Genomic DNA, 113,433 nt, shown 5'->3' with positions numbered 1-113,433 from the left:
GGCCGGCCCTGGCCCGGCCACCCTCTCCCGCTCCTCCGCGCACGGCCCCTGCCTGATCAGCGGCGGCTCCGAGATCCAGATGTCGGAAGGCGTCCCGACCTCGTCCGGGTACGCCCGTTCCACCGGTACCGTCCGCGCGCTCAACCTGATGATCGACTTCTCTGACGCGCCCGGCGAGGGCACGGCCCTCGACCGGTACGCCGAGTTCTTCCCGCAGACCCAGGAGTGGTTCCGCACCAGCTCCTACGGCCGCCTCGACTACCGCCCCGAGACCCCGGTCCGCGGCTGGCTGCGCATGCCCAAGTCGTTCGCCGAGTACGGCATACAGCGCGGCGCCCCCTTCGAACCCGGCTACCGGGAGCTGGTGCAGGACCTGGTGTCGGTGGCCGACCCGAAGGTGGACTTCCGCGCGTACGACATCCTCAACGTCCTGGTCACGCCGAACGCGGGCCCCTCCGCCCTGGACACGGTCCTGTCCGTCACCTTCGCCGGCAACGGCGAGGCCCCGGTAGCCGACGGCGTCCCGGTGGCGAACGCGTCCTTCGTCTACTCCCGGCAGGACGACGGCTCCGGCTCCTACGACAAGACCGGCTACCGCGTCCTGCCCCACGAGAACGGCCACGTCTTCGGCCTGCCCGACCTCTACACCCAGGAGGGCGGGGGCGCGGTGGGCCACTGGGACATCATGAGCGAGGACTGGGGCGCCGACAACGACCTGCTCGGCTGGCACAAGTGGAAGCTGGGCTGGCTGGAACCGTCCCAGGTGCACTGCGCGTCACGGCCGGGCACGACGGAGTACACGCTGACGCCGCTGGCCCGCAAGGGCGGCGACAAGCTGGTGGTCGTGCCGCTGGACGGGAAGTCCGGGTACGCGGTCGAGCTGCGCACCCGCGAGGGCAACGACGAGGCCGTCTGCCGCGAGGGCGTACTGATCTACAAGGTCGACGCGGACGTGGACACGGGGATGGGCCCGGTGACGGTGTACGACTCCCTCGAGCACAGCGGCGGCTGCACGCGCAGCCCCAACGTCCACGCGGAACTCTCGGACGCCGCCTTCGCCCCGGGCGAGACCTTCAAGGACCCGCGCCGGGGCATCACGATCACGGTGTCGGGGGCGGACCTGAAGGGCGACCACCAGGTGCGGGTCACGCGGAACTGACGTCCGGGGCGGCCGGGAAGGGGAGGGGCCGCCGGCCCCGCATTACGGTAGGCCTGCCGCGACCGCCGTACCGGAGAACCGATGCCTGCCGACACCACGAACGACACCGCCGACGCCATCACGCCGGCCGAGGCGATCGCGCCGGCCGAGGCGGTCGCGCCGCTGCTGCGCGGCATCGCCGTCCTGCGGCGGCTGACCGAGGCGGACGGCGGCACCCTCAGCCTCAGCGGGCTGGAGAGGGCCACCGGCCTCGCCCGCTCCACGGTCGACCGCGTCACCGCCACCCTGGCCCGCATGGGATACGTCCGCCTGGAGGGCCGCGACGTGACCCTCGCCCCCCGCCTGATGGAACTGGGCAACGCCTACCTCGCCGCCCTGCGCCTGCCCGCCCTGCTGTCCCACCGGGCCGACGCCCTCGCCGACGAGCTGGACGAGTCGGTGTCCCTGGCGGTCGGCGACCGGGACGGCGTCCGCTTCATCCACCAGGCCACGCGCCGCCGGGCGATGTCCCTGAGCTTCCGCATCGGCGACCTGCTGCCCGCCGAACGCACCGCGCCCGGCCCGCTGTTCGCCACGGAGTGGACGGAAACCGACTGGCGCCGCTGGCACGACCGCCGCGCGACCGACCCGGACGACCGCACCTTCCCCTCCGTACCGCCCCGCGCACACGCCACCCCCGACACGGACTTCGAGCACCGCACGGCGAGGGCGGCGGCCGACGGCTGGGCCCTGGACGACCAGCTGATCGAGCCGGGCCTGGTGGCGGTCTCGGTGCCGGTGCGGGACCCCGGCACCGGCCGGGTGACGTGCGTGGCGAGCGTGGTGAGCCACACCAGCCGCCACACGGCCCAGGAGCTGCGGACCGCCCTGCTCCCCCGCCTGCGCTCGGCGGTGGCGCGGATGGAGGACGACCTGCGCCACGCCCCGCCACCGGCCTCCGGCGCACCGCCCGCGACGGGCCTGGCCACCTGGACGGGCGCGTCGAAACAGGAACTGGGCCGGGAGTTCGTGGAGTCCCTGGCCCGCGGCCTGACCGTCCTCACGGCCTTCGACGAGGGCCGGCCGTCCCTGACCCTCACGGAGGTCGCGAAGGCGACGGGGCTGGCCCGGGCGACGGCCCGCCGCGCCCTGATCACCCACGAACACGCGGGCCTGGTGACGCAGTCCCCCGACCGCGCCTTCACCCTCACCCCCCGCGTCCTCTCCCTCGGCTTCCCACCCCTCTCCCGCCTCTCCCTCCCCCAGATCGCCCAGCCCCACCTGGCCGCACTGGCGGCCCGGGTCGACGAGCCGGCCTCCCTGGCCGTCCTGTCCGACCCGGGCACGGAGATCCAGTACACGGCACAGGCCTCCCCGAGCCGCGTGATGAGCGCCCGCATCCCCGTGGGCACCCGTCTCCCGGCCTCCGCGACCTCCCTGGGCCGCGTGCTCCTCGCGCACCCCGAGGAGGTCCGGGCAAGGGGCTACGCCCTGGTCGACGAGGAACTGGAAGCCGGCCTGCGCTCGATCGCGGTCCCGGTGCGCGACCGCACGGGCCGGGCGGTGGCGGCGGTGAACGTGGCGATGCACGCGGCCCGCCGGACGGCGGAGGCCTGCGTGACGGAGATCCTCCCGGAACTCCGCCGGACGGCCACCCGCATCGAGACGGACCTCCGCACGGCAGCCCGCTTCACCCCCGTCCCCCCGACCTGACCACCCGCTACACTGTCGGCGGTGGCACAGCCGTACCACCGCGCAACACCACCGGCCTTCGTGGGGCTTGATCGGAAATGTTCCGCCGCAGATCACAGCGGGTGCGCGCATCGCGGCCGGAACGCACCGAGGGTGATCCGGGAACGCCAAGGCCATCTGCACTGGTCAGGTGCGGTGACTCAGCCCGTCGACATCGACTCTGATGCACACGCCCCTTCGCTCACTGCCGAGCACCTGTACCTCTGTGATGCAGTGGGGTTCGGGCCAGGGTCTGAGTGCAGCCCACCAGGAAGCTGTTGCATCGCTCCGCTTCAACTCAGGAAACCAGTCCGCCTTATCGGTTTCATTCGCCTGGGAACCCAGTGGTGGCCGAGATACAAGCGCTGACCGATTCTCGGCACATGAGACAGGCCCTTCGGAGCAAGAACTCCACAGCGCTGGCCGTGATCGACGACGACGAGCGGGTTTTGCTGTGCCGTAGTCACGGTCAGACGACCTGGCGCCCGGTGAGGGCGCGGGTCATCCGTCTGCGACCCTCCGGATCGTCGATCATGCACGTTCACGACCCGCTCTTCACGCACTGCTTCCTCGCTCCCACTCCAGTGGTTGGGCACTTCGCACCCCCTGCCAACAAGGAGCCGAACGAAGCAGTCCGCATCTTCATTGTGCGCCGAAACAAGATCCACTCGCTCATTCTCCGACCCCAGGCCGCCCACGGTTGCGAATACGACTACATCTGGCACCCGCTCTCAACCGTCGAGGCCGCAGAGTTCGACGTGCTTCCGCGTGAGCTCGGCCCTCTTCTCCGGGGGTACGTCGAAGGCTGGATTCCTGATGGTCCGATCACGCTCGTCGAGTGATCAAGCGCGTGCACCTCTGGGCCGAGGAATTCCGCTCGCCCGGATGCGAGCAAGACCACGCAACTGGCCCTTCCATCCCCTATGGTGGTGTGTACTTGCACCAATCGGAGGTGTGTGCCGACTCCTGCGGCAGGAGGGACGGGATCCATGGGGACGTGGGATCATCTCGGCATGCCCCGGAGCAATAACGACCAACTGCCTGCGACATACGTCGCGTCAGGCGACTGGCCGTACGCCCAACTGTCCGGGGATGCTCCAGTCAGTGCGCATTACGGCCAGGCGTTCGCGCGCAACCTGACGCGCGCCATGGAAACGTCCGAGATCGGCCTGCGGGCCTTGGGAGACCGAGCGGGTGTCTCCCACGCGACGATCAGTCGGCTACTGCGCGGGATGGTCTTGCCGGATCTGGGAACCCTCGCCCGCCTTGAGGTCGCGTTGGGAGCTCGCTTGTGGCCTGGCCTGGAGGCGTGGACCGAGCGGGAGCGGCCCTAAGCATGGCCATCCGCGAAGACGTGCATATGTAATTGCCGCGGTTCCCGCGGACCCGGCCACGCGCCTGAGAGCGACTCTCCGGAGGGTGACGTACGAGCTCGGCCCGATCGACGAGAGCGGAACGGCGACTCGCATCTACCCGTGGTCGGCACGGCCCAGCTCGGTCACGTGCTATCTGACGGACGCGGAATGGGACCTCGAGGAGGTCAACCGCACCGGCACGGTGGACGCCCTCTCCCTACGGCACGCCCGGTTCCGCACGAACGCAGACGGCGATGTGCTCGACCACCTCGACTTGGAGTTCGACTTCATTCCGCTCGTACACGTGCCGAACACCGTGAGCAGCGCCGACCACTTCGGCCAGTCCAGCCTGCTGTCGCTCGCCCAGCTCCTTGACGACATCGCCTCCGCCGACACGGACAGCCAGCGCGCCTCCGCCACCACCAGCTCACCGATCATCGACTTTTCCGGCGCCCGGCTCCCCGTTGACCGCCGGACAGGCCAGACGCTGCCGGTCCAGGTGGAGCCAGGCATGGTGTGGCCCCTCGGCGACGATGGCCGGCTGAGCACCGTGGACACCTCTACCCACCAGCTCGCGGAGCTACGGGCTTACGTGAAAACCTGCGGGAGCGACTCTCCGTCGTCTCCCGCCTCCCCGCCAGCGTCCTCGGCACCGTCAGTCCGGCCGAAGTACCGTCCGGCTACGCCCTACAGCCCAGTTTCGGGCCGTTGGAGGCGATGGTCCGGTCCATGCGCCTGGCACGGGAGGCCAAATACCCGCTGCTGGAAGATGGTGCAGCGCCTCTACCAGCCCGGCGGCGCACCGCCCCCAGGCGAGAACCCCCGGGCCACCCTCTCCTTCGGCGCCTTCCTCCCCACCGACCGAGCGGTCACTCTCGATCTCGTCACTCGGGGCGTGCAGGCCGAGGTCCTGTCCCTCGAGACCGGAATCCGCCTCCTCCTCGAGGCAGGCTTCCCCGTCGAGGACGTTACGGCGGAAGCTGAGCGACTGCGTGGTCAGGTCGGCAGCGCCGCCGAACAGAATGACTCCAGGATTCCAGTCCCCAACCGGGAATGAACGGAAGCGATGTAACGCTCAGCCAGCACCAGGCGCTTATAAGAACGGAACCGCAGATGCGGTATGGTTCCTATAAGACCAGTTCCCCACCCCGGAGGTTGCATGGCCGTCCTTCCCCTCGCCGCGCCCGACAACAACGACTGTCACGCGCGGCTTGCCGCCCTCGGCACCAAGCTGGAGTACCTGTATGAGGCGCTGCGCGCCGGTGAGGAAGCTCGCCGCACCGCGACCCTCAACCACCCGGCCAACACGGCGGGCACTCGGGCCTACGAAGAGCACGTCCGGATCCTTCGCGAGATGCACATCCGGCACGAGGGCTGGAAGCGACTCCGCCACGACTACCTCGAGGTCGTCTGCTCGCCGGACGGAGCCGTCGCCATCGGCGTCATGCCGGGCGACGCGGCGACGGGCGACCCTCTCCTGTCACCCCGCAACGCCCGCCGCCGCGGTGGCTCGACGGCACGGGTGGCCGAGGAAAACGCCTTCCAGCAGATGGAGCTGTTCGCCGGACCCCGCCCTCGCAACGAGATCGTTCTCAGCAAGGAAGAGGCCCAGCGCCTCCAGGTGTGGTTCCTTGTCTGGCATCGCCATCAGGTGGGCGACAAGGTCTTCTTCCCGTGCGAGCTGTCCCTGCCCGGGGACGTAACGGACGGGTACGTCACGAGGTGGGAGCAGCGGATCCCGCTCCCGGCGTTTCAGATGGACGGAATCGAACGTCCGGACGATGATGGGGATGGCGAGATCGAGATCGCCATCGATTTCCGCTGATCAACCGTCCGGGTGCGGCACTCTTGGCGGGAGTGCCGCACCCCCGCACCACCCAACCCGCGAGGCAGTCGACGACCATGGTGACCCCATCCCGCATCACGCTGGCCCGGAAACGCCGGGGGCTGACCCTCGCCGAGCTCTCGCGAACAACGGGCCTGTCGCTGCAGAGCTTGTCCAATTACGAGACGGGCCGGACCTCGCCCCGTTCCACCACGGTGCGTCGACTGGCCGAAGCGCTCGGCTTCCCGGAGGGCTTCTTCAGCGGCCACGAGATCGACGAGCTGCCCGCCGAGGGAATCTCCTGGCGGGCGCGCACCAAGACGCCCCCTCGTACGCTCGACGCAGCCCGAGCGGCCGGCACTCTGGCGGCCCGCCTTTACGACTGGATCGACGAGCAGTTCCATCTCCCCGAACCAGATCTCCCCTCACTGCCGAAGCCCGACGCCGAGACCGCCGCCGAGATGGTCCGCCGCCGCTGGGGCCTGGGGAACGCCGCAGCTCCCAACATGGTCCACCTCCTCGAGGCCCACGGCGTCCGCGTCTTCTCCCTGCCCGCGGACTCCCTCGAGGTGGACGCCTTCGCCGTCTGGCGCGGCACCATCCCATTCGTCTTCCTCAACACCATGAAGTCCGTCGAGCGTGGCCGCTTCGACGCCGCCCATGAGCTCGGCCACCTGGTGATGCACGGCAGCGACGACAAGCACTGCAGCGGACCAGACGCCGAACGCCAGGCCAATAGCTTTGCCAGCGCCTTCCTGATGCCCGCTGCCAGCGTTCTCGGCCACATGCCGGCCGGCGCCCGGGTCGACCAGATCCTCGAGGCGAAGTCCATCTGGAGGGTCTCCGCCATGGCCCTCACCTACCGGCTGCACGATCTCAACCTCCTCACCGACTGGCAGTACCGATCCGTCTGCGCCGAACTCAGCTCCCGCGGCTACCGCACCGGAGAACCAAACGGCCTGGAGCAACGCGAGACGTCCCAAGTCCTCACCAAGGTCTTCCGGGCTCTACGGACCAAGGGCATCCGACCCGCCGACGTCGCCGCCGAACTCGACATCACAGTCGAGGAGATGAACTCCATGCTGTTCGGCCTCACGCTCACCACCGTCGAGACCAGCGGTCGCACGGCGAAGACCGATGAACGGCAGCGACCGGCACTGCGGCTGGTCTCCAGCTGACCACGGTTTCCCCGAGGGTGCCGATAGCACCATGACGCGTTAGGCTCCGCGCGACGCGGGGGCGTCTGGGCGAGGAGCTTGCCCATGGCCGCACATGCGCCCCTTCCCTCTACTGCACCCCTCGGCTACCGCAAAGATGGCCGGCCGATCTACCCGATCCTCGGCGCATCGGCCGACGACCCCAGTAACGGGGGTATCGGCGGCACCGGAGAAGGCGCAGGCGGGACACCGGTCAGTGTCCCGCAAAGCGAACGGTCCCGGTTGTTCGCTAGGGAGAAGGACCAGGGGCGCCGCGCCGGGGTGCGGGACCTGATGGCCCAGCTCGGCTTCGACTCGCAGAAGGCCCTCACCGACTTCGTGCAGGCACAGCGTGACGCGGAACAGGAGCGGAAGGCGGCAGAGCAGGCACGCCTCTCCGAGGTCGAGCGGCGCGAGCAGGCTGCCGCCGAACGTACGCCAGGCGGGGGAACGTGAAAGTGCGGCGGCTCTCCGGGAACGGGACGCCGCCCGTCGGGCTGTCCTCGTCGGCCTCGGTGCTGCCGGCGACGGCCTCGAGGACGCCGTCGCGCTGCTCACCCGGGACATCGAGCCGGACGCGGACGACACCACGCTCGCCCAGGCGGCCGACGATCTGAAGAGGCGTCGCCCCGAACTCTTCGCCCAGGGCCAAGGCCAGGGGCGGTCACCGGAGGGTCCGCTGTCCGGCGCCCCGTCCGGCGTACCGGGACGGGTCGGCGGACCTCCGCCGCATCTGGGTCAGCGCGGCCTGGACATCGCGCGCCGTCGTGGCCACCTGCCACCTTCCTGACGAGCAACTCGTCCACAGCGCAGCAACTGGGGACCGCGCCCCGCCCCACAACGTCGGGCTGACGCACCGCGGCCCCGCTCACCATCACCCTCGACACCAGCCTCTTCACCGACGGCACCCACAACGTGATGCACGCAGGGCTGCCCCTGGGCCACATCACGGCCACCGGCCTGTACGGCCCCTGGGACTCCTCCGCGACCGACGGCCGCGCCGCCTTCACCGGCCTGCTCCTCGCCGACGTGGCGTTCGCCCCCGGCTCCGGACACGCCGCTGCCGCGCTCCTCCGGCACGGCGTGGTGGAAGCCGCCCAGATCCCGGCGGTCTCGACCCCGCGGCCGCCACCGCCGCATCCACCGCCCAGATCCACTTCGTCTGACCGACCCGCCGAAGGAGCTCATCCCCCCTCATGCTCGACACCCTGCTCCGCGGCGTGGACGCCGCCGACCTCAACGTCTTCGCCCGCACCATGACCACGCCCGCCGACTACGAGCTGACCCGGACGGTCATGCCGAAGCGGCGCCTGAACTCCGTGAAGTTCCGGATCCGTTCCAGCAAGCGCGTCGTCAACGCGGCCAAGTTCCGCGCGTACGACGCCCAGACGGCCGTCGCCCGCCGACAGGCGGAGCGCATCATCACCGAGGGCATGCTGCCGCACCTCGGCCAGAAGCTGGTCGTCGGCGGCTGGAGCAGATCCTCCTCGACACCTCCTGCGGCGCCGACACCACGGAGTTCGTGGAGCTGCTCTACAACGACATAGAGCGCCATGTCGAGTCGATCCACAACCGCATGGAGCTTGCCGCCTGCGACCTCTTGGTCGACGGCAAGTTCAGCCTCAACTGCGAGAACGGCCTGCCGCTGGAGGCCGACTTCGGCGTCCCGGCCGCCAACATGCCGATGGCCGTGAAGCCCTGGTCCCGCCCGATCAGCGACCCGATCACCGATGAACTCCGCTGGATCGAGTACCTCCGGTCCATCGGCGCCCCTCTGCCGGCCTGAGTCCTCACCTCGTACCGATCTCGTGCCACCCTCGCAGCGAACAACCGCTACCGGGCGGCCTACTACAACATCACTAACGACTCGACCACGCCCACCGCAGTCCTCGCCCCGAACGAGGTCGAGGTCGTCCGCGCCCGCCACAACCTGCCGCCGATCACCGTCTACGACGTGCAGATCTCCGTCGACGACACCTACCAGCGGGTCATCCCCGAGAACCGCTGAATCCTCCTGCCGCCGAACCCGGAGAGCTGGGCCGAGACTCAGTACGGCGTGGCCGCCGAGTCCCTAGTCCTCTCCAGCGGCACGAACCCGGCCATCACCCGCGAGGACCCCGGGCATCGTCATCACCGCCGGCCACCAGGACGCCCCGGTCCAGGTCTGGACGAAGGGCGCCGCGGTCGCCATGCCGGTCCTCTACGTCCCCGACATCCACATCACCGCGAAGGTACTGTGATGCCCCGACCTCCTCCGCCCGCCCCCGCACCCTGGCCACCGCGGTCTTCGTCACCAACCCAAAGAGCCGGGAGTCTCTCTCTTGGCCCCTGGGACCACCGTCACCGACCCGGCCCTCGCCGACCAGATCACCCATCCAGACGCCTGGTTGCCGGACCCGCCCCGCCACCCGCGCCGGTCCAAGGCGGAGCCGGCATGACCGCCCTCACGGACGCGGAGTACGCCTACCTGCGCTCGGAACTCGGCGACGCCGATAGAGCTGACCTCGATCAGCGGTACGAACGGCTTGGGTCGGTACACGCCGTAGCCCTGGAGGCCCTTCGAGAACGGCGAACCGCCCTCGTCGCTGACCCCCTGGCGGTCTCTGTCCAGGGGTCGCAACGATCAATCAGGCTGAAAACGTATCCGCGCGATCGAACGGCAAATTGCCACCATCTCTCATCATCGGGAGATGAGTAGAGATGCGAGCGTGCCTGTTTCCCTAGCGCGCCGGAAAACACGCTGTCGAGATTAGCGCTATCAGAGTCCCAGCCAGGGAGCAAGCGAATCCCAAGCCAGTGAACAAAGACGCACAGAGCGTGCATCGATGTACTCAGGAGTCCACTCGTCCTTCTTCTGCGCCAACGCCGCAACCAACGGAAGGTAGTGTGCCTCGCGAGTGATCTCTTCAGCCCTCTTACCCAGGTCAACTCCCAGCGATCTGGCCTCGACGAGCGCCTTCTCGGCTTCCTCGACAGTGCTGACAGAAAAAGCTTCGTACATGACGCGCTTCGCCTGCCACTCCCTGTTGCTAACAGATGCGTTCTCAACTGTCGGCAGCAGGGTGAGGTTTCCTATCCGGTCAAGAATCTCCGACTCGCGATAGATTTCACTTGCCCAGCCAGAAGCCTGCCCCGCCTGAGGGGCGATATGCTCCACAGTGGCATAGATGGGATTCTGCCAGCAGTCAAGATCCAGCGTCTGAAGAAGTCCCCGTCGACCTCGCGAAATTAGGCCAGGATTTCCCTCATCCGGGCCCGTGTCCTCAGAAGCCGCAAGCAACAGCAACCGAGTGAGCGGCTTTGATGCCGAGAACAAAGGGGTCTTGGAGGCACGAGCAACCCAATCTTCCCGCGTGGCCAGACCCGCCCTCTCAAGGCGACCGCGCAGATACTGCTGAAAAAGCTCAACTGGAGGCGTGTCCGTCAGCGCCGAGTTCTTCCGAGCGAATCCGGGAGAACCATCTGCTTCAGAAGCCATGAGCGTTCGATATATCGAGTCAATGCCATGCGTCCCGCCGTATGCCCCACGCCAGATGCCGTAGAAGGCGGCGCAAGCGCGGGCTGCATGAAGGAACTGCTCGACCCGCGCGGAACTGTCGCCATCTGTCAGCCGATAAGCGGCGAAGTATCGCACGAGTGGAGCGATCACGATGTCATGTCCGCCAGCCTTCAGGACAGCAAGAGAAATTCCAGCCTGCTTATGAAGGTCGCGATCAGAGAAGTCCGCGAACTGAGGCTTCTCCTGCCAGGCATTCTCATAGAAACGCACCACCTGCACAAGAGTGGCGAGAAATTCTCGCTGCGCCTCAATCCCAGTATGCCGGTTATACGAGTTCCGCAGGTAACCCCGCTGATCGTTGAGCCTCTTTCCGATCTTGTCCCCGTCCTGAAGCAGCGCAAAGGGGATGAGGAGATTACTCGTCACGCTCTGCCGGCGATCCGCAGAGGTGCTGCCTTCCCTCTCAAGATACGACTCGATGGCGTCGAAATGCCGCTTCGAAGGCGATCCCTGCCATCGATCTATGCCCTCTGCCTCGATCACTCTCGGCTTGAAGGTCTCAATGGCGGTCAGCGCCTGACCCGTCGTGTTGAGGGCCTCAAACATATCGAATCCGTCATCTTCCCGTTTGGCAGTCACCACAACAACTGTGACTCGCGAGAGCAGGAAGTTGGCAAACACGACCAGACGGGCAAGCGCAGATACCGGGGAATCTTCCCGCAGGCAATCCTTGATCTCCGAGGGAAGCTCATTGTTGAAGAGGGAAACCTGGAGAACGTCAGACCCAGCGATGTCCGACCCCACGGGAAGGGTCATATCGCCATCCTTGACGACGCCACCACCCACAGCTCGTCGAATCGCGACTCGCATTTCGTTGCGGATTTTTTCCAGGTGCTCGTACGCCTTCGCATCTATCTCGCTAGGGCGGCTTTCTCCGATGGGCAGCTGCTTGTACGCGGCCTTCTCGGTCTCAGGATCGCGCGCGTATGCGCCGTACGACTGAAGGAAGTTCCCGATGGGTGACCGATAATATGCTTCGTGCGCGTTTCGGGACCAAACGTCATTGTACGCGCGGATCAGCTTCGGATAGAAGGGCTGATCTCCGAAGCGCATGTCCTCTTCGTAGCAGTTCGCCAAACGAACAGTGACATCCTTCGCCTGATTCACGGCCCAGTGGTCTGCGGGACTCTCGGGAACCAGTTTGGCCGACCGAACGCGGATTTCCTCATGTAGAGCAGTGACGAGTAGCAGCAGGGTCGTAAGTCGCTGCTGCCCGTCAATGATTGTCATCACGCGGCCGGGTACATGGTCCCGATAAACGGGAGTTATCGTACTGTACTTCGTGTCTTTCAGGGCGATAACGGTCCCAAGGAAACAGATCGACTCCTTATCGCCGCTCAGTCTTTCGAGCCCATGGGCGACATCACTCAAGAGTCGCTTGACCTTGGATATCTCCCACGTGTATGCCCTCTGGTAGGGCGGGATATACAGGCCCTGACCAGGTGCGCTCAGGAACTGAAAGACCGACAGCGGTGCAGCATCAAAGATCTCGCGAGTTTCCATCCCCCAAGACCGCCCTTCTCCCCAAGGTCGTACAAACGTGTGGCGGCGTCTGTTGGTCCGTCATAACATGCCAGCCGTCCGTCACTGTAGTACGGGGGTGTGACAGCCGGGCCCCACAGTGCCCTCTGACTCACGGAGAACGCCCGGATCCTGACGAGCGGTCATCTGCCACAGTCGTCAGAGTCCGCGGTCGCCAGGGCCGTCATGCAAGTTGCCCCCAACCAAGGTTCGGTAGGGGGCAACCGCAGGCGACTCACAGGTGGCAGACCGCGCAGGCTGCCGAGTCGTCGTCCTCGTCGAGGGCGTCGGAGAGGATCTCCAGAAGCGGCCGGTTCGGCTTCGTGCGCTTGGCGGCGCGCTCCAGGGCGGCCTGGTGCTTGGCCTCGATCTCGTCGCGGCGTTCTATGAGCTCGTGGAGCGACTCTCCCTGAGACCAGGTGTACTGGCGCTCCTGCATGGCCGTGCGCCGGTAGTTGACCTTCTCCTCGTACGCTATGGCCTTCTCGAAGAGCTCTGGGTGCCGGTCCTTGAGGCCGACCCACTCGTGCTTGCGCTGGAAGAAGCAGAAGTAGCAGCCGGAGCGCGTGCGCCACTCGTAGTAGGCCGGGAGGCCGATGCCGGCCTCGTCGAGGATGCGGTCCACCCCGGCCCGGTCGATGCCGTCCTCCCGGAAGGGGAAGACGGCCTCGATGTTCGGCTTGGTGCTGACGTAGCCGAGACGGTTCTCGTCAGCACGGATCGCGACGTACGAGATGACCTCGTCGTCGCCCACCCACTCTTCGAGCGGCCTGATCTTCAGGTTCTTCGTGCACCAGCGCATTTGGGGGCTGGGCAGGGTGCCTTGGTAGACCTCCAGCCAGTGGTCGAAGTCCCGGCTCGCGTTGAGGCGGACGATCGGCTTGCCGACCGCAGCTTCGAGGCGGTTGAGGTATTCGTAGGTCTCCGGCAGCTCGGCGCCGGTGTCGCAGAAGAAGTACTCCATGTCCGGGACGCGGTCACGCATGTAGATCGCGAGAGCGGAGGAGTCCTTGCCCCCGGACAGGCCGAGGACGTGGCGCTTCTTCCCTTCCGGGGTGTTCATGCTGGTCACGGCGTCTCCTTAGTGTGGGGCTGCTCGGCGGAGTCCTTCGCGGCAAGGTGCTCGGCCAGTGCGGCGAGCAGGATGCGTGCTCCGTCGGGGCCCAGTGCATCTTCAGCTTGCTTGATGACACTGACAACAAGCTCGTCAGCAGTCTGGCGCGACTGTCGAGGCACGTGGATTAGCGTGCGCTCCTCGGTGCCACTGGGTGTGGTAAGCGTCAGCAGATGGGTGTCGATCTGGCGCGGCTTGGCGGCCTTGCCCTCGCCGGTGGTCGGAGCCTCCTGGACCTCGTAGAGGTGGCTCACGCGGTCAAGAGCTCGGGCGACTTCGCGGACCTGCCGCGGGAACGCTTCGACGTCCCTGTCGTTCCAGTCGCCCAGAGCCTTGTTCGTCAGGCGGATGATGAGAGGGTCCAGCCAGTCCTCGTCCGGCAGGCTCTTGTTGAGGACCCGGGAGACGAAACCCTGCAGGCTGAGCTCCAGAGGTGCGCTGGCGAACCCACTGAGGCGCTCGGTCAGGCCCGTACGCAACTCCGTCAGGTCGGCGGGGAGCCTGAACTCCCGGGCGAGGACACCGACGACTTCGCGCCGCAGGGTCGCTCTGGCCCCGGAGAGCTCATCGAGCGCCGTCGTGAGGCGATCGACGTAGGCCCGGGCGGCGCCCTCATCCCTGGGCATGCTCGGGCCGATCGGATCCATGCCAAGGGACTGGGGCAGCGAGATGAAGACCAGCTCGTCAGGATCCGTCGCCGCCGAGAGCACCGCGCGGATGGCGACCGCTTCGGGGCTGAGTCGGCGGGTCTGACGGCCGTACGGGTCCATGACCATGATCCGCTCGAGGATCGCCCGCGTCACCGAGAGAAGGGCTGGGTTACGTGCCGTTCGGGACTTGGGGGTGTCCGCGTTGAGGGACTTGGCGAGCTGGTCAACGACAAGCCGACGCTGGCCTCGACCGGACGGCGACGCCTTGACGGTGAACCGGTCCGGGTACGGGACGTTGAGTCGCTCGATGATCTCTGGCGTGAGTCGCTGGCAGTAGTTTCCGTCCTCGAAGAGGGCGACGTCCTGCGAGCGGAGGATCAGTGCCGTGACGAGCAGGATCGGCACGACGCCGGCCTTCACGCCGTAGGGCGGCGCCATCAGATGCCGGTAGATGTCCACGACTGGGGTGGGCTGCTTGGCGTGGGTGAGGGCTTCGTCCACTGCTTCCCAGACAGCGAGGACGCTCTCGTTCTTCTCAGCGTTCGGGCGGCTCAGGCCGTGGGTGAGGAGGCTTCCTCCCTCTGTGCCGGCCTTGACCTCCCCCGCCGCCTGGTGAAGCCCGAGGTACTCCAGGACACCGTGGTACATCGCCCGCTCGGGCGTGTACTTCGTCTTGTCGAAGCCGAGGAGAGGGAGACCCGACTGCTGAAGCGTCGCGGTCAGCAGCTCCCGACGGGCACGGGCTCCGTTGCTGGTGAGCTGGTGACGACCGAGCATCTCGTTTCGGATGTGCGGCGTGTGCTTGTAGACGCGGTCACACGCCTGGGAGGCCAGGTTCGCGTAGCTGCGCGCCTCGATCGGCTCACTGTCCTGGTCGGGGACATTCGTGCCCTTGTGCCACAGAGACCACGTCGACTGGGAGGCCAGCGGGTGGAAGGCCGTGTCCAGCAGGAAGCCCATGTTCTGGGCGAGTTCGGAGGCTCGCTCCTCGATCTCGCGCTTGGCGACGTGGTCGATGGTGTCATCGTCGAGAAGTTCTTCGAGCGCAACCAGGTCGATGCCGGCGCGCAGCACCGCGTCCGGGTCCTTCGTCGTACCGATCAGCACCGGCAAGGGTGAATCCACCATGGGCCGGTCCTCGATGGGTCCGAGGTGGAACAGGACCATGCCGTCCGCTGCGTCCTGAATGACGTCCGGACCACTGACCTTGCCGCCCTTGTGGCTTACCGCCGTGGTGAAGTAGCGGAGCATGCCAGTGCGCTGGCTGTGTCCGCCGGCGACGACTGCCGACGGCAGCACGCTCCCCAGGTGCTGGCTGAAGTACTGCACGACATCGGTCGGATCGATACGGGCAGCGACTTCCCGGACCCGGTTGTCGATGTCGACGTCGGTTCCCTGCCAGACGCGGTATTCGTTGCTATAGACACGGTGGACGACGAAGCCGTCCTCTACCAACCTCTCAAGCCGCTCCTGCAGCGCGGCAAACGACACAGGGTCGGTGACCTGCACCGGGTCGTTCAGCGCGAAGTGGATCATCGAGGGGGTTGCCCTCAGCAGCCCGTCAGTGTCGATGAGGTTCAGGATGCCGATCGCCTTGAGGACTTCCTGGTCCTCGGTCGGCAGCCCATGAGCCTCATTGATCCGGGAGTCCACCTCCAGCCAGCGACTGGCGTTCGAGGACGCCAGGATGGTGGTGCGTCCCGACGCGAAGAAGTAGTCGTAGAGCTGGGGCACCCGGATGGTCGTGGCCCGCTCGGGGGCCTCCGACGCTGCAGTCTCCAGCGTTCGGCGGACGGTGTTCGGCTCGTCGCTCGACAGGAAGCCCGTGAGGCTCCGGTCGTTCTGCCCGATCTGCGAGGCCAGAAGCGGAGCAGCCACTGCGGTCAACGGATGCAGCGGGTACAGGAGGGCGAACCTCCGCGCTGAGATGTCCACAACCGAGAGCAGCGCGTTGTCACGCCAGAAGGCGTCAGCGGCATCAGCTTGAGCCCTGATGAGCGCGTGTCCTTGGGCGCTGACTTTGGAGTGGTCCAGGCGCCGACACATCAGGTGAACCGAGTCGCCGAGATTCGGTGCAAAGGTGATGTCCTCGAAGCGCCCCTGGATCTTGGCCCATTCCTGGGTCTGGATCGCGCTCGAGCGGGCGGCGTAGTCCGTGAACGACAGGTGCTGCAGGGTGAACATGAAGAGCTGGAGGCCGGTACGGCCCGCGCCCTTCTCGGCCAGCATCTGGAGCAAGTAGACATCGTTCGCAGCACTGCCGGAGTCGCCCTGAGCGGCCAGGTACTCCAGCGTCTTGCCGAACTCGTCGATGATCAGCAGGACGGGGTCCTTGCTGCACAGAACGGTGGTCGCTTCGATCAGGTTCTGCGGAGTGGGCAGCTCCCCTTCGGCGCAGGCGGCCAGAGCCGCGGCGACGTCCTTCGGGCGCCGCTTCCCCCATCGCCGAGTGGCCGCGGTCTCCAGTGCTCGGTGAAGCGTGACGGCCAGAGGCTCTCGCTGCGCCGTGGCGACCGCTCCGAGGAAGCCCTTCTCGGCGAGTTCGTCACGCACTCGCGCAAGCCTGTTCGCCTGCCCCTCGCTGGTTGCGGTGACAGCCCTGTGGGCTGCATCTCGCCGTGCCTGGTCGTCACCGAGGAGCGCGTCGAAAAGGTTCGAGAGGGTCGACTTACCGGAGCCGTACGGACCAGTGAACGACCATGCACGGGGACGTCGAAGATCCTCGATGGCATTGGTTACGCGATCGAGGATGTCCAGGGCTCGCACCCCGACGTATGGCTCTCCGAGGTCCTGCAGCTGAACATCACGCTCCAAATTGGTGGAACGCATCTGGGAACCGACGAGCGAGATGCCGACAGGAACCTGAGGGGGAGCGGCCACCAGGCTAGCCGGCTGGGTGGACTGGGCTGCCATGATCACGCCATCCCCTCGATCAGGTCCTGCTCTTCCGTCCGCTGCCCCTGCTTGCGTGGACGCTTCACGCCGGCACGGCGGAGCCCGGGGTAGCGCTCCTCCCAGTCCTCCGGCGTTGGGAAGCGGTCCCGCCTCCGGACGTGGTCATAGTGCTCGTCCAAGATGTCCCAGGCCAGATCCTGCGGCGCATCTTCGAAGCGGAGGCTACGCTGCCCGAGAGCTTCGACCAGCTGGAGACGCGGGTGGTCGCTGACGATCGATTCGATCGCCTTGGTGATCTCCGGCTCGCGCATTCGGAAGGCTCGGCCCGGTGCCCCTTCCTCCTCGGCGAGGCGGGCGACGGAGATGGAGCCGGCGCTTGAGTGGAATCGTGCCGCGTAGTCCAGGCACGCGTACGCGAGGACGGCGGCGGGGAGGTTCGACCGTGCGCCGTTGGTGAAGCGCCATGTGCGCTCCCTGCCCTTCCCCTGGCCCTCCAGCAGACCGAGCTCGCGGAACGGAGACATCAGCAGGTCCTCGAAGCTGCCCGGCGATAGAGGGTTGAGCTCCTGATCAGAGGCATACATCTTGATCAAGCAGTCAACATCCCGGCTGATCGATTCAGCCGCCGGCCAGTCCTTCTCTGGGAATGCCTCGTGGACGTGACGAGTGATCACCCGGGTCAGCTCGGCCGCGGTCACCCGGGACCGCGGGGCCAGGTTGAATGTCACGTACCAACTCGGCGCCCAGCACTTGGCAGCCGGTGAGTCGGCGGAGAGCAGCCACCAATGGAGCAGCCACAGGCTTCCGGTGTCCTCGAGGTAGGGGTCCGCCCCGTCCTCGTCGAGGAGCCAGCGTGCCCGCCACGTGGGAGCGGCAAGCTGCGCCCGCTGCTTGGGGTCCTCGTGGTCGTGTTCCTTGGTGAGTTTGAACGCGCGCGACCAGTACCGCATGGCGTAGACCATGTTCTTGCCGACGCCGAGCACCACGGGGGCGTCATCACGAAGGAAGATGTCACTGTGGTCCTTTACCTGCATGTAAGCCTTATGGAGCCAGCCGAAGCGCGGGGCAAAGGTCTCATGGCGCCCAAAGGAAAGCTCGACGGCTTCAGCAAGCCGACTGTCTGGCATCGGGGTTGCGCCCTTCCCTAGATATGCGGTCAAAAGGTCTATAAAGGCAACGCCGCTCAGGGGGCGTCCGTGGCGGCCAGGACCGTGCGAACGTGCTGCACTCCGACCACCGCAGCCTCGGCGGCTCGTTCGATGTCCTGCTCTGTTGTGGCGTAGCCGAGTGAGAGCCGGATCGTCGAGTCGGCGTCCTCCCTGCTGCGGCCCATCGCGAGAAGCACGTGGCTCGGGCTAGGCGCTCCGGAGGAGCAAGCACTGCCATCAGATGCAGCCACGTGCGGCATCGCGGCCAGTACCGCATCTGCTGGCACTCCGGGGAACGTAACGCTCGTGACTCCGGGAAGCCGCGCCAGGCGGCGACCGTTGATGTGACAGTCATCGACCTTCGCCAGGAGCAGTCCCTCTAGCCGGTCACGCAGCTCGCCGATGCGAACAGCCTCATGTTCCAGCCGCTTGCCCGCTGCTTCAGCCGCCGCCCCGAGGCCGACGATGCCCGCGACGTTCAACGTGCCGGCGCGCCAGCCACGCTCGTGGCCTCCACCCACCAGGAGCGGCCTGTATGGCAGGGCGGCACCGCGGCGAACGAACAACGCTCCGACTCCCTGTGGGCCTCCGAATTTGTGCGCCGACAGAGAGAGCAGATCAACGTCGAGCTCGCTCAGGTCCAGCGGGAGCCTGCCCACATACTGCGTGGCGTCCGTGTGGACCAGGGCACCGGCCGCGTGGGCCGCCTCGACAACCGGGCGGAGGTCGACCAGGACGCCGGTCTCATTGTTGGCAAGCATGATCGAAACGAGGGCGACATCACGCTCCGCAAGCGTGAACGACAGCAGCTCCAGATCGAGTGCCCCATCGGAATCCACGGGGAGAACCACGAGGGCATCCGGCTGCTCCGCCGTGAGCGACCGGGCAGCTTCCAGGACGGCCGGGTGTTCGACGGCAGACGTCATCAAGTACCCTCCACGCGCGTAGGCAGCGTGCAGGGCAAGGTTGTTGGCTTCGGTGGCCCCTGACGTGAAGATCAGCTCACCCGGAGAGCAGTTTAGCAGATCAGCCACCTGACGCCGGGCATGATCTACGCGAGTTGCGGCATCTCGCCCGAGATGGTGCATGCTTGAGGCGTTCCCGACGGTTTGCATCGCCGAGACAGTGGCCTCGAGCGCCTCGGGCCGCATGGGCGCCGTGGCGTTGTAGTCGAGGTAGACGACCTCGCCCTCCGTACGCATGCGCGCCACTCCCCCCCTCGCTGTAATGATCTTGGACCGGTCCTGGTGGAGATTTTCGGCGGACTCTCTTCTTCCACCAGGAGTGTACCGGGATGCTATCCGCCACCTATGACAGTCCGCAGTAACGGAGGGTCGGGTGGGGGCACCGGAAGCCGTTCGCGCCTCGACTAAGCAGCCGCTAGCTGCAACGTGATCCCCGAACCGCGGCATTCCGTCGCAGGCACGCCTCTGCTGTCGGCGGTGGAGGTTACGCTGAACCACTCGCCGCGAGATCGACTGATCCCGACCCTGTGGCGATGAGTAGTTGTGTCATTACGCAAGTAGCCCGGGGGGGCGTACAGGTGTCGATGAAGACTCCACAGGTGATGTTGGGTGTGCGGCGACCGCGAGGCAGGGCGTGAGCGCGGCCTCATCACCCGGCTACCCGTTTCAAGAGGTGCTTGAGCAGGCGCCCCTCACATATGTGCGGCATCTGCTCGGCGACAGCGCCTGCTCGCTGCTCGACCTGCTCAGCGGTGGAGCGGCCGACGAGGCACTGTTGCGCAAGGTCGCGGCGAGTGCCGTGTCGGCCGAAGCGGTCATGGCGGATCCGGAGGACCGGAGCGCTTTCCTTGCTCTGGTGCCTGCCCCCAAGCGGCGGGAGCTCGCCCAGCGACTCGGCTGGGACGACTCTGCCAGCGAGGACGCCTTCCTCTCCAAGGTCGAGTGGTCGGCCGAACAGAAGCGGACGCTGTTCGGCTTTCTGGGGTTGGTAGTTGAGCGTGCATCAGAGACTCGCGTTTCTCCGCGATCCTCCGCCACACCGGCCTACGGCCTCTTCCCGCATCAGCGCCGCGCCGCGAGCCGAGTACACAAGTTGCTCTATTCCGGCGAACGCCGTGCGGTGCTGCACCTGCCCACCGGCGTCGGTAAGACCCGTACCGGGATGAACATCATCTGCGACCACCTCCGGGCACACGAACCGACTGTGGTGGTGTGGCTTGCCCGAGGGCGTGAGCTTCTTGAGCAGGCCGCCGGCGAGTTCGAGCGCGCCTGGGGCGCTCTGGGTAACCGCGACGTCAGCGTGGTGCGCATGTGGGGCGAGACTCCCGCTGACCTGGAGGGCGTCACGGACGGCCTCGTTGTTCTCAGCGTGGACAAGGCGGTCGCTGCTGCCAAGGCCGATCCGTCGTTCTACGACCGGCTCGCGCTGCACACCACGCTTACGGTCTTTGACGAGGCTCACCAAGCCATCGCTCCCACCTACAGCCGAGTGGTGGAGGCGCTCACTCTGCGGCGTGACGCGAGCCTACTCGGGCTGACGGCGACGCCCGGTCGCACCTGGGCCGACATCTCGGCGGACGAGAAGCTGTCGGAGTTCTTCGCGCGGCAGAAGGTGATGCTCGAGATCGACGGCTATGACAATCCGGTCACTGCCTTGATCGAACAGGGTTACCTGGCTCGCCCCGGCTTCCGGACGGTCGCGGCCTCCTCAGGCATGGAGCTGAGCGCTGCGGACCGGCGCGCAGTCGCCGCCACCTTCGATCTACCCGAGGGCCTGGTCGAAGCACTCGCGGCCAACGAGCAGTGGAACCTTCAGGTGGTGCGCACCATCCTCGACCTGGCGGAGGAACACCGGCGGATCATCCTGTTCGCAGCCTCCGTCGAGCACAGCCGCCTCCTGGTCGCGACCCTGTCTGCCCTCGGGATCGACGCCGAGCAGGTGACGGCCGAGTCGTCGCCCCGGCACCGGGACAAGGTCATCGCTCGGTTCAAGGGGCCGTCGAGCAAGCCGATGGTCCTGTCCAACTTCGGCGTGCTCACCACCGGCTTCGACGCGCCGGCCGCAAGCGCAGCCGTTATCGCTCGGCCCACCCGCTCGTTGGTCTTGTACAGCCAGATGGTGGGACGGGTCATCCGCGGCCCCAAGGCGGGGGGCACCTCAACGTGTGACGTGATCACGGTCATCGATCCTGATCTCCCAGGATTCGGGGACGTAGCGCAGGCATTCACGAACTGGGAGGACGTATGGAGCAACAGATGATCGACATCGAGGACTCCTACCCGATCGTCAGCTCCGACATGACGATCAAGGCGATGCGCGACAGCGGTTACAAGTCCACTGCCCACGCCATCGCCGAGCTGATCGACAACGGCATCGAGGCGGGCGCCGACATCGTCGAGCTTTTTGCGGTGGAGGCGTCCGAGCGCCGCACCGAGCGCGCTCGGTACCACGTCGAGAAGATCGCCGTGATGGACAACGGCAGGGGGATGGACCGCGAGACCTTGCGCCGGTCCCTCCGGTTCGGCGTCGGTACCCGACAGGACCGCAAGGGAATAGGGCGCTTCGGAGTCGGACTGCCCAACTCCAGCATGTCCCAGTGCAAGCGCGTCGAGGTGTGGTCCTGGCAGAACGGCCCGGACAACGCGCTCTACACCTACCTGGACATCGAGGAGATAGAAGGGACCCATGCCCAGGTTCCGGCTCCGTCGCACTACCCCCTGCCCGACGAGTGGCAGAAGCTCAGCCAGGGGCTCGGGCAGTCGGGCACGCTCGTCCTGTGGACCAACCTCGACCGTGTCCAGTGGCTCGGCGCCACGGCGACTCTGCGGAACACCGAGGAATTGATCGGTCGCGTCTACCGGCGGTTCATCTCTGACGGCATCTGCCGGATCAGGCTCGTCCCGGTCCACGGAGGGGAAGAGGTCGACGCCAAGGACGCGCGACCGAACGACCCCCTGTACCTGATGCCGCACACGTCGACCCCCTACCCGTTCGACACCGCGCCGATGTTCCGTCCGTGCGGCGCCGGCTCCGTCGGGCAGGTGGGTGTCGAAGAGTTCATGGTCAAGGGCATCGACGGCAACGAGTACCCGGTGATTGTCCGGGCCTCGATCGCCAAGGATGAAGCCCGCCGCTCCGACATCGACGGCAAGCCCTGGCCGGACGGCATCTCGCCCACCGCCAACCCGGGCTCCACGCCTTGGGGTAAGCACGCGGCGCGGAACCTGGGCGTCTCCTTGATCAGAGCCAACCGCGAGCTGGACCTCGACAAGGGCTGGACCAGCACCTACGACCCGGTCGAGCGCTGGTGGGGCATCGAGATCGAGTTTCCGCCCCAGCTCGACGAGGTGTTCGGCGTCACCAACAACAAGCAGGCGGCCACCGCCTTCTCCAACCTGGCTCACTTCGACTGGGAGGAGGAAGCTGCGGGGACCGGCATGAGCTGGGGCGAGTTCCGTGCACAGCTCCAGGAAGAAGGGGATCAGCGACTTCCGTTGATCGACATCGTCTACCACATCCGCCAGAAGCTGATCGGCCGGCTCCGGAAGGACCTCCAGGATCAGACCCGTGGCGGTCGGAGCAACAGGAAGCGGCATGAGACCGCCGAGGTCCAAGCGGACCAGGCGGTCAAGAAGCGCCGCACCGAGGTTCCTCCGAGCCGGACCGAGGCCCTGGAGAAAGAGGCCACCCCTGAGGAGATCGAGCAGGCCCAACTCGAGAGCCTCGTGGAGACTCATCGGTACCCGGAAGCCGATGCCAAGCGGATCATCGAGGAGACGACGGCGCAGCATCGCAAGGTGCGGCTTCTGACCAGCCGCAACCCGGACTCGCCGGCCTTCTTCAACATCGAGTTCATCCCGGGCCTGCTCCAGGTCGCGCTCAACATGGACCACCCGGTGTACAACCAGCTCGTGGCCGTCCTCGACAGCGACGTTGAGGATGCCAGCCGGGCCGAGCTCGCCCACCGCCTCGAGCAGGCGGCAAGCGCGTTCAAGCTCCTGCTCTTCTCGTGGGCGCGCTTCGAGGATGAGCTTCCGGACGAGTCCAAGGCCAAGGACCGAGTGAAGAAGATGCGCCAGGACTGGGGCCGCCTGGCCAGCGAATTCTTCACCGCCGACCTCCCTGACGACGATGACGACGACGAGGATGACGAGTGACGTCTGACCACGTCTGGCGGCAGATCGAGGGCTTGCTCGCGACCGCTCGCGGCCGCGTGGTCCTCGTGGCGCCGTTCATCAAGCGCGAGGTCTTCGCGGCCGCCGTGGGCGCTGTCACGGCGGCCGAGGCGGAGATCCTCTGCGTGACTCGCTGGTCCGTGATGGAGGTGGCGGCCGGCGTGTCCGACCCGGAGATCGCCGAACTTGCTGCGGCCGACAGCCGGGTCTCCATCCTGCTGTGCCACGATCTCCACGCGAAGCTGTACCTCGCTGACAACCGGTGCCTGGTGGGCTCCGCCAACCTCACCGCGAAGGCCACGGGGCGTCGGCAGCCGAGGAACCTGGAGGTCCTGGTCGAGGTACCCGAAGCGCACCCCGAGGTGCAGCAACTCCTGCGCGACATCCAGGCGACCGCTGTGCCGGCGACGCTCGAACTTGCGCGCCAGATTCGCGCTCAGGCCGACGTCCTGAAGAGCGACGAAGACTGCCCGAAGTTCGTCGTGGTCACGGAAGAGGCGGAAGAAGACGGTCCCTCCTGGCGTCCCGAGACGCGGGCGCCGCATCGCCTCTACCCAGTCTACAGGGGCAGCCGCCACGACTACGTCAGCGAGATCCTCGCTGGGGTGGTCCGGGACCTGGCCCACCTCAACCTGCCCCAGGGACTCAGTGAGACTGCCTTCTCCAAGGCCGTGCTGGCGGAGCTACACGCCATGCCCGAGGTCGAGCAGCTGGTGACGAGCGGACGGCTGAGCATGGCCGACCTTCAGCAGCAGTTGATGGAGGCGGACGGAACCACGGAGGCACAGGCGCAGCGGGCCGCGGAGAACATCTGCGAGTGGCTCAAGTACTTCGGCGAAGTACGTGTCGTCCCTACAGGGCCCTGGGAGATTCGACAGGGCCGTGAGTTCACGTAACACCGGAGGAGACGGCGGCTCTTCCCCTGCTTTGTCCGCTGGTGCGGTGCAGGGGAAACTCGTTCGCGATCTCATCCCGGAGATCATCCGTCGCGATGGCGGGGAGCCTCGGACCTACGTCGCTGACGACGAGGAGTACGTGCAGCGTCTGCAGGACAAGCTTCAGGAGGAACTCGCCGAGTTCCTGGTCGCCGAGCATGTCTCGGCGCAGGTGGAAGAGCTCGCCGATGTCCTGGAGGTGGTGCACGCCCTCGCCCGGCACCTGGGGTTCACGCCCGCCGAACTCGACGTGATCCGCGTCCAGAAGGCCCTGGATCGTGGCGCGTTCCAGCAGCGGATCGTATGGACAGGCAATGCCTAACGCCTTCCGTGCACCACAGCGCCGCCCGGATGGGAGATTCCGGCCTTTGCCCTGATGGGCGTTATAGCACCAAGCAGCCGAATCAGCACTCTTGAACGTCTTCACCTACCCTGACGCTCTTGCGGCAGATGCCGATTTCCGGGGGGTTCGTGATGCGCAAGGGACGCAAGCGTCCGGAGTGCTTCCGCAGTACGGCAGTGGGGAGCCGCGCAGCCCGTCAGCTGGTGTCCGAATGAGGCTCCGGCGTGGGGCGTCGGTCGCCATCGTGGCCGGCGGCGGCGCTGTCACCACACTGTTCGTCGGCCTGGTGACCAACGTCGTCTCGGAGGAGAGCCGCTGGCCGGGATGGCTGGGCTGGATCCAGGATCATGCCTGGGCCCCGTTTCTGCTGCTCGGGGGCCTGCTGGTCGTGATGTCGGCAGCGCTGGCCGCCCTGTCCGAGACGCGGGACGGCACCCCCACGGCGACGCCGACATCATGCCCCGAAGCCTCGCCGCTGCAGGAAGGCCCGTTGAGCGCCGCGCTGGTGCTGCGCTCCCTGCCCCGTGGCACCACGGTGTTCACCGACCGGACCGCCGAGCTTGAGGCGCTGGTGCGGTCGGTGCGGGAGGCGCAGGAGCGTGGCGAGGCGTTGCCGGTGCATGTGATCGACGGGATGCCTGGGGTCGGGAAGACGGCGTTCGCGGTGCACGCCGCCCATCTGATGACGGACCGGTTCCCGGACAGGCAGCTGTTCGTGAACCTGAACGGCCCCACCACCGGCCGGAGCCCGGTGCAGCCCGGCGACGCGCTCGCGTCGTTGCTGGCGGCGGCCGGGGTGCCGGCCGAACAGATCCCGGTCGGTGACAACGCCACCCCAGTGACCGAAGCGAGGGTGGTGATGGGGCGCACGCGGCTGTCCGAAAAAGGCGCTGCTGATCCTGGACAACGCGGCCAGCTACGGACAGCTCGAGCCGCTCCTCCCCGGTGACAGCGGTTGCCTGGTGCTGGTGACGAGCCGGAAGCGGCCGGCGGCGAGCGAGGAAGTGGTGCTGCGGGTCGCGGCCCCTCCGAAGGGCCACGCCGTTGAGCTGTTCGTGCGGCTGAGCGGCAGGCCCGCGAAGTCGCTCGAGCGGGCGGTCGTGCAGGAGCTGGTCGGGCTGTGCGGGTGCCTGCCGCTGGTGATCTCGCTGCTGGCGGCCCGGCTCGGCACCACCCGTCGTGGAGTGCGGACGATCTGCGCAGCCGTCTTCTCGTGCCACGCGACCGGCTGGCCGAGCTGCGCGGGCGAGAGGGCGGTGGCCGCTGCGTTCGAGCTGTCCTACCAGGACCTGGACGCGGAGCGGCAGCGCTTCTTCCGGCTCCTGGGTTTCTACGCTGGGACCGACCTCGATGCCTACACGGGCGCGGCCATCGCTTCCGTCTCTGTCGCCGAGGCGCGCAGCCGGCTGGAGGAGCTGGACGAGGCACATCTGATCGATGAGCAGCCCGGAGACCGGTACCGGCTGCATAACCTTCTGCGTGAATACGCACGGAGGGCCTGGCTAGTCAGGGAGGCAGGATAGAAACGGTTCAGGCGGTACGGCGGGTGAGCGACTTCTATCTGGCCGCTCTGTCCGCCGCCAACGGGCACGTCCTCCGCAGCGGTGCTGGCGCTCCGACGGCGCCGGTGGGAGGCGGGCAGTTCGACACGCCCCCGTGCTGTAGCCGCGCAGTGAGGGTGCAACCTCGCAGGACGCACCTGCAACTTTGGTGCGCACCCCAGTACTTCCCTCCTCCGCACCAAGAAACAGCATTCCTCTTCGTGCGGCCGTTTTCGCTGGTCACAGCAGACGCATCCGAAGTAGTACTTCATAGCGCACTCATGAGTTGATGCGCATCCAACAGACTGTGTGACACGGGGAGTTGTTGTTGTCTAAGCTGTCGCCGCAGATCTTGGATACCAAGGCTGACAGAGACGGGGAGGGGGTAGTACCGGTGGACGACATCGACACATCTACCCACCATTTCCTGGCGCAGCTGAGTGCGCAGACCGATGAGCTGCGGCAGGGTATCGAGGCTGCCCGGCGCGAGCGCGACGAGGCAGCGGCGCGGTTCGCGGCACTCGAGAGCCGCCTCGCGGACAGTACGGCAGCACTACGCGCCCTCAAGCTCTATACGGGCGAGGCCTCGAACACTGGCGACGGTGCCCGCGAATCCGACACCCCGAACGGGGAGCACGGCGCCTCTTTGTCGATCGAGGAGGGCATCCTCCACGTCCTGCGAGGGACCAACGGGCTGCTTCCCGTAGAGATCGCCCGCGGAGTGCAAGCCCTCGGCGTGCCCAGCTCTGCCGCCAGCATCCGAGCCAGACTCAGCAGGCTTCGCAAGGACGGAACCGTGGTGCGCGACAAGGAGTCCAGGTACTCGTTCGCGTACGCCGGATCGGAGGGCACCAGGAACCGATAAAAGCTTGAGAACAAACGCAGATCGGCCGCCGCAAGTTGCGAGCCCACGGCGGCCGTTGGCGCATTCCTCCAGAGACGGGCTCACGCACCGGCGGCCAGCCTAGGCCATTCGGTCGGTTTCGCGTGAGCCCTTTCCGAAACGCTGCTCCTCAGCGCAGCGACAACCGGAGCAAGGACTCACACATGAGCTCTTCAACGTCCGGACCAGCCGGGCGACCCCACCATGGGGGTACACCAAGAGGCCGCTCGACCACTCAGTCATCCAGCGGCAAGGCCGTCTCCTACCGCATGCCGCCCGTCGGCGTGCAGGCCGACCGGCAGATGGACCTTCTGGCGGCCGCAGTCAAGACATGCGCAACAGGACGCTCCGCCGTCAAGACCCGCGACTTCATCCGCGAAACGGAGCTGAACCGGAGCGACATCACCCTCGCCGTGCGCTTCCTGACCGACACCGGCCTGTTGTCATCGAGCCCGGCAGGATGGAGGCCGACTGTCTCGGGCGCCCGTGTCGGACGATCCTGGTCCACTGACCGGGAGACGGCAAGAACCCTGTTCGGTGAAGCGTGGCGCGGCTCCTGGGTGTACCAGTTGCTGATCGACTCCGTACCGTCGGCCACTGCGCTGAGCGCCGAGGACATCGCCAAGGCCATGCGCCCCTACCCGACCTCGCGGCTGTCGCCATGGGTGCACCTGGTCGATTGGCTCGAGCTCGCGCGCTACGTCGTGCGGGACGACGACGGATGTCTGCGCTTGTCCGAATCAGCTGGCGGTCACACCACCACCCCGCCAGAGCAGGAGCCGCCGCCTGCCGCCGCCAAGCCAGGCCCGCCCCAATCCGGACTGGTACTGCCGGTGAGCATGGAACAGTTGGCAAAGCTGACCCCCGAAGACTACGGCGCGGTCATGCGGTCCCTGGCCACGATCTACGACGTGCTTTCCCGCCAGCGGACCTGACCGGCCATCCGCCGAACGCTTATCAACGTTCGGCCCCTCCCACATCACCTTTTTGCGCGCGAGCGCTTGCGCCCCGCGGGCTCTCCTTCCAACGCTGGTGTGAACATGCACCAGCGAGAGGAGGCTCCCGTGAGGCGGTCCCAGCGCGCCCCGGAACCTGATCCCACCCTGCCTGACAGCCCCGGCACACCCGCGACCGCCTTCACGGACGTGACGCTGGCATGCGCCGTCGAGCGGGCCGTCTCTCTTTGGACCCACATGACTTCCCAGGGACAAATGTCCCCGCAGACCCGTCGTTCCTTCGGACAGCTCCTGCAGCGCTACGAGCGCTACGTGCACTCACGAGGTCTCGTGCTCGTCGCTGACGTCACCCGCGACCTCGCCGAAGACTTCATCTTCGCCCAGGGGCGCACGCGTCATGGACACATTGGCGACTCGGCCACGGCCACGCAGCATCAGCGCCGCGCCGTCCTGCGCTCCTTCTATCGGACCCTGCGCGAGCTGGGTCTCACCGATGCCGATCCCACCAGGGACATCAGGCTGCCCGACCGCAGTGGAAGCCGGATCCGTCCTCTGGACGAGGACGAAGCCATCGCGCTACGTCATGCCGCGGAGTACGTGACCAGACCCAGCCGTCACGCCGCTGCGGCCGCGCTTGCCCTCTCCGGCGGACACACCGGCGAAATTGGGCACATCAGGGTCCGCGACCTGGACCCGAAGTCCGGGACCGTGTGGCTGCACGGATCGACCCGCACGAATCCACGCTGGCGCCCTCTCGACCCGTGGGCACTGCGCATCCTGGAGGCCAGGGCCGCCTTCGTCGCCAGACAGCGACGCAACCCCGATGCCGCCCCCGACTCCCGTCTGGCCGTTTCGTCGGCCCCCGCGCCCGATGAGCACCTGCAAGCACGCGCCTGCGTCGCGCTTTCGGACCTCATCCGCCGCATCGGGCTCGGAGCCGACCCACGGGTCAAGCCGGCCTCTCTCACGGCCTATGCGGGGGTCCGCATCTTCGGCGACACCGGAAAGATCGAGGATGTCGCCCGTGGGCTCGGTCTGCGCTCCCTGGACCGGGCCGCAGACCTCGTCGGCTATGACTGGGCGCAGCTGGCACCGGAACAGCAGGCCGCCGATGCCTGAAGACCTTTTCGGAGACACGCTCCCACCGGCGCAGCGGACCCCGCGCAAGCGGCCCTTCTCCGAGACTGACCGCCGCACGCTCCACGAGCGCCTCACGGACTGCGCCCGCAACTCCGACCTCTACGAACTCGCAGAGACCCTCCCGCCTCCTGGCCGAGTCGGAAGGCCCCGGAGCTATCCCGACGTGGCATTCCTCTATTTCCTGGCAGCCCGCAGTGTCCTCGCCTCCGCCCGCCGCACGGCCGCTCACCTCAGCGACCCGGAAGTCTGGTCAGTCCTGAAAGAGGGAGTGCGTGCGGAACTCGGGGCCCTGGCCGCCTCCTCTCTCCCGGAGGCAGGGCCGACCAGGTCCCAGTGGCTGCATGCCCAGCGGCGCCTACGGGAGCACTCGGACGAGCTGTGGGGGCAGTACCGGGTACTGGCCCTCGAACAAGCACTGGCCCAAGGGATCTTCCCCGAGGGCGAAACCCGGTCCTGGAGCAACCCGCAGCGCCACCAGCTGATAGCCGCAGACGGAACGGTCCTGAAGTCACCGACCCTCGCACGAGCCAGGGAAAGCGTGGACATGACGACCGGCGAAATCCGCTATCACCGCGTCGACCCCGCCTCCGTGCCTCAGCGAGAAGGCGGCGGCGAGGTGTACGGACCGAAGTACGTCTTCTTCTCCGCCAGAAAAGACGAGACCTACCTCTCCCGAGTGTTCCTTGACTCCCGATACGTACCGCACCTCCAGGCCGGCGGGGAGGCAGCCGTGGCAGTCGAAGGGGTTCTCGACATCATGGGCTCGGCGCCCGGCTGCATGGGCGTCCTCTACGACGGCGCCCTCCGCGGCATGCACCGGGACACCATCGCCCGCTACGGCGGCCTTGTCATCAACAAGCAGCACAAAGGGAACGAATCACAATATTACGAATCCCTACGCCCTGGGCGCTGCACCCATGAGCTGTGGGTCGCGGACGGGCGCATAGCCGAAAAAGCCCACTACGCGGACGGAACCACGCAGCTCGTGCCCGTGCCGATCACACGCTTGGAGCGTCGAGGAACTCGCACGTTCCGCTGGTATCACGTCCTCGAGATAGCTTGCCGGCGAGGAAGCCATGAGTACCGAGTCTCCGTCGGGACGACAAGCCGGAAAGGCGAGCGCCCGACCGGTGAAAGCGACGAGGAACGCGGCTTCCACCGCGCCGAGCACCTCCAGCAGATCCCGGAATTCACCCGTACCCATCAGCTCGTCTACCCCTACAGGAGCGACGCCGAGTCCGGCCACTCCCAGCTCGACGCATCCCTGTGGAACCGGCGTCTGATCTCCTACGGCGTAGAGGCCCAGCAACTCCTCACCCTCGGCTTCGTCCTCGCCCAGAACTCCACCAGCCGTGCGCTGCACCAGCAGGGCACATCCCCGCTGATCCGCACCGCCTGACCGCCCACACCACGTCCGCCCCAAACCCCGGCGCCCGCCCGAGCCCCGATCCGGTACCCTGTGGATCGAGCGCCCCGGCGGGCGCTGCGGCGTGTCGCATGGGCTCCCACCGCCCGCTCGCCACAGCGGCCGACCCCAGGACGCTCAGGGCTTGACCTAGAGGCCAGGGCACGAACCGTTCGCTCGAGTTCCGTGCAAGGTTTCAATCAAGCCCCGCCTTCGTAGCTCAGGGGATAGAGCACCGCTCTCCTAAAGCGGGTGTCGCAGGTTCGAATCCTGCCGGGGGCACAGCAGAAGGGCACTCGCGGGCTCCCGTGGGTGCCCTTCGGGGTTCATGGCCGGCGGTCCGCCGGCTCAGCGGCCCTCGATGTCAGGGGTCGTCGGGAATCAGTCCGCCGCACGGGCGACGACTTCGAATCCGAGGTCCCTCAGCAGCTTGGCGGCGTGGTCCTTGCCGCCGGAGAACTCGTCGCGACCCAGGGGTTCCCGACCGGGCAGGCAGCCGTGCGCCGCCCCCACGATGGCCTTCGAGTCGTACTCCTTGCCGTCGATCTCGAGCAGGTAGGTACGCGACGGCCCGAAGCCGTACCTCTCCAGGAAGGCGTCCCGGCCGAGCCGGTCGTACTCCGCGACAGCCTGCAAGACCGCAGGTCGAGTGATGTCGTTCAGCGTCATGGTGGAAAGGTAGGTGAAGCCGCCGACATGCGGGGCCGCACAGGCCGGGAGGGGGTCTTCCAGGGTCGTCCGGCAGGGGGTGCGGGCAGCGTCGGTGGCGACGCCGAACCGTTTTCCGGCCGGGTTCCGACGGACGTTCCCGCGCCGTGGTGGGGGGCGGCGTCCCGCACCCCTGTCCCTCGAGCCGGCTTCCCCGAAGGGCCGGGTCACGCCGCGCGGAGCGTGGCATACTTCGAGTATGGCAACCCGGAAGATCACCATCACCGTGCCGGAAGAGCTGGTGGAGTCGATCAAGGAGCGCGTCGACGCACGGGGGGTGTCCGGCTACATCGCGGCTGCCGCCGCCCATCAGGACGCCATGGACCGGTTGCGCGAGTTGGCCGAGCGCCTCGAGGAAGAGCACGGCGCCGTGACGGACGACGAGCAGCAGGCGGCGCTGGACCGCATCGCCGCCATCGACGGCTGGCACGACGAGCGGCGATCGCACTCGGACGAGGCCGCGTGAGCCGCACCGCCCGAGCGAAGCTGCACCGGCCGCGACAGCGCGTCTTCGTGTTCGACTCCGAGGCCCTCTCCAAGGCGGTTCAGGGCGACCGAGAGTTGACGGCGCTGATCAAGACGGCCCCGCGGCTCGACATCCCTGTCGTCACTTCGGCGCTCACGACCTTGGAGGCATGGGATCCTCGTGAAGCGTCGAGGCAGGCGCTGTGGAACTGGGCACCGTCCCGGATCCGCATCGTGCACACGGACGACCAGGTGATCGCCATGGCACGCGACATGCTGAAGGCAGCCGGTCTGCACGGGCACAAATACGCCATCGACGCCGTCCTCGCCGCTATAGCCGGGCGGGAAGCCGCGCAGGGGGCCCAGGCGACCGTGTTCACCTCCGACACCGACGACATGAATCGGCTCCTCGCAGGCCACCGCGTACGGGTCGAGAAGGTCTGACGGGACGCCCGCACCTCACTCCGGCCGCTCGTCGGCCTCCTCGCCCGGGCGCCCCACAGCCCACGTCTCCGCGGATCACCACTCCGTCCGGGAAAACTCCTGAAGCGGGTCGCACAGGTCCGCATCCTGCCGGGGGAACGGCGGAAGGGCACTCGCGGGCTCTCGCGGGTGTCCTTCGGGGTTCATGGCCGGCGGCCGTGGGCCGGAGGGTCGGGCGGCGGCGGGGTGATGTCGGCAGCGGCGTGGTCCGTCGGTCCGGTGTCGGGGCCGGGCCGACGGACCACGCGCTCGTCGCGCCGCCGGGCGGCACGGTCGTGTTCCTGCCGGGCGGGGGTCGTCGCGGTCCCGATACTGGCCGCATGCCCGGCCAACTCCGCGCCAAGGTCCTGCCGGACCGCCAACGCCGCTCCCTGGACGACCTCCAGCAAGACCTCGATCTCTCGTCGGGGGACAGCCGGTCGAAGCAGTCGGCCTTCTGGACCATGCTCACGCTGTCCGCCGTGATCGCGGCGTGCGGCATCCTGACGGACTCCACCGCCACCGTCATCGGCGCGATGATCATCGCCCCGCTCTCCACCCCCATCATGGGCATCGCCCTGGGCGCCGTGCAGCGCCGCTCCACCACCGCCGCCGCCTTCGTGGCCCTCGGGGGCCTGCTGGTGGTCGTCGTCGGGGCGGTGGCCTCACTGGTCGTGCCCCAGTCCTACGACCTGCTGACCGACAGCCAGATCTCCGGCCGGACCTCCCCGGGGCTGCTGGACCTGATCTCCGCCCTGGCCACGGGCTTCGCCGGTGCCGTGGCGCTGGCCCGCAAGGACGTCGCCGCCGTCCTGCCCGGAGTGGCCATCGCCATCTCCCTCGTACCGCCCCTCGTGGTCACCGGGGTGTGCGCCGGTCAGGCGGCGTGGTGGCCGGCCCTGGGCGCCCTGGTGCTCTTCCTGTCCAACCTCTTCGCCCTCGTCTTCGCCGGCATGGTGGTCTTCACCGCCCTCGGCTACACCCACACCGCCGGACGGCGCACCCACCACGGACCGCGTCGCGCCCACGTCATGCTCGGGCTGCTCTTCACGGCCGTCCTGCTCCCCCTGGGCGCCAACACGGTCGTCACCGTCCTGCTCGACACCTGGACCGTCCGGGCCAGGAGCGCCGCGGAGCGGTGGCTGGCGCACAGCCCCGGCGCGATGGTCACCAGCGTCGACGCACAGTCCAGGACCCTGTACGTCCACGTGCGCGCTCCCGGTGATCTGCCGCCGGTCGACGGGCTGCTCAGCAGTCTGGAGGGGCACGTCCCCGACGGCACCCCCATCGTGGTCGACGCCACGCGTGGCCGGCAGATCATGGCCGGGAAGGTCGGTGGATGACGCCTCCGGGCGGGCGCGTTCAGTCGGTGGCCGGGGCGTCGGGCCCGCGGTGGACCACCGTGACGCGGTGGCCGGGGCGCGGGGTCTCCAGTTTCGTCGATCACCGCGACGGCCAGGTCCTCGGTGCTGATCCAGGAGCGGCCTGCGGCGTCCGTGAGCAAGGTGTCGGTGCCACGGCCGTAGCGGCCGGTCCGTTCGCCGGGCTGCAGGAGGGCCGGTGGGCTCAGGTAGGTCCAGTCCTCGTGGGGATGGGACCGGCAGGTTCGCAGCTGGGCGACTCCGGCGGCGGCCGCGGCCCTGAGTCCGGCGGGTACGTGGTCCGGATCGTCGGCGACCAGCAGACCGGGGTCGCCGGGGCTGCGCAGTGCCCCGGCGCCGCCGATCACGAAGACGCGGATTCCGAGCTGTGCGGCGATGTCCAGCACCGTGCGGGTGGCGCCGACCAGGAAGCCCTCGTCGACCGGCACGGTCCGCGACGTCGCGTACGAGACCGGCGTCGTGGAGATGATCACCCGGCTGATCGCCCGCGGGCTCGGCGTCGCGCTGCTGCCGTCGGCGTTCATCCGGCCGCGGGCCGCCGCCGACCCCCGGCTGGCGCTGGTCCCGGTGGCCGACGGACCGCGTCGCGTCGAGTACCTGGTGTGGAACCGCTTCAATCCCAGCCCGGCCACCCGTGCGATGCTCGACGTCCTCGGGATCGAACCGCCGTCTACGGCGCCCTGACCGGCCGGTACGGCTGCACCGGCCGTACCGGCCGTAGCGCGCGGTGCGCCCGCCGTGTGCCGGCGGGCCGGCCGGTGCCGCGGGCGGCGGACGGGGGCACCCGGCCGTCGCCACGTCCGCTCGCCGTCGCCGGTGGCCACGGACCGCGAGTGGTTCCGGGCGAAGACGACCAGGCGCAGCACGGCGAACCGCGCGACCCCGGCGAGTGCGGAGGCGGACAGGTAGACGGCCTGCTCCAGTGCCGCGCCGGGGGCCGCCACCAGCTGGTGCAGGGCCAGCATCGCCCCGCAGGTCACCGCGTACGCGGCCGCGGCCGACCCGGCCGACTGCGTGTGCTGGCGCCGGGTCGCGCGTCCGCCCGCGCCGAAGGTGAACCGGGCGTGCAGTTCGGTGGCGAGCAGCGTGGAGACCACGGTGATCAGGGCGTTGGCCAGGGCCCAGGGCAGCCAGGAGGCCAGGGCCGCCACGGCGAAGCCGGACGCCAGCCCGACCCCGCCGCCGCACAGCACGAAGCGGGCGAAGGACGCGAGAGCGCCCGGTGCCGCCTGCCGCCGGATGTGTCCTGTCATGGTCCGCCCCTCCCTCCGCACTGACCCGATCACGCCGTGGCGCCATGGTGGCACATACGTGGCACCATGCGCAGCCTTATTTGGCGCGGGCCGCCTGACCCGTGGCGCCGGTCCTGGTGAGAGGCGTCGCGAGGACCCGGTCGGCGGCTCCGGCGGCCGCGGACACGGACGCGAACGGGACGGCGCACGCCGACGTGGTGTCGGAGTGTGCCGCCCCGGACGGGACGGTCGGTCCCGGTCACCTCGGGTCGCGGTCGAAGGCCGACTTCGACCAGAAGTAGCCGAGCGTGGTGAGGGCCAGGCACCAGCCGAGGGCGAGCCAGCCGTTGTGGCCGATCTCCGTGCCGAGGAGCAGGCCGCGCAGGGTCTCGATGGCCGGGGTGAAGGGCTGGTACCCGGCGATCGGCTGGAACCAGCCCGGCATCGCGTCGACCGGCACGAAGGCGCTGGAGATGAGCGGGAGGAAGATCAGGGGCATCGCGTTGTTGCTGGCGGCCTCGGCGTTCGGGCTGACGAGGCCCATGCCGACCGCGATCCAGGTGAGCGCCAGGGTGAAGAGCACCAGCAGCCCGAGCGCCGCCAGCCACTCCGGTGCGGTGGCGTCCGTGGACCGGAAGCCGATGGCCACGCCGACGGCGCCGACGAGGACGACGCTCATGACCGACTGCACCACGCTGCCGACGACGTGCCCGATGAGCACGGAGCCCCGGTGGATGGCCATGGTGCGGAAGCGGGCGATGATGCCCTCGCTCATGTCCATGGAGACGGACACCGCGGTGCCGATCGTGGTGCTGCCGATGGTCATCAGCAGCAGGCCCGGCAGAAGGTAGGCGATGTACTCGGAGCGGTCGGCTCCGCCGTCCCCGATGCCGGCGCTCATCACGTCGCCGAAGACGTAGACGAAGAGCAGCAGGAGCATGACCGGCGTGAGCAGCAGGTTCAGGGTGAGGGACGGGTAGCGCCGGGCGTGCAGGAGGTTGCGGCGCAGCATGGTGGACGAGTCGCGCAGGGCGAGGGAGGTCCGGGACGGTCGGGCGGGGGTCAGGGGGGAACTCATCGGACGGCCTCCGTGGCCTGGTCGGGGTTGTCGGTGCCGCCGGTGAGGGCGAAGAACACGTCGTCGAGGTCGGGGGTGTGCACGGTCAGCTCGTCCGCCTCGATGCCGGCGGAGTCGAGCCGGTCGAGGACGGCCCGCAGGGCGCGCTGGCTGCCGTCGCTGGGGATCTGCAGGGCGAGGGCCTCGTCGTCCCGGGTGACCTCGTGCAGGGCGGTGGCGGCGGACCGGTAGGCGGCCGGGTCGGTGAAGCGGAGCCGGACGTGTCCGCCGGGAACGAGCCGCTTCAGCTCCTCGGCGCTCCCCTCGGCGGCGATCCTGCCGTCGTTCAGCACCGCGATGCGGTCGGCGAGTTCGTCGGCCTCCTCCAGGTACTGGGTGGTGAGGAAGACGGTCACCCCGCCCGTGACCAGCTCGCGGACGACGCCCCACATGGTGTGCCGGGAGCGCGGGTCGAGCCCGGTGGTCGGCTCGTCGAGGAAGATGATCCGCGGGTCGCCGACCAGGGTCATCGCGATGTCGAGGCGGCGCTTCATGCCGCCGGAGTAGGTGGAGGCGGGCTTCTTCGCCGCGTCGGCCAGGCCGAACCGGTCGAGCAGCTCGGCGGTCACCCGTCGGCCCTCCGCGCGGGAGAGGTGGTGCAGGTCGGCCATCAGGAGCATGTTCTCCTCGCCGGTGATCAGGCCGTCGACGGCGGAGAACTGCCCGGTGACGCCGATCGCGGCCCGCACCCCGTCCGGCGAGGCGGCGATGTCGTGGCCCGCGACCTGGGCCTGCCCGCCGTCGGCGGGGACGAGCGTGGAGAGGATCTTCACGGCGGTGGTCTTGCCGGCGCCGTTCGGACCGAGCAGCGCGAAGACGGTCCCGGCGGGGATGCGCAGGTCGATGCCGTCGAGGACGGTCTTGTCGCCGTACGACTTGCGCAGGCCGACGGCGGAGACGGCGGCCGGTGACGGCCGGGCGCCGGCCTGAATAGACGTGGGCATGACAGAAGAAGGCATGGAGCCCTCCCGTTCGAGGGGTGGGGTGACTGGGGCGGGTCGGCGCGTTCGCGGGATGCGGCCGGTCAGGCCGTGGCGCGGCGGACGTCGATGTTGCCGTACCGGGTGCGGGCGCGGATCTTGACGGTCTCCTCGGCCTCCCCGGGGGTGCCGGACGCGGTGAGCGCGTTGCGCACCCGTCCGGCGTCCGAGTGCGCGTCGAGCCAGGCGGCCGTGCCCTCGCGGATGCCGACCTCGATGGCGCCGTAGGAGGTCTCCAACCGCACCTCGCCGCGGGCCACCTCGCCCACCCGCAGCGCACCGTGGGCGGTGGTGGCGGCGAGGGAGCCCTCGACGCGGGCGACGTCGATGTCACCGTTGGCGTGGCTCACCCGCAGGTCGCCGATCGCGGTGCCGACGGTCGTGTGACCGTGCGAGTTCTTCAGGACGGCGGGGCCTTCGAGGAGGCCGACGCGCACGCCGCCGGAGCTGGTGGTGATCTCGGCCGCGCCCTCCACCCGGTCCACGGCGACCGAGCCGTGGGAGGCGGTCAGGTGGAGCGGACCGGTCGTGTCCAGGCGGACGTCTCCGCCCGAGGTCTTCACCCGGACCTCGCCGAGCCGGCCCTCGCCGAGCACCTGGGTCCAGGAGCCGGTCGCGTCGACGCTCGAGCCCGTGGGCAGCTCCACCGTCACGTCGACGGAGCCGGTGGGGCCGATGAAGCGGCGTTCCTTCGTGCTGACCGTCAGGACGCCGCCCGCGAAGGAGACCTCGGTCTGCTCGGCGGCCCGCACGTCCTTGTCCCGCTTCGGGTCGCCGGGCCGCACCGAGACGACCGTGTCGGTGCGGTCACCCGCGGTGAACTGGATGGATCCCGCGCCCACGTGGGCGGTCACCGCGATCGGTCCGGGGGTGTCGAAAGAAGGCATGCCTGTACCGTCCTCATGAGTCCGTGGGGCGTCCCCGCTGGTGGGACGTGGTGTGAGTGCTGTGCTTCCGCGTGGTGCGGGCGTGGGCGCGGCTAGCGCACCCAGCCGGTGAAGCTCTGTCCGACACTGCGGGCCCGTTCCGTCGGGCGCGGCGCGCCGCCGCCCTCGACCGCGGCCGAGACGGCCCGCACCAGCCAGGCGTTGACCGACAGGCCCTCACGGTTCGCGGCCTCCTCGGCGCGCGCCTTGAGGTGGGCCGGCAGACGCAGGTTGACACGGGCGGTGCCCCCCTCGTCGCCGTCGGCCGGGGCCGGGGTGGGGAGCGGCCCGGCGGGTACGGCCGCCGACTCCGGGGAGGTGGCGCCGCCGGTGGGCGGCGGTGTCACCACGAAGTCGGGGTCCAGCCCGCGCAGCCGCACGTCGACCGAGCCGGGGGCGAGTTCGCGGGTGATCTCGTCCATCGCGGCGGAGAGCACGTTGAGCATGGTCAGCCGGGTCACCGACTCCAGGGGAGCCGTGAGCCGCTCGGCCAGCTCGCGGGCTTCGCCACCGCCGGCCTCGGCGGCCACCACAAGTTCGCGGCGGAGGGTGTCGACATAGGGGGTGAGGTCCATGACGCCATAATGGCACCATGATGGCGTCACACGCAAGCACCCATGGTGTCTCCCCTGCGAGAGGACGGGGCTCGCCGCCCTGACCTGCGGAAAGACCGTCAGGCGGGATCCGGTCGGCCATGACGGCGGCACGTCGGGGCGCATTCGATGGCACACGATGGCCCCGCATGGCACTGGCTGGCACCATCGGCTCCGAAGGTCCGGGGCGGCCGCTCCCGGCGCCCCGCGTCCACGGCGGCCGAGGCGTTCGGAGGCGGGGAGCCGCGCGGACACCGTGGGCGGGACGGCGGGGCACAGCCGTCCGGCCGCCCGTCGGCCCCACCGGCTCCGGCCGCACAGCCGCTGAGGGGCACGTCCCGTCGGGCGCCCCGTCGCCGCCCTCTCCGCACCGCTAGCATCCGTCCATGACGACCTCAGAGAACGCGCGCAGCAACGACGGCCTCCCCCTCGACGTCGAGATCGGCGCCCTCCAGGGCGGCTCCGCCGGCCTCTCCCGGTACGCCGGCCGGGTGGTGCTGGTGGTCAACGTGGCCTCCCGGTGCGGGCTGACCCCGCAGTACTCCGGTCTGGAGCGGCTGCACGAGCGGTACGCGGAGCGGGGCTTCACCGTGCTCGGCGTGCCGTGCAACCAGTTCATGGGGCAGGAGCCCGGCAGCGCCGACGAGATCGCCGAGTTCTGCTCGGCGACCTACGGGGTCACCTTCCCGATGACCGAGAAGGTGGACGTCAACGGGGAGGACCGGCATCCGCTGTACGACCGTCTGACCGGCTTCGCCGACGCCGAGGGGCACAGCGGGGACATCCGCTGGAACTTCGAGAAGTTCCTGATCGGCCGGGACGGCAAGGTCGCGGCCCGCTTCTCGCCGCAGACCGAGCCGGAGTCGGCGGAGGTCGTCGCGGCCGTCGAGGAACTCCTCGCCGGCTGACCGGACGGACGGGCCGGTTGACCTTGCCCCCGGGGCAGGGCCGAGCCTCGTCGTCGCCGGGCGGAACAGGCCGTCCGGCGACGGAGGATGACGACGTGGACGATGCGCGCGACGACGAGTCGCTGACCATCGGGGCGTTCGCCGCGCGGGCCCGGTTGTCGGCCAAGGCACTGCGGTTGTACGACCTTCTGGGCCTGCTGGTGCCGGCCCGTGTGGACGAGGCCACCGGCTACCGGTACTACCCGCCCCGGCCAGGTCGAACGCGCCCGGCTCGTGGCCCTGCTGCGCCGGCTGGACATGCCGCTGGCCCTGGTCGCCGAGGTCGTCCGGGCGGACGGCCCCGGGGCGGCCGGGCTGCTCGGCGCGTACTGGGCGGACATGGAGGCACGGGTCGCCGGGCAGCGCACGCTCGCCGCTTACCTCCGTGCACGGCTTTCGGGGAGGAGTTCCGAGGTGTACGAGACGTTCGCGGTCGAGACGGTGGACGTGCCCGGACAGGTGCTGGTCACCGAGACGCGGCACACGCTGGCGGACGAGCTGCCGGCGTGGATCGGTGCCTCGCTGGGGCGGCTGGAGGAGGCGGCCCGCGACTGCGGGGGCGTGGTGGCGGCGCCGTTCGTCGCCTATCACTCCGAGGTGTCGATGGAGAGCGACGGCCCGGCCGAGTCGTGCGTGCCGGTCGCCGACGAGGCGGCGGCGCGGGCGTGGGTGGAACGGCACGGGCGCACGTGGGAGACGCGGGTGCGGGTGGAGCCGGCCCGGCGGCTGGCCTTCACCCGGATCACCAAGGCCCAGGTGGCCCATCCGCAGATCCTGGCGGCCTTCGAGGCGGTGGAGGCGTGGATCGCCGACAGGGGTCTGACGGTGGACGGGCCGTGCCGTGAGGTGTACTTCGCCGACTGGGACGCGGCCGGTCCGGACGATCCGGTGTGCGACGTGGCGTTCCCGGTGAGGTGACCGTGCCGCCGGAGTGAACAGGGCCCTCTCGGCAAGGTCGGCGAACTGGTCGAGAGGGCTCTGCCGGCGATGCCGGGGCCGTGCGCGGAGTCGTCAGCCCTTGACCGAGGTCACGAAGGCGTTCCACGCGTCGGCGGGGAACGCCAGGACCGGACCCTCGGGGACCTTGGAGTCACGGACGGCGAGAGCCGCCACGACGGGGGACTTGACCTCGACGCACGCGCCGTTTCCTCCGGAGTAGGAGGACTTGGTCCAAGATTCCGTGGCGCCCTGAAGAATTGCCATGTCTGCTCCGATGGCGAGTGTGTGCGGTTTACGCCAATGACGTTTGATCTTTGGCGTGATCGACGCTACTCGCTGACCTCGCCGATCGGAGCGGCCATTCACCCGACCGGATGGCATATTCCAGGCGACTCTTCCGGAACGACATGGCAGGGGTGTAGCATCCCGCCGCTCCTCAGCGCGCGTACTCCTTCGCCACGTCCTCGATGAGCTGGCGGGACTGCTCCACGTTCAGCGCCTGGGCCCGCAGGTGCTCGTACATCACCGTGTATTTCTGCACGTCCTGGGCCTTCTCCAGGTACAGGTCGCTGGTGACGCCCTCGATGTAGACGACGCTGGAGTCGGCCGCGTCGGCGAACTCCAGGATGGAGTACTGGCCGTTGATGCCGGGGTGCGCCCCGACGTCGTACGGCAGCACCTGCACGGTGATGTGCGGCAGTTGCGACATCTCGGCGACGTGCTCGAGCTGTTCGCGCATCACCGGCCTGCCGCCCACCACCCGGCGCAGCGACGCCTCGTCGAGGACCACCCACAGCCGCAGGGGGTTGCTCTCGGCGGAGATGCGCTCCTGCCGCCTTATGCGGACCTGGACCCGCTTCTCGATGTCGGCGACCGACGTCTCGGGCAACGCGCCCTGGATCAGGGCCTCGGCGTACGGACGGGTCTGCAACAGGCCGGTGATGATCTGGGGTTCGTACGTCCGCAGCGACTCGGCGTCGGTCTCCAGGCCGATGTAGACGCTGTACGGGATGTCCCCGAAGGCGTGCCACCACCCCTGCTGGCGCGAGTCCTTCGCCATCTGCATCAGCGAGTCGACGACCCGCTGGTCCTCGACCTCGTAGACCCCGCACAGGTCGCGGACGTCGCGCTGGCTGATGCTGCGCCGGCCGTTCTCCAGGCGGCTGATCTTCGACTGCGAGACCAGCAGCCGCTCCGCCACCTCCTCCGCCGTCATGCCCTTGAGCTCGCGGAGCCGGCGCAGCTCCTGGCCCAGCCGGCGCCGCCTGACGGTGGGATTGACATTGGACGCCACGGGACGTGCACCTCCGGCTGCGTGACTCATACCTGCCACTTTGCGTATCTGCTGTTGAGCAGACTGCCACCAAGGTGCTTTCTACCGCTGGCAAACGGTCGATATGCGCCGCGCGCACGCCGGTTCGGGACCGCGTCCGCGCATACGGCCGCGCGGGGCGGCGGGTCCGGCCGTGTCCGGGTGTGCCGGACGTACGGCCGGTCCCGCCGCCCCGCGCGGACCTGCGGCTCCCGTGACCGGGTCTCAGGGACTGTCGGTGCGGCGGTGCGTGGTCGTGCGTGGTGCGTGGCCGTGCTTGGTGGGGCGTGGTACGTGGTGCGGGCCGTGCGTGCGGTGCCGGTGACGCGGCTCAGTGGACCACGGCACGCGCCATGGATCCGTGGCGCGGCTGTGCCGGAACACCGCTGGCGGGTTCCGGGACGGGCCTCGCCCCCGGTCCCGCGGCCTGCCGGCCGGCCGGTGCCGGGCTGCGGCGCGGCTGGGCCGCAGCGCCGTTCTGGACGTCCATCACCGCGTGCGCCACCAGGCCGCCCATGGGGTCGTGCCTGATGAGGTCCCGCAGCCGGGACCGCGACGAGCGTCCTTCGTTGCCCGGGTAGAGGTGCTTGCCGAGACCGACCGCGTGGGCCAGCGCGGCGAGCGCCGCGGTCCGCGGGTCCGGCGGTACGCCGGTGCGGATCGCCGAGTCCAGCCGGGTCTTGATCTCCCGGCTGATCGCCGTGTCCGTCGCCTGGTAGCGAGTCGTCGGCAGCACCCCGCACATCTGGCCCTCCACGGCATGCACCATGCCGCAGCGTTCCAGATGCGAGAGGTAGGTCTGGCGCAGCCCCAGGCGGGGCCCGCCGATCCAGTTGACCGCCCGTACGGGAGCGCCACGCCTTCGCAGCAGCTCCAACGCGCAGTCGAGTGTCGGATCTCCAGTCGGCCGTGGGGCCACCACGGCGATACGATCCCCGTCTGGGGCTATCCGTCCGGCCAGCGCCAGCTCCACCAGCTGTGCTCCGGCCAGACCGAGGTCGAGCGACTGCGGCTGTGCGGTGGTACCCGTGGTCGGGTCCAGCGCCAGCAGCAGAAGCTCCTCCGGAAGTGTTCTGCGGCTCCTGCCCATCCATGCCTCCCCGCGTGGATGACAGACAGGGTGACCCCTCTCACATTGGTCTGTCGAGGGTGCGTGACCGGTTCGTAGTGGAACCAGTAGGTATGTCGTTCTCGTCTACCGCGTGGGTTCCAGCCGTACACAGGACACTGGTACATGGTTCGGTAGCGCACACAGAACGTGCGGCGCATGGAGGAGGCATCGGTGGCGGGCGAGTCCCCCGACAGGTCGAAGCAGCGCGAGTCGTCGGAAGAACCGACGTCGGGGAGCGCGGGTCCGGTTCCCGAAGCCAGGACCGGGGCGAGCGAGACGCGTGATCCGCGGCTGGCGGTGGCGCGGGAGACCGCGAAGGCGTCGGCGTCCGCCGGGTCCGCGGAATCCGCCGGGTCCACGACGTCCCGCGGGGGCGTGGACACGGCCACCCGGGTGCTGTCGGTCCGCGAGACGGAGTCCGAGGCGAAGACGCCGGAGACCGGAGCGAAAACGCCGGAGACCGGAGCGAAGACCGCGCCCGAGGCGGACGCCCGGCCCGAGGCCGAGACCGCGCCCGAGGCGGAGACGGAGGCAGAGGCGGACGACGACGCGGGCGCCGAGTCCGAGGCCGGCACCGCGCCCGAGGCCGACGCGGCCGACGCGGCCGGCGGGACGGTCCCCGAGCCCGACGACACGCCCGGTACCCAGGCCGAGGCGGACGGCGAGGACGGCGACGCCGGCGGGAAGAGCCCGGCGGGCACGTCCGGTGACGGCCGGCTGCGTGACGCCGTGGCGGCGTGGGTCGCGACCGCGGACGAGCGCGCCGCCGCGAACGCCCGCCACGAAGCCGGGGACGAGCCGGAGGACGCCGCCTCCCCCGAGGAGACGGCCGAGGACGCCGACGCGCCCGAGGACGCCTCCGAGGACCGCGCGGACGACCGTGCCGACGCCGGGCAGGAGTCCGGCGCCGACGAGAAGGCCGAGGCCGGCAAGAGCGCCGTCGACCAGCCCACCGCCGTCTTCAAGGCCGTACGGCCGCCCGCCGAGCGCTCCGTGGACCAGCCGACGACCATGCTGAAGCTGGGCGACGCGGCGAAGAAGGACGAGCGGACCGACAAGGCCGACAAGGCCGACAAGGCCGGTAAGGACGGAGAAACCGGCAAGCCCGCCAAGATCGACAAGGCCGACAAGGCCGAGTCCGACGCCGAGCGCACCAGCAAGTTCGTCGCCCTGCGGAACCCGGACGACCCGGCCACCCGCAAGCCCCCGCGGCCCGCGCCGCCGGCTCCTGCCCCGGCCCCGGCCCCGGCCCCGAAGGCCGGTCCCGAGGCGCCCCGGGCGGCGTCCGCCGGGGCCACCGCGGCCGTGCCGCAGGTCGGTCCCGAGCGGACCACGCAGCAGCCGCTGCCGCCGAAGCCGCCGCTGGACCTGCTGGCGGAGCTGACGAACACGCCGCCGCCCCCGGAGACCCCACTGCGCACGACCGTGCGCCGGGTCAAGATCTGGACCCCGGTGGTCCTGCTGCTGGTGATCGTGTTCGGGGTCGTGCAGGCCGTGCGCCCGCTGCCCACGCCCACGCTGCACCTCACCGCGCAGGAGAGCGTCTCCTTCGAGGGCGGCAGGCCCTCCGTGCCCTGGCCGAATCAGGGACAGGCGGCCATGGACGTCAACGGCGTCGGCACCTTCGGCACGTCCGGCGACCAGAAGCCCGTGCCGATCGCCAGCATCGCCAAGGTCATGACGGTGTACCTGGTCCTGCGCGACCACCCGCTGAAGAGGGGCGAGAAGGGTCCGGAGATCACCGTCGACGCGGCCGCGCAGAAGCACTACGAGACCGGCAAGGCCGAGAACGAGTCGGTGGTGAGGGTCTCCGAGGGCCAGAAGATCACCGAGTACGAGGCGCTGCAGGCGGTCATGCTGCCGTCCGCCAACAACATCGCCAAGCTGCTGGCCCGCTGGGACACCGGCAGCGGCTCCGAGGAGGCGTTCGTCGCGAAGATGAACAAGACCGCCGAGGAGCTGGGGATGAAGAACACCACCTACACGGACCCCAGCGGTCTCGACAAGACGACCGTCTCCACCGCCGAGGACCTGGTGAAGCTGGGCCGCGCCGCGATGGAGAACCCGGTCTTCAGGGAGATCTCCCAGCAGCCCAGCTACGTCGACCTCAACGGCGACAAGCAGAACAACTTCTTCGGGCTCGTCCCGACCGTGGCCATCGGCATCAAGACCGGCACCACCACCGCGGCCGGCGGCAACATCCTCTTCGCCGCGGAGAAGGAGGTCGGCGGCGAGACCCGGACGATCATCGGTGCGGCCCTCGGCCAGTTCGGGCAGAACGGCGTCGCCAACATCGACGAGGTCACCGGCGTCGTGCGCAAGCTGATCGAGACGGGGCAGGACGCGCTCACCTCGAAGACCATCGTGAAGAAGGGCGACGTCGTCGGGCAGGTCGACGACGGTCTGGGCGGCACCACGCCGGTGGTCGCCACCGAAGACGTCTCCGCCGTCGGCTGGTCCGGTCTGACCGTGAGGCTGAAGCTGGACGGCCTAGGCGACAAGACGGTGCCGCACACGGCGAAGGCCGGCACCGAGGTCGGCACGCTCGTCGTCGGCGACGGCAGCAACGGTGACGCCGTCGAGGTCCCGGTCGCCCTCCAGGAGGACCTCGCGGAGCCCGGTCTCACGGCCAGACTGACCCGGCTCGGCTGACCCCGGGCAGCACGGCCCGCACAGCACGCACCCCGTCCGGCGGCCGCCGGACGGGGTGCGTGCTAGCGTCACGAAACGGGGCAGGTCGCCGGGTCGCGGGAACGCGGCCGTGAAGAGTCGTGAAGAGTACGGGACGTACGCGGCCGAAAGCAGAAGACGGGACACGGGGAGTGCCTTCAGGTGGCCACTGCGGAGCCGACACGCGCCGACGACGCCGATCCGGGCCCGGGAGCGGGCCCGCGACCACACGTACCCGCTCCCCGCAAGGACGGCGGGGAGGGCGGGAGGTCCGGCACCGGTCCGGCGGACGGCGGCCGTGAACCGGACCGCACCCGGCCGGAGCCTGCCGGGCCGGAAGCGCCGTCCGCGGTGAAGGCCGCCTTCCTGGCCGTGCGCGAGCGCATGCTGCGCCACCCCGTCCTGTCCGTCACGGCTCTCGCCGGGGCCCTCCACGTCGTCTGGTTCTTCACCTTCGCGAACAGCGGCGGTGACCTCGCCGCGCAGGACGCCTGGGCGGAGTTCGTCGGCCGGCACCCGGCCTCGGCGTACAACCTCGCCTGGTACGGCGGCATGCACCCGGTCTCGTACAGCGTGGTGTCGCCGTACCTGATGTCGGTGCTCGGCGTCCGGACCACGATGATGATCGCGGGGACGCTGTCGGCCGGGCTGCTGACGATGATCCTGATTCGCAGCCGTGTGGTCCGCAACCCGCTGTGGGCGTCGCTCGCGGGCCTGTTCGGGCTGCTGGCCAACGCGGTGTCGGGCCGGGTGACGTTCGGGCTGGGCACGATGTTCGCGCTGGGCGCGGTGGCCACGGTGTTCTGCTGGCCGTACCGCTGGCGCCACAAGCGCTGGGCGAAGGCGCTGTGCGCGGCGCCGCTGGCCGCGCTGTCGACGATGTCCTCACCGGTCTCGGGCCTGTTCGTGGGCCTGGTCGCGGTGGCCCTGTTCCTGCAGAAGCGCCGTCCGGGCGCCTGGGCGCTGGGCCTGGCGCCCAGTGCGGTGGTCGCACTGTCGGCCTGGCTGTTCCCCTTCTCCGGCACCCAGCCGATGTCCTTCGGCTCGGCGGCCCTGCCGCTGCTGTACGCGGGGCTCGTGTTCGCGTTGGTGCCGCGCTCGTGGAAGACGGTGCGGATCACGTCGGCGGTCTACGGGCTGTCCGTGCTCCTCGTCTGGGTGATCAGCTCCCAGATCGGCTCCAACATCACGCGCCTGTCGATGCTCTTCGCCGGGGTGGCGCTGGTGGCCGCGCTGCCGTTCGCGGTGCCGCGCTCGCGCAAGTGGTACGCGCTCGTGGTCGCGCTCGCCGGCTTCGCCGGATGGATCGGTTTCAAGTCGGGCGACGACATCGTCCACACCACGCCGGCCGCCTCCTGGGCGCGCGAGCTGGCGCCGCTCGTGAACGAGCTCCAGGAGGTCGGCGCGGAGAAGGGCCGGGTGGAGGTGGTCCCCGCCCGTTCCCACCGCGAGGCCTCGGCGCTCGCCCCGTACGTGAACCTGGCCCGGGGCTGGAACCGCCAGGCCGACATGGAGCGCAACCCCCTCTTCTACGACGACACGCTCAACTCGGCGAACTACCACGAGTGGCTGCAGCGCTGGGCGGTGCACTTCGTGGTGCTGCCCAAGGACGAGCCGGACGGTGACGGCGGCGAGCGGGAGCGTGCGCTGGTGCAGCGGGGGCTGCCGTACCTGAAGCAGGTCTGGGGCGACGCCAACTGGCAGTTGTTCCAGGTGACCGACCCCGCCCCGCTGGCCGAGCCGGACGCGGTCGTCCAGCGCGCCGAGCAGGGCGAGTGGACGATCGACGTGCGCAAGGCGGGCCCCGTCCTGGTCCGGATGCCGTACTCGCCGTGGCTGAGCCTCGTCGACGCCGACGGCAAGAGGCTCAAGCCGCCGCAGGAGACGGAGGCGTCCGAGGACCGTCCCGAGGGCTCGCCGAAGACGTTCGAGAACGTCAGCGGCTGCCTGACGGAGACGGAGGAGACCGTCGACGGCGACACGTGGACGGTGCTGATCGCCCCGGAGGCGGGCACGTACCGCCTGGCGGCCCCCTACGGCTTCTCGCGCGGCACCCCGTGCCCGGACGAGATGAAGGACGAGCTCAGGGACCGGCTCGCGGACCAGCTCGAGGACGAGCTGAAGTTCGCGCCGGAGTAGCCCGGGAGCGGTTCCGGAGCTGCCGGGAGCGGCTCCGGAGCCGGTGGGACGGCCGGGAACCCGATCCACGTGCCCCGGCCGGCACACCCCTCAGATGTTCATGTCCGTGAACAGAGGTCAGCAAGGAGAACTTTTTTACCTGCTCTTGACCTTCTGCTTTCTTGTCGTGCCCGCGCCGACGCAACACGATGAGCGGGCACTTCGCCGCGCGCCTCGCCCTCACCCCGCTCTTGCGAAGTGTCGGCCTGCTGAGCGGAGTTCACAAGGCGGACCCCGGAAGGGGGCACATGAACGGTCTCGACTGGTCCGTGCTCATCGGCTACTTCGCCGTGATGGTGGCCATCGGCGTCTGGTCGCACAAACGCGTGGACAACGTCAGCGACTTCTTCACGGCCGGCGGCAAGATGCCCTGGTGGCTGTCCGGCATCTCGCACCACATGTCGGGCTACAGCGCGGTGATGTTCACCGGGTACGCGGGCATCGCCTACACCTACGGCGTCACGTCCTTCGTCACCTGGTCGTTCCCCATCGCCCTGGGCATCGCCGTCGGGTCGAAGCTGTTCGCGCCGCGCATCAACCGGCTGCGCTCGCGGCTCCACGTGGCCTCTCCGCTGGAGTACCTGAAGAACCGCTACAACCTGCCGACCCAGCAGGCCCTGGCCTGGTCCGGCATGCTGCTGAAGATCGTGGACGTGGCCGCGAAGTGGGCGGCCATCGCCACGCTGCTGTCGGTCTTCACCGGCATCTCCCTCAACCAGGGCATCCTGATCACCGGCGTCGTCACGGGCGTCTACTGCACGATCGGCGGCCTGTGGGCCGACGCGCTGACCGAGCTGGGGCAGTTCGTCATCCAACTGCTGGCCGGTGTCGCGATGTTCGTGGCCGTCGTCATGGAACTGGGCGACCACGGCGGCTTCTTCGGGGTCTGGGACGAGCCCGCCCTCCAAGGCCACGGCAAGCCGCTGGTCGGCCCGTACGGAACGGTGTTCCTGCTCGCCTTCCTCTTCATCAAGCTCTTCGAGTACAACGGCGGCATGCTCAACCAGGCCCAGCGCTACATGGCCACGCGCAACGCCCGCGAGGCCGCGCGGTCGGCACGGCTGTCGGCGGTGCTGTGGCTGGTCTGGCCGGTGGTGCTGTTCTTCCCGATGTGGATGTCGCCGCTGCTGGTGGAGTCGCAGAAGCCGGACGGCTCCGACTCCTACGGCCTGATGACCGAGCAGCTCCTTCCGCACGGCCTCCTCGGCCTGGTCGTCGTCGGCTTCTTCTCGCACACCATGGCCATGTGCTCCTCGGACGCCAACGCCATCGCGGCCGTGTTCACCCGTGACGTGGCACCGGTCGTGTCGGCGCGGGCGAGGGCCTGGGGCGAGCGGTCCGGGCTGATCGCGGCGCGGGTGACGACGGTCGTCTTCCTCGCCCTGTCCATGGCGGTGGCCACGCAGGTCGACTCGCCGACGTTCAAGGACATCATCACCGTCGTCATCAAGTGGGTCGCCGGCCTGATGGGCCCGATCGCGATCCCGATGATGCTCGGCCTGCTGCGGCCCTTCCGCCGCTCGGGACCGACGGCCGCGCTCACCAGCTGGGCGGTCGGCCTGATCGCCTTCTGGCTGGTCAACTACCCGATCAGCTGGAACGTCGAGGGCGGGGTGCCGCTGGAGTACCAGGTGTCCGTCCCGCTGGCGGTCTCGCTGGTCCTCTACGTCGTCGTCGGCTTCCTGAAGCCGGAGGACACCCCGGAGCGGCTCGCGATCATCGAGCGCGTCAACACGGACGACGACGCCTCCGCAGCGGCGGCGGTCCCGGCGCCCGCGGGGAGCGGGGGCGACGCGGTGGGGCGGACGCGGGTGAAGGACTAGCCCTCGCCGTTCACGCCCTGGGGTACCTCGCCAGCCAGCCCGGGGACGAGCCCGCCGGGCCGTGCAGGGCGGGGCCCTGGGTCATCTCCATGGCGAAGTCGTCGGCCAGTTCCAGGATCGTCGGACGGCCCTCCAGCTCGGCCAGCCAGGCCGGCGGGAGGGCCGTCTCGCCGTGCAGGGCGCCGAGCAGCCCGCCCGTCAGCGCGCCGGTCGCGGCGGAGGGCCCGCCGTGGTTCACGGCGAGCCGCAGTCCGTGCCGTACGTCCTCGGCGACGAGGGCGCAGTACACGGCGGCGGCCACCAGCCCCTCCGCCGTGCCCCCGCCGGCCAGCTCGGTGACCCGGGCCGCCGTCGGCAGCCCCTGCCGCACCGCGCCCAGCGCGTGCTGCAGGCCCTCCGACACCGGCTCGTGCCCGGGCCGGACGGCGAGCAGCGCGAGCGCCCGCTGCACGGCCGCGTCCAGGCTCTCCCCGCGCGCCAGCCCGTGCACGACCACGGCGTACGCGCCCGCCGCCAGGTACCCGGTGGGGTGGCCGTGGGTCTGCGCGGCGCACTCCACGGCGAGCTGGGCGACCAGTTGCGGCTCCCAGCCGACCAGCAGCCCGAACGGCGCCGACCGGGCGGCCGCCTCGGCCCCGCGCTCACCGGGGTTCTTGGGCGCCTCGGGAGTGCCCATGGTCTCGTCACCGAGGCCGAGCAGCAGCGCGCGGGTGGGGCCGCGCCGGGCGTACAGCCACTCCTCGCGGGCCAGCCAGCCGTCTTCCTCGCGCCGCAGGTCGGGCCCCCAGTCGCGCTGGGTGGCGGCCCAGCGCCGGTACGCCCGGTGCAGATCGGTCGGCGGGTGCCAGGCCCCGGTGTCCCGCCGCACCTGGGCGCGGATCAGCCCGTCGACGGAGAAGAGGGTGAGCTGCGTGAGGTGGGTGACGGCACCGCGCCGCCCGTAGGCGGGGGCGAGGTCGGCCGGGCCCCCGGGTCCGTGCTCCTGCGCGATGGCGTCGAGGTCCGTCCCGTCGAAGGGCGCCCCGAAGGCGTCCCCGACGGCCACGCCGAGCAGCGTCCCGCGCACCCGGCTCCGGAAGTCCTGCTGCTCGGCACGACCCCACACGGCAGCACCGCCCGTCGCGCCCACCCGACCTCCCGCGGCATCGCCCCTACGTACGACGCGAGCACTGTAATCGAACGGGGACGGCCGGTTCAGGACGCGGAACGCCGAAGGCGGAGCCGCTCGTCGGATGAGCGCCGGGCCCGCGGGGAATGAGGTGGGCATGACCACCACTCCTGCCTCGCGGGCCCTGCCGTCGGCCGCGGCCCTCCTGACCGGCACCGTCGCCCTCTACATGGCGCTGGTCGCCTTCGGGAACATCACCGACTTCGGGACGAACCAGGCGTTCGTCCAGCACGTGCTCGCCATGGACACCACGTTCAAGGACGACGACCTGATGTGGCGGGCCGTCACCGGTGAGGGACTGCAGAACGCGGCGTACGTGGCGATCATCGTCTGGGAGACGGTGGCCGCGCTCGTGCTGATCGCCGGTACCTGGTTCTGGTTCCGGCAGGACCGTGCGCGGGCCCGCAGGGTCTCCACCCTCGGCCTGCTGATGGTGATGCTGCTCTTCGGCGTCGGTTTCATCGGCATCGGCGGGGAGTGGTTCGCGATGTGGCAGTCGGACACCTGGAACGGACTGGACGCGGCGACGCGGATGTTCCTGCTCAGCGGCGTCGTGCTGATCGTCACGCACCTGCCGCTGGACCGGGCGGGTGCTACGGGACGACCCTGACCGTCGTGCCGGCCGTCGCGAACGTCCAGACGGCCTGGCCGTCCGGCGTGTGCAGCCGTACGCCGCCGGCCTTCGTGCCGGGGACGGGCGGCGGGGGCGAGGAGCCGTCGGCCGCGTGGGAGAAGGCGACCGAGACACCGTCCGCCAGGGCGAAGTACACGATGTGCTCGATCGGGACCCCGTCGGAACCGATCGTGGAGTTCCGGCGCTCGCCGACCGTGTAGGTGCCCGGGTCGGGGCTGACCGTGCCGGGCCACACGGTGAACGTCCGGCGGGTGGCGTCGCTCGCGTCGACCAGCCAGACCCGCTTCTGCCCGAGGGAGTAGACCACGCGCCGCCCGGTGCCGGAGCCGTCCGGGACCCGGGCCGGTGCCGTCTCCCTCGGCGCGGGGGACGCCTCCGCCGAGGCCGACGGCTTCGGCTCGGCCACGGCGGCCGTGGGGTGCGGGCCCCGGTCGGCCTGCACCGTCAGGAAGCCGACCCCCGCTATCGCTCCCACGGTCAGACCGGAGACCCAGGCCCACGAGGGAAGTCGGGCAGGCACGGGCACGCATCTCCTCAGCTACGAGAACACCCCGACACACCGGGGGCCCGATCATCGTACTGTGAGCGGCCCGTGCCTCCGTCCGGCGGCGGTCAGTCCAGTACCGGCAGCAGCTCCGGCAGGTGCCCGTCGGAGGCCGCCGCCGCCCGCTGCCGCTCCTCGGGGACCTCGCCGTACAGCGTGGTGCGGGGCTTCGCCGGGCGGCCCGCCGCGTCGGCGACGGCGATCAGGTCCTTGACCGACTTGTAGGAGCCGTAGGAGGACCCCGCCATGCGGGAGATCGTCTCCTCCATGAGCGTGCCGCCGAGGTCGTTCGCGCCGGAGCGGAGCATCTGGGCCGCACCCTCGGTGCCCAGTTTCACCCAGCTCGTCTGGATGTTGGGGATGTGGGGGTGGAGCAGGAGGCGGGCCATCGCGGTGACCGCGCGGTTGTCCCGCAGGGTGGGGCCGGGCCGGGCGATGCCCGCCAGGTAGACGGGCGCGTTGGTGTGGATGAAGGGCAGCGTCACGAACTCCGTGAAGCCGCCGGTGCGCTGCTGGATGCCGGCGAGGGTGCGCAGGTGGCCCAGCCAGTGGCGGGGCTGGTCGACGTGGCCGTACATCATCGTGGAGCTCGACCGGATGCCCAGGTCGTGGGCCGTCTCGATGACCTCGATCCAGGTGGCCGTGGGCAGCTTGCCCTTGGTCAGGATCCAGCGGACCTCGTCGTCGAGGATCTCCGCCGCCGTGCCGGGGACGGAGTCGAGGCCCGCCTCCTTGGCCGCGGTCAGCCACTCGCGGATCGACATGCCGGTGCGGGCGGCGCCGTTGACGACCTCCATCGGCGAGAAGGCGTGCACGTGCATGCCGGGGACGCGGGCCTTGACCGCCTTGGCGATGTCGAAGTACGCCGTGCCCGGCAGGTCGGGGTGGATGCCGCCCTGCATGCACACCTCGACCGCGCCGACCTCCCACGCCTGCTGGGCGCGGTCGGCGACCTGGTCGAGGGAGAGCGTGTAGGCGTCGGCGTCCGTGCGGCGCTGGGCGAAGGCGCAGAAGCGGCAGCCGGTGTAGCAGACGTTCGTGAAGTTGATGTTCCGCGTGACGATGTACGTCACGTCGTCGCCGACCGCCGAGCGGCGCACGTCGTCGGCCACCCGGCACAGTGCGTCCAGCGCCGGGCCGTCGGCGTGGAGGAGGGCGAGGGCCTCGTCGTCCGTGAGCCGCGTCGGGTCGTCGGCCGCCGTGGCCAGCGCGGCGCGCACGTCGGTGTCGATGCGCTCCGGGACCATGCCGGGGGCGGCCGCCTCGCGCAGGGCGCCCCAGTCGCCGTACACCTCGTCGAAGTCGTCGCGGCGGTCCGACGTACGGCCGTCGGTGTCGATGGTGCGGTGCAGGTCGGTGCGGCCGGACGCCTCGAAGACCTCCTCCGGCTCCTGCCACGGACGGCCCTCCACCGTCGCGTCCTCGCGCGCGAGGCCGGTGTCCGGGTCGGCGAGCGCGGCCACGTGCGGGCGCAGCCGCGGGTCCAGCCAGGGCTCGCCGCGCTTGACGAACTCGGGGTAGACGCAGAGCCGTTCGCGCAGCTCGAAGCCGGCCGTGCGGGACCTCTCCGCCAGCTCCTCGATCTGCGGCCAGGGGCGTTCGGGGTTGACGTGGTCGATGGTGAGCGGGGAGACGCCTCCCCAGTCGTCGATGCCGGCGCCGATCAGGCGCTCGTACTCGGCGTCCACCAGGTTCGGCGGGGCCTGGAGGCAGGCGGAGGGGCCCATGATGTGCCGGGCGACGGCCACCGTGGCGACCAGCTCGTCCAGCTCCGCGTCCGGCATGCCGCGCATCGCGGTGTCCGGCTTGGCGCGGAAGTTCTGGATGATCAGTTCCTGGACGCCGTGGTAGGCGCGGGAGACCTTGCGCAGCGCGAAGAGGGACTGGGCGCGCTCCTCGTACGTCTCCCCGATGCCGATGAGGAGGCCGGAGGTGAAGGGGACCGAGGAGCGTCCGGCGTCCTCCAGGACGCGCAGGCGCACGGCCGGTTCCTTGTCCGGGGAGCCGTGATGGGGGCCGCCGGGCTCGGACCACAGGCGGGTGGCGGTGGTCTCCAGCATCATGCCCATGGAGGGCGCGACGGGCTTGAGGCGCTGGAAGTCCGTCCACGTCATGACGCCCGGGTTGAGGTGCGGGAGCAGGCCCGTCTCCTCCAGGATGCGGATGGAGATGGCCCGGACGTAGGCGATCGTGTCGTCGTAGCCGTGCGCGTCGAGCCACTCGCGGGCCTCGGGCCAGCGGTCCTCGGGCTTGTCGCCGAGGGTGATCAGCGCTTCCTTGCAGCCGAGGGCGGCGCCCTTGCGGGCGATGTCCAGCACCTCGTCCGGCGACATGAACATCCCGTGCCCGGCCCGGCGCAGCTTGCCGGGGACGGTGACGAAGGTGCAGTAGTGGCACTTGTCCCGGCACAGGCGGGTGAGGGGGACGAAGACGCTCTTCGAGTAGGTGATGACGCCGGGACGGCCCGCCGCCTCCAGGCCGGCGTCCCGCACCCGCGCGGCGGACGCGGTGAGGGCGTCGAGGTGCTCGCCGCGGGCCTGGAGCAGCACCGCGGCCTCGGAGACGTCGAGGGCGACACCGTCCCGGGCGCGTCTGAGGGCGCGACGCAGGGAGTTCTCGGTCGGGCCGGCGGCACCGGCGGAGTCGTCGGGTCCGGTTCCGGAGGTCGCGGAAGTCGTCATCCTCCGAGCATACGAGCGCCATGATCGGGACGCGGTGCGCGTCCCGCTCCCCCACCGGGCGGTTTCCGGCCCTCCATGCACCGAACCCCTTTCCTTGCACGGGGGTTCACGGCTCAATACGAGGGTTGCACGCATCACCACCGCACCACCCATGTCATGTCATCCACGACACCTGGGGAGCAGCAGCATGTGCGAGGACGACCACGCCGGGATCGGCAGGCGCGCGGTGTTCGTGGCGGGAGCCGCCGCCGCGCTCACGTCGGCCACCGTGAGCTTCGCTTCGGCGGCGGGCGGTACGGGACCGCGGACGAGGACCGTACGGGGCACCCTTCCCCCCGGCTCGCCCGACTTCGTGTACGTCCCGGTCGAGGTCCCGGCCGGGGTCCGCGAGTTCAGGGTGTCCTACACCTACGACCGGCCCGCCGTCCCCGCCGGGACCCAGGGCAACGCCCTCGACATCGGCGTCTTCGACGAACGCGGCACCGGCCTGGGCGGCCGAGGCTTCCGGGGCTGGTCGGGCGGCGCGCGCACGGAGTTCTTCGTCCGCGCCGACGACGCCACCCCGGGCTACCTCCCGGGGCCGGTGCGGCCGGGCACCTGGCACATCGCGCTCGGCCCGTACACGGTCGCGCCCCAGGGGCTGTCGTACGAGCTGACGATCACGCTCACGTACGGGGAGCCGGGCGGGACCGTGAAGCCGGCGTACCCGCCGCAGCGGGCCAGGGGGCGGGGCCGCGCCTGGTACCGGGGCGACTGCCACCTGCACTCCGTGCACTCCGACGGCCGCTACACCCCGGCCGAGATCGCGGCGCTCGCGCGGGCGGCGGGGCTGGACTTCATCAACTCCTCCGAGCACAACACGCACTCCGCGCACGCGCACTGGGCGGACCTGGCCGGCGACGACCTGCTGATCATGCTGGGCGAGGAGGTGACGACCCGCAACGGGCACGTGGTCGCCCTCGGCACCGACCCCGGCACCTTCGTGGACTGGCGCTACCGGGCCCGCGACAACCGCTTCGGCCGCTTCGCCCGGCAGATCCGCCGCGCCGGCGGCCTGGTGGTGCCGGCCCACCCGCACGCCACCTGCATCGGCTGCAACTGGAAGTTCGGCTTCGGGGAGGCCGACGCGGTCGAGGTGTGGAACGGGGCCTACACGCCCGACGACGAGGTGGCGCTGGCCGACTGGGACGGCATGCTGGCCGCCTCCGTGCGCGACGGCCGGGGCTGGCTCCCCGCGATGGGCGGCAGCGACTCCCACCGCGCCCCGGACGTCATCGGCCGCCCGCAGACCGTCGTCCTCGCCGACGACCTGACCCGGGAGGCGATCCAGGAGGGCATCCGGGCGGGCCGCTCGTACGTCGCCGAGTCGGCGGAGGTGTCGCTGGCCTTCACCGCGTCCGGCGGCCGGGGCGAGCACGCCGGCATCGGCGAGCGGCTGCGCGTGGACGACGACACCCCGGTGACCGTCCGCCTGGAGGCGACGGGCGCCCCGCGCTGCACGGTCCGGTTCGTCACCGACCAGGGCGTGCTGTTCACCAGCGCCCCGCTGCCGGCGTCCGGCGAGGGCGCCGTGGAGTGGCGGACGACCGCCTCGTACGCGGCCTACGTACGGGCGGAGCTGCGGCACGAGGCGGCGGCCGGGCCGCTGCCGGGGGCGCCGGCGGCGTTCACCAACCCGGTCTTCCTGGGTCGTTAGCCGCCCGCCCGTCGTCCAGGTCGGCGACGACCGCCGCGTGGTCGGAGGGCCAGACCCCGTCCACGGGGCCGTCGCCGGCCCGACGCACCGCCCGGACCCGGCCGAGGCCGCCGGGGCCGGGCGGGCCGACGTGGACGTAGTCGATGCGGATGTCCGGCTCCCCGTCGGCACGCGTCACGTACGGGTTGGCCGTGTCCCAGGTGCCGGAGGGGGCGGCGGGGTCGGCGTGGTCCCAGGCGTCGCGCAGGGGCACGGTGCGCAGGAGCCGGATCTCCTCGGTGTCCGGGCGGGCGTTGAAGTCGCCGGTGACGACGGGCGGGTGGGCGGTGCCGTGCCGGTGCCCGGCGACGAAGCGGGCGAGGGCGGCGGCCTGGTCGCGGCGCACCCCGGGGGCGTGCGACGCGGAGGTCAGGTGGGTGGTGAAGAAGGGGACCCGGTGGGCGGGCGCGTCGAGGCGGGCGTAGAGCGCGAGCCGCCCGTCGTCGAGTTCCGCCGGCACGGGCAGCCGCAGCACGGCCCGCTCCACGACGGGCCAGCGGCTGAGCACCGCGGTGCCGATGCCGACGGTGTCGTCGCCGATCCGCCGCTGCCAGCGCCCGGGGGCGGGCGAGGGGGCCCAGGCCCAGTGGAGACCGAGTTCGCCGGCCAGCCATCCGGCGAGGTTCTCGTCCCCGGTGGCCCACACCTCCTGGAGTCCGACGACGTCCGGGCGCAGGTCCCGCAGCACGGCGAGGATCGCCTTCCGCCGCTGTGCCCACGGCCCGAACCGCCACCACAGGTTCCAGGTCACGACCCGCACGACCGCACCACCCCGCCTCTTCGCCCGTCCACGCCTTCTCCATGAGGCTGTCCGGAGAACATGGAGGCACACGAGACAGGAAGGTGAACGAACGATGTCGTCCCACGCCGAGACCAAGTACCGGGCCGTGACGGCCGTCCAGCGCCGGCTCAACGCGGTCATGCGCCGGCTCCCCGCCCAGACCCTGCTGGAGACCACCGGCCGCGTCTCCGGCCTGCCCCGCCGCACGCCCGTCGGGGGGCGCCGGGTCGGCGACTCCTTCTGGATGGTGTCCGAGTTCGGCGAGCGGGCGCAGTACGTCCGCAACATCCGGGCGGACCCGCGGGTACGGGTGCGGATCCGGGGCCGCTGGCACCCGGGCACCGCCCACCTCCTCCCGGACGACGACCCGGTCGCGCGCCTGCGCCGCCTGCCCCGGTTCAACAGCCTGGCCGTACGGGCGATGGGGGTCGGGCCGGGGCTGCTGACGGTACGGGTGGACCTGGAGAGGTGAGGGCCCTGTGATCGGCGTCTCCCACGGCTGACGTGGTCGGCATGCACAAGGCAAACTGACGTAGTTGCTCAGGATGTCTAGGGGGACGGCATGGACGGTGGACCGCGCGCTCCGGAGCAGCGGATGTCCGGGACACCGGCGGAACCGGAGCCGTCGGCCGCGCTGCGGTTCGGCGTGCTCGGACCGGTGCGCGCCTGGCGCGGCGACGAACCGCTGCCCACCGGGTCCCCGCAGCAACGCGCCCTGCTGGCCGCCCTGTTGCTGCGCGAGGGCCGCACGGCCACCGCGGCCGAGCTGATCGACGCCCTGTGGGGCGGGGAACCGCCGTCGCAGGCGCTGGCGGCGGTGCGCACCTACGCGTCGCGGCTGCGGAAGGTGCTGGATCCCGGGGTGCTGGTCAGCGAGTCGGGCGGCTACGCCGTGCGCGCGCCGGGGAACGGGGCCCTGGACCTGTCGCTCGCCCAGGACCTGGCCGCCGAGGCGGAGAAGGCGCGGGCCGCCGGGGACCTGTGCCGGGCGCGCGAGGTGCTGCGGCGCGCGCTGGCGCTGTGGGACGGCGAGACGCTGGCGGGCGTCCCGGGCCCCTACGCGCAGGCCCAGCGGGTCCGGCTGGAGGAGTGGCGGCTCCAGCTCCTGGAGACGCGGCTCGACATGGACCTGGAGCAGGGCTGCCACGCGGAGGCCGTCTCGGAGCTGACCGCGCTGACCGCCGCGCATCCGCTGCGCGAGCGGCTGCGGGAGCTGCTGATGCTCGCCCTGTACCGCAGCGGACGCCAGGCCGAGGCGCTGGCCGTGTACGCGGACACGCGGCGACTGCTCGCCGACGAGCTGGGCGTCGACCCGCGTCCCGGCCTGCGGGAGCTGCAGCAGCGCGTCCTCCGGGCGGACCCGGCCCTGGCGGAACCGTCCGCGCCGGCCGCGGAGCCGGCCGCGGTCCCGGTCCGCCCGGCGCAGCTTCCCGCCACGGTGGCGGACTTCACGGGACGCGCGTCCTTCGTGCGGGAGCTGAGCGAGATGCTGGGCTCGGCGTCGGGCGCCGAGGGCCGGGTGATGGCCGTCTCCGCCCTCGCGGGCATCGGCGGCGTCGGCAAGACGACCCTCGCGGTGCACGTCGCCCACCAGGCACGGGCCGCCTTCCCGGACGGGCAGCTCTACGTCGACCTCCAGGGCGCGGGGGCGCGGGCGGCGGAGCCGGAGACGGTGCTGGGCACCTTCCTGCGCGCCCTGGGCACGGCCGACTCGGCCGTCCCCGACTCCCTGGAGGAACGGGCCGCCCTCTACCGCTCCGTCCTGGACGGCCGCCGCGTCCTGGTGCTGCTGGACAACGCCCGCGACGCCGCGCAGGTGCGCCCGCTGCTGCCCGGCACGGAGGGGTGCGCGGCGCTGGTGACGTCGCGGGCGCGGATGGTGGACCTCGCCGGGGCGCACCTGGTCGACCTGGACGTGATGTCCCCCGAGGAGGCGCTGGCGCTCTTCACGAAGATCGTGGGCGAGGAGCGGGTCGCCGCGGAGCGGGAGGCGTCCCTGGACGTGGTGGGGGCGTGCGGTTTCCTGCCCCTGGCCATCCGCATCGCCGCCTCGCGCCTCGCCGCCCGGCGCACGTGGACGGTGTCCGTCCTCGCGGCGAAACTGGCGGACGAGCGGCGCCGGCTGGACGAGCTGCAGGCCGGCGACCTGGCGGTCAAGGCCACGTTCGAGCTGGGCTACGGGCAGCTCGAACCGGCCCAGGCCCGTGCCTTCCGGCTCCTCGGACTGGCCGACGGGCCGGACATCTCCCTGGCGGCGGCAGCGGCGGTGCTGGACCTCCCGGCGGAGGACACGGAGGACCTGCTGGAGTCCCTGGTGGACACGTCGCTGCTGGAATCGGCGGCTCCGGGACGCTACCGCTTCCACGACCTCGTCCGGCTCTACGCGCGTGCGTGCGCGGAGAGGGACGAACACCCGCCGGGCGAGCGGGGGGCGGCGCTGTCGCGGCTGCTGGACTTCTACCTGGCCACGGCGGCGGGGATCTACGCGATGGAACGTCCCGGGGACCGCCTGGTGGACCACCTGGAACCGACACAGCACCAGGGCCTGCGCTTCGCCGAGGGCACGGAAGCGCTGGACTGGCTCTACACCGAAGGCGCGTCCCTGCTGGCCTGCGTGCGGCAGTCCGTGGACACGGACCGGTTGCGGCGCGGCGTGGATCTCCTCTGGGCCGCGAAGGACCTGGCCGAGTCGGGCGCCAACTCGCGTCAGTACGAGGAGACGGCCAGGGCGGTGTGCGAGGCGGCCCAGGTGATCGGCGACGACCGCACGGAGGGACGCGCCCGGGCGACCCTCACCAACGTCCTCCTGGTGTCCGGCCGCATCCTCCAGGCGGAGGAGGAGGCGACGCTGGCCATGGAGCGGGCCGCCTCCGCAGGGGACCTCGCCGCGGGCAGCTGGGCCGCCAATGACCGCGGGCTCATCTCGCTGCACCAACGCCGGTACGCGGACGGCAAGGTCTTCTTCGACCGGGCCATCCGGGGCTTCAGCGAAGCGGGCAACCGAGCCGGCGAGGCGACGACGTCGTTCAACCTGTCGCGTGCCCACCTGGCCATGGGCAACGTCGGCAAGGCCGTCGAGATCGCTCGGGACGGGCTCGCGATGCTCGCCGAGCTCGGCAGGACCATGCGATCGGCCAACGGCCACTACGCGCTCGGCATGGCGCTCACCCAGGCCGGACGGCACACCGAGGCGCTCGGCCAGTTCAACGACGCCCTGACCATGTTCGTCGATCACCGCCAACGTCTCTGGGAAGGGACCACCCACTTCCGGATCGCCGAGGTGCACGTGGCCGCGCACCGTCCGGCCCGAGCGGCTCAGCACGCCGAGCAGGCCCTCGCCGTCGGATGCATCGGGGGCGATCGGATGCGGGGCAACGTCCTCACGCTCCTCGGACGGGCGCTGGCCGCGCTGGGGCAGGTGGACCGGGCCAGGGCCTGCTGGCTCGAAGCCCTCCGGCTCTACGAGGAGAACTGCGCCCCCGAGGCCGACGACGTACGCACTCTGCTGCTCCCCGTCGACGCCGCATGAGCGGTCCGGCGTCACCGCGCACGGCGGCGTTCAGCGTTCGTTTATCTCCCGCGGCCATGCTGGTTGCCGTCGGACCGTCGCGTCGGGGGGCAGACGGTCTCGCGGGGAGCCGACGGGGTTAGTGTTCGGCTCCGCACGCCCGTCCGGTGGCCCTCGGGGGAGCCTCCGGACGGGCAGCACCCATCCAGACCCTGTCGTTGCAGAGGAGCACCAGTCGATGAGCGAGCAGAAGGCCGCCGCCAAGCCGTTGGACAACCAGATGCCCACCCCTCCGGCCGAGGACACGGCGATCACCACGATGGACAACCAGATGCCCACTCCTCCGGCGAAGGACCAGGCCATCGTGACGATGGACAACCAGATGCCGGCCCCGCCCGCCCTGGGCCTGGACGGCAAGTAGACCTTCTTCCCGCACGGGGGTACGGGGGCACGGGGGTCGGCCGCGGCGGCACGGAGGGGGAGCCGCCGCGGCCGTCGTGCGTCCGTGATCACTGCCGGACATTGTTCGGCGCCAAACGTTCGAAGCACACGAAAACGCGAGCGCGACGCTTCCCCCGCTCGTCGAACGCCCGCCCACACCGCAGGAGCCCCAGTGACCTTCGCCAAGAAGCTGCTCGCCACCGTCGCCCTCGTTCTCGGCGCCACCGCCGCCGCGACGAGCCCGGCGCTGGCCGACAACCACATGCCGGTGCCGCCGCAGGACACGGTCGTCGTTCCGCTCGACAACCACATGCCCTGACGCGGGACGCTCGTGGACGAGGCCGAGGGGACCTCGGCCTCACTCGCGTACGGCGTCGGCGCGCCGGCGATCCGGTGGCACTGCCCGGGGCAGGGCCGGGAGGACGGACCGGAGGCGGGGCGGGCCCCCGGACCGGTCCGCTTCGGCGGCGTCTTTTACCACTTCGCACACACCAACACCCCGACCACTTCCGGCCAAGCCGTGGCCTGAGTCGTTCGGAAGGGTCGAACGGATCTCCGTCTGTCACTAAGGTCTCTCCAGCATGTCGGTGTACGTCGGTGATGTCCCGGGGAGGGAGAAACCCGGCCCGTGAGTCCACGAGCGATGAAGGCGCTGCTCCGTGCCCTCGGCAGGGAGGCGGCCAAGGGCCTGGACAGGCCGGCGGAGCCGGAGGCCGTCATGCGGGCCTTCTGCCGGGCCATGAGCGTGCGCGCGAGGCGGCCGGTGGAGCTGCTGTTCCGGGCGTTCCCGGCGGACATCCCGGTGTCCGGGCTGCGGCTCGACCTGGGGAGCAGGTCCCTCGTCGTGGTGGAGGAACACACCGTCCGCGAGGCGCAGTTGGTGATCCTCGGGCACGAGCTGTGGCACGAGGAGCAGGGCGACCGCGGGCACCACGTCGCCGGGCTCGCCGACGCCTCCGCGCGGGCCGTCGCCCCGCCGCAGCAGGCGTCCGACGCGGTGCGGCGGGCGGCGGAGCGGATCCTCGCCGAGGCCGAGGTGCCGCGCGACGCGCTGCTGGCCGTCGCGGCGCGGGCCGAGTCGCCCGACGAGCACGAAGTCGCCGCCGAGACCTTCGGGTTGCTGTTCGGCCGCGAGGTGCGCACCTGGATGCACGGCCGGTACGCCGAGGGCCCGGTGACCCCGGCGACCCTGGAGGGCCGCATGAACCTGTCGCTGACCAACCGCGGCGGACGCCTGCTCTGATGGGCCCGCACCCCCACATCCCCTACGCCCTGCCCACCGCCCTGCTCGCCCTCGCCGTCCTGCTCAAGCTGCCGACGTTCGTGCGGGCCTGGCGCAACCCCGAGGTGCGGGCGACGGTCGTGCTGCTGGTGTGCGCGACCTGCGTGCTGGTCGTCGTCACGCCCGTCAACATCGAGCGGCTCAACGAGTGGACGGGCATCCCCAACTTCGCCTCGCCCTGCGCGTACTCGTTCCTGACCGCGTCCGGCGCGACCGGGCTGGCCATGATCACCCGGTGGCGTCAGCCGCCGTCCGAGCGGCGCAGGCGCGGCATCCGCCGCATCCACTGCGCGTACGGCGGGGTCGTGGCCGTGCTCTGGGTGACCTTCCTGCTCGCCGACGTGCCCGAGCCGCGGATCTACGACCTCGACACCTACTACGCCGGCACCCCGTGGATGCGCGAGCACATCCTGCTCTACCTGGGCGCGCACGCGGTGACCTGCGTCGTCACCACGCGGATGCTGCGGCAGTGGTCGCCGACCGTGACCGACCGCTGGGTGAGGTCGGGGGTCGTCCTCCTGCTGCTCGGCTTCGCCTCCGGCCTGGTCTTCGACGCGGCGAAGCTGGCCGCCGTGGGGGCCCGGTGGTGCGGGGTGGACTGGGACGTCCTCAGCACCCGGGTCGCGCCGCCGTTCGCGCTGCTCCAGGCGTCGCTGGTCGCCGTCGGGTTCATCGTCCCGCAGGCCGGTCCCGCACTGCGCAACGCGGTCCGCGATCAGCGGGAGTACCTGCGGCTGCGCCCGTTGTGGCGGGCGCTGCGGGTGCTCGCCCCGGCGGCGGCGCAGGCCCGCTTCGGGCTGTGGGCGCCGCTGGACCTGCGGGTCATGCAGCGCCAGCAGCGCATCCACGACGCGCTGCGGCTGCTGGCCCCTTACTTCCGCCACGACGTCCACGAACGGGCCCTCGCCGCCGCGCGGGCCGTCCACGGCGAGGCGCGGGCCCGTGACCTCGCCGGTGCGGTCGCGCTGCGCGACGCCATCGACGCCTACGCGGCCGGCGTCCCGGCGCCCGCGAGCGAGCGGCCGCCGGGCATCGGCACCGACATCAGCGACCACATCGGCACCATCTCCCTCGCCCTGTACCGACGGCGTGCCCTCGCCGACCTCGGCCGCCGGGTGACCAGCACAGAAAGCGGCCTCAACGCCCATGCCTGACAAGCCCGTCACCCACCGGCCGCGCGCCGTCGTCCTCGGCGCCAGTGCCGCGGGCCTCTTCGCCGCCGCCGCGCTCACCGAGTTCGCCGACGTCACGGTCGTCGAGCGCGACGTCCTGCCCGAGGGGCCCGAGCCGCGCCGGGGCGTTCCGCAGGCCCGGCACGCGCACCTGGTGTGGAGCGGTGGCGTGCGGGCCCTGGGCGAGCTGCTGCCCGGACTCGTCGACGACGTCGTGTGCCGGGGCGGGCGCCTGGTCCACATCATGGGCGACATGGTGTCCCGGGCCCCCAACGAGGTGTGGTTCCGCAGGTTCCTCGCGACCCACCACCGGAACCTGGTCTGCTCGCGCGACCTGCTCGACTCCGTCGTCCGCGACCACGTCCTGAAGAACGGGCGGATCACGCTGCGCCAGGGCACCTCCGCCCTGGCCCTGGAGGGCGACGCCCGCCGGGTGACGGGCGTACGGGTCCGGGCCGGCGACGGCGAGCACGTGCTGGGCGCCGACCTCGTCGTGGACGCGACCGGACGCGGCTCCCGCGCCCCGCAGTGGCTCGTCGGCCTGGGCCTGCCCCGGGTCACCGAGCGGGAGGTCGACGCCGGCCTCACCTACGCCACCCGCGTGTACCGCGCCCCCGGCACCACCGCCGACGGCGCCTTCCCGCTGGTCAACGTGCAGGCCAATCCGGCCGCGGCGCCGGGGCGGGGCGGCATCATCCTGCCGGTGGAGGGCGACCGGTGGATCGTCACCCTGGGCGGCACCCGCGGCGGCGAGCCCACCGCCGACCCGGACGCCTTCGTGCCGTTCGCGCTCGGCCTGGCCGACCCGGTCATCGGCGAGCTGCTGCGGGACGCCGAACCGCTCGGCGACGTCACCGTCACCCGCAGCACCGCCAACCGGCGCCGCTACTACGAGAAGCTCGGGCGCCGGCCCGACGGCTTCGTCGTCCTGGGCGACGCCGTCGCCGGCTACAACCCGGTCTACGGGCACGGCCTGACCGTCGCCGCGCAGGGCGCCCTCGCCGTCCGCGACGTGCTGCGCCGCACCGCGCTCACGGCGCCCGGGACGGCCGGTGCCCTCCAGCGCGCCGCGGCCCGCCCGGTCGCCGGCGCCTGGGACCTGGCGGTCGGCCAGGACGCCTTCTACCCGGGCGCCGCCGACACACCGCCGACCGTGGTGGAGAGGCTGCTGGCCCGCTACGTCGACCGGGCCGTCGCCACCGGCGCCCGCAGTCCGCGCGCCATGGGCGCCCTGCTCGACGTGATGAGCATGGAGCGGCCCCCGACCCGGCTGTTCTCGCCGGACATGCTGGTCCCCATGCTGTTCGGCCCGAGGAAGCCGCACCTCCAGGAGCCGCCGATCACCGAGGCGGAACGCCGGGCGGCCCGCCCCTGACCGTCCGGTGCCGGGTCACGTGAGCGGCAGGATCTCCTCGTCGTCCAGCTCGCAGTGGTCGGCGACCATGCCGGGGGCGTCGAACGCGATGCGTACGCGGGCCGCGCTGCCGGCGGGGACGGTGGTCTCCTGACGGGCGTCGTCGATCGTGACGTCGCTCCCGTCCTTGAAGAACACGGTGACGGCGAAGGTGTACTCGCGGTCGTTCGGGTTGGTGACCTCGACCGTGGCGTACGGGTCGTCCACGGTCGCGCAGCTCACGAGTTCCACCGTGGCGGCCCGGAGGGCGCCGCCGCTGTCGTCGCCGGTGCCGTCGTCGGTGCCGTCGGTGTCGTCGTGGTCGGAACCGTAGTGGCCGGAGCCGTAGCCGCCGCTCGTGCCGCCGCCGTACGAGTCGTCGTCCTTGTGGACGTCGCCGTCCGACGAGGACGACGAACTGTCGTGGTCCTGGCTGCTGCTGCTGCAACCGCCTCCGCCGTCACCGCCGCCGTGGCCGTGGCCGCGCCCCGTCGAGAAACCGGTCAGGCTGAGCACCACCAGTGCCGCGATCGCCGTGTACCTGCATGCCCGTCCCCGTGTCGTCATGGCTCCCACGCTAAACAGCGGCTGTCACGGGCATGTCACCGACCTGCCACGGCCGGGCACGCGGCGCGACCGCGCGGGGCCGGGCCGCGTCACGTCGTACGGGCCGTCCCCGTGCCCTTCTCCGCGTCCAGCGCGTACACGCAGCGGTCCTTGCTGCAGGCGTACACGATGCCGTCCCGCACGACCGGGGAGCCGGTGATCTCCCCGCCCGTCGCCAGCTTCCAGCGCAGGCGGCCGTCGTCGGCCTTGAGTGTGTAGAGGAGGTGGTCGGTGGAGCCGAAGTGGATGCGGCCCTCGGCCACCGCGGGGGCGCCGACGATCTCGCCGCCCGCCTGGAAGCGCCACTTGGGCGTGCCGGTGACGGCGTCCAGGGTGTAGAGGCCCTTGCCGCTGCCCACGTGCACGTGACCGGCGGCCACCAGGACCGGGTCGGTGGAGGAGCGGCCCTCCGTCGCGATGCGCCAGCGGTCGCGGCCGTCGGTGGCGTCGAGGGCGTACACCGTGCCGAGGTAGTCGGCCAGGTACACCCCGCCGCCGGTCACCGCGGGGCCCGGCACGAAGACCGGCGGCGAGAGGAAGACCGCGGGGGCCTCGAAGTGCCAGCGGACGCGCCCGGAGGCGACCTCCAGCGCGAGCACGCGGGTGCCGGCCGCGACGTAGACGTAGCCGTCGGACGCCTGGGCGAGGCGGACCGGCACGCCGCCGCAGGAGGCCGCGTCGCCGATCGGGTACGACCAGCGCTCGTCGCCGGTACGGGCGTCCAGGGCGCGCAGCCGGGCGTCCTGCCAGACGTACACCGTGCCGTCGTGGACCGTCGCGCCCGCCTCCGGGGACTCGAAGTCGCTCTGGGCGCCGGTGATCTCCCACAGCTTCTGGCCGCCCGACGCCTCCCAGGCCTGGACGCCGCCGCCGCGCGTGGCGGTGACGACCGTGCCCCGGTCGGCCTGGAGGGAGTAGACCCAGGCGTCCGTCTGCAGGCGCCACAGGTCGGTGCCCTCCCGCGCGTCCAGGGCGAAGAGTGTCGGGCCGTCGGAGGCGTGGATGCGGCCGTCCGCGACCGCCATCGACCAGGCCACGTCCCGGGTCTTGAAGCGGCGGCGTCCGGTGGCCACGTCCAGGGCGTGCACCTCGAAGGAGGTGACGTAGACCAGGTCCCCGTCGACGGACGGCGTGCCCCAGACGTCGTTGGACATGCGGAAGCGCCAGGGACGCCAGCCGCTCGCCGTCTCGGGGGGCGTCGCGGGGGCGGCCGGTGCCGGGACGACCGGGTCGGCGCCGTTCACGCCGGGGCGCGGCCGGGCCCAGGAGGCGGCGAGGGCGGCCTCCGGCGGCGGCGCGGCCACCGCGGCGGCCCGCATGTCGGCGACGCGCGGACCGGGGCCGATGGGCACCTGCGCCCCGGCCAGCCGGACGGGCCCGGTGTCCGGGGCGCCGACGGGCGCGGGCAGCGGGGGCCCGTGCACGGACGGCGCCGGGACGACGGGGTCGTGCGAGGGCGGGGGCGGCAGCGGGGGCGCCGGCACGGCCGGCCGGGCAGCGCCCGAGCCGCCGCCGCGCCCGCCGGCCGTCGTCGCGGGCCGCACCGGGGGGCGCCCGTTGCGGCGCCCCTCGATCAGCTCCACCGCCCGTTCGGGCAGCCACGCCGACGCCGTACCGCTGTCGTCGGAGCCGGAGCCGTACAGGTGCGGGGCGAGCTGGGACTGGAGGTCGGCGGGGTTGGGGCGGGCCGTCGCCTCCATCTGCATGCACGACTCGATGAGCGGACGCAGCTCGTCCGGGAGTCCCTCCAGGTCGGGGCCCTCGCGCAGCAGCATGAAGACCGTCTCGACGGGGTTGGCCCCGTGGAAGGGCGGATGCCCGGTGGCGGCGAAGACCAGCATGGAGCCGAGGGAGAACACGTCGCTGGCGCCGGTGACGCTGCGCGAGTCCTTCGCCTGCTCCGGGGACATGTAGGCGGGGGTGCCGACGGCGACGTTCGTCATGGTCAAACGGGTGTTCGAGACGCCGGAGGCGATACCGAAGTCGATCACCCGGGGGCCGTCCTCGACGACGAGGACGTTGGACGGCTTGAGGTCGCGGTGGACGAGCCCGGCGCCGTGGATCGACTGGAGCGCCTCCGCGACGCCCGCCGCCAGCCAGCGCACGGCCCGGGCCGGCAGCGGCCCGCACTCGTTCACTATCTCCTCGAGGGAGGGCGCGGGGACGTACGCGGTGGCCAGCCACGGCACGGCGGCCCGGGGATCGGCGTCGACCACGGCCGCCGTGTAGAAGCCGGAGACCGCGCGGGCGGCCTCCACCTCGCGCGTGAAGCGGACGCGGAACAGCTGGTCCTCGGCGAGCTCCGTCCGCACCGTCTTGATCGCCACGCGCCGGCCGGACGCCGAACGCGCCAGATAGACCAGCCCCATGCCGCCGGCGCCGAGCCGCCCCAGCACCTCGAACGGCCCGATCCGCCGCGGATCGTGCTGCGTCAGCTGATCCACCACTTGCCTGCCACCTCCCCGTACGCGCCGCGCCACCCACATATGTACGCGACCGACGTGCAGCGTCTCACCACCGCACCGCCGCGGCGGCACACACCCCGATTCTTCCTGTCCGAGGCGCTGGTGGCGAACCCTGGGACAATCGGGGTGTCACATCCCAATCCCGGGCGAACGCCCACCCGGGTGCGGTGCCGCGCCGACCTCAGCGCTGGAGCAGCGCGAAGGACGCCCCCTGGCCGTCCGAGACCACGGCCACCCGCCCGTACGACGTCTCGAACGGCGGCACCCGCACCCGTCCGCCGAGCCGGGCCACCGTGCCGAGCGCCGCCTCGCAGTCCTCGACCCGGAAGTGCACGAGGAAGTGCGGCGGCATCTCGGCGGGGAAGACGTCGGTCACCGTGGCGCGGCCCACGTCGGGCACGGCGCCGGGGCCGAAGAGGGCGTCGTGGAACAGGCCGCCGTAGAAGGCGTCGGCGGCCCCGGTGTCGCGGGTGTAGAGCTCGGCCCAGGCGAAGGTGCCCGGCTCGTGCCGCCTGCCGAAGCCGTCGAAGGAGGTCCCGCCGGCGGCGTCGGGGGCCCGTTGCCACAGGGCGAAGACCGCGCCCTGCGGGTCGGTGACGAGGGCGGTCGTGCCCAGGCCGCCGACCCGGCGCGGCGGCGTGACGACCTGACCGCCGGCCTCCCGGACCCGCCCGGCCAGCGCCCCGGCGTCCCGGGCGGCGAAGTACACCGTCCACACGGTGGGCATCCGGCCGTCCGTCTTGGGCACCAGCGCGGCGACGGGCTCGCCGCCCAGCCGTGCCCACGCGAAGGCGCCGGGCCCCTCCTCCTCGAAGGTCCATCCGAAGAGCTCGCCGTAGAAGCGCTCGCCCGCCCGGACGTCGGAGAGCTGCGCCTCCACCCAGCAGGGGACGCCTTCCGCGTACACGGAAGGCGTCCGCGCAGATGCACCGTTTTCGGCCATACCGCCAACGTAACCGCCGCGCGCGCACCCCGCAGACCAGGCACAGCAGCCACTTTGCACTCGCGCACCCCATTTGCAGTCGGCCGAATCGCGCGCCGATCGGCCGTCGGTAAGCTGACGGCATGACAGGACAAGTGCGCACCGTGGACGGCCGCGTGGCCGGTCGACGCGGGCAGGCGACCCGGCAGAAACTGCTCGACTGCCTGGGCGACATGCTGAACTCCTCCCCCTACCGGGACGTCAAGGTCATCGATGTCGCCCGGAAGGCAGGCACGTCGCCCGCGACCTTCTACCAGTACTTCCCGGACGTCGAGGGAGCGGTCCTGGAGATCGCCGAGCAAACGGCCGCCGAGGGTTCCGGGTTGGCCGAGCTGGCGGCGGGCCGCTCGTGGGTCGGCAAGTCCGGCTGGCAGACGGCGCAGGAACTGGTCGACGGGTTCCTGGATTTCTGGCGGAAGAACGACGCGATCCTCCGGGTCGTCGACCTGGGCGCCGCGGAGGGCGACAAGCGGTTCTACAAGCTCCGGATGAAGATCCTGAACTCGGTGAACACGGCCCTCGCCGACTCCGTCGCCGAACTGCAGGCCAAGGGCAGGGTCGACAAGGACGTGAACCCGGCGGCGATCGCCGGTTCGCTGGTCACGATGCTCTCGGCCGTCGCCTCGCACCAGAAGGGCTTCACCTCCTGGGGCGTGAAGCAGGCCGAACTCAAGCCCAGTCTGGCCCTGTTGATGTACCTGGGCATCACCGGCAAGAAGCCCGTGAAGTAGCGCGCCCGACCGGTCGCACGGCAGCCTGTCATCCCTGCCCGATCCGCCGCGCCCCGCCTCCCGGACGCCCCTCCTCCCCCTCGGTGCTCCCCACCCCGCCGCACCGCCCCCCCCTTTGATCCCCCCCGGTTCCGCGCCGGCCTCCTCCCCGGCCCGGGCGCCCGCCGCCGCACCCCGCCCGTGGTGCCGAGCCGCCCCCGCCCCGACCGGCCCGCGAGGGAACAACCGCCCGCCCGACCGGTGTTGCGACCGGTGCAGGCCCCCGTACAGCCGGACACCCAGCCGGACACCCGGACGCCGTCGGAGGAGAGCGCAATGGCCCTGACCCGTGAAGAGCGCGAACAGTTCCTGGCCGAACCCCGCATCGCCGCGCTGGCGGTGGACGCGGGTCCCGGTCGCGCCCCGCTGACCGTGCCCATCTGGTACCAGTACGCGCCGGGCGGCGACGTCTGGATCCTGACCGGGCTCGACAGCCGCAAGAACGAGCTGATCAAGGCCGCGGGCCGGTTCTCCCTCATGGTCGACCGGCTGGAGCCCACCATCCGGTACGTGTCGGTGGAGGGCCCGGTCGTCGAGACGGCCCCCGCCACCATTGAGCTGCTGCGGGAGATGTCCGCCCGGTACCTGCCGGCCGAGAAGGTCGACGGCTACGTCGACTTCGCCTGGAAGAACCACGGGGAACAGGTCGTCGTGCGGATGCGGCCCGAGCGCTGGGTCTCCTCCGACCTCGGCCAGGTGTGAACCGTACGGCGAACGCCCCCGCCCGGCCCGTCGCCACGTGACAATCGGGGCATGGAACCCGATCTTCACGAGCTGCTGAGGTCACTGCGGGTGTGGGACCCGGCGGTCACCGAGCTGCCCCCGTTCGACCCGGCCGCCGCGCCCGCCGACCCGCTGCCCCTGTTCACCCGGTGGTTCGCCGATGCGGTGGCGGCCGGGCAGAGCGAGCCGCACACCGTGTCGCTGGCGACGGCCGACGCGGAGGGGTGGCCGGACGTGCGGATCGTGATGCTGCACGGCGCGGACGCGGACGGCTGGGCCTTCGCCACGCACGCCGACAGCCGCAAGGGCCGCCACCTCGCCGCCCGGCCGTACGCCGCGCTCGTCTTCTACTGGCCGGTGCTGGGCCGCCAGGTGCGGGTCCGCGGCCCGGTCGCCGTCGCCCCGGCCGAGGAGGCGCGGGCCGACCTGCGCGCCCGGTCGACCGGTGCGCTGGCCGCCGCCCTCACCGGCCGGCAGAGCGCGCCGCTGAGCTCCCCGGACGAGCTGGCCCGCGCCTCCGAGGCCGCCTGGGAACAGGCGGGGCGGGAGCCGGACGCGCCCGTCCCGTCCTGGACGCTGTACCGGCTGCGGCCGGAGGAGGTCGAGTTCTTCCAGGGCGACGCCCGCCGCCGTCACCTGCGCCTCGCCTACCGGCGGACGGAGGAGGGCTGGCGCACGCAGCTGCTGTGGCCGTGATCGGCGCTCACCGCACGCCGGGGGCGGCCGGCTCGGCGTCGGTCGCCAGCCGGGCGTGCAGGTGCGCGTCCCGGAAGGCGTCGCGCCGGCCGGCCTCGAACATGGCCCCGCGCATCGTCCCCTCGTAGACGTACCCGCACCGCTCGGCGACCCGGCAGGAGGCGCCGTGGCCCAGGGCGTGGCCCAGTTCCAGGCGGTGGAGGCCGAGCTCGGTGAAGGCCCAGCGCGACGCGAGGAGCAGGGCGCGGGTGGCGACGCCCCGGCCGCGGGCCTCGGGCAGCACCCAGTAGCCGACGTGGGCCAGCTTCAGGGACGGGTTGATCTCGCCGATGCCGATGTGCCCGAGCGTCGTGCCGTCCGCCCCGTCGGTGACCCGGAACGACGCGGACCTGCCCTCGCCGGCGTCCCGCGCCCTGGCGCGCAGCGACTCGCGGGCCGTCCCGAGGTCGGTCATCGGCCTGACCGGCGTGTTCCAGCGCTGGAAGTCGGGGTCCAGGTGACCGCGCAGCCACGTCCGCGCGTCGGCGTCGCTGCCGGCGTCCCAGGCACGGAGGTGCAGGCCGTGCCCACGCGGTTCGGTGACAAAGGGGGCGAGGGTGCGCATGCGTGTGTGGGCCATCGTTCCATTCAATCCGACCGGTGGCCGGTGGTGCCCGCGGGTTTCCCGTGACCGATCCGCAACCGTTTCCGTTCTTGACCGAGACCCATCAAGCGGAGCCGCGGTTACGCTCGCCGCATGGCCGACTCCACAGCGTCCGCTGAACAGCGGTCCGCCCACCCCGCGGACCTTCCCGTGTACGTCGTCGGCGGCGGCCCGGGCGGCCTGGCCGTCGCCCACGCGCTGCGCGCGCGGGGGCTGCGGGCCGTCGTCCTGGAGCGGGCCGACCGGGTCGGCGCCTCCTGGCGCCGCCACTACGACCGGCTCCGCCTGCACACCACCCGCCGCCTGTCGGCGCTGCCCGGCCTGCCGATGCCGCGCCGCTTCGGCCGGTGGGTGTCCCGCGACGACGTGGTCCGGTACCTGGAGAAGTACGCCGACCACCACCGGCTGGAGATCGTCACCGGTGTCGAGGTCTCCCGCGTCGAGCGCGCGCCCGGCGGCTCCGGCTGGGTGCTGCACGCGTCCGGGGGCCGCGAACTGACCGGCGCCGCGGTCGTGATCGCCACCGGGTACAACCACACCCTGCGCCTGCCGGACTGGCCCGGCCGGGACGCGTACACCGGCGAGCTCCGGCACGCCGCCGAGTACCGGAACGCGGCCCCCTACGCCGGCCGGGACGTCCTGGTCGTCGGCGTCGGCAACACCGGTGCCGAGATCGCCGTGGACCTGGTGGAGGGCGGCGCCTCACGGGTGCGCCTGTCCGTGCGCACCCCGCCGCACATCGTCCGCCGCTCCACCGCCGGCTGGCCCGCCCAGTACACCGGCGTCCTGTGCCGGCGGCTCCCGGCCGGCCTGGTCGACCGGCTGGCCCGGCCGCTGGCCCGGATCAGCGTGCCCGACCTGTCGGCCCGGGGCCTGCCGCGCCCCGAGGCCGGGCTCTACACCCGGGCACGGCAGGGCGCCGTCCCGGTGCAGGACGTCGGCCTGATCGACGCGGTGCGCTCGGGCCGGGTGGAGGTCGTGGCCGCGGTGGCGGGCTTCGATGACGGCGAGGTGCTCCTCACGGACGGCACCCGCCTCGCCCCCGACGCGGTGGTCGCGGCCACGGGTTACCTGCGGGGCCTGGAGCCCCTGGTCGGTCACCTCGGCGTCCTCGACGGCACCGGCAGACCGGTCGTACGAGGCGCCCGCACCCCGGCCGGGGCCCCCGGCCTGTACTTCACGGGCTTCACCAACCCGATCAGCGGCATGCTCCGCGAACTGGCCCGGGACGCGACACGCATCGCCAGGGCGATCGCGAAGACCGGGGGCGACCGCATCTCACGCCTGCCGGGCTGAGGCACGGGCCCGCTGTTCAGCCCCGGGACAGGATCCGCAGCTCTCCGGCGTCCGGGTCGCCGAAGATCACGAACAGCTCGGGCTGCCGCTCACTGCCGCCGATCGTCCAGTACGTCTCCTCCCCGCAGCCGCCGTCCAGGCGTACGAGGACGCCTTCGCGCCCAGCGTGGTGGTCGCCCTCCCGGTCGAGCGTCCAGGTGCCGGTGCCGTCGCACACGGTGAAGTCACCGGGGTCCTCGAAGACGGCCTCGGCGGGTACCCGGGTCAGCTCGGCCCGGCCGCCCGGCCACAGCCGCAGCCGTGCCCCGCGGTCCCCGTGCCAGGTGCCGGCCACCTGGGAGGCGGAGAGCACCGGAGGCTCGTAGTCGTCGACCAGGACGGCACCGCCCACGCCGGTGACGACGAGCAGGACCAGACATCCGCCCGCGGAGCGCAGCCAGATGCCCCGGTCGCCCCACCGCCGCCGTCGCAGGTACGCGAGGCCGAGTACCGGCAGCACGCCGGCGCCGACGAGCCACGGGACGGTGTCGGCGAGGGACAGCCCCCACAGCGCGCGCAGCGGCACGGCCCAGCACACGCCGACCAGCACGGACGTCGTCAGGTGCCAGGCCCACTCGGGGCCGCCGCAGTGGCGCCGTTGCAGGCGGGCCAGAGCGGCGGCCGGCATGATCTGCACGAGGGCGTGCAGCAGGCCGAGAGGCGGCACGAGGAGCCACCCGAGGACGAAGAAGCAGGCCAGCCCGAAGGCCCCGCCGTATCCCGCCCCGTAGTCGTCCCGGCCGGATCCGACGATCACCAGCAGCAGTACGGCCGACGGCAGTTGTGCCGCGCACAGCGCCGCCGCCCGGTCCCACTCGTCGTCCGGCCACGCCGCACGTCGCGGCCCGGCCGCTCCCGGCCGTGTTCTCCCCCACCACACGCGCCGCAGCCTACGGCCCGCTCACGACACCCCGAGCACCGGCGCCGGCCGGCGGCGGATCACCAGGGCCATCAGGGCCGCCACCGCGCACAGGGCGCCCGAGGCGTACCAGACGACGTCGTACGTGCCGAAGGCGTCGCGGGCGACGCCGCCGAGGAAGGCGACGAGGGCGGCGCCGACCTGGTGGGAGGCGAGGACCCAGCCGAAGACGATCGCGCTGTCCTCGCCGTACTGCTCGCGGCACAGGGCGAGGGTGGGCGGGACGGTGGCGACCCAGTCGAGGCCGTAGAAGACGATGAAGAAGACCATCGGCGGGTGGACGCCCGGCGCCAGCAGGAGGGGGAGGAAGAGGAGGGAGACGCCGCGCAGGGCGTAGTAGACGGCGAGCAGGCGGCGCGGTTCGAAGCGGTCGGTGAACCAGCCGGAGGCGATCGTGCCGATCACGTCGAACACGCCGATGACGGCGAGCAGCGAGGCGGCGGCGGTCAGGGGCATGCCGTGGTCGTGGGCCGCGGGCACGAAGTGGGTCTGGATCAGGCCGTTGGTGGAGGCGCCGCAGATCGCGAAGGTGCCGGCCAGCAGCCAGAACGGGCCGGTGCGCACGGCGGAGGACAGGACCGCCAGGGCGCGGCGGGCGGCGCCCGGGACGGGTGCGGGCTTGGGCACGAACTCCTTTGCGCCGTAGGGCTTCTGGCCCACGTCGGCCGGGTGGTCGTGCAGGAGGAGCCAGACGAAGGGGACCACGGCGAGGGCGGCGAGGGCGACCGTGACGGCCGCGGGGCGCCACGCGTACGTCTCCACGATCCAGGACAGCAGCGGCAGGAAGATCAGCTGCCCGGAGGCCGAGGCGGCGGTGAGGACGCCGGTGACCAGTCCGCGCCGCTCGGTGAACCAGCGGTGGGTGACGGTGGCGGCGAAGGCCAGTGCCATCGAGCCGGAGCCGAGGCCGACGAGCAGGCCCCAGCACAGGATCAGCTGCCAGGCGGAGTCCATCCACACGGTCAGGCCCGAGCCGAGCGCGATGACGGTCAGGGCGACGGCGACCACGCGGCGGATGCCGAAGCGGTCCATCAGCGCGGCGGCGAAGGGCGCGGTCAGGCCGTAGAGCGCGAGGTTGACGGAGACGGCGGCACCGATCGTGCCCCGCGACCAGCCGAAGTCGTCCTGGAGCGGGTCGATGAGGATGCCGGGCAGGGAACGGAAGGCGGCGGCGCCGATGATCGTCACGAAGGCGACGGCGGCCACCCACCAGGCACGGTGCACCCGGAAGCCGCGGCGCGGGCGGGCGGGCTCGGGCCGCCGTGCGGTTGCGGTGGCATCGGTTGTCTGGGTCACGTCATCGAGCTTCCGCCCCGGGCGCCGCCCGATCGAGTGGCCCGGAAGACAGGGTTCGCTAGGATCGGGCCATGGCGTCCGACCGTACGCACCGTCCGCACCGTGTCGTCGTCCTCGCCCTCGACGGCCTGCTCCCCTTCGAACTGGGCATCCCCCAGAGGATCTTCGGCCGTGCCCGCGACGGGCACGGGCGCAGGCTGTACGAGGTCGTCACCTGCTCGGTCCGGCCGCCGGGTCCGGTGCTGACGGACGCCGACTTCGCGATCCTGGTCGAGAACGGCCCCGAGGCGCTGGCCGGCGCCGACACGGTCGTCGTCCCGGCGTCGTACGAACTGGGCCCGGTGTACGAGGAGGGCACGCTGACCGAGGAGCTGGCCGCCGCGCTCGCCCGGATCCGGCCCGGCACCCGGCTGGTCGCCATCTGCACCGGGGGGTACGTGCTCGCCGCCGCCGGCCACCTCGACGGCCGCCCGGCGACCACGCACTGGGCCTCCGCCGAGCACTTCCAGCGCCTGTTCCCGAAGGTCCGGGTCGACGCCGACGTGCTGTTCGTCGATGACGGCGACGTGCTCACCTCGGCCGGGGTCGCGGCCGGGATCGACCTGTGCGTGCACATCGTGCGTCGGGACCACGGCACCGCCGTCGCCAACGAGGTGGCCCGCCGGACCGTCGTACCGCCCCACCGCGACGGCGGGCAGGCCCAGTACATCGAGCGGCCGGTGCCCGATCCGCAGCGGTCGTCCACGACCGACGCCCGCGCGTGGGCGCTCGCCCGGCTCCAGGAGCCGATCCGGTTGCGGGACATGGCCGAGCAGGAGGCCATGTCGGTGCGCACCTTCACCCGCCGGTTCCGCGAGGAGGTCGGCATCAGTCCCGGCCAGTGGCTGACCCGGCAGCGGGTCGAACGGGCCCGGCACCTGCTGGAGTCCACCAACCTCTCCGTCGACCAGGTGGCCCGTGCGGCGGGTTTCGGGACCGCGCAGTCGATGCGGCAGCACCTGCAGGCGGTGCTCGGGACCACGCCGACCGCGTACCGGCGGGCGTTCCGGGCCGAGTTGTCCACCGCCTGTGGAGGATGAGGGCGCCACCGGAAGGCGTCGGCCGGCGGCGCGGCGCCGATCGCCCCGAGCATGGCACCGCACGCCGCCACCCGACTCCGGCGCTCCCGTCCGGTTCCCGTCACCCCCCAGGGGGAACCGCCGCCGAATCACGACCCACACTCGTCGAGGACCCCGTCACCGGGCCCTCGCCGTCCCCTCGCGGCGAATCGTTGCCTACAAGGCTGAGGAAGCGGTCACGATCCGTCAACCGGCGGGGAGTGTTTCCCCACCTGCCCCCCGTTCGCGCGGGACGCGCACGGAAGCACGCCCCGGCGCACTGCCGCATCGGCGCCGGCGGAAGCGGGGGCCGGTGCGCCCGGCGGCACACCCGCGCCGCCGCTACACCACTTCGTACGTCAGCCCCTCACGGGGCGTCGTCCCGCCCGCGCACGCCGGCGGGACGTCCACGGATCCGGCGCAGCGGTCCAGTTCGCACCAGATGCGCTTGCCGGTGCCCTCGCGGCTCCAGCCCCAGCGGTCGGCGAGGCCGTCGACGAGGGCGAGGCCCCGGCCGCCCGTCGCGTCGCCGTCCGCGCACCGGGGCGCCGGGGCGCGGCCGCTGGTGTCGTCCACCTCCAGGCGGACCGTGGTCTCCTCGGTCACCGTGCCCGGCAGGACGAGCCGCAGCACGGCGGGACGACCGGTGTGCACCACGGCGTTGGTGACGAGCTCGGAGACGATCAGGACCAGTGTCTCGGCGAGTTGCCCGTCCGCCTCTATCCCCGCCCCGGCCAGCCGCGAGCGCGTCCACCGACGGGCTCGCCCCACCTCTGCGGGGTCGGGCCGGATCTCCAGCTGCACTTGAAGCACCTGCACCGCTCACACCATCCGAACCGGCGGACACAAAGGCTCGCGCCTCATGAGGGCCACGATCGTAGCCACTTCCTGCATGGCCAGAACAACGGCCGGGCCAGGGTTCACGGAACGTGAATCCCGTGGAGGACAGCATGGTTGACGTACAGTCACCTCAACAAGCGCTTCGGGCATATTCCAGCGCGAAGGAGTACTCGTGCGGCATACTGTGCGACGCCCTGTCCGGGCAGTCGAACAGGCGGCGGCCGACGGCCTCTCCGCCGTGCGGGGCAAGGCGCACACGTCCGGTCCCGGAGCCGCCCGGAGGACGGCGCCGGCGCGGTCGGCGCTCGGGAGCACTCGCATCCCACACAAGGTACCGGAGCACGGTGCCGACTCCGGTCCGTGACGGGGCACGCGCCGGACACGCGCCGATGGTGACGCTCAGTGATCCGGCGCCGCCACGATCCGTGACATCGCGCGCGGGGACGCCGCGGCCCCGCGCGTCACTCGGGCACGGTGAACCAGCGGGCGAACGCCGGGACGGCCTCCGCCTCCCCCACCCTGCCGTCGCCGTCCGTGTCGAGTTCGGCGGCGACCGCACGGGCGGTGGCCTCGGGAACGCCGAGCGCGGTGAGCACCCGCGCGGTGTCGGCGACGGTGACGGCTCCGTCGCCGTCCGCGTCGGCGACGGCGAGGGCCGCGTGCAGGAACGGGCGGGCGATCTCGGCGAACCGGTCCGGGTTGTCCCGCAGCCGCTTGACCGCCGCGGTGACGAACTCCTCACGGGTGATGCGCTGGTCGCCGTCGCGGTCGGCGATCCCGGCCATGCCCTGCCAGAGCGCCTCCGCCCCGCCGTACAGGGCCTGGCCCCTGTCGGACCGGGCGGCGACGGAGAACTCGGCGAGCAGCGCCTTGGCCGCCGTGTTGAAGTCCTGCCGGTCGATGTAGCCGTTGCCGTCCTGGTCGAAGGTGGCGAACCGCGCCGCGATCCTGCGCTCGTACTCGCTGCTGACCATGTCTTCTCCGACCGCCTTCTCGTCACGTCGGTGGGTGCGTCTGGCACGGAGGGTACGACGCCCGGGGCCCGCCCGCAGGGAGAACCCGGGCCCCGTCCCTCCCCCGGGCACGCCGCGGGCCCGTCCCTACGCGGAGAGCGGGCGCGGTGCGTCGCCGGTCGCCGAGGCGAGGTCGGGGTGGACGTCGAAGAGCCGGCGCACGCCCAGCGCGCCGAGGACCCGGTTGACGTGGGAGCCGTCGACGGCACCCTGGGCGGGCAGTATCAGACGCAGCCTGCCCTGGCAGGAGCGGATGAGACGCCGGGAGGCGATGAGCACGCCGACCCCGCTGGAGTCGCAGAACAGGACCTCGGAGAGGTCCAGGACGAGACTGTGCCGCCCCTCGGCCACCTCGTCGTGCACCCGCTGCCGCAGCACCGGGGACGACACCAGGTCCAGTTCGCCCGACACCTTGAGCACGGCCCAGTCGCCCCGCTCGCCGCCGGTCACATTGAACGTCACCACCATGCCCTTCATCCGTCGGTACGTCCGGACCCGTCAAAAACGGAAGCCATGCCTACGCTTCTTGGCCGCGCGCCTGCCCACCGGCCGTTCCCGCAAACACCCGGCCGGAAACGGGCTCCGATCAAAAGAGGCTTGTTTCAGACGGTTTCGATCCTGTTCGATCGAATTCGGTCGCACCATGGAGGGTAGGCGGTCGATCTGAGAGCCCGATGAGCGCCCTACCACCCGCGGCCCGCCGGGGGGCGCGCTTTGACACAAAGGGGCGTGCGTTGTCGGACATGCCGACTACATTCGAGGAGACGGTGGCCACAGGCTGGAAACCGGCACGGGACCGGCACGGCCGTCGGGCCCGGGCAGGGGGGTGGAGGAACCGCATGGCGAAGAAGGACCCGCCGCTGCGCTGGGACCGCAAGATGCAACAACGACTCGCCCGGGGCGAGGCCGCCGCCCTCGGCGAGCTCTACGACCGGTTCGCCTCGCTCGTGCACGGTCTCGCCCACCGCGTGCTGGACGACGAGCGGGCCGCCGACCACATCACCCGCGACGTGTTCGCGCACGTCTGGGAGCACCCGGACGCCTACGACCCCAGGCAGGGTCCGCTGCGCGGCTGGGTCGCCGCCCTGACCCACCGCCTGGCCGTGCAGCGGCTGCGGGCCACGGAAGCGGCCGCCCTCGCGCGCGACGGTTCCGGCACCACCGAGGAGCTGGAGCGCAAGGTGCGCCACGCCTCGGTCACCGCCCGCGCCGACTACATCGTCCAGGCCATGCCGGCATCGCTGCGGGCCGCCCTGGAGCTGGCCTACTTCCAGCGCCGCGACTACCGCCAGACCGCCGCCGACCTCGGCGTCACGGAGGACGAGGCCCGCCGCCGCCTGCGCCTGGGCCTGCAACTGCTGGCCACCGCCCGCGACGCGGCGGCACCGGGCGCGCCGCCCGGATACGGGGGTGCGGCATGAGCGGGGCGTACGACGAGAACGGCGAACACGCCGAGTGCCACGCGCACGGCGAGAACCACGAGCACGGCGAACGCCGCGAACGCGATGAAAAGGACGAGAAGGGCGAGAAGGGTGAGAAGGGCGGGATCGAGGCGCGCGACGCCGCCGGCGGGCAGGGCCCCGCGCCCCGCGTCCCGCTGCCGCGTGCCTCCGTCGAGGACGGCGGACGTCCGCTGCCCGCCGTGGAACCGGCCGCACCCCTCGTACTGGAGCATCACGTGCTGACCTCCCTCCTCGGTGCCTGGGCGCTGGCCGCCTGTTCCCCGGAGGAGGCCGCGGCCGTCGAGGACCACCTGGGCGAGTGCGGCACCTGCGCCGAGGAGGCGCTGCGGCTGCGCGACGCCGTCGGGCTGCTCCAGCGTCCGGAGAGCCTCGACCTGGACCCCGCCCTGCGCACCCGTGTCCTGGAGGGCTGCCTGGAGCGCCGTCCGCCGCGCATTCCGGTGCCCGGGTGGGCCATGCCCTACGACGCCGAGACCGCGCGCCTGGACGCGCTGCTGCAGGACTTCGGGGACTCCGAGTGGCACGCGCCGGTACGGCTGCGCTGGTTCGCGGACGACGGCACGGCGAGCCGGCGCACCACCGTCGCCGGGGTCATCGCGCACCTGCTGACGGTCGACGGACTGGTCGGGAGCGCGCTGGGCCTGCCCGACCCGCTCGGCGAGATCACCGCCGAGACCCCGGCCCCGGGGAGCCGCACCGAGGCCTACTGGCGTGCCTCGCACTACCCGCCGACGCGCGCGGTGCGGGCGCCGTGGCGCGAGCAGGGCCACGCCATCGTCCGGACCGTGGCGTTCACCGGAGGCACGGGGGACACGGGCGGCGGTGCGGGCCGGATGCCGGTCTCCTACGGCGACTTCGAGCTGCCGCTGCGCGACGCCATGCTGGACCGGGCCTTCGAGTGCTGGGTGCACGCGGAGGACATCGCCGAGGCGGTGGACTACCCGTACGAGCCGCCCTCGCCGCGCCACCTCAACCGCATGATCGACCTCGCCGCCCGGTTGCTGCCGGGCGTCCTGGCCACGCGCCGCAGGGCCGGGCTCGCCGCTCCCGCCGAGGGCCGGCACCTGGTCCCGGCGGGCGGACCGGGGCGCAGCCTGCGGCTGGAGATCGAGGGCTCGGGCGGCGGCGAGTGGCTGATCCCGCTGGACTCACCGGCGGCGGTGGGCTCCGCCGACCACGAGGTGGCCCATGTCGCCCTGGACGGCGTCGAGTTCTGCCGCCTGGCCGCGGGCCACGTGCCTCCGGCGGAGGCGGCGGCGGGACAGGTGGGGGACCGGGAGGCGATCCGGGACGTGCTGTTCGCCGCGGCGAGCCTGAGCCGGATGTAGGGGGGCACGGCCTCGTCGGCGGCCGCGGATGCGTCGTGGTCGCCCGCGCCCACCCGGCGGAGCCGCGTGCGCGATACGGCCCCGCGCCCTTCGGGGCACGCCCGGTGGGCGTGCCCCGAAGGGCGCGGGGAACTGCGCGACCGGCCGGCGACGGCCCGCGGCCGCCGCGGTGCGGAAGGCTCCGAGCCGCTAGGCGAAAACGACCGTCCGCCGCCCGTTCAGCAGGATCCTCCGCTCGGCGTGCCACTTCACGGCCCGCGCCAGCGCCTGGCACTCCACGTCCCGCCCGATGGCGACCAGCTGGTCCGGCGTGACGTCGTGGCCGACCCGTTCGACCTCCTGCTCGATGATCGGTCCCTCGTCGAGGTCGGCCGTCACGTAGTGCGCGGTCGCGCCGATCAGCTTCACGCCCCGGGCGTGCGCCTGGTGGTACGGCTTCGCGCCCTTGAAGCTCGGCAGGAAGGAGTGGTGGATGTTGATGATCCGGCCGCTGAGCTGCTTGCACAGGTCGTCGGAGAGGACCTGCATGTAGCGGGCCAGCACGACGAGTTCGACCTTCTCCTCGCGCACGATCTCCAGCAGCCGCGCCTCGGCGTCCGCCTTGGTCTCCTTCGTCACGGGGATGTGGTGGAAGGGGATGTCGTAGGACCCCACCAGCTCCGCGAAGTCGGTGTGATTGGACACGACGGCGGCGATCTCCACGGGCAGCGCGCCGATCCGGGCCCGGAACAGCAGGTCGTTCAGGCAGTGCCCGAACCTGCTGACCATGAGCACGATGCGCATCTTCTCGTCGGCCCGGTTGATCTGCCAGTCCATGTGGAAGGAGTCGCCGATCGCCGCGAAACTGGCGCGCAGCTTGTCCACGGTCACCGGCGCGTCGGCCGAGAAGTGGACGCGCATGAAGAACAGACCCGTGTCGTGGTCGCCGAACTGCTGGCTGTCCTCGATGTTGCAGCCGGTCATGAACAGGTAGCTCGACACGGCGTGCACGATGCCCTGCTTGTCGGGGCAGGACAGGGTGAGGACGTACTGGTCGGCCGGTGCGGCGGCGGGGCTGGACTGCTCGTTCATGGGGGACAGGGTCCCATATCCGGACCCCCGGCCGGCGGCCGTCCCGTCAGGCGGACCGGGTCAGGATCCGCAGCACCTCGAGACTGCGGGGCTCCGCCTCCGGGTCGTCACCGTCGCTGGTGGCCAGCCGCAGGTGCGCGTCCCGCGCCGCCCGCACCGCCTCCGGCCAGTCCGGGTGGTCGAGGTAGGCGGCCACCGGCGCGTCCGGCCCCACCTGGTGCATGATCCGCAGGACCCGCAGCACGGCCGTGTCGACGAGGGCCGCCTCCTGGGAGTCGCGGAAGACGGTGCCGACGTACTTCTCGGCGGACCAGTGGTCCAGCCAGGTGTCCTCCACCAGCCGGTACACCGCGTCGGTGACGTCGCCGTAGCCGGGCGTGCCGGCCAGCCAGACGTCCCGCTGGAACGCGGGCGCGGAGAGCATGTGCAGCGCGGAGCGCACCTGGCTGCGCCAGCGCCACCACGGCATGTCGTTGAGTGGCATGCCGCCCATGGTGGAGGAGCGACGGCCACGACGGGAAGAGTTCTCCGAACCTTGCACGGTCATCGATCGTACGTTCCCCTCCACCCGTGTCGTACCGGCCCCCGCAATTCACCTCGTCGTCACCATGCGTTGACCGGAGGTCACGTCCAGGTTATCCGTGTGGCGGAATCGTGCGTGCCCATGACCGGCAGTCGACGCAACCGCGGCACGTTCCCCAGCGGCCTCCCCGGCCGTTCCCGGCCCACCCGAACCGGCGTGCTGACCGCAGGTGTGCTGGCGGCGTGTGCGTCGCTCGTCGCCGGCTGCGGGGTCCTCCCCGGTGTCACGGGGGGCTCCGGGGACGACCCGATCACCGTCATGACCTGGGCGCCCTCGGACACGGGCGCGACCAACAAGCCCGGCATGCCCGCCTTCGCCCGTGCCTACGCCCGCTGGGTCAACGCCCACGGCGGTCTGGGCGGCCGCAGGCTGAACGTCCTGACCTGCAACGACCACGACGACAGCGTGACCGCCGCGAAGTGCGCCCGCCGTGCCGTCAAGGAGGGCGCGGTCGCCGTGGTCGGCTCCTACAGCCAGCACGCCGACTCGTTCCTCCCCGTCCTGGAGGGCGCCGGCATCCCGTACATCGGCGGCTACGGCATCACCAACGCCGAGTTCACCAGCCCCCTGTCCTACCCCGTCAACGGCGGCCAGCCCGCGCTGCTCGCCGGTCTGGGCAGCGCGCTCGCCGAGTCCTGCGGACCCGTCACGCTCGTCCGCCCCGACACCATCGCGGGCGACCAGCTGGCCCCGCTGCTCGACTCGGGGCTGACCGGGGGCGGGCACGCCGCGACCCACGACCAGCGGGCGGAGGAGGACGCCACCGAGTACGACGACGAGTCCGACCGGGCGCTGCGGCGGGCGACCGCCGACCCGGCGCGCGGGGGGTGCGTGGTGCCGGTCCTCGGCGACCGCACCGGCACCTTCATGGACTCCTTCCGGCGGGCCCGCGAGGAGTATCCGCGGGTGCGGACGGCGACCGTGCTCGGCAGCGTCGACCAGTCGACCGTCAACGCGTCCGGCGGCGCCTCGGGCCCCTACGAGGGCGCGTACGTCACCGGCTGGTACCCGGAGGTGGACGATCCGGGCTGGGACGGGATGAAGAAGGTCATCCAGGAGGAGGCGTTCGGCGACAACAGCGTCGACGCCGCGGACGCCGGGGTGCAGACCACCTGGATCGCGTACACCGTGTTCAAGGAGGTCGTCGAGTCGCTCGGGGACGGCGAGGTGAGCGCCGACCGCGTCACCCGGGCCCTGGACGGCGGGCTGGAGGTCGACACGGGCGGCCTCACGCCGGCGCTCCGGTGGGAGTTCCAGGACAAGCTGGCCTCGGTCGGCTTCCCGCGGCTGGTCAACACCGAGGTCACCCTGCAGGTCGTCCGGCAGGGCCGGCTGGTGTCGGCCCGCGAGGGCGCCGTCGACACCGCGCGGACCCTGCGCCACGCCGACCTCGCCTGAGCCGGCCGGGGCACCGGCGGGCGGACGGGCCCCCGTGCGGGCCCGCCCGCGGGCGGTCACAGCTGGGTCGGCTCGCGCTCGGTCAGGCCGTACTGCCTGGCGATGGTGTTCCAGAGGTCGGCGGCGTTCGCCTTCTCCTTGCTCGCCGTGCCGCTCGCCCGGTTGCCGGCCTGCGCCTCGGCGGTGGTGCGGGCCTTGCCCTTCTTGCAGCCGTTCTTCCTGGCCGTCTGGTCGGCCCAGGCCGCGTAGTGGTTGTCGGCCGACGCCGAGGCCTGCCACGCCTTGGTGAGCGCGGTGGTCAGCTCGGCGTGGCCGGGCAGCTTGTCCACGGACAGCTGGGAGAGGCTGGTGACCAGTCCGGTGCGCTGCTTGGCGGCCTCGCGCAGGTCCTTGGCGGCCTGGGGCAGCTTGTCGCAGGACTTCACGTCGGCCACTGCGTTGATCACGGTGGTCCGGCTGCTGCCGCTCTCGGCCAGCAGTTTGTCCAGCTCGACGGCCTGCTGCCGGACCGGGTCGACGGACGGCGACGCCGGGGCGGAGCCCGCCGCGGACTCCGCGGGGGCCGTGGCGGACACGGTCTGGCCGGCGCCCTTGTCGTCGCCGTCGTCCCCGCCGGCCATCATCGCGCCGGCGCCGACCCCGACGACGGCGATGCCGACACCGACGGCGGCGAGGAGCGGCAGCCTGGTCCCGGACCGGCCGCCCCGGCCCGCGCCGTCGTGACCGCCGCGCCGCCTGCCGCCGCCGCCCGGGCCCTGCGGGACGTACGCGGGCCGGCCCGCGGGGTCCGGCTCGTCGAAGCGGGGCAGCTGCTGGGTGGAGGAGGCCGGTCCGTCGGCCGGGGCGCTGCGGAAGAGGTTGTCGAACTCGGCGGGGGGCTGCCGGCCGTCGTCGGCGCCGGGGACGCCGCCGTGGGGCGCCGCGGAAGGCCCGGCGGGCACGGGCGCGATGTACTGCGTGGCCTCGGCGTCGGGGTCGGGCGCCGCCGGGGTGTGCCGCGGGGCGTGGCCGAGGTACTGCGTCTCGTCGGAGGGCGTTCCGGCGGGTCTCTCGGGCGGCAGCGCCCCCGGGCTCACGGGGGGTATGTACTGCGTCGCCCCCTCGTCCGCGGGCATGCCGACCGGCGGCAGGTACTGGGTGGCGCCCTCGTCGGCCGGCGCGGCCGGCCGGCCGTGCCGCCCGTACGCCGGCTGCTCGTATCCGGGCTGTCCGTACTCGGATTGTCCGTACGACGGCTGCCCGTACCCCGACTGTCCGTACCCCGACTGTCCGTACGACGGCGGCTGCGTGTTCTCCGGGGGCAGCGGGCCGGGGCCCGTCTCGGGCGGCAGGCCGCCGGGGCCCTGCGCCGGCCCCTGCGCGGACCAGGCGTGCTGCGCGGCGGACGGGCCGCCGGCCTCCGGGGCCCCCCAGGGCTGGGCGCCGGGCGGAGTGGGCCAGTTCCCTCCCTGGGACGGGCCGTGCTGCTGCCCCGGACCCCAGGGCTGGTCCCATGCCTGGGCGCCGGGCGGCGCCGCGGCGGGCGCGGGCCCGGCGGTCCCCGGTCCGGCGGGTCCGCCCGCCGAGCCCGGCAGCACGGGCGTGCCGCCGTCCGAGGGCAGCACGATGCCTTCGCGCGCTTGCCGCGGCGAGGGCTCCTCGCCCTGTCCACTCTGCGTCACCGGGACTCCTGTGAATGGGGGACCTTCGGAATCGTCGGCTCACGCTACCGGGTCCCCCGAGCCCGCTGCCACGCCGCATGGGGCGTGACCTCCTTCCCTGTGACCGCAGTAACAAAACCGGGCCCCGGCACGCTGCTTACGTTCCTTTCCGCTCCCCGCACGGAGTTTCACCGCACGTCCACGTGCCGGCGGCCCGTCGGTTCACGCGGCGGCGGGCAGGTCGAGCCGTGCCCCGAACTCCCTCACCACCGCCTCCTCCCGGTAGGGCTCCAGGCGCTGCTGGAAGTCCTCCAGGTACTCGGCGCCCCGGTTGGAGCGCAGCGTCTCCAGCAGGTCCACGGCCTTCAGCGCCGTGTGGCAGGCCTGTTCGATCTCCCGCTGCTGCACCTGCGCGGTGGCCAGCAGCACATGGCCGATGGCCCGCCTGCGGGCCCGCGACTCGGGGTGCCCGGCCAGGGACTCCTCGGCGCACCGCGCCGCCGCGTCGGCCTGCCCGAGGTCCCGGTGGCAGTGCGCCAACTCGTCCGCCAGATAAGCCTGGTCGAAGTGCGCGATCCACGCCGGATCGTCGCCGGAGGCCGGGTCGGCCGCCTCCATCGCCTCGACCGCGCGCCCCGCGGCCGCCTGGGCCGACCGCGCGTCGCCGAGCAGGGCGTGGCCGCGCGCCTCGGCCGCGTGGAACATCGACTCCGCGCGCGGGGTGACCCGCCCGCGCGTACCCTCCTGCGCCGCGCGCGCCAACTGCGCGATCTCGCGCGGGTTCCCGAGCTGCGCGGCGAGGTGGCTCATCGACGCGGCGAGGACGTAGCCGCCGTAGCCGCGGTCTCCGGCCGCCTGCGCGAGCCGCAGCGACTGGATGTAGTACCGCTGGGCCAGGCCCGGTTGCCCGGTGTCGACGGCCATGTACCCGGCGAGCTCGGTCAGCCGGGCTACCGCGGCGAACAGCTCCCGGCCGACCGTCTCCCGGTAGGAGCCCGCGAGCAGCCCGGAGACGACGCTGTTGAGGTAGTGCACGACGACGGGGCGCACGTGCCCGCTGCCGTACTGGTGGTCCAGGTCCACCAGCGCCTGCGTCATCGCCCGCACGGCCGCCACGTCGGACTGGCCCACCCGCGGTCCGGCCGAGCGCGACACCTGTGGGTCGGGCGCGGAGATCAGCCAGTCGCGGCTCGGTTCGACCAGCGCGGAGGCGGCGACGGAGGAGCCGGACAGGAAGTCCCGCCGCCCCACGTCGCTGCGCCACAGTTCGCAGACCTGCTCGATGGCTCCCAGTACCGTCGGCGAGAACTGGAGGCCGACGCCCGACGCGAGGTTCTTGCCGTTGGCCATGCCGATCTCGTCGATCGTGACCGTACGGCCGAGCTTGCGCCCCAGCGCCTCCGCGATGATCGCCGGCGCCCGGCCGCGCGGCTGCTGTCCGCGCAGCCAGCGGGCCACCGACGTCTTGTCGTACCTCAGGTCGAGGCCGTGCTCGACGCCGCACATGTTCACCCGGCGGGCCAGGCCCGCGTTCGAGCAGCCCGCTTCCTGAATGAGCGCCTGCAGTCGTTCGTTCGGCTGTCGCGCGACGAGAGGCCTTGCGGCCATGGCGTACCCCCATGCGGTCTCGATGCTGTCTCGGCGGAACGGGAGATGTCCGGCCGTGAAGATCAATGCCCCGTCGAAGTGCCGACAATGCGAAGCTTGTGAGGTTTGCCGGGGTAACGGTCGGTGTCGGCCCCAGACGTGGCTACCCAGCTCCGGCCGCCGATCCTCCCGCGCGCCCCCGAACGTGCACCCATGCGCCCCGAGAGCGGGATCGGTGCTCCTCCCCCGCGCGCACGGGAGCCGTAACCCGGGGTGGGCCGGGGAGTTGAGCCCCACGTGGAAGAGACCATCCCGGGCACCGAGACCGCTCAGATCCCGCTGCAGCGCGGAACGTCGCTGCTGGAGACCGCCGTCCGCTACGCCGAGGAACGCCACTGGGCCGTCTTCCCCGGGACCTGGCTGGAGGCCGCCGGCGGAGCGCAGCGCTGCTCCTGCGGGGAGGCGGCGTGCGCCGCCCCGGGCGCACACCCGGCGCGCGGGGACTGGGCGACGCAGGCGACGGGCAGCGCGACCGCCGTCCGCCGGATGTGGCAGAAACAGCCGACGGCGTCGGTGCTGCTGCCCACGGGGCGGACGTTCGACGCGATCGACGTGCCCGAGACCGCGGGGTTCCTCGCGCTCGCCCGGATGGAGCGGATGGAGCTGACGCTCGGGCCGGTGACGCTGGCGCCGGACCGGCGGATGCGGTTCTTCGTCCTTCCGGGGGCCACGGTGAAGGTGCCCGCACTGGTGCGGACTCTGGGCTGGCCGCCCCGCTCGCTCGATCTGACGGCGCTCGGGGAGGGCGGGTACGTCGCCGCGCCGCCCACGCGGTACGGGACGCGGGGGGCCGTGCAGTGGGTGTGCCGGCCGACGCCGGCGAACCGGTGGCTGCCGGATGCGGAGGAGTTGATCTCGCCGTTGGCGTATGCGTGCGGACGGGACCGCTAGGACGCGCCTCCTCGTCCGCCGGGTCGCTGTGCTCCGGCGGCTGCGGGTGCGTCGTGGTCGATCGCGCAGCTCCCCGCGCCCCTTGCGGGGCGCTTCTCCCCCGTAGGGTTCTTGTCGTCGGAGGGAGTCGTGGTGAGTGCGAGTGCCGTGCGTGTGCGGGGACTTTGGAAGCGGTTCGGGCAGCAGGTCGCCGTGGGCGGGATCGACCTGGAGCTGCCCGCGGGCAAGTTCATCGGGCTCGTCGGTCCGAACGGGGCCGGGAAGACCACCACGCTCTCCATGGTCACCGGGCTGCTCCGGCCGGACCAGGGGTCGGTCGAGGTGGTCGGGCACGACGTGTGGCGCGATCCGGTCGAGGTGAAGGCCAGGATCGGGGTGCTGCCGGAGGGGCTGCGGCTGTTCGAGCGGCTGTCGGGACGGGAGTTGCTCGCCTACTCGGGCCGGCTGCGCGGACTGCCCGGGGCCGAGGTGGACAAGCGGGCCACACAGCTGCTGGACGTGCTCGACCTGGCCGGGGCCCAGCACAAACTGGTCGTCGACTACTCGACCGGCATGCGCAAGAAGATCGGCCTGGCGACCGCGCTGCTGCACAACCCGGAAGTGCTGTTCCTGGACGAGCCGTTCGAGGGGGTCGACCCGGTGTCGGCGCAGACGATCCGGGGCGTCCTGGAGCGCTACACCGCGTCCGGCGCCACCGTCGTCTTCTCCTCCCACGTGATGGAGCTGGTGGAGTCGCTGTGCGACTGGGTGGCCGTCATGGCCGCGGGACGCATCCGCGCCACCGGCACGCTCACCGAAGTGCGCGGCGGATCGGCCTCGTTGCAGGAGGCGTTCCTCGAACTCGTCGGCGCGGGCGTCCGGGACGCCGGGAGCGACCTCGACTGGCTGGGGGGCGGGACGCGATGAGCGCACGGACCGCCCCCACCCCGCCGGCCGGCCCCGCCGCCCCGGCCACGCCGCTCACGGCCGTGTTCGTACGGCTGAAACTGTCCCTGCTGCGCAACGGACTGCGCCGGTCCGGCGGGCGACGGGCCGCCTACGTCGCCTCGGCCGTCGTCGTCCTGCTCTTCGCCGCGCTCCAGCTGATCGGCCTGATCGCCCTGCGCGGACACGCGCACGTGGACGCGCTGGCCGTCCTGCTCGCCGCGGTGCTCGCACTGGGCTGGGCGGTGATGCCGCTGTTCTTCCCGAGCGGCGACGAGACCCTCGACCCGACCCGGCTGGTGATGCTGCCGCTGCGGCCCCGCCCGCTGGTGCGGGCCCTGCTCGCGGCCTCGCTGGTGGGCATCGGGCCGCTGTTCACGCTGTGCGTGTTCGCCGGCTCCGTGGTCGCCGTCGCGCGCGGCGGGGCCGCGTTCGCCGTGGGCGCCGTCGGGGCCGTCCTCGCACTGCTGGTGTGCGTGACCCTCGCGCGGGCCGTCGCCGCCGCCAACGTCCGGCTGCTGACCAGCCGCAAGGGCCGCGACCTGGCGGTGCTGAGCGGCCTGGTCGTCGCGGTCGGGGCCCAGCTGGTCAACTTCGGCGCGCAGCGGCTGGGCACGTCCGGTCTGGAGCAGCTCGCCCCGGTGGCCGACGTGCTGCGCTGGGTGCCGCCCGCGTCGGCGATCGGCGCGATGGACGCGGCGGGCGACGGGTCGTACGGCACCGCCCTCGCCCAGCTCGCGCTGACCGCGGCGGCCCTGGGGCTGCTGCTGTGGGTGTGGGCGCGGCACCTGACCCGGCTGATGACCTCGCCCGACGGCTCCACCCTCCAGGCGGCCGGGGGCGGGCCCGTCCGCGAGCGGGGCTCGGCGGGGCTCGCCCGGCTGCTCCCGGCGGGCCGCACCGGCACCACGATGGAACGCTCCCTCAGGTACGTGTGGCGCGATCCCAAGACCAAGGCGGCCTGGGTGACCTCGCTCGCCATCGGCCTGATCGTGCCGGTGTTCAACGCCTGGCAGGGCACCGGCTCGGTCTACTTCGCCTGCTTCGCCGCCGGGATGCTCGGCATCCAGATGTACAACCAGTTCGGTCAGGACACGTCCGCCTTCTGGATCGTCGCGATGACGATCTCCTCGACGCGGGACGCGTACGCCGAGCTGCGCGCCCGTGCGCTGGCCCTGCTGCTGATCACCCTGCCGTACGCCACGGTCGTCACCGTCCTGACGACGGCGATGCTCGACGCCTGGCGGAAGCTGCCCGAGGCGCTCGGCCTGTCCTTCGCGCTGCTCGGCGCGATGCTGGCGACCGGCGCCTGGACCTCGGCCCGCTTCCCGTACTCCGTTCCGCAGGAGGGCCACAAGAACGTGGTCCCCGGTCAGGTCGGGCTGGCCTGGATCTCCGTCGTCGGCGGGATGGTGGGCGCCGCCCTGCTGTGCGCGCCGGTCATCGCGCTGACCGTCTGGCTGAACGTGCGCGAGGGCGGCGACGCGTGGAGCGCGGTCCTGCTGCCGGTGGGCGCGGTGTACGGCGCGGTGCTCACCCTGCTCGGCCTGCGCCTGGCCGCACCGCACACGGCCCGGCGGCTGCCGGAGATCCTGTCGGCGGTGAGCAGGGGATGACGCGGGCGGGGCGGCCCCCCGTCTCATCCTTCCCCGAGTGCGTCCAGGAACGGTTCGATGGCCGCCCGCCACGCCTCCGGCTGGTCGTAGTGGACGAGGTGGCCGGCGTCGGCGACCTCCGCGTACTGGCCGTGCGGCAGGACCCGGACCATCTCCTGCGCCTCCGCACGGCCGAGCTCGCCGTCCAGGCCGCGCACGACCAGGGTGGGGCAGCGGACCTGGGCCAGTTCCTCCCAGTGGGCGTCGTGCACCCAGGTCTCGCGGGAGCGCAGCATCTGCTCCGGTTCGAAGACGGGGCGCCAGCCGTCCGGGGACTCGGCCATCACCTCGGCGTAGAACTCGCCGCGGGCCGGGTTCGGCCGCTCCACCCACGGGTCGTCCTCGCCGAACCACTTGCGGACGTCGGCGAGCGTCGCGAAGGGGACCGGCCAGGCCCGGAACCACTCGGCCCACACCTGCTGCGAGGCACCGCCGAGCGCGGAGGCCCGCATGTCGCAGATGACCAGGCCGCGGACCAGATCGGGCCGTTTGGCGGCGAGCTGCCAGGCGGTGAGCGCCCCCATGGCGTGACCGACGAGGACGGCCGGGGCGAGACCGAGCTGCTCCAGGGCGGCCTCGACGTCCTCGACGTAGGCCTCGCGGGTGCAGGCGCCCCGCGGTGGTCTGTCGCTGCGGCCGTGACCGCGCTGGTCGAGGGCGACGGCCCGGTGGCGCGCGGAGAGCCAGCGGGCCGTGGGCGCCCAGTGCGACGCGCGGCCCATCAGGCCGTGCAGTAACAGCACGCCCGGGAGGCCACCGGTCCCGTCCGCCGGGTCCGTCCCGTCGGACTTGGGAGGGTCGCCGAACTCCCAGGCGGCGAGGCGTACGCCGCCCGCCCCGGTCACGTCGATGCGCCGCGCCATAGGTCCTGGCACCCCCAAGTGTCACGCCCTGTCGTGCCTGCGCCCTGCCGTCCCCGCGCTTCTTCCGTCTCCGCGCTGGTCGTACCTGACGCCTGTCGTACGGGCCGTTCGTGTCCGATCACCGCAGAGTATCGAATGGATATTCGAAAATGCCGTCCCGCCGGACAACACCCCTCGTTCGAGTGACACCCCTCGGGGATTGATCGCCACCGCCGGGGGGAGATCTTCAGCAGGGGGGCGGACCGCTCGGGGAAAACGGTCCGAGGGGACTGACCCTGAGAGCTCGGGGCTCCGGGTCAGCACAGGGGAGAACAGGCCCCGGCGCCGCAAGGCGCCGGGGCCCTCTCCGTCTCTCCGGCATGGTCCCTCCCCTCTCCGGCCGGGACCGACATCGCTGTCACCCCACGCCCGCAGCCCTCACGCCCGCCGCCTCACGCGACAGCCTCGCACGCGAAACCCGCGACCGCTGCGGTTCGGCGCACCCCGCCCGGAAACGACGGGATCGGCCCGGTGGCGCGAACCCCCTGCGCCACCGTCCGCCCGACGCCCCGCGACCGGCCCGCACGGGCCTCAGCGCTTGGCGACGAACACGTGCGACGCGACGCCCGCCTCCAGCTCGGCCGCCTCGCCGCCGCTGCCGACCAGCACACCGCCCGCCGACTCCGTCACGCTCACCACCGAACCCGGCTGCACACCCGCCCGGCGCAGCGTGTACATCAGCTGCGCGTCCGTCTGGATCGGCTCGCCGATGCGGCGCACGACGACCGTCTTGCCCTCGGGCCCCGGGCCGAGGTCGGCGAGCGAGACCATGCCCTCGTCCAGGAACGGGTCGGCGCCGTCCGTCTCGCCCAGCTCCTCCAGGCCCGGGATCGGGTTGCCGTACGGCGACTCGGTCGGGTGCCGCAGCAGCTCCAGCACGCGGCGCTCGACGGCCTCGCTCATCACGTGCTCCCAGCGACAGGCCTCGGCGTGCACCTGCTCCCACTCCAGGCCGATCACGTCGACCAGCAGGCACTCCGCGAGCCGGTGCTTGCGCATCACGCGCGTGGCCAGCCGGCGCCCCTCGTCGGTCAGCTCCAGGTGCCGGTCGGCCGCCACGGACACCAGACCGTCGCGCTCCATCCGCGCCACCGTCTGGCTGACCGTCGGGCCGCTCTGGTCGAGCCGCTCGGCGATCCGGGCGCGCATGGGGACCACACCTTCCTCCTCCAGCTCGAGGATGGTGCGGAGATACATCTCCGTGGTGTCGATCAGTCCGGACATACGTGCCCCTTGGTGAGATCTGCCGGAGGCTGAGGCCCACCGGCGCGTGCGCTGGCCCTGTGACCAATTCTGACGCATACCACCGACAAGCGTCCCGCGCCCGGGGAAGCCGGAGCACCCGGCACCACCGGACGCCGCCCGACACGGCCCGCCCGGCCGTATTGACACCGCACAGGTCCAGACCGCACGGTGATCCGCGACGCAGCCACACCGAAGGGGCCCCGCATGAGCGACCGCAAGCCGGCCGGCCAGTTCCTCGACGCGGCGATCGAGCTGCTGCGCCGCGTCCGCGACGAGGAGGCCGACGCCATCGAGGCGGCCGGCACCCTGCTCGCCGACACCGTCCGCGACGGGGGCCGCCTCTTCGCCTTCGGCGCCGGTCACTCCTCCCTCGCCGCCCAGGACGTCGTCTACCGCGCCGGCGGACTCGCCCTGATGAACCTGCTCGTCGTGCCCGGCGTCGTCGGCGTCGACGTCATGCCGGCCACGCTCGGCTCCGCCCTGGAGCGCGTCGACGGCCTCGCGAGCGCCGTACTGGACTCCTCGCCGCTGCGCGAGGGCGACGCGCTGGTGATCATCTCCCTGTCCGGGCGCAACGCGCTCCCCGTGGAGATGGCCATGAACGCCCGCGCCCTCGGCGTGAAGGTCATCGGCGTCACCTCGGTGGCGTACGCCTCCGAGACCAGGTCCCGGCACGCCTCCGGCACCTTCCTGAAGGACCACTGCGACCTCGTCCTCGACTCCAAGATCGCCGTCGGGGACGCGGAACTCACCCTCGACACCGTCCCGGCGCCCTTCGCCCCCGCGTCCACGGTCGTCACCACGGCGCTGATGCAGGCCGTGATGGCCACGGCGGCCGGCGTCCTCGCCGAGCACGGCGTCGAGCCGCCCCTGCTGCGCTCCGGCAACGTGGACGGCGGCCACGAGTGGAACGGCCGCGTCATGGCGGAGTACGGCGACCGGATCTTCTACCGGCACTGACCGGCGGGCGGTCCCCCGGCACCGGGACACCGCCCACCGCCCGGTCCGGAGGGCACGCCTACTCCCCGGCCACCGCCGCGGCCAGGTCCAGCATCGTCGCGATGCGCACCGCCACGTCCTCCGCGTACATCGCGTCGGGCCGTTCGAAGGCGCTGCGGCCGGCGCCCCGCAGGAACGTCACGACACCCAGCGTCCGCCCCCGGCTGCGCAGCACGGTGCACAGGGCGTGCACCGTGTCCGCCGGCCACTGCCGGGCCTCGGCCCACCGGCGCGCCTGCTCGTGCGGCACCGCGCCGGCGCCCGCGCTGGCCCGCACCGAGCCCGCGCGCTCCACGCACTGCAGCGCCGGGTGCCCCTCGCCGTACCGCACCGGCAGCCCGGCGGCCCCGGACGGCAGGCCCGTCCCCGGCGCACCGGAGGGCGTCGTCACCACCCGCACCAGCCGCACCGGATCCGCCGACGCGGAGTCGGCGAGCGCCCCGCCCGCCACCCGGTCGATCAGCGCGTGGTCCGCGAACCCGGCCAGCGCGAAGTCGAGGTGCACCGTCGCCGCCTCCGCCGGGTCCTCGCACTCCGCCGCCGCCCGCGCCGCGCGGTGCAGCTGGTTGGCGCGGAACCGCAGCAGCGCCGCCTCCTGCTCGCCCTGCTTGGCCTCCGTGACGTCCTGGAACAGCCAGCCCACGCCCAGCGGCACCGGCTCCTCCGCCAGCGGCGAGGCCAGCCGCACGAACCCGCTGCGCCAGCACCGCCGCCGCTCCCCCTCCGGGGTGCGCACGCTCACCCAGACCTCGGCGGGCGCCGGCGGCGCGCCCTCCGCCAGGACGTGCGTGAGCGCGCTCTCCAGTTCCTCCACGCCCTGCGAGAGCAGATCACCCAGCGGCCGGCCCAGCACCGACGTACGGCCGGTGCCCAGCGCGCGCGCCGCGTGCGCGTTGACCACGGCGGGCCGCAGATCCACGTCCACGAGCACGACACCCCAGCTCGCGTCCTCCAGCAGCGCCTCGCTGAGCGCGATGGACCGCTCCAGGTCGATCTGCGCGTGCACCTCGCTGAACGCGCAGTACACCCCCGCGGGCCTGCCGTCCGGGCCGCGCACGGCCGCCGACTGGGTGCGCACCAGCACCCGTCCGCCGTCCTTCGTCAGCAGCGCGAACTCGTTCACCTGGCGTCCCGGGGCCCGCATCGCGGACAGCAGCCGCTCCTCGACCTCCCCGGCGTCCGCACTGCGCACCGCCCAGCCGGCGAACCCCCGCCGCCCCACGGCCTCGGCCGCGGTCCAGCCGAGGATCCGCTCCGCCTCGCGGTTCCAGTGGGTGACGACGCCCTCGGCGTCGAACGCGCACAGCGCCGCGTCCATCCCGTCGAGGAGCGCGGCCAACAGGTCCGCGCCGTCCCGCTCGGGCTGCTCCGGCTCGTCCGGCCCCAGCTCGTCCGTGGTCCCACTACGCCGGGAAGCACTCACCTGAACCCCCTGCAGGCCGCATCCGCCGTACCGTACGCCGGTTCGTCCACCGCCCTTCATTCAACTCGAACGTGACGCAGCACACACCGGGTTCCCGCAAGATTGCGGAAATCGTTGCGCGGCGGAAACCCGGCATACGCCCCTGTCACCAAGGGTCCCGCCGTCACCGCCCGGCCGCCAGCCGCAGATCCACCCACTCGTCGCTCCCGCCGTCCAGGACGTACCGCTCCCGCTCGGTGAACCCGCGCGCCCCGGCGAACCGCAGCCCCTCCTCGTTGGCCGCCAGGACCACCGTCTCCACCGCCCCGGCGCCGAGCCCGCGCGCGTGCGCCAGCCCCCGTTCGTAGAGCGCCGCGCCGATCCCGCGCCCCCGGAACGCCGGCAGCACCCGGGCGATCACGGTCGCCACCCGCTCCGCCCCCTCGGGCGGCCGCACGGTGGAGCACCCGACGAGGACGTCCCCCAGGCAGGCGTTCTCCAGCCGGTACCGGACAGCGCGCTCGCGCACGTCGTCCAGGGACATCGCGGCGGGCGGGACGATCACGTTGTGCACGTGCCGCCACTGCTCGGCCATGGCGTCGCCGTCCACGGCCTCGATCCGCAGCCCCGAGCCGGGCCCGACGGGCCCCCGGCGCGCGTCCACCTCGATCCCGATCCGCATCCGCTCGTCCGGGAGCCCGCACACCTCCGTCGTGGCCGTCGGCCGCGCCTCTCCGAACGCCCGCCGCAGCACGGGCCGGCACGGCTCGAAGTCCTCCCGCACGGGCAGCAGGTACCGCACCCGCACCACGTCCGCGAAGGTGCAGCCCGCCTCGGCCAGCGCGGCCCTTATGGCGCGCAGGCACTGCTCGGCCTGCTCCACCACGTCGTCGGCGATGGTCATCGCCGCGTGGTCGAACCCGGTCGCCCCCGGCACGTGCACCCGGTCCCCGTCCACGACGGCCCGGGCGTACCCGATCCGCTCCTCGAACGTGGACCCGCTCAGAACCGTCCGTCGCTGCGTCATGCGCGGAACGGTAGGTGACCGGGCAGAACGCGTCCACGCGTATTGATCGCCGGAACGGCTCGGAAAAAGGCGTTGCCCCGATGGCCGTCCGGTTTTTAGTGTGGGGGCACACGAGAAGGGAGGTGGTTCGGCAGATGTATGAGATCCGGACGCGTGAGGTGGCTGCGGGCTAGCGGCCCGGCACCACACGGAGTGCGGTGCCGGACCAGCGCGTGAAAGACGCGTGCAGCCGGCCCAATCCCCAGCAGTCACCCGACCCGCGAGTCGCCGGTACGTCCGGCCGGCTCCTCCACGGAGGAACCTGACTCGCGGGTCGTCTGCGTTCTGCGGGACCTCCCGGGGATCAGCCCGCGATGTCCTCGTAGCCCTCGATCGCGCGCGGGTCGCGGGGGCCCGGGCCGGTGTAGCGGGCGGAGGGACGGACCAGGCGCCCCGTGCGCTTCTGCTCCAGGATGTGCGCCGACCAGCCGGCCGTGCGGGCGCAGGTGAACATGGACGTGAACATGTGGGCCGGGACCTCGGCGAAGTCCAGCACGATGGCCGCCCAGAACTCGACGTTGGTGGCCAGGACGCGGTCCGGGCGGCGGTTGTGGAGCTCGGTGAGGGCCGCCTTCTCCAGGGCCTCCGCGACCTCGTAGCGCGGGGCGCCCAGTTCGCGGGCGGTGCGGCGCAGGACGCGGGCGCGGGGGTCCTCGGCGCGGTAGACGCGGTGGCCGAAGCCCATGAGGCGCTCGCCGGCGTCGAGGGTCTTCTTGACGTACCCCTCGGCGTCCCCGGTGCGTTCGATCTCCTCGATCATGTGCAGGACGCGGGAGGGCGCGCCGCCGTGCAGCGGGCCGGACATGGCGCCCACCGCGCCGGAGAGGGCCGCGGCCACGTCGGCGCCGGTGGAGGCGATGACGCGGGCGGTGAAGGTGGAGGCGTTCATGCCGTGCTCGGCGGCGGAGGTCCAGTAGGCGTCGACCGCGGCCACGTGCTTGGGGTCGGGCTCGCCGCGCCAGCGGATCATGAAGCGTTCGACCACCGACCGGGCCTTGTCGATCTCGCGCTGCGGGACCATGGGCAGGCCCTGGCCGCGGGCGGACTGGGCGACGTAGGACAGGGCCATGACGGCGGCGCGGGCGAGGTCGGCGCGGGCCTGCTCGGCGTCGATGTCCAGGAGGGGCTTGAGGCCCCAGACCGGCGCCAGCATGGCGAGCGCCGACTGGACGTCGACGCGGATGTCGCCGGAGTGGACGGGGATGGGGAAGGGCTCGGCGGGCGGCAGGCCGGGGTTGAACGCGCCGTCGACGAGCAGGCCCCACACGTTGCCGAAGGAGACGTGGCCGACCAGGTCCTCGATGTCGACCCCGCGGTAGCGGAGGGCGCCGCCCTCCTTGTCGGGTTCGGCGATCTCCGTCTCGAACGCGACGACTCCCTCTAGCCCGGGTACGAAGTCGGACATCAGGCGGCTCCTCGTGGTCGTGATGTGTGGCGACCCGCGCGGGGACGAGTGCGGTCGTCCCCATGGATCCACGGTCGTGTCGCGGCTCGCGGTCCCTGCGGTCACCCGTGTGATGCCCCGCCCGGCCGGCGCTCATCCGACCGGGACGGAACCAGCACGATATCCCTGGGTGTCACCTTTGGGGAGGGGTCGCGGCACCCAGTGCCACTCAGTGACGAAGGACACCACGGAGGGGAGCCCCGGGGATGCGGCAGGATGGCCGGTGTGACCGACCGCGATGCCGTCCCCTTCGATCTTCCCTCGATGCGCAAGCAGTACCGGGCCGACGGGTTCCTGGAGAGCGAGCTCGCCGCCACGCCCGTCGAGCAGTTCGCGCGCTGGTTCAGGCAGGCCGCGACGGATGCCGGCCTGTTCGAGCCGAACGCCATGGTCGTCTCCACGGCGGACGCCGAGGGCCGGCCCAGCTCCCGCACGGTGCTCCTGAAGCACTTCGACGAGCGGGGCTTCGTCTTCTACACCAACTACGACTCCCGCAAGGGCCGTGAGCTGGGCGAGAACCCGCACGTGTCGCTGCTGTTCCCGTGGCATCCGATGGCCCGCCAGGTCATCGTGACGGGCGTGGCGCGGCGGACCGGGCGGGACGAGACCGCCGCGTACTTCCGGACCCGGCCGCACGGCTCCCAGCTGGGTGCGTGGGCCGGCGTCCAGTCGTCGGTGGTGCCCGGCCGCGAGGCCCTGGACTCCGCGTACGCCGAGCTGGCGGCGCGCTACCCGGAGGGCGAGCGGGTGCCGGTGCCGCCGCACTGGGGCGGGTTCCGGGTGGTGCCGCACGCGGTGGAGTTCTGGCAGGGCCGGGAGAACCGGCTGCACGACCGGCTGCGGTACGTGGCGCGGGCCGACGGCAGCTGGCGGGTGGAGCGGCTCGCTCCGTGACGCGCCGGGCGGGCCGGGTGCGCCGGGGGGCGCGTCAGCGTCGGCCCAGCGCCCCGTCCAGCAGCTCCGCCCACTGGGCCACGACCCGTTCCCGCCGGGCGGTGTCGTCGGTGAGGAGGTTGGCGAGGCCGAGGCCGCGGGCCATGTCCAGGAGGCCCTGGACGGTCTCGCGGACGCCGGGGCGGCTCTCGTCGGCGCCGAGGAGGTCGACGGCGATGCGGTGGGTCTCGCGGCCGACGCGGGCCTCCAGCTCGGTCACCCGGCCGCGCAGCTGCTCCTCGTCGGAGGCGGCGACCCACAGGTGGAGCGCGGCGCGGAACAGGGGCCCCGTGTAGAGGTCGACCAGGGCGGCGACCACGGCGCGGCGGTCGTCGGTCGCCGCGCCCTCGGGGAACAGGGCGCGCAGGGCGCCCGAGCGTTCCTCGGCGACGTACTCGACCGCCGCCGTGAACAGGTCCTCGCGGGTCGGGAAGTGGTGCTGGGCGGCGCCGCGGGAGACGCCGGCGCGTTCGGCGACGGCGGCGACCGTGGAGCCGGCCCAGCCGTGTTCGGCGAGGCAGGCCACGGCGGCCGCCAGGAGCCGCTGCCGGGTGGCCCGGCTGCGGTCCTGCTTGGGTACTCGTTCGGCACGGTCGGCCGTGCTCACACCGCCCATTCCGGATCCCGTCGTTCGAGGAAGGCCGTCATCCCCTCGCGGGCCTGCGGGGAGGAGAACAGCCGGGCCGAGAGCGCGGTCAGTCCGGCCGCGTCCCGGTCGAAGGCCTCCAGCACCCTAGCCGTGAGCAGCCGTTTCGTCTCGGCCAGGCCCTGGGGTGAGGCACGGCGCACACCGTCGAGGACGGGGGCGAGGACGGCGTCGACGTCGTCGCCGGCGGCCGTGAGCAGGCCGGTGCGGGCGGCCTCGGCGGCGTCGAAGCGCTCTCCGGTGAGGTAGTGGCGGGCGAGGGCGCGGGGGTCGGCGCGGGGCAGCACGGTGAGGCTGATGACGGCGGGTGCCACGCCGATGCGGACCTCGGTGAAGGCGAACGTGGACTCGTTCGACGCCGCCGCGATGTCGCAGGCGGCGAGCAGGCCGAGGCCACCGGCGCGGACGTGTCCGGTGACCCGGGCGATCACCGGTTTCGGCAGCTCCACGATCTGCCGGAGCAGGGCGACGAGCGCGTCCGGGTGGGGCGGGTCCCGCAGGTCGGCGCCGGCGCTGAAGGCGGTGCCGGTGTGAGTGAGGACGACGGCGCGGACGCCGGTGTCCTCGCCGGCCTCCGCGAGCGCGCCGGCCAGGCCGGCGACGAGGGGGGCGGAGAGGGCGTTGCGGTTGTGCGGGGAGTCGAGGGCGAGGGTCTCGACGCCCCGCGCGCGGGTGCGGACGACCGGGGTCACGGGCGGCCTCGCAGTTCACGGCGGAGGATCTTGCCGCTGGCCGCCCGGGGCACGGCGTCGACGAAGGTGACCCGGCGGACGCGTTTGTAGGGGGCGACGCGTTCGGCGACGTACCCCATGACCTCTCCTTCGGTCGGGCCGTCGGCGGGCGACCGGCGCACCACGTGGGCGTGCGGCACCTCGTTGCCGTCGTCGTCGTGGGCGCCGACGACGGCCGCGTCGGCGATGCCGGGGTGGGTGAGGAGGAGGGCCTCCAGTTCGGCGGGGGCCACCTGGAAGCCCTTGTACTTGATCAGTTCCTTGACGCGGTCGACGACGAACAGCCAGCCGTCGGCGTCGACGTGACCGACGTCCCCGGTGTGCAGCCAGCCGTCCTGGTCGATCATGGCGGCGGTGGCGTCGGGGCGGCCCAGGTAGCCCTTCATGACCTGGGGGCCGCGGACGAGGATCTCGCCGGACTCGCCGGGGCCGAGGTCCCTGCCGGGATCGGTGAGGGAGACGATGCGCATCTCGGTGCCGGCGATGAGCTTGCCGACGGTGCCGGGCGGCGCGTCGGCCATGGCGTCGAGGGGGACGACGTGGGTGCCCGGGGACAGTTCGGTCATGCCGTAGGCCTGGCCGACGGGCGGCAGGCCGAGCCGACGGGAGCAGGCGGCGGCGAGGCCCGCGTCCAGGGGTGCGGCGGCGCTGATGACGTATTTCAGCGAGGACAGGTCGTAGTCGGCGACCAGGGGGTGTTTGGCGAGGGCCAGGACGATCGGCGGGGCGACGTACAGGCCGGTGATGCGGTGGTTCTGGATGGCGGCGAGGAACTGCTCCAGGTCGAAGCGGGGCAGGACGACGACGGTGGCGCCGAGCCGCAGCGGGGCGTTCATGAGGGCCGTGAGCCCGTAGATGTGGAACAGCGGCAGCACCGCGAGGACGCGGTCGCCCGGTCCGGCCCCGACGGCGGGCTGGAGCTGGGCGAGGTTGGTGGCGATCTGCCGGTGGGTGAGCATGACGCCCTTGGGGGTGCCGGTGGTGCCCGAGGAGTACGGCAGGGCGGCGACGTCCTCGGCCGGGTCGATGGCGACCTCGGGTTCGGGCGCGGTCGAGGCCAGCATGTCGACGAGGGAGCGGTGGCCGGGCGCGCCGTCGCACACGAAGATCTCCTGGACCCCGCCCGCGAGCTCGGCGGCCCGGCGGGCGGTGTCCAGCAGGGGCGAGACGGTGACGATCCAGCGGGTCCGTGAGTCGCCGAGCTGCTGGGCGAACTCCTCCGCGGTGGCGAGCGGGTGCACGGTGGTCACGGAGGCGCCCGCGCGGGTGGCGGCGTAGAAGGCGAGCGGGAAGGCGACCGTGTTCGGGCTGTGCAGGGCGAGGACGTCGCCCTTGCGCAGGCCGGCCTCGGCGAGGGCGGCGGCGACGCGCCGGTGGAACCGGTCCACCTGCTCGTAGGTGAGGGTGGCGCCGTCGGTGCCGTCGATCAGTGCCGGGGTGTTCCCGAACACGGCGGCCCGGCCGAGCACGGCGTCGTGGATGGGCAGTTCGACGGGCGGGACGTCTGCGTACTCGCTGCGGAACACGGTTCCTCCACGGTGGGCTAGTACGACTTGGGCAGGCCCAGGGTCTGGTGGGAGACGTAGTTGAGGATCATCTCCCGGCTCACCGGGGCGATACGGGCCACGCGCGAGGCCGTCACCAGCCGGGCGAGCCCGTACTCGCGGGTGAGGCCGTTGCCGCCGAGGGTGTGCACGGCCTGGTCGACGGCCCTCGCACAGGCCTCCCCCGCCGCGTACTTGGCCATGTTGGCGGCCTCGCCGGCGCCCGTGTCGTCGCCGGCGTCGTAGAGGCGGGCCGCCTTCTGCATCATCAGGCGGGCCAGTTCGAGGTCGATGTGGGCCTGGGCGAGGGGGTGGGCGATGGCCTGGTGGGCGCCGATGGGGGTCTTCCAGACGGTGCGTTCGCGGGCGTACTCGACGGCGCGGGCGAGGGCGAAGCGGCCCATGCCGATCGCGAAGGCGGCGGTCATGACGCGCTCGGGGTTGAGGCCGGCGAAGAGCTGGAGGAGGCCGGCGTCCTCGTCGCCGACGAGCGCGCCGGCGGGCAGCCGGACGTCGTCGAGGGTCAGCTCGAACTGCTTCTCCGCGGCGTCGAGTTCCATGTCGATGGGGCGCCGCCCGAAGCCCTCCGCGTCGCGCGGGACGATGAACAGGCAGGGCTTGAGCCTGCCGGTGCGGGCGTCCTCGGTGCGGCCGACGACGAGGGTCGCGTCGGCGATGTCGACGCCGGAGACGAAGACCTTGCGGCCGGTGAGCAGCCAGTCCCCGGTCGCCGGGTCGCGGCGGGCGGTGGTGGTGATGCGGTGGCTGTTGGAGCCGGCGTCGGGTTCGGTGATGCCGAAGGCCATCAGGCGGCTGCCGTCGGCGAGGGCGGGGAGCCACTCCCGCTTCTGGGCCTCGGTGCCGAAGCGGGCGATGACGGTGCCGCAGATCGCCGGGGAGACGATCATCATGAGCAGGGGGTTGCCGGCGGCGCCCATCTCTTCGAGCACGAGGGAGAGTTCGGTGATGCCGCCGCCGCCTCCGCCGTATGCCTCCGGCAGGTTGACGCCGATGTAGCCGAGCTCGGCGGCCTGCCGCCAGAACCGGCGGGTGTCGGTGCCGGGGGTCCGGGGGTGGCTTCCGGCGAAGGCCGATACCGCTTCGCGGAGGGACTTGTGCTCTTCGGATTCGAGTACGGGGGTCATGCGGCTCCTTCGTCTGCGGGTCTCGTCGTGGCTGGTCGCGCAGTTCCCCGCGCCCCTAACCGGCGTCCCCGTCGACCACGGCCAGGAGGGCGCCGACCTCCACCTGTCTGCCGGGCTCGGCGTCGAGAGCGCTCAGCGTGCCGGCGACCGGGGCGGTGATCTCGTGTTCCATCTTCATCGCCTCCAGCCACAGCAGGGGCTGGCCCGCCCGGACGGCCGCGCCCTCGGTCAGGCCCTCCGCGACGCGGACGACCGTGCCCGGCATGGGGGCGAGGAGGGAGCCGGGGGCGTGCCGGGCGGCGGGGGCGGGGAAGCGGGGCAGGGCGGTGAGGACGGTGGTGTTCACGTGGACCCGGTCGCCGTAGCGGGCGGTCTCGTAGCGGCGCCGGACTCCGTCGGCCTCCAGGACGACCAGGCGGGCGTCGGCGTGGACGACGCGGACGCCGTCGGCGGCCAGGCCGTCGCGGGTGTGGTGGTAGCGGACCTCGTGTTCCTCGCCCGCCATGGCGTACCGCTTGACCTGCGGCTGGGACGGGACGTTCCGCCAGCCGCCGAACCGGGAGCGGCCGTGGGCGTCGGCGAGGGCGGCGGCCAGCGGGGCGAGGGGGTCGGGGGCCGGTTCGACGAGGCCGGCGAGGTGGCGGTCGTAGAAGCCGGTGTCCATGCGGGCGGAGGTGAACTCCTCGTGGCGCAGGGAGCGCACGAGCAGGTCCCGGTTGGTGACCGGGCCGTGGATCGCCGCCCGTTCCAGGGCGCCGGCGAGCCTGCGGACGGCCTCCGCGCGGGTGGGGGCGTGGGCGACGGCCTTGGCGAGCATCGGGTCGTAGTGGACGCCGATGTCGTCGCCGTCGGTGTAGCCGGTGTCCAGGCGGATGCCGTCGGGTACGGCGAGGCGGTGCAGGCGGCCGGTCTGCGGGGCCCAGCCCTGCGCCGGGTCCTCGGCGTACAGGCGGGCCTCGACGGCGTGGCCGCGCGGGCTCGGCGGCTCGGGGCCGAGGGCGTGGCCCTCGGCGATCCGGAGCTGGAGGGCGACCAGGTCGACGCCGAAGACGGCCTCCGTGACGGGGTGTTCGACCTGGAGGCGGGTGTTCATCTCCAGGAAGTGGGCCCTGCCGTCCGCGACGAGGAACTCGACGGTGCCGGCGCCGACGTAGTCGACGGCGCGGGCGGCCCGGACGGCCAGCGTGTGGAGTTCCTCCGTCAGCTCCTCGGCGAGGCCGGGCGCCGGGGCCTCCTCGACGACCTTCTGGTGGCGGCGCTGGAGGGAGCAGTCGCGGGTGCCGAGCGCCCACACCGTGCCGTGCGCGTCGGCGAGGACCTGCACCTCGACGTGGCGGCCGTTCTCCACGTAGGGCTCGACGAACACCTCGCCGTCCCCGAAGGCGCTCGCCGCCTCCGCGCGCGCGGCGGTCAGCTCGGCGTCGAGGTCCGCCAGGCGCCGTACGACGCGCATGCCGCGTCCGCCGCCGCCCGCCGCGGCCTTGACCAGTACCGGCAGGTCGGCCTCGGTGACCTCGGCGAGCGGCGCGACGCCCATGAGGTGCTTGGCGCGGGTCTTGGACGCCATCGCCTCGATGGCCTCGGGCGGCGGCCCGATCCAGGTCAGGCCCGCGTCGGTGACGGCGCGTGCGAAGCCGGCGTTCTCGGAGAGGAATCCGTAGCCGGGGTGCACGGCGTCGGCGCCGGCCGCGAGGGCGGCCTTCACGATCAGGTCGCCGCGCAGGTAGGTGTCGGAGGACGCCGTTCCCGGCAGCCGTACGGCGGCGTCGGCCACGCGCGCGTGGAGGGCGTTCTCGTCGGCGTCCGAGTGCACGGCGACCGTCCGGATGCCGGACTCGCGGCAGGTGCGGAAGATCCGGCAGGCGATCTCGCCGCGATTGGCGACGAGGACAGTGCTGATCACGGGGAACCTCACATCCGGAAGACGCCGAATCCACCGCGCGCGCCCTCGTAGGGCGCGGTGTGGACGGCCGACAGGCACAGGCCGAGGACGGTGCGGGTGTCGCGCGGGTCGATGACGCCGTCGTCGTAGAGCCGCCCGGACAGGAACACGGGCAGCGACTCGGACTCGATCTGCTGCTCCACCAGGGCGCGCAGTCCGGCGTCCGCCTCCTCGTCGTACGGCTGCCCCTTGGCGGCCGCGGACTGGCGGGCGACGATCGACAGCACGCCGGCGAGCTGCTGGGGGCCCATGACGGCGGACTTGGCGCTGGGCCAGGCGAACAGGAAGCGCGGGTCGTAGGCGCGCCCGCACATGCCGTAGTGCCCGGCGCCGTAGGACGCCCCCATCAGGACGGACAGGTGCGGGACCCGCGAGTTGGAGACGGCGTTGATCATCATCGCGCCGTGCTTGATGATGCCGCCCTGTTCGTACTCCTTGCCGACCATGTAGCCGGTGGTGTTGTGCAGGAACAGGAGCGGGATGTCGCGCTGGTTGGCGAGCTGGATGAACTGGGCGGCCTTCTGCGACTCCTCGCTGAACAGGACGCCCCGCGCGTTGGCGAGGATGCCGACCGGGTAGCCGTGCAGGCTCGCCCAGCCGGTGGTCAGGCTGGTCCCGTACAGCGGCTTGAACTCGTCGAAGTCGGAGGCGTCGACGATCCGGGCGATGACCTCACGCGGGTCGAAGGGGGCCTTGAGGTCGCCGGGGACGATGCCGAGCAGTTCCTCGGGGTCGTACGCGGGCGGTTCGGCGGCCGGCGGATCGGCGTGCGCCTTGCGGTGGTTGAGGCGGGCGACGACCCGGCGGGCCTGGCGCAGGGCGTCCGGTTCGTCCACGGCGAAGTGGTCGGCGAGGCCCGAGGTGCGGGCGTGCATCTCGGCGCCGCCGAGCGATTCGTCGTCGCTCTCCTCGCCGGTGGCCATCTTGACGAGCGGTGGCCCGCCGAGGAACACCTTGGCGCGCTCCCTGACCATGATCACGTGGTCGGACATGCCGGGGATGTAGGCGCCCCCGGCCGTGGAGTTGCCGAAGACGACGGCGACGGTGGGGATGCCGGCCGCGGACAGCCGGGTGAGGTCGCGGAAGATCGCGCCGCCGGGGATGAAGATCTCCTTCTGCGACGGCAGATCGGCGCCGCCGGACTCGACCAGGCTGATGCAGGGCAGCCGGTTGGCGAGGGCGATGTCGTTGGCGCGCAGGGCCTTCTTCAGCGACCAGGGGTTGCTGGCGCCGCCGCGCACGGTCGGGTCGTTGGCGGTGATCAGGCACTCGACGCCCTCGACGACGCCGATGCCGGTGACGAGGGAGGCGCCGACGGCGTACTCGCTGCCCCAGGCCGCCAGCGGGGACAGCTCCAGGAAGGGCGTGTCGGGGTCGAGGAGCAGCTCGACGCGCTCGCGGGCGAGCAGCTTGCCGCGTTTGCGGTGCCGGGCGACGTACTTCTCGCCGCCGCCCGCGAGGGCCTTGGCGTGCTCGGCGTCCAGCTCGGCGAGCTTGGCGAGCATGGCCTCGCGGTTGGCCCGGTGGCCGGGGGCGGCCGGGTCGACGGCGGTGGGCAGGACCGTCACAGGAGTACCTCCGGGATGTCCAGGTGGCGGGCGCGCAGCCACTCGCCGAGCGCCTTGGCCTGCGGGTCGAAGCGGTGCCGGGCGGCGACGCCCTCGCCGAGGAACGACCCGACCACGAAGTTCAGGGCGCGCAGGTTCGGCAGCACGTGCCGGGTGACGGGCAGGTCGCGGGCCTCCGGGATCAGCTCCCGGAACCGCTCGGGGGTCAGCTCGTGCGCGAGCCAGCGCCAGGCCTCGTCGGTGCGGGCCCACACGCCGACGTTGGCGTCCCCGCCCTTGTCGCCGCTGCGGGCCCCGGCGACGAGCCCGAGGGGGGCGCGCTCGCGGGGTCCCGGCGGCAGCGGCTCGGGCAGGGGCGGCTCCGGCACGGGGGCGAGCGGGGCGGTGTCCTGGGCCGGCGCCACGGGCACCCGGCGCCCGTCGTGGAGGACGGCCGTGTGGCCGACGGCGCCGTGGGGGACGTACACGTCCTCGAAGACCCCGTAGGGCGCGCCCTTCCCCGGTGGCGCCGACACGTGGAAGCCGGGGTAGCTGGCGAGGGCCAGCTCGACGGCGGCCCCGCTCAGCGCCCGCCCGACGACCTGCTGGTCGGCGTCGCGGACGACGAGCCGCAGCAGGGCGCTGGCCGTCTCCTCGGTCGGCGCGTCCGGCCGGTCGGTGCGGACCAGGTCCCAGCGGACGTCGGTGACCTCGGCGAGGGCGGGCTCCATCTGCGCCCGCACGAGGGCGGCCTTGGCCTCGACGTCGAGGCCGGTGAGCACGAAGGCGACCTCGTTGCGGAAGCCGCCGAGGCGGTTCAGGCCGACCTTGAGGGAGGGTGGCGGCGCCTCGCCGCGCACGCCCTCGATCCGTACGCGGTCGGGCCCGTCCTGGGCGAGCCGTACGGTGTCCAGCCGGGCGGTGACGTCCGGTCCCGCGTACCGGGCGCCGCCCGTCTCGTACAGCAGCTGGGCCGTCACCGTGCCTACGTCGACGAAGCCGCCGGTGCCGTCGTGCTTGGTGATGACCGAGGTGCCGTCGGCGTGCAGCTCGGCGAGCGGGAAGCCGGGGCGCCGGACGTCGCCGTCCCGGAAGAAGGCGTAGTTGCCGCCGGTCGCCTGCGCCCCGCACTCCAGCACGTGCCCGGCGACGACCGCGCCCGCGAGCCGGTCGTGCTCCGTCGGCGCCCAGCCGAAGCGCGCGGCGGCGGGCCCGGTGACCAGGGCCGCGTCGGTGACCCGTCCGGTGACGACGACGTCGGCGCCCGCGCGCAGGCACTCGGCGATGCCGAAGCCGCCGAGGTAGGCGTGCGCGGCCAGCGCTCCCGGGTGGGCGGCGGTGAGGTCGTCGCCCTCGACGTGCGCGACCCGTGCGGGGATGCCGAGCCGGCCGGCGAGGGCGCGTACGGCGCCGGCGAGTCCGGCGGGGTTGAGTCCGCCGGCGTTGGTGACGATCCTGACGCCCCGTTCGTGGGCGAGGCCGAGGCACTCCTCCAGCTGGTCCAGGAAGGTGCGCGCGTATCCCGCGTCGGGGTTCTTGAGCCGGTCGCGGCCGAGGATGAGCATGGTCAGCTCGGCGAGGTAGTCGCCGGTGAGGACGTCCAGCGGACCGCCGGTGAGCATCTCGCGCATGGCGTCGAAGCGGTCGCCGTAGAAGCCGGAGGCGTTGCCGATGCGGAGCGTGGTCACCGCGCGTCCCCCTTCGGCTTCCGTCCGGCTCCCGGTGGTCCGGCGAAGGCCTGGGCGATGTCCAGCCAGCGGTCGGCGTCCCGGCCCTCGGCGGTGAGGGCGAGGTCGGCGCGGTGGGCGCGCTGGGTGACGAGGAGGCAGAAGTCGAGGGCGGGGCCGGTGACGCGCTGGTCCGCGTCCTCGGGGCCGTACGTCCACGGGGTGCCGTCCGGTCCGGTGAGTTCGACGCGGAACGGCTCGGCGGGCGGGGTGAGGCCGTGGGCCGCGTGGGCGAAGTCCCGGGTCCGCACGCCGATGCGGGCGATGTGCCGCAGGCGGTCGGTGGGCGGGCGCGTCGCACCGAGCGCCTCGGCGACGTCGAGGCCGTGGGCCCAGGTCTCCATGAGCCGGGCGGTGGCCATGGAGGCGGCCGCCATGGGCGGCCCGTACCAGGGGAAGCGTGCACCGGGGGCCGCCTCGCGCAGGGCGGCGTCGAGCCGCCGCCGGCCCTCGCGCCAGTGCTCCAGCAGTTCGGCGGGGTCCCGGCGGGCGCCTTCCTCCGCTCCCTCGTCGACGAAGGTGCCGGGCGCGGCGAGGGCCTCGTCCACCAGCGCCCTGAAGCCGTCTTCGTCGGTGACGGCGAGCAGGGCGGACCGGTCGGTCCAGGCCAGGTGGGCGATCTGGTGGGCGATCGTCCAGCCGGGGGCGGGCGTGGCGAGCGCCCACTGCGCGGGGCTCAGCGGGGCGACCAGCGCGTCGAGCTCCTCGCTCTCCTCGCGCAGATCGTCGATCACGGGCGTCGGGTCGGACACGGGACGCTCCCCTCGGGCGCGGCGGCGGCGTGCGGCGCGGTGTGGTGAGGAGCATGGCAGCGGAGGCATAAACAATCAAGCATGCTTGCATGAATTGCGGGCGGGACCGGGCCGCGGCCGGCCGGCGCGGGGCCCGGGAACGCCCCGGCCCCCGCGCCGGGTGCGAGCCGGGAGCGGGGGCCGGGGACGGGAGCAGGGGCGCCAGGAGGCGGAGGTACCGGGGGCAGGGGTGGCGGGGGGCGGGCGTCTACTGCCCGTCGGCCCCCGGGCCCGGCAGCTGCCGCTTCGCCCGGCTCCGCCGCCCCACCTGCGTCCGCACCGCGCCCATGCTGGCCGCGACGACCAGGGCGATGGCGGCGGCCTGGGCGGCGGAGAGGGCCTGGTCGAGGATGAGGAAACCGGCCGCCGCGGCGATGGCGGGCTCCAGGCTCATGAGGATGGCGAAGGTCGGCGCGGGCAGGCGCCGCAGCGCGAGCAGTTCGAGGGTGTACGGCAGGACGGAGGAGAGCAGGGCCACCCCGGCGCCCAGTCCGAGCGTCACGGGGTCGATCAGTTCGGCCCCCGACTCGGCGATGCCCAGCGGCAGGAAGAGCACCGCGCCGACCGCCATGGCGAGGGCCAGCCCGTCGGCCTGCGGGAACCGGCGCCCGGTGCGCGCGCTGAAGACGATGTACGCCGCCCACATCGCGCCCGCCCCCAGCGCGAAGGCGGCGCCGGCCGGGTCGAGGTCGCCGAAGCCGCCGCCGCCGAGCAGGAAGACGCCGGCCAGGGCGAGCGCGGCCCAGACCAGGTTGACCGCGCGCCGGGAGGCGAAGACGGACAGGGCGAGCGGGCCGAGCACCTCCAGGGTGACGGCGGGACCGAGGGGGATGCGGTCGACGGCCTGGTAGAAGAGGCCGTTCATGCCGGCCATGGCGATGCCGAAGACGACGACCGTGCCCCAGTCGGCCCGGGAGTGGCCGCGCAGCCGGGGCCGGCAGACCAGGAGCAGGACGACGGCGGCCACGACCAGCCGCAGGGTCACCACGCCGAGGGCACCGGCCCGGGGCATCAGGCTCACCGCCAGCGCGGCGCCGAACTGCACGGAGATCCCTCCGGCGAGGACCAGTCCGACCGGGCCGAGGGAACCCCACCGGCTGGCCGGGGCACCACCCGGCGTGGACGCGTGGCCGACGGTCTGCGCTGCCTCGGGGCCCGCCGGGGAGGCGGCCGGGGAGGGGGTGCCGGGGGTGGCGCTGGAGGTGCTCACGAGGGCTCCGGAACGGTGTGCGGGTCGATATCGTTCATCGTGCTGTACGGCACGGTCCAGGGTAGTGGACCGAGTCAGGCGCGTAGCCCTGCCATGCAACTGTCGTCGGCGGGGTGCGCGGCTGTCAACGGACATCCGCCAGGCGAGCGGGGACGCCCCTGACGGGATCGTCCGCCGAGGAGGTAGCGTCCACGACGTGAGACGACTCCTCGCCCGCCTCTGGCGCCTCCTGCGCCCGCTGCAGAGCCGCATCATGTGGTTCCTGAACGCCAAGTTCGTCGTCGGCGTGACCGGCGTCGTGCGCGACGACGAGGGGCGGGTCCTGATGCTGAGGCACCGGATGTGGCCGCCGGGCCGCCAGTGGGGCCTGCCGAGCGGCTTCGCGCGCAAGGGCGAGGACTTCCGGGCGACCGTGGTGCGCGAGGTCAGGGAGGAGACCGGCCTGGACGTGGAGGTGGGCCGCCTGGTCATGCTGAACAGCGGCCTGCGCACCCGCCTGGAGGTGGCGTACGAGGCCCGTCTGCTGGGCGGCGAGCTGCGCCTCGACCCGTTCGAGGTCCTGGAGGCCCGCTGGTGCGAGCCGGACGACCTGCCCGAGGGCTCCCAGCCGGTGTGCGGTCCGCTGGTGCGGGGCGAGACGGTTCCCTGAACCCCGGCCCCCGGGGTGCCGGAAGCGCCGGCGCCGGGCCGGTCTCCGGCCGGGTCCTCCCCCGGCGGGCCGGCGCGGCCCCGAGCGGGCCGGGTCCGTCGGGCCCCCTGGCCGCACCCCTCGGGCACCGCTTCGTAAAGTGACCCGGCCGCCCCCACGGCACCCGTGTCCCAGCCGAGTTCGGAGTCCCGGCAGTGCTTTTCGACGTCACCCGCGGCGAACTCGCCGACACCTTCGGCGAGCACCGGCTCGCGACCCTGCCCGCCACCGCCTTCCCGCCCCTCGCCGCGGACACCGGGGGCGCCCGCCTCCTGCAGACCGTCGGCGTACCCACCGGGACGCTCACGCTGCGGGAGCCCGACGAGGAGACCGGCCGGCTGCCCCTCGTCCGGGAGGTCGTCGACCCCGAGGACTTCGGGACCGTCCCACGCGGCGCGGGCGGATGGCCCGTCATCGGCTGGCTCCTCAACGCCCACCTCGCCCTGGACCCCGGCAGCGGCACGGTGTACGCCTTCGACCCCGACGAGGAGACCGCGCGGGAACTCCACACGGACGTCTCCTCCCTGGTCCGGGTCACCGCCCGGTTCCAGCGGCTGCTGGAGGAGTTCGCCTTCGGCGACGACGACGACGAGGAGGCCGGCTTCGAGCGCCTGGAACACGAGGTCGAGCGCGTCCGCCGGGAGACCGACGGCGTCGACCCGCTCCCCTTCCAGGACGACGAGACGGTCTGGTCGGTGGTCGGCGAGGAGATCGCCATGGGGCAGCGGTTCAGGGGCGACAGCCCGGGGGCGCGCTCGCTCCACGGCTGACCGCCGGCCGCCCGGCCGGACGCCGCCGGTCAGCCCATGCTCTTCGCGCCGTCCAGGGACTCGCGGATGATGTCGGCGTGGCCGGCGTGCTGGGCGGTCTCGGCGATGACGTGCAGCAGCACCCGGCGGGCCGACCAGTGCGTGTCCTCGAACCAGGGGGCCTTGGGCAAAGGCCGCGTGACCCCCAGGTCGGGCAGGGTGGCGACCAGCTCGTCGGTCCGGCGGGCCGCCTCGGCGTAGTCGGCCAGCACACCGGCCAGCGTCTCACCGGGCAGCATCCGGAACTCGTCGGCCCGCCGGGCCCAGTCGGCCTCGGTCATGGCCGTGAAGTCCCCCATCGCCGACGGGCCGTTCAGGATGAAGTCCCCCCAGCTCCGTTCGACCGAGGCCACGTGCTTGATCAGGCCGCCCAGGCAGAGCTCGCTGGCGGTGGTCCGCAGTCCGGCCTGCTCGTCGGTGAGGTCGCGGGTGGTGAAGCGCAGGAAGTGCCGGTGCTTGGCCAGCATCGCCAGCAGGTCGGCGCGCTCGTCGGCGACGGCCGGGGCCTCGGCCGCGTCGCGGGTGGTCAGGTCACGGGTGGTCGACTCGTCGAAGGTCATGGTCGGTCTCCGCCTTCCGGGGTTCCTGTTCCGTCGGTCGAGGACCACGCTATGGGCCATGCAGGTCAGATCCTGTCCTAGATCGGGCGCCGGGCGGCAGGCGCGCGTCGCCGTCGGCCGCGTCGCCGCCCGGCGCCCGGGTGCTCCTCCCGGGCACCCCGTGCGGCGGGCTCCGCTTGCCGGCCGGGCGTCCGGCCGGGGCCCTCCCCGGTGTTCTGCGGGTGGCCGGGAGCCGAGGACGGGAACCGCGGGGGCCGGACCGGCTCAGCGGTGGCGGCCGCGTCCGTCCCTCGGACCGAACGCCTCCAGCGCCTCCGTGTCCGTCACCCTCGCCCACAGGTACGCGTCGGCCCACGCGGCGATGTCCGGACAGGCGCATCCGGCGACGAGCCGGGCCACCGCCGCCGGCACGTCGTACGGCGTGACCCGCAGGTCGGTGCCGGGGCCGAGCAGGCACCAGTGGGCGCCGGCGCGGCCGTACGGCATGCCGACGCTGCCCGGGTTGACCACCAGGCGGCCGTGGGCCGGCCGGACGTAGGGCATGTGCGTGTGGCCGCAGACCACGGTGCGGACGTCGTCGGGCAGCCCGCCGGACACCTCCGTCCACCGGTCGGGGCGCGAGTCGACCAGCACCACCTCCTCGTCGTCCCCGGGCGTGGCGTGGCAGAACAGCACCCTGCCGTGGCCGCGCACGCCGAGGGTCGGGGAGGCGGGCAGGCCCGCGAGGAACTCCACCTGCCCGTCGGTGAGGCGCCCCGCCGCGAAGGGCCCGATGGGGCCGGGGATCTTGTCGCGCTCGCCCCTGCGGTACTCGACGAGCTCGCGGTCGGCGTTGCCGCCGATCCACAGCACCCTCTCGCCCGGGCCGCGCAGCAGCTCGACCACCTCGCGCGGCTGCGGACCCGCCGCGATGTCACCGGTCAGCACGATCCGCTCGGCGGCGGCCACCTCCGGTTCGGCGAGCACGGCCTCCAGCGCGGGCAGCACCCCGTGGATGTCGGAGAGCACGGTCACCCGCTCCCGTTCGTACGCCGCTCACCCGTCCCCTTCCGCGCGGCCCGGTCCGGTACCACGGTCGTACGCCGTGCCCCGGGGTCGTGCCCCGGGCCTACGACGGAGTACCGCCGCGGCCCGACGCGCCGGGCACCGTCCGGGCCCTAACTTCGCCTGCATGAACCGCAGATCACGCACCACCGTCCTGGCCGCGTCGCTCGCGTGCGCCCTGTCCCTCCCGCTGCTGGGCGCCGCGCCCGCCTCGGCGGCCCGGGACGTGCCCCCGGCGGCCCGGGCGGCCCGGGACCCGCAGGCCGCCGCGGAGCCGGAGCTGCCCGCGCCCACCGGTCCCCACCCGGTGGGCCGCCGTACCCTGCACCTCGTCGACCGGAGCCGTACGGACCCCTGGGTACCGGCGGTGGGACACCGGGAGCTGATGGTGTCCGTGTCCTACCCGGCGCGCT

The 113,433-nt window shown here is 72.1% G+C and carries 100 protein-coding genes, 1 tRNA gene and 3 pseudogenes (2 of these 104 running past the window's edge); 57 read left to right on the top strand and 47 right to left on the bottom strand.

Annotated features, from left to right (window positions below; all coding sequences use genetic code 11):
- The 12 genes from ACZ4V6_RS24190 to ACZ4V6_RS24135 all read left to right on the top strand — a co-directional run.
- Positions 1–1,159, top strand: the 3' portion of a protein-coding gene (locus ACZ4V6_RS24190; protein WP_467830897.1) for a M6 family metalloprotease domain-containing protein. The gene continues 140 nt to the left of window position 1, outside the view; the window shows 1,159 of its 1,299 coding nt (coding positions 141–1,299); its start codon lies off the left edge, out of view; it ends in the stop codon at positions 1,157–1,159.
- 81 nt (positions 1,160–1,240) lie between these two features.
- Positions 1,241–2,851, top strand: coding sequence for an IclR family transcriptional regulator domain-containing protein (locus tag ACZ4V6_RS24185; RefSeq protein WP_467830895.1), 1,611 nt, complete (start codon positions 1,241–1,243; stop codon positions 2,849–2,851).
- A 443-nt stretch (positions 2,852–3,294) separates the two neighbouring features.
- Positions 3,295–3,711, top strand: a complete 417-nt coding sequence (locus ACZ4V6_RS24180; RefSeq protein ID WP_467830893.1) for a hypothetical protein — start codon at positions 3,295–3,297, stop codon at positions 3,709–3,711.
- 81 nt (positions 3,712–3,792) lie between these two features.
- Entirely contained in the window at positions 3,793–4,203 is a 411-nt protein-coding gene (locus tag ACZ4V6_RS24175; protein WP_467830890.1) for a helix-turn-helix domain-containing protein, read from the top strand.
- Between the two features lie 85 nt (positions 4,204–4,288).
- On the top strand, positions 4,289–5,281 hold the full coding sequence (locus tag ACZ4V6_RS24170; RefSeq protein WP_467830887.1) for a hypothetical protein: 993 nt from the start codon (positions 4,289–4,291) through the stop codon (positions 5,279–5,281).
- A gap of 102 nt (positions 5,282–5,383) precedes the next feature.
- Complete coding sequence (locus ACZ4V6_RS24165; RefSeq protein ID WP_467830885.1) at positions 5,384–6,049, top strand: hypothetical protein; 666 nt, start codon at positions 5,384–5,386, stop codon at positions 6,047–6,049.
- 77 nt (positions 6,050–6,126) lie between these two features.
- Positions 6,127–7,227 (top strand): helix-turn-helix domain-containing protein, encoded by a 1,101-nt coding sequence (locus tag ACZ4V6_RS24160; RefSeq protein ID WP_467830883.1) that lies wholly within the window; start codon positions 6,127–6,129, stop codon positions 7,225–7,227.
- 84 nt (positions 7,228–7,311) lie between these two features.
- Positions 7,312–7,701, top strand: a complete 390-nt coding sequence (locus ACZ4V6_RS24155) for a hypothetical protein (RefSeq protein ID WP_467830880.1) — start codon at positions 7,312–7,314, stop codon at positions 7,699–7,701.
- A gap of 417 nt (positions 7,702–8,118) precedes the next feature.
- Positions 8,119–8,505 carry a head decoration protein gene (locus ACZ4V6_RS24150; protein WP_467830946.1) on the top strand — a complete coding sequence of 129 codons (387 nt, stop codon included), beginning with the start codon at positions 8,119–8,121 and terminating at the stop codon, positions 8,503–8,505.
- Positions 8,442–8,792 carry a hypothetical protein gene (locus ACZ4V6_RS24145; RefSeq protein WP_467830877.1) on the top strand — a complete coding sequence of 117 codons (351 nt, stop codon included), beginning with the start codon at positions 8,442–8,444 and terminating at the stop codon, positions 8,790–8,792. The genes ACZ4V6_RS24150 and ACZ4V6_RS24145 overlap by 64 nt, the downstream gene beginning before the upstream one ends.
- Positions 8,768–9,031 (top strand): major capsid protein, encoded by a 264-nt coding sequence (locus tag ACZ4V6_RS24140; protein ID WP_467830875.1) that lies wholly within the window; start codon positions 8,768–8,770, stop codon positions 9,029–9,031. The genes ACZ4V6_RS24145 and ACZ4V6_RS24140 overlap by 25 nt, the downstream gene beginning before the upstream one ends.
- Positions 9,032–9,679: 648 nt before the next feature.
- Positions 9,680–9,943 carry a hypothetical protein gene (locus ACZ4V6_RS24135; protein WP_467830873.1) on the top strand — a complete coding sequence of 88 codons (264 nt, stop codon included), beginning with the start codon at positions 9,680–9,682 and terminating at the stop codon, positions 9,941–9,943.
- A 60-nt stretch (positions 9,944–10,003) separates the two neighbouring features.
- Here the strand turns inward: ACZ4V6_RS24135 and ACZ4V6_RS24130 are convergent, their stop codons facing one another.
- From ACZ4V6_RS24130 to ACZ4V6_RS24110, 5 genes are all read right to left on the bottom strand, one after another.
- Positions 10,004–12,307: a DUF262 domain-containing protein gene (locus ACZ4V6_RS24130; protein ID WP_467830870.1), complete on the bottom strand. Its 2,304-nt coding sequence runs from the start codon at positions 12,305–12,307 to the stop codon at positions 10,004–10,006.
- A gap of 253 nt (positions 12,308–12,560) precedes the next feature.
- Positions 12,561–13,388, bottom strand: a complete 828-nt coding sequence (locus tag ACZ4V6_RS24125; RefSeq protein WP_467830943.1) for a phosphoadenosine phosphosulfate reductase domain-containing protein — start codon at positions 13,386–13,388, stop codon at positions 12,561–12,563.
- Between the two features lie 5 nt (positions 13,389–13,393).
- Entirely contained in the window at positions 13,394–17,002 is a 3,609-nt protein-coding gene (locus tag ACZ4V6_RS24120) for an ATP-binding protein (RefSeq protein ID WP_467830940.1), read from the bottom strand.
- 2 nt (positions 17,003–17,004) lie between these two features.
- Entirely contained in the window at positions 17,005–18,111 is a 1,107-nt protein-coding gene (locus ACZ4V6_RS24115) for a DUF4007 family protein (RefSeq protein ID WP_467830868.1), read from the bottom strand.
- Positions 18,112–18,167: 56 nt separating this feature from the next.
- Complete coding sequence (locus ACZ4V6_RS24110) at positions 18,168–19,334, bottom strand: cysteine desulfurase family protein (protein WP_467830865.1); 1,167 nt, start codon at positions 19,332–19,334, stop codon at positions 18,168–18,170.
- Between the two features lie 463 nt (positions 19,335–19,797).
- On the opposite strand from ACZ4V6_RS24110, the gene ACZ4V6_RS24105 reads away from it, so the two are divergent.
- The 11 genes from ACZ4V6_RS24105 to ACZ4V6_RS24055 all read left to right on the top strand — a co-directional run bounded on the left by ACZ4V6_RS24105 (position 19,798) and on the right by ACZ4V6_RS24055 (position 30,758).
- Positions 19,798–21,357: a DEAD/DEAH box helicase gene (locus ACZ4V6_RS24105; protein WP_467830863.1), complete on the top strand. Its 1,560-nt coding sequence runs from the start codon at positions 19,798–19,800 to the stop codon at positions 21,355–21,357.
- Positions 21,354–23,255, top strand: a complete 1,902-nt coding sequence (locus ACZ4V6_RS24100; protein ID WP_312870971.1) for an ATP-binding protein — start codon at positions 21,354–21,356, stop codon at positions 23,253–23,255. Before ACZ4V6_RS24105 ends, ACZ4V6_RS24100 begins: the two co-directional genes overlap by 4 nt.
- Positions 23,252–24,169 (top strand): phospholipase D family protein, encoded by a 918-nt coding sequence (locus tag ACZ4V6_RS24095; protein WP_192342141.1) that lies wholly within the window; start codon positions 23,252–23,254, stop codon positions 24,167–24,169. Before ACZ4V6_RS24100 ends, ACZ4V6_RS24095 begins: the two co-directional genes overlap by 4 nt.
- Positions 24,156–24,530 (top strand): pyrophosphohydrolase domain-containing protein, encoded by a 375-nt coding sequence (locus ACZ4V6_RS24090; protein WP_467830860.1) that lies wholly within the window; start codon positions 24,156–24,158, stop codon positions 24,528–24,530. Before ACZ4V6_RS24095 ends, ACZ4V6_RS24090 begins: the two co-directional genes overlap by 14 nt.
- A 307-nt stretch (positions 24,531–24,837) precedes the next feature.
- Complete coding sequence (locus ACZ4V6_RS24085; protein ID WP_467830857.1) at positions 24,838–25,500, top strand: hypothetical protein; 663 nt, start codon at positions 24,838–24,840, stop codon at positions 25,498–25,500.
- A gap of 19 nt (positions 25,501–25,519) precedes the next feature.
- Entirely contained in the window at positions 25,520–26,074 is a 555-nt protein-coding gene (locus ACZ4V6_RS24080) for a hypothetical protein (protein WP_467830854.1), read from the top strand.
- Between the two features lie 412 nt (positions 26,075–26,486).
- Positions 26,487–26,957 (top strand): hypothetical protein, encoded by a 471-nt coding sequence (locus ACZ4V6_RS24075; RefSeq protein ID WP_467830852.1) that lies wholly within the window; start codon positions 26,487–26,489, stop codon positions 26,955–26,957.
- A 287-nt stretch (positions 26,958–27,244) separates the two neighbouring features.
- A complete protein-coding gene (locus tag ACZ4V6_RS24070) occupies positions 27,245–27,910 on the top strand; it encodes a hypothetical protein (RefSeq protein WP_167971605.1) in 666 nt (221 codons plus the stop codon).
- Positions 27,911–28,015: 105 nt separating this feature from the next.
- A complete protein-coding gene (locus ACZ4V6_RS24065) occupies positions 28,016–29,050 on the top strand; it encodes a tyrosine-type recombinase/integrase (protein ID WP_467830936.1) in 1,035 nt (344 codons plus the stop codon).
- Positions 29,043–30,470, top strand: a complete 1,428-nt coding sequence (locus ACZ4V6_RS24060; protein WP_467830850.1) for a hypothetical protein — start codon at positions 29,043–29,045, stop codon at positions 30,468–30,470. Before ACZ4V6_RS24065 ends, ACZ4V6_RS24060 begins: the two co-directional genes overlap by 8 nt.
- Positions 30,471–30,685: 215 nt before the next feature.
- A tRNA-Arg gene (locus ACZ4V6_RS24055) sits at positions 30,686–30,758 on the top strand.
- A gap of 99 nt (positions 30,759–30,857) precedes the next feature.
- Here the strand turns inward: ACZ4V6_RS24055 and ACZ4V6_RS24050 are convergent.
- Positions 30,858–31,145 carry a ScoMcrA-related endonuclease gene (locus ACZ4V6_RS24050; RefSeq protein ID WP_467830847.1) on the bottom strand — a complete coding sequence of 96 codons (288 nt, stop codon included), beginning with the start codon at positions 31,143–31,145 and terminating at the stop codon, positions 30,858–30,860.
- 238 nt (positions 31,146–31,383) lie between these two features.
- Here ACZ4V6_RS24050 and ACZ4V6_RS24045 point away from each other — a divergent pair, with 238 nt between their 5' ends.
- The 4 genes and pseudogenes from ACZ4V6_RS24045 to ACZ4V6_RS24030 all read left to right on the top strand — a co-directional run.
- On the top strand, positions 31,384–31,650 hold the full coding sequence (locus tag ACZ4V6_RS24045; protein WP_365126212.1) for a hypothetical protein: 267 nt from the start codon (positions 31,384–31,386) through the stop codon (positions 31,648–31,650).
- The gene (locus ACZ4V6_RS24040; protein ID WP_467830843.1) at positions 31,647–32,093 is read left to right on the top strand and encodes a hypothetical protein; all 447 of its coding nucleotides are present in this window, start codon (positions 31,647–31,649) and stop codon (positions 32,091–32,093) included. Before ACZ4V6_RS24045 ends, ACZ4V6_RS24040 begins: the two co-directional genes overlap by 4 nt.
- A 359-nt stretch (positions 32,094–32,452) precedes the next feature.
- Positions 32,453–33,454 (top strand): DUF389 domain-containing protein, encoded by a 1,002-nt coding sequence (locus ACZ4V6_RS24035; RefSeq protein WP_467830840.1) that lies wholly within the window; start codon positions 32,453–32,455, stop codon positions 33,452–33,454.
- Positions 33,455–33,907: 453 nt separating this feature from the next.
- Positions 33,908–34,177 (top strand): annotated as a pseudogene (locus ACZ4V6_RS24030) (LysR substrate-binding domain-containing protein); the annotation flags it as partial.
- Positions 34,178–34,308: 131 nt separating this feature from the next.
- Here the strand turns inward: ACZ4V6_RS24030 and ACZ4V6_RS24025 are convergent.
- From ACZ4V6_RS24025 to ACZ4V6_RS24005, 5 genes and pseudogenes are all read right to left on the bottom strand, one after another.
- Positions 34,309–34,746 (bottom strand): annotated as a pseudogene (locus tag ACZ4V6_RS24025) (GtrA domain-containing protein); the annotation flags it as partial.
- A gap of 238 nt (positions 34,747–34,984) precedes the next feature.
- Positions 34,985–35,803 (bottom strand): ABC transporter permease, encoded by an 819-nt coding sequence (locus ACZ4V6_RS24020; protein ID WP_467830838.1) that lies wholly within the window; start codon positions 35,801–35,803, stop codon positions 34,985–34,987.
- A complete protein-coding gene (locus ACZ4V6_RS24015; RefSeq protein WP_467830835.1) occupies positions 35,800–36,786 on the bottom strand; it encodes an ATP-binding cassette domain-containing protein in 987 nt (328 codons plus the stop codon). The genes ACZ4V6_RS24020 and ACZ4V6_RS24015 overlap by 4 nt, the downstream gene beginning before the upstream one ends.
- 80 nt (positions 36,787–36,866) lie before the next feature.
- On the bottom strand, positions 36,867–37,709 hold the full coding sequence (locus tag ACZ4V6_RS24010; RefSeq protein WP_467830832.1) for a DUF4097 family beta strand repeat-containing protein: 843 nt from the start codon (positions 37,707–37,709) through the stop codon (positions 36,867–36,869).
- A gap of 92 nt (positions 37,710–37,801) precedes the next feature.
- Positions 37,802–38,323, bottom strand: a complete 522-nt coding sequence (locus tag ACZ4V6_RS24005) for a hypothetical protein (protein ID WP_467830829.1) — start codon at positions 38,321–38,323, stop codon at positions 37,802–37,804.
- Between the two features lie 404 nt (positions 38,324–38,727).
- On the opposite strand from ACZ4V6_RS24005, the gene ACZ4V6_RS24000 reads away from it, so the two are divergent.
- Together ACZ4V6_RS24000 and ACZ4V6_RS23995 are read left to right on the top strand one after the other, a co-directional pair.
- Positions 38,728–39,249, top strand: coding sequence for a glutathione peroxidase (locus tag ACZ4V6_RS24000; RefSeq protein ID WP_467830826.1), 522 nt, complete (start codon positions 38,728–38,730; stop codon positions 39,247–39,249).
- A 95-nt stretch (positions 39,250–39,344) separates the two neighbouring features.
- Positions 39,345–40,206, top strand: a pseudogene (locus ACZ4V6_RS23995) (MerR family transcriptional regulator).
- A 93-nt stretch (positions 40,207–40,299) separates the two neighbouring features.
- Here the strand turns inward: ACZ4V6_RS23995 and ACZ4V6_RS23990 are convergent.
- The 3 genes from ACZ4V6_RS23990 to ACZ4V6_RS23980 form a co-directional block, all read right to left on the bottom strand.
- Positions 40,300–40,491 carry a DUF397 domain-containing protein gene (locus tag ACZ4V6_RS23990; RefSeq protein ID WP_077800120.1) on the bottom strand — a complete coding sequence of 64 codons (192 nt, stop codon included), beginning with the start codon at positions 40,489–40,491 and terminating at the stop codon, positions 40,300–40,302.
- A 172-nt stretch (positions 40,492–40,663) separates the two neighbouring features.
- Positions 40,664–41,521: a helix-turn-helix domain-containing protein gene (locus ACZ4V6_RS23985; RefSeq protein ID WP_467830823.1), complete on the bottom strand. Its 858-nt coding sequence runs from the start codon at positions 41,519–41,521 to the stop codon at positions 40,664–40,666.
- 349 nt (positions 41,522–41,870) lie between these two features.
- A complete protein-coding gene (locus ACZ4V6_RS23980; RefSeq protein WP_467830821.1) occupies positions 41,871–42,629 on the bottom strand; it encodes a GOLPH3/VPS74 family protein in 759 nt (252 codons plus the stop codon).
- A 177-nt stretch (positions 42,630–42,806) separates the two neighbouring features.
- Between ACZ4V6_RS23980 and ACZ4V6_RS23975 the strand changes: the two genes are divergently transcribed.
- The 3 genes from ACZ4V6_RS23975 (at position 42,807) to ACZ4V6_RS23965 (ending at position 49,321) form a co-directional block, all read left to right on the top strand.
- Positions 42,807–45,302: a D-alanyl-D-alanine carboxypeptidase gene (locus ACZ4V6_RS23975; protein WP_467830819.1), complete on the top strand. Its 2,496-nt coding sequence runs from the start codon at positions 42,807–42,809 to the stop codon at positions 45,300–45,302.
- A gap of 180 nt (positions 45,303–45,482) precedes the next feature.
- Positions 45,483–47,459, top strand: a complete 1,977-nt coding sequence (locus tag ACZ4V6_RS23970; protein WP_467830816.1) for an MFS transporter — start codon at positions 45,483–45,485, stop codon at positions 47,457–47,459.
- Between the two features lie 287 nt (positions 47,460–47,746).
- Positions 47,747–49,321 carry a sodium:solute symporter family protein gene (locus ACZ4V6_RS23965; protein ID WP_467830814.1) on the top strand — a complete coding sequence of 525 codons (1,575 nt, stop codon included), beginning with the start codon at positions 47,747–47,749 and terminating at the stop codon, positions 49,319–49,321.
- Positions 49,322–49,331: 10 nt separating this feature from the next.
- Here ACZ4V6_RS23965 and ACZ4V6_RS23960 read toward each other — a convergent pair whose 3' ends face one another.
- Complete coding sequence (locus ACZ4V6_RS23960; RefSeq protein WP_467830812.1) at positions 49,332–50,450, bottom strand: ADP-ribosylglycohydrolase family protein; 1,119 nt, start codon at positions 50,448–50,450, stop codon at positions 49,332–49,334.
- Between the two features lie 136 nt (positions 50,451–50,586).
- On the opposite strand from ACZ4V6_RS23960, the gene ACZ4V6_RS23955 reads away from it, so the two are divergent.
- Positions 50,587–51,099 (top strand): DUF2165 domain-containing protein, encoded by a 513-nt coding sequence (locus ACZ4V6_RS23955; protein ID WP_467830810.1) that lies wholly within the window; start codon positions 50,587–50,589, stop codon positions 51,097–51,099.
- Here the strand turns inward: ACZ4V6_RS23955 and ACZ4V6_RS23950 are convergent.
- A complete protein-coding gene (locus ACZ4V6_RS23950; protein WP_467830808.1) occupies positions 51,083–51,643 on the bottom strand; it encodes a hypothetical protein in 561 nt (186 codons plus the stop codon). The two genes, ACZ4V6_RS23955 and ACZ4V6_RS23950, sit on opposite strands and share 17 nt — an antisense overlap.
- A 92-nt stretch (positions 51,644–51,735) precedes the next feature.
- Positions 51,736–54,348 (bottom strand): bifunctional FO biosynthesis protein CofGH, encoded by a 2,613-nt coding sequence (locus tag ACZ4V6_RS23945; RefSeq protein WP_467830806.1) that lies wholly within the window; start codon positions 54,346–54,348, stop codon positions 51,736–51,738.
- Between the two features lie 187 nt (positions 54,349–54,535).
- Here ACZ4V6_RS23945 and ACZ4V6_RS23940 point away from each other — a divergent pair, with 187 nt between their 5' ends.
- Positions 54,536–56,044, top strand: a complete 1,509-nt coding sequence (locus ACZ4V6_RS23940) for a CehA/McbA family metallohydrolase (RefSeq protein ID WP_467830804.1) — start codon at positions 54,536–54,538, stop codon at positions 56,042–56,044.
- Here the strand turns inward: ACZ4V6_RS23940 and ACZ4V6_RS23935 are convergent.
- Positions 56,016–56,843 (bottom strand): endonuclease/exonuclease/phosphatase family protein, encoded by an 828-nt coding sequence (locus ACZ4V6_RS23935; protein ID WP_467830802.1) that lies wholly within the window; start codon positions 56,841–56,843, stop codon positions 56,016–56,018. The genes ACZ4V6_RS23940 and ACZ4V6_RS23935 overlap by 29 nt on opposite strands.
- Before the next feature lie 94 nt (positions 56,844–56,937).
- On the opposite strand from ACZ4V6_RS23935, the gene ACZ4V6_RS23930 reads away from it, so the two are divergent.
- From ACZ4V6_RS23930 to ACZ4V6_RS23900, 7 genes are all read left to right on the top strand, one after another.
- On the top strand, positions 56,938–57,336 hold the full coding sequence (locus tag ACZ4V6_RS23930) for a nitroreductase/quinone reductase family protein (RefSeq protein WP_467830800.1): 399 nt from the start codon (positions 56,938–56,940) through the stop codon (positions 57,334–57,336).
- Between the two features lie 90 nt (positions 57,337–57,426).
- Positions 57,427–60,393: an SARP-family global regulator AfsR gene (gene afsR, locus ACZ4V6_RS23925; RefSeq protein ID WP_467830798.1), complete on the top strand. Its 2,967-nt coding sequence runs from the start codon at positions 57,427–57,429 to the stop codon at positions 60,391–60,393.
- Positions 60,394–60,610: 217 nt separating this feature from the next.
- Positions 60,611–60,793, top strand: a complete 183-nt coding sequence (afsS, locus tag ACZ4V6_RS23920; RefSeq protein WP_467830795.1) for a regulatory protein AfsS — start codon at positions 60,611–60,613, stop codon at positions 60,791–60,793.
- Between the two features lie 192 nt (positions 60,794–60,985).
- Positions 60,986–61,132, top strand: a complete 147-nt coding sequence (locus ACZ4V6_RS23915; protein WP_467830793.1) for a hypothetical protein — start codon at positions 60,986–60,988, stop codon at positions 61,130–61,132.
- A 309-nt stretch (positions 61,133–61,441) separates the two neighbouring features.
- Entirely contained in the window at positions 61,442–62,056 is a 615-nt protein-coding gene (locus ACZ4V6_RS23910) for a toxin (protein ID WP_467830792.1), read from the top strand.
- On the top strand, positions 62,056–63,249 hold the full coding sequence (locus tag ACZ4V6_RS23905) for an MAB_1171c family putative transporter (RefSeq protein ID WP_467830790.1): 1,194 nt from the start codon (positions 62,056–62,058) through the stop codon (positions 63,247–63,249). The genes ACZ4V6_RS23910 and ACZ4V6_RS23905 overlap by 1 nt, the downstream gene beginning before the upstream one ends.
- Complete coding sequence (locus ACZ4V6_RS23900; protein ID WP_467830788.1) at positions 63,242–64,642, top strand: NAD(P)/FAD-dependent oxidoreductase; 1,401 nt, start codon at positions 63,242–63,244, stop codon at positions 64,640–64,642. Before ACZ4V6_RS23905 ends, ACZ4V6_RS23900 begins: the two co-directional genes overlap by 8 nt.
- A 15-nt stretch (positions 64,643–64,657) precedes the next feature.
- On the opposite strand, the gene ACZ4V6_RS23895 is transcribed toward ACZ4V6_RS23900, so the two are convergent.
- The 3 genes from ACZ4V6_RS23895 to kbpA form a co-directional block, all read right to left on the bottom strand.
- A complete protein-coding gene (locus ACZ4V6_RS23895; protein WP_467830786.1) occupies positions 64,658–65,227 on the bottom strand; it encodes a hypothetical protein in 570 nt (189 codons plus the stop codon).
- An 89-nt stretch (positions 65,228–65,316) separates the two neighbouring features.
- Positions 65,317–67,713, bottom strand: coding sequence for a protein serine/threonine kinase AfsK (gene afsK, locus ACZ4V6_RS23890; RefSeq protein ID WP_467830784.1), 2,397 nt, complete (start codon positions 67,711–67,713; stop codon positions 65,317–65,319).
- Positions 67,714–67,912: 199 nt separating this feature from the next.
- Positions 67,913–68,674, bottom strand: coding sequence for an AfsK-binding protein KbpA (gene kbpA, locus ACZ4V6_RS23885; protein WP_467830782.1), 762 nt, complete (start codon positions 68,672–68,674; stop codon positions 67,913–67,915).
- A 134-nt stretch (positions 68,675–68,808) separates the two neighbouring features.
- Here kbpA and ACZ4V6_RS23880 point away from each other — a divergent pair, with 134 nt between their 5' ends.
- From ACZ4V6_RS23880 to ACZ4V6_RS23870, 3 genes are all read left to right on the top strand, one after another.
- The gene (locus ACZ4V6_RS23880) at positions 68,809–69,444 is read left to right on the top strand and encodes a TetR family transcriptional regulator (protein WP_467830934.1); all 636 of its coding nucleotides are present in this window, start codon (positions 68,809–68,811) and stop codon (positions 69,442–69,444) included.
- 315 nt (positions 69,445–69,759) lie between these two features.
- Positions 69,760–70,185 carry a pyridoxamine 5'-phosphate oxidase family protein gene (locus ACZ4V6_RS23875; protein WP_467830780.1) on the top strand — a complete coding sequence of 142 codons (426 nt, stop codon included), beginning with the start codon at positions 69,760–69,762 and terminating at the stop codon, positions 70,183–70,185.
- A gap of 51 nt (positions 70,186–70,236) precedes the next feature.
- Entirely contained in the window at positions 70,237–70,902 is a 666-nt protein-coding gene (locus ACZ4V6_RS23870; protein ID WP_467830777.1) for a pyridoxine/pyridoxamine 5'-phosphate oxidase, read from the top strand.
- Positions 70,903–70,909: 7 nt separating this feature from the next.
- On the opposite strand, the gene ACZ4V6_RS23865 is transcribed toward ACZ4V6_RS23870, so the two are convergent.
- On the bottom strand, positions 70,910–71,521 hold the full coding sequence (locus ACZ4V6_RS23865) for a GNAT family N-acetyltransferase (protein ID WP_467830774.1): 612 nt from the start codon (positions 71,519–71,521) through the stop codon (positions 70,910–70,912).
- Positions 71,522–71,638: 117 nt separating this feature from the next.
- On the opposite strand from ACZ4V6_RS23865, the gene ACZ4V6_RS23860 reads away from it, so the two are divergent.
- A complete protein-coding gene (locus ACZ4V6_RS23860; protein ID WP_467830772.1) occupies positions 71,639–72,841 on the top strand; it encodes a flavin-containing monooxygenase in 1,203 nt (400 codons plus the stop codon).
- A gap of 16 nt (positions 72,842–72,857) precedes the next feature.
- Here ACZ4V6_RS23860 and ACZ4V6_RS23855 read toward each other — a convergent pair whose 3' ends face one another.
- Both ACZ4V6_RS23855 and ACZ4V6_RS23850 read right to left on the bottom strand, forming a co-directional pair.
- Complete coding sequence (locus tag ACZ4V6_RS23855; RefSeq protein WP_467830769.1) at positions 72,858–73,760, bottom strand: hypothetical protein; 903 nt, start codon at positions 73,758–73,760, stop codon at positions 72,858–72,860.
- A gap of 21 nt (positions 73,761–73,781) precedes the next feature.
- On the bottom strand, positions 73,782–75,095 hold the full coding sequence (locus ACZ4V6_RS23850; protein ID WP_467830767.1) for an MFS transporter: 1,314 nt from the start codon (positions 75,093–75,095) through the stop codon (positions 73,782–73,784).
- 71 nt (positions 75,096–75,166) lie between these two features.
- Here ACZ4V6_RS23850 and ACZ4V6_RS23845 point away from each other — a divergent pair, with 71 nt between their 5' ends.
- On the top strand, positions 75,167–76,174 hold the full coding sequence (locus tag ACZ4V6_RS23845; protein WP_467830764.1) for a GlxA family transcriptional regulator: 1,008 nt from the start codon (positions 75,167–75,169) through the stop codon (positions 76,172–76,174).
- Positions 76,175–76,534: 360 nt separating this feature from the next.
- Here ACZ4V6_RS23845 and ACZ4V6_RS23840 read toward each other — a convergent pair whose 3' ends face one another.
- The 3 genes from ACZ4V6_RS23840 to ACZ4V6_RS23830 all read right to left on the bottom strand — a co-directional run bounded on the left by ACZ4V6_RS23840 (position 76,535) and on the right by ACZ4V6_RS23830 (position 78,513).
- A complete protein-coding gene (locus tag ACZ4V6_RS23840; protein ID WP_467830931.1) occupies positions 76,535–76,996 on the bottom strand; it encodes an ATP-binding protein in 462 nt (153 codons plus the stop codon).
- A gap of 497 nt (positions 76,997–77,493) precedes the next feature.
- Positions 77,494–78,006 (bottom strand): EF-hand domain-containing protein, encoded by a 513-nt coding sequence (locus ACZ4V6_RS23835; RefSeq protein WP_467830762.1) that lies wholly within the window; start codon positions 78,004–78,006, stop codon positions 77,494–77,496.
- Between the two features lie 126 nt (positions 78,007–78,132).
- Positions 78,133–78,513 carry an STAS domain-containing protein gene (locus tag ACZ4V6_RS23830; RefSeq protein ID WP_467830759.1) on the bottom strand — a complete coding sequence of 127 codons (381 nt, stop codon included), beginning with the start codon at positions 78,511–78,513 and terminating at the stop codon, positions 78,133–78,135.
- Positions 78,514–78,884: 371 nt separating this feature from the next.
- On the opposite strand from ACZ4V6_RS23830, the gene ACZ4V6_RS23825 reads away from it, so the two are divergent.
- Both ACZ4V6_RS23825 and ACZ4V6_RS23820 read left to right on the top strand, forming a co-directional pair.
- Positions 78,885–79,466 (top strand): sigma-70 family RNA polymerase sigma factor, encoded by a 582-nt coding sequence (locus tag ACZ4V6_RS23825; RefSeq protein WP_467830756.1) that lies wholly within the window; start codon positions 78,885–78,887, stop codon positions 79,464–79,466.
- Positions 79,463–80,836, top strand: coding sequence for a zf-HC2 domain-containing protein (locus tag ACZ4V6_RS23820; protein ID WP_467830753.1), 1,374 nt, complete (start codon positions 79,463–79,465; stop codon positions 80,834–80,836). Before ACZ4V6_RS23825 ends, ACZ4V6_RS23820 begins: the two co-directional genes overlap by 4 nt.
- Positions 80,837–81,025: 189 nt before the next feature.
- Here ACZ4V6_RS23820 and purU read toward each other — a convergent pair whose 3' ends face one another.
- On the bottom strand, positions 81,026–81,907 hold the full coding sequence (gene purU / locus ACZ4V6_RS23815; protein WP_467830751.1) for a formyltetrahydrofolate deformylase: 882 nt from the start codon (positions 81,905–81,907) through the stop codon (positions 81,026–81,028).
- Between the two features lie 46 nt (positions 81,908–81,953).
- On the bottom strand, positions 81,954–82,454 hold the full coding sequence (locus ACZ4V6_RS23810) for an SCO4402 family protein (protein ID WP_467830748.1): 501 nt from the start codon (positions 82,452–82,454) through the stop codon (positions 81,954–81,956).
- A gap of 117 nt (positions 82,455–82,571) precedes the next feature.
- Here ACZ4V6_RS23810 and ACZ4V6_RS23805 point away from each other — a divergent pair, with 117 nt between their 5' ends.
- The gene (locus tag ACZ4V6_RS23805) at positions 82,572–83,888 is read left to right on the top strand and encodes an ABC transporter substrate-binding protein (RefSeq protein ID WP_467830746.1); all 1,317 of its coding nucleotides are present in this window, start codon (positions 82,572–82,574) and stop codon (positions 83,886–83,888) included.
- Positions 83,889–83,944: 56 nt separating this feature from the next.
- On the opposite strand, the gene ACZ4V6_RS23800 is transcribed toward ACZ4V6_RS23805, so the two are convergent.
- On the bottom strand, positions 83,945–85,549 hold the full coding sequence (locus tag ACZ4V6_RS23800) for a hypothetical protein (protein WP_467830744.1): 1,605 nt from the start codon (positions 85,547–85,549) through the stop codon (positions 83,945–83,947).
- A 201-nt stretch (positions 85,550–85,750) separates the two neighbouring features.
- Positions 85,751–87,136, bottom strand: coding sequence for a transcriptional regulator (locus ACZ4V6_RS23795; RefSeq protein WP_467830742.1), 1,386 nt, complete (start codon positions 87,134–87,136; stop codon positions 85,751–85,753).
- Positions 87,137–87,412: 276 nt separating this feature from the next.
- On the opposite strand from ACZ4V6_RS23795, the gene ACZ4V6_RS23790 reads away from it, so the two are divergent.
- The 3 genes from ACZ4V6_RS23790 to ACZ4V6_RS23780 all read left to right on the top strand — a co-directional run bounded on the left by ACZ4V6_RS23790 (position 87,413) and on the right by ACZ4V6_RS23780 (position 90,606).
- Entirely contained in the window at positions 87,413–88,066 is a 654-nt protein-coding gene (locus ACZ4V6_RS23790; RefSeq protein WP_467830740.1) for a bifunctional DNA primase/polymerase, read from the top strand.
- Between the two features lie 129 nt (positions 88,067–88,195).
- Complete coding sequence (locus ACZ4V6_RS23785; RefSeq protein ID WP_467830737.1) at positions 88,196–88,972, top strand: ABC transporter ATP-binding protein; 777 nt, start codon at positions 88,196–88,198, stop codon at positions 88,970–88,972.
- Positions 88,969–90,606 (top strand): transporter, encoded by a 1,638-nt coding sequence (locus tag ACZ4V6_RS23780; protein WP_467830734.1) that lies wholly within the window; start codon positions 88,969–88,971, stop codon positions 90,604–90,606. Before ACZ4V6_RS23785 ends, ACZ4V6_RS23780 begins: the two co-directional genes overlap by 4 nt.
- Before the next feature lie 23 nt (positions 90,607–90,629).
- On the opposite strand, the gene ACZ4V6_RS23775 is transcribed toward ACZ4V6_RS23780, so the two are convergent.
- Both ACZ4V6_RS23775 and ACZ4V6_RS23770 read right to left on the bottom strand, forming a co-directional pair.
- Positions 90,630–91,508 carry an alpha/beta fold hydrolase gene (locus ACZ4V6_RS23775; protein ID WP_467830731.1) on the bottom strand — a complete coding sequence of 293 codons (879 nt, stop codon included), beginning with the start codon at positions 91,506–91,508 and terminating at the stop codon, positions 90,630–90,632.
- A 570-nt stretch (positions 91,509–92,078) separates the two neighbouring features.
- Complete coding sequence (locus tag ACZ4V6_RS23770; RefSeq protein ID WP_467830728.1) at positions 92,079–92,771, bottom strand: metal-dependent transcriptional regulator; 693 nt, start codon at positions 92,769–92,771, stop codon at positions 92,079–92,081.
- Positions 92,772–92,996: 225 nt separating this feature from the next.
- On the opposite strand from ACZ4V6_RS23770, the gene ACZ4V6_RS23765 reads away from it, so the two are divergent.
- A complete protein-coding gene (locus tag ACZ4V6_RS23765) occupies positions 92,997–93,752 on the top strand; it encodes an SIS domain-containing protein (protein ID WP_467830726.1) in 756 nt (251 codons plus the stop codon).
- A 58-nt stretch (positions 93,753–93,810) separates the two neighbouring features.
- On the opposite strand, the gene ACZ4V6_RS23760 is transcribed toward ACZ4V6_RS23765, so the two are convergent.
- The 3 genes from ACZ4V6_RS23760 to ACZ4V6_RS23750 form a co-directional block, all read right to left on the bottom strand.
- Complete coding sequence (locus ACZ4V6_RS23760; protein WP_467830723.1) at positions 93,811–95,274, bottom strand: PAS domain-containing protein; 1,464 nt, start codon at positions 95,272–95,274, stop codon at positions 93,811–93,813.
- 103 nt (positions 95,275–95,377) lie between these two features.
- A complete protein-coding gene (locus ACZ4V6_RS23755) occupies positions 95,378–96,220 on the bottom strand; it encodes a GNAT family N-acetyltransferase (protein WP_467830721.1) in 843 nt (280 codons plus the stop codon).
- A 343-nt stretch (positions 96,221–96,563) separates the two neighbouring features.
- Positions 96,564–97,664: a citrate synthase 2 gene (locus ACZ4V6_RS23750; protein WP_467830720.1), complete on the bottom strand. Its 1,101-nt coding sequence runs from the start codon at positions 97,662–97,664 to the stop codon at positions 96,564–96,566.
- A gap of 255 nt (positions 97,665–97,919) precedes the next feature.
- Between ACZ4V6_RS23750 and pdxH the strand changes: the two genes are divergently transcribed.
- On the top strand, positions 97,920–98,597 hold the full coding sequence (gene pdxH / locus ACZ4V6_RS23745; protein ID WP_467830717.1) for a pyridoxamine 5'-phosphate oxidase: 678 nt from the start codon (positions 97,920–97,922) through the stop codon (positions 98,595–98,597).
- 34 nt (positions 98,598–98,631) lie between these two features.
- Here the strand turns inward: pdxH and ACZ4V6_RS23740 are convergent, their stop codons facing one another.
- The 9 genes from ACZ4V6_RS23740 to ACZ4V6_RS23700 all read right to left on the bottom strand — a co-directional run bounded on the left by ACZ4V6_RS23740 (position 98,632) and on the right by ACZ4V6_RS23700 (position 109,919).
- Complete coding sequence (locus ACZ4V6_RS23740; protein WP_467830715.1) at positions 98,632–99,252, bottom strand: TetR/AcrR family transcriptional regulator; 621 nt, start codon at positions 99,250–99,252, stop codon at positions 98,632–98,634.
- On the bottom strand, positions 99,240–99,974 hold the full coding sequence (locus tag ACZ4V6_RS23735) for an enoyl-CoA hydratase family protein (protein ID WP_467830712.1): 735 nt from the start codon (positions 99,972–99,974) through the stop codon (positions 99,240–99,242). Before ACZ4V6_RS23735 ends, ACZ4V6_RS23740 begins: the two co-directional genes overlap by 13 nt.
- Entirely contained in the window at positions 99,971–101,539 is a 1,569-nt protein-coding gene (locus ACZ4V6_RS23730) for a 4-coumarate--CoA ligase family protein (protein ID WP_467830709.1), read from the bottom strand. The genes ACZ4V6_RS23735 and ACZ4V6_RS23730 overlap by 4 nt, the downstream gene beginning before the upstream one ends.
- Before the next feature lie 17 nt (positions 101,540–101,556).
- Complete coding sequence (locus ACZ4V6_RS23725) at positions 101,557–102,702, bottom strand: acyl-CoA dehydrogenase family protein (protein ID WP_467830706.1); 1,146 nt, start codon at positions 102,700–102,702, stop codon at positions 101,557–101,559.
- Between the two features lie 55 nt (positions 102,703–102,757).
- Positions 102,758–104,605 carry an acetyl/propionyl/methylcrotonyl-CoA carboxylase subunit alpha gene (locus tag ACZ4V6_RS23720; RefSeq protein WP_467830704.1) on the bottom strand — a complete coding sequence of 616 codons (1,848 nt, stop codon included), beginning with the start codon at positions 104,603–104,605 and terminating at the stop codon, positions 102,758–102,760.
- An 8-nt stretch (positions 104,606–104,613) separates the two neighbouring features.
- Positions 104,614–106,212, bottom strand: a complete 1,599-nt coding sequence (locus ACZ4V6_RS23715) for an acyl-CoA carboxylase subunit beta (RefSeq protein WP_467830701.1) — start codon at positions 106,210–106,212, stop codon at positions 104,614–104,616.
- Complete coding sequence (locus tag ACZ4V6_RS23710) at positions 106,209–107,879, bottom strand: acyclic terpene utilization AtuA family protein (protein ID WP_467830699.1); 1,671 nt, start codon at positions 107,877–107,879, stop codon at positions 106,209–106,211. Before ACZ4V6_RS23710 ends, ACZ4V6_RS23715 begins: the two co-directional genes overlap by 4 nt.
- Positions 107,876–108,670: a TIGR03084 family metal-binding protein gene (locus tag ACZ4V6_RS23705; RefSeq protein WP_467830696.1), complete on the bottom strand. Its 795-nt coding sequence runs from the start codon at positions 108,668–108,670 to the stop codon at positions 107,876–107,878. The genes ACZ4V6_RS23710 and ACZ4V6_RS23705 overlap by 4 nt, the downstream gene beginning before the upstream one ends.
- A gap of 247 nt (positions 108,671–108,917) precedes the next feature.
- Positions 108,918–109,919, bottom strand: a complete 1,002-nt coding sequence (locus ACZ4V6_RS23700) for an EamA family transporter (RefSeq protein WP_467830694.1) — start codon at positions 109,917–109,919, stop codon at positions 108,918–108,920.
- A 196-nt stretch (positions 109,920–110,115) separates the two neighbouring features.
- Here ACZ4V6_RS23700 and ACZ4V6_RS23695 point away from each other — a divergent pair, with 196 nt between their 5' ends.
- Both ACZ4V6_RS23695 and ACZ4V6_RS23690 read left to right on the top strand, forming a co-directional pair.
- Positions 110,116–110,568 (top strand): NUDIX hydrolase, encoded by a 453-nt coding sequence (locus ACZ4V6_RS23695; RefSeq protein WP_467830691.1) that lies wholly within the window; start codon positions 110,116–110,118, stop codon positions 110,566–110,568.
- Positions 110,569–110,762: 194 nt separating this feature from the next.
- Positions 110,763–111,377: an SUKH-4 family immunity protein gene (locus ACZ4V6_RS23690; protein WP_467830689.1), complete on the top strand. Its 615-nt coding sequence runs from the start codon at positions 110,763–110,765 to the stop codon at positions 111,375–111,377.
- Positions 111,378–111,406: 29 nt separating this feature from the next.
- Here ACZ4V6_RS23690 and ACZ4V6_RS23685 read toward each other — a convergent pair whose 3' ends face one another.
- Together ACZ4V6_RS23685 and ACZ4V6_RS23680 are read right to left on the bottom strand one after the other, a co-directional pair.
- On the bottom strand, positions 111,407–111,976 hold the full coding sequence (locus ACZ4V6_RS23685; protein ID WP_467830687.1) for a DinB family protein: 570 nt from the start codon (positions 111,974–111,976) through the stop codon (positions 111,407–111,409).
- A gap of 264 nt (positions 111,977–112,240) precedes the next feature.
- Positions 112,241–112,984 (bottom strand): metallophosphoesterase family protein, encoded by a 744-nt coding sequence (locus ACZ4V6_RS23680; RefSeq protein WP_467830685.1) that lies wholly within the window; start codon positions 112,982–112,984, stop codon positions 112,241–112,243.
- A gap of 163 nt (positions 112,985–113,147) precedes the next feature.
- On the opposite strand from ACZ4V6_RS23680, the gene ACZ4V6_RS23675 reads away from it, so the two are divergent.
- A protein-coding gene (locus tag ACZ4V6_RS23675) for an alpha/beta hydrolase family protein (RefSeq protein WP_467830683.1) crosses the window boundary here: on the top strand, positions 113,148–113,433 show its 5' portion. The gene runs 911 nt beyond the window's last position; only the first 286 of its 1,197 coding nucleotides appear in the window; its start codon is at positions 113,148–113,150; its stop codon lies off the right edge, out of view.

This window comes from Streptomyces sp. NPDC029152 (assembly GCF_055564355.1).
This window is presented reverse-complemented; position numbering and strand designations above follow the sequence as displayed.

What these genes read in the sequence shown, in the direction of transcription:
- ACZ4V6_RS24185 (WP_467830895.1), top strand. Translation starts at nt 1,241, where the DNA reads ATGCCTGCCGACACCACGAACGACACCGCCGACGCCATCACGCCGGCC.
- ACZ4V6_RS24175 (WP_467830890.1), top strand. Translation starts at nt 3,793, where the DNA reads ATGGTGGTGTGTACTTGCACCAATCGGAGGTGTGTGCCGACTCCTGCG.
- ACZ4V6_RS24165 (WP_467830885.1), top strand. Translation starts at nt 5,384, where the DNA reads ATGGCCGTCCTTCCCCTCGCCGCGCCCGACAACAACGACTGTCACGCG.
- ACZ4V6_RS24160 (WP_467830883.1), top strand. Translation starts at nt 6,127, where the DNA reads ATGGTGACCCCATCCCGCATCACGCTGGCCCGGAAACGCCGGGGGCTG.
- ACZ4V6_RS24155 (WP_467830880.1), top strand. Translation starts at nt 7,312, where the DNA reads ATGGCCGCACATGCGCCCCTTCCCTCTACTGCACCCCTCGGCTACCGC.
- ACZ4V6_RS24145 (WP_467830877.1), top strand. Translation starts at nt 8,442, where the DNA reads ATGCTCGACACCCTGCTCCGCGGCGTGGACGCCGCCGACCTCAACGTC.
- ACZ4V6_RS24135 (WP_467830873.1), top strand. Translation starts at nt 9,680, where the DNA reads ATGACCGCCCTCACGGACGCGGAGTACGCCTACCTGCGCTCGGAACTC.
- ACZ4V6_RS24130 (WP_467830870.1), bottom strand. Translation starts at nt 12,307, where the DNA reads ATGGAAACTCGCGAGATCTTTGATGCTGCACCGCTGTCGGTCTTTCAG.
- ACZ4V6_RS24125 (WP_467830943.1), bottom strand. Translation starts at nt 13,388, where the DNA reads ATGAACACCCCGGAAGGGAAGAAGCGCCACGTCCTCGGCCTGTCCGGG.
- ACZ4V6_RS24120 (WP_467830940.1), bottom strand. Translation starts at nt 17,002, where the DNA reads ATGGCAGCCCAGTCCACCCAGCCGGCTAGCCTGGTGGCCGCTCCCCCT.
- ACZ4V6_RS24115 (WP_467830868.1), bottom strand. Translation starts at nt 18,111, where the DNA reads ATGCCAGACAGTCGGCTTGCTGAAGCCGTCGAGCTTTCCTTTGGGCGC.
- ACZ4V6_RS24110 (WP_467830865.1), bottom strand. Translation starts at nt 19,334, where the DNA reads ATGCGTACGGAGGGCGAGGTCGTCTACCTCGACTACAACGCCACGGCG.
- ACZ4V6_RS24100 (WP_312870971.1), top strand. Translation starts at nt 21,354, where the DNA reads ATGATCGACATCGAGGACTCCTACCCGATCGTCAGCTCCGACATGACG.
- ACZ4V6_RS24070 (WP_167971605.1), top strand. Translation starts at nt 27,245, where the DNA reads ATGCCGCCCGTCGGCGTGCAGGCCGACCGGCAGATGGACCTTCTGGCG.
- ACZ4V6_RS24065 (WP_467830936.1), top strand. Translation starts at nt 28,016, where the DNA reads ATGCACCAGCGAGAGGAGGCTCCCGTGAGGCGGTCCCAGCGCGCCCCG.
- ACZ4V6_RS24060 (WP_467830850.1), top strand. Translation starts at nt 29,043, where the DNA reads ATGCCTGAAGACCTTTTCGGAGACACGCTCCCACCGGCGCAGCGGACC.
- ACZ4V6_RS24050 (WP_467830847.1), bottom strand. Translation starts at nt 31,145, where the DNA reads ATGACGCTGAACGACATCACTCGACCTGCGGTCTTGCAGGCTGTCGCG.
- ACZ4V6_RS24045 (WP_365126212.1), top strand. Translation starts at nt 31,384, where the DNA reads ATGGCAACCCGGAAGATCACCATCACCGTGCCGGAAGAGCTGGTGGAG.
- ACZ4V6_RS24035 (WP_467830840.1), top strand. Translation starts at nt 32,453, where the DNA reads ATGCCCGGCCAACTCCGCGCCAAGGTCCTGCCGGACCGCCAACGCCGC.
- ACZ4V6_RS24020 (WP_467830838.1), bottom strand. Translation starts at nt 35,803, where the DNA reads ATGAGTTCCCCCCTGACCCCCGCCCGACCGTCCCGGACCTCCCTCGCC.
- ACZ4V6_RS24015 (WP_467830835.1), bottom strand. Translation starts at nt 36,786, where the DNA reads ATGCCCACGTCTATTCAGGCCGGCGCCCGGCCGTCACCGGCCGCCGTC.
- ACZ4V6_RS24010 (WP_467830832.1), bottom strand. Translation starts at nt 37,709, where the DNA reads ATGCCTTCTTTCGACACCCCCGGACCGATCGCGGTGACCGCCCACGTG.
- ACZ4V6_RS24005 (WP_467830829.1), bottom strand. Translation starts at nt 38,323, where the DNA reads ATGGACCTCACCCCCTATGTCGACACCCTCCGCCGCGAACTTGTGGTG.
- ACZ4V6_RS24000 (WP_467830826.1), top strand. Translation starts at nt 38,728, where the DNA reads ATGACGACCTCAGAGAACGCGCGCAGCAACGACGGCCTCCCCCTCGAC.
- ACZ4V6_RS23990 (WP_077800120.1), bottom strand. Translation starts at nt 40,491, where the DNA reads ATGGCAATTCTTCAGGGCGCCACGGAATCTTGGACCAAGTCCTCCTAC.
- ACZ4V6_RS23980 (WP_467830821.1), bottom strand. Translation starts at nt 42,629, where the DNA reads ATGGGCAGGAGCCGCAGAACACTTCCGGAGGAGCTTCTGCTGCTGGCG.
- ACZ4V6_RS23975 (WP_467830819.1), top strand. Translation starts at nt 42,807, where the DNA reads ATGGAGGAGGCATCGGTGGCGGGCGAGTCCCCCGACAGGTCGAAGCAG.
- ACZ4V6_RS23965 (WP_467830814.1), top strand. Translation starts at nt 47,747, where the DNA reads ATGAACGGTCTCGACTGGTCCGTGCTCATCGGCTACTTCGCCGTGATG.
- ACZ4V6_RS23955 (WP_467830810.1), top strand. Translation starts at nt 50,587, where the DNA reads ATGACCACCACTCCTGCCTCGCGGGCCCTGCCGTCGGCCGCGGCCCTC.
- ACZ4V6_RS23945 (WP_467830806.1), bottom strand. Translation starts at nt 54,348, where the DNA reads ATGACGACTTCCGCGACCTCCGGAACCGGACCCGACGACTCCGCCGGT.
- ACZ4V6_RS23940 (WP_467830804.1), top strand. Translation starts at nt 54,536, where the DNA reads ATGTGCGAGGACGACCACGCCGGGATCGGCAGGCGCGCGGTGTTCGTG.
- ACZ4V6_RS23930 (WP_467830800.1), top strand. Translation starts at nt 56,938, where the DNA reads ATGTCGTCCCACGCCGAGACCAAGTACCGGGCCGTGACGGCCGTCCAG.
- afsR (WP_467830798.1), top strand. Translation starts at nt 57,427, where the DNA reads ATGGACGGTGGACCGCGCGCTCCGGAGCAGCGGATGTCCGGGACACCG.
- afsS (WP_467830795.1), top strand. Translation starts at nt 60,611, where the DNA reads ATGAGCGAGCAGAAGGCCGCCGCCAAGCCGTTGGACAACCAGATGCCC.
- ACZ4V6_RS23905 (WP_467830790.1), top strand. Translation starts at nt 62,056, where the DNA reads ATGGGCCCGCACCCCCACATCCCCTACGCCCTGCCCACCGCCCTGCTC.
- ACZ4V6_RS23900 (WP_467830788.1), top strand. Translation starts at nt 63,242, where the DNA reads ATGCCTGACAAGCCCGTCACCCACCGGCCGCGCGCCGTCGTCCTCGGC.
- ACZ4V6_RS23895 (WP_467830786.1), bottom strand. Translation starts at nt 65,227, where the DNA reads ATGACGACACGGGGACGGGCATGCAGGTACACGGCGATCGCGGCACTG.
- kbpA (WP_467830782.1), bottom strand. Translation starts at nt 68,674, where the DNA reads ATGGCCGAAAACGGTGCATCTGCGCGGACGCCTTCCGTGTACGCGGAA.
- ACZ4V6_RS23875 (WP_467830780.1), top strand. Translation starts at nt 69,760, where the DNA reads ATGGCCCTGACCCGTGAAGAGCGCGAACAGTTCCTGGCCGAACCCCGC.
- ACZ4V6_RS23870 (WP_467830777.1), top strand. Translation starts at nt 70,237, where the DNA reads ATGGAACCCGATCTTCACGAGCTGCTGAGGTCACTGCGGGTGTGGGAC.
- ACZ4V6_RS23865 (WP_467830774.1), bottom strand. Translation starts at nt 71,521, where the DNA reads ATGGCCCACACACGCATGCGCACCCTCGCCCCCTTTGTCACCGAACCG.
- ACZ4V6_RS23860 (WP_467830772.1), top strand. Translation starts at nt 71,639, where the DNA reads ATGGCCGACTCCACAGCGTCCGCTGAACAGCGGTCCGCCCACCCCGCG.
- ACZ4V6_RS23845 (WP_467830764.1), top strand. Translation starts at nt 75,167, where the DNA reads ATGGCGTCCGACCGTACGCACCGTCCGCACCGTGTCGTCGTCCTCGCC.
- ACZ4V6_RS23835 (WP_467830762.1), bottom strand. Translation starts at nt 78,006, where the DNA reads ATGGTCAGCAGCGAGTACGAGCGCAGGATCGCGGCGCGGTTCGCCACC.
- ACZ4V6_RS23830 (WP_467830759.1), bottom strand. Translation starts at nt 78,513, where the DNA reads ATGGTGGTGACGTTCAATGTGACCGGCGGCGAGCGGGGCGACTGGGCC.
- ACZ4V6_RS23825 (WP_467830756.1), top strand. Translation starts at nt 78,885, where the DNA reads ATGGCGAAGAAGGACCCGCCGCTGCGCTGGGACCGCAAGATGCAACAA.
- ACZ4V6_RS23820 (WP_467830753.1), top strand. Translation starts at nt 79,463, where the DNA reads ATGAGCGGGGCGTACGACGAGAACGGCGAACACGCCGAGTGCCACGCG.
- purU (WP_467830751.1), bottom strand. Translation starts at nt 81,907, where the DNA reads ATGAACGAGCAGTCCAGCCCCGCCGCCGCACCGGCCGACCAGTACGTC.
- ACZ4V6_RS23810 (WP_467830748.1), bottom strand. Translation starts at nt 82,454, where the DNA reads ATGACCGTGCAAGGTTCGGAGAACTCTTCCCGTCGTGGCCGTCGCTCC.
- ACZ4V6_RS23805 (WP_467830746.1), top strand. Translation starts at nt 82,572, where the DNA reads ATGACCGGCAGTCGACGCAACCGCGGCACGTTCCCCAGCGGCCTCCCC.
- ACZ4V6_RS23795 (WP_467830742.1), bottom strand. Translation starts at nt 87,136, where the DNA reads ATGGCCGCAAGGCCTCTCGTCGCGCGACAGCCGAACGAACGACTGCAG.
- ACZ4V6_RS23780 (WP_467830734.1), top strand. Translation starts at nt 88,969, where the DNA reads ATGAGCGCACGGACCGCCCCCACCCCGCCGGCCGGCCCCGCCGCCCCG.
- ACZ4V6_RS23775 (WP_467830731.1), bottom strand. Translation starts at nt 91,508, where the DNA reads ATGGCGCGGCGCATCGACGTGACCGGGGCGGGCGGCGTACGCCTCGCC.
- ACZ4V6_RS23770 (WP_467830728.1), bottom strand. Translation starts at nt 92,771, where the DNA reads ATGTCCGGACTGATCGACACCACGGAGATGTATCTCCGCACCATCCTC.
- ACZ4V6_RS23765 (WP_467830726.1), top strand. Translation starts at nt 92,997, where the DNA reads ATGAGCGACCGCAAGCCGGCCGGCCAGTTCCTCGACGCGGCGATCGAG.
- ACZ4V6_RS23760 (WP_467830723.1), bottom strand. Translation starts at nt 95,274, where the DNA reads ATGAAGGGCGGTGGACGAACCGGCGTACGGTACGGCGGATGCGGCCTG.
- ACZ4V6_RS23755 (WP_467830721.1), bottom strand. Translation starts at nt 96,220, where the DNA reads ATGACGCAGCGACGGACGGTTCTGAGCGGGTCCACGTTCGAGGAGCGG.
- ACZ4V6_RS23750 (WP_467830720.1), bottom strand. Translation starts at nt 97,664, where the DNA reads ATGTCCGACTTCGTACCCGGGCTAGAGGGAGTCGTCGCGTTCGAGACG.
- pdxH (WP_467830717.1), top strand. Translation starts at nt 97,920, where the DNA reads ATGGCCGGTGTGACCGACCGCGATGCCGTCCCCTTCGATCTTCCCTCG.
- ACZ4V6_RS23740 (WP_467830715.1), bottom strand. Translation starts at nt 99,252, where the DNA reads ATGGGCGGTGTGAGCACGGCCGACCGTGCCGAACGAGTACCCAAGCAG.
- ACZ4V6_RS23725 (WP_467830706.1), bottom strand. Translation starts at nt 102,702, where the DNA reads ATGACCCCCGTACTCGAATCCGAAGAGCACAAGTCCCTCCGCGAAGCG.
- ACZ4V6_RS23685 (WP_467830687.1), bottom strand. Translation starts at nt 111,976, where the DNA reads ATGACCTTCGACGAGTCGACCACCCGTGACCTGACCACCCGCGACGCG.